The sequence below is a fragment of the Rhodospirillales bacterium genome (assembly GCA_018666775.1).
Taxonomy (GTDB): Bacteria; Pseudomonadota; Alphaproteobacteria; order SMXQ01; family SMXQ01; genus JABIXC01.
The window spans coordinates 1-115,343 of the sequence record JABIXC010000017.1 but is presented as its reverse complement, the minus strand read 5'-3'; the positions used below and the strand labels follow the sequence as shown (position 1 = coordinate 115,343).

112 protein-coding genes and 4 tRNA genes (1 of these 116 running past the window's edge) are annotated in these 115,343 nt (G+C 52.1%); 51 read left to right on the top strand and 65 right to left on the bottom strand.

Annotation, left to right across the window (positions count from 1 at the left end; genetic code table 11):
- From nuoN to HOJ08_08410, 30 genes are all read right to left on the bottom strand, one after another.
- On the bottom strand, positions 1–145 hold the 5' end (the start) of the coding sequence (nuoN, locus tag HOJ08_08555; protein MBT5673482.1) for an NADH-quinone oxidoreductase subunit NuoN. The gene continues 1,301 nt to the left of window position 1, outside the view; only the first 145 of its 1,446 coding nucleotides appear in the window; the start codon lies at positions 143–145; its stop codon lies off the left edge, out of view.
- Positions 142–1,671, bottom strand: a complete 1,530-nt coding sequence (locus HOJ08_08550; GenBank protein ID MBT5673481.1) for an NADH-quinone oxidoreductase subunit M — start codon at positions 1,669–1,671, stop codon at positions 142–144. Before HOJ08_08550 ends, nuoN begins: the two co-directional genes overlap by 4 nt.
- Positions 1,668–3,602, bottom strand: coding sequence for an NADH-quinone oxidoreductase subunit L (gene nuoL, locus HOJ08_08545; protein ID MBT5673480.1), 1,935 nt, complete (start codon positions 3,600–3,602; stop codon positions 1,668–1,670). The genes HOJ08_08550 and nuoL overlap by 4 nt, the downstream gene beginning before the upstream one ends.
- 8 nt (positions 3,603–3,610) lie before the next feature.
- On the bottom strand, positions 3,611–3,922 hold the full coding sequence (nuoK, locus tag HOJ08_08540) for an NADH-quinone oxidoreductase subunit NuoK (protein MBT5673479.1): 312 nt from the start codon (positions 3,920–3,922) through the stop codon (positions 3,611–3,613).
- A gap of 1 nt (position 3,923) precedes the next feature.
- Positions 3,924–4,535 (bottom strand): NADH-quinone oxidoreductase subunit J, encoded by a 612-nt coding sequence (locus tag HOJ08_08535; GenBank protein ID MBT5673478.1) that lies wholly within the window; start codon positions 4,533–4,535, stop codon positions 3,924–3,926.
- An 11-nt stretch (positions 4,536–4,546) separates the two neighbouring features.
- Positions 4,547–5,035, bottom strand: coding sequence for an NADH-quinone oxidoreductase subunit NuoI (gene nuoI / locus HOJ08_08530; GenBank protein MBT5673477.1), 489 nt, complete (start codon positions 5,033–5,035; stop codon positions 4,547–4,549).
- A 46-nt stretch (positions 5,036–5,081) separates the two neighbouring features.
- A complete protein-coding gene (gene nuoH, locus HOJ08_08525; protein ID MBT5673476.1) occupies positions 5,082–6,092 on the bottom strand; it encodes an NADH-quinone oxidoreductase subunit NuoH in 1,011 nt (336 codons plus the stop codon).
- The gene (locus HOJ08_08520; protein ID MBT5673475.1) at positions 6,085–8,163 is read right to left on the bottom strand and encodes an NADH-quinone oxidoreductase subunit G; all 2,079 of its coding nucleotides are present in this window, start codon (positions 8,161–8,163) and stop codon (positions 6,085–6,087) included. Before HOJ08_08520 ends, nuoH begins: the two co-directional genes overlap by 8 nt.
- 18 nt (positions 8,164–8,181) lie before the next feature.
- Positions 8,182–9,462 (bottom strand): NADH-quinone oxidoreductase subunit NuoF, encoded by a 1,281-nt coding sequence (nuoF, locus tag HOJ08_08515; GenBank protein ID MBT5673474.1) that lies wholly within the window; start codon positions 9,460–9,462, stop codon positions 8,182–8,184.
- Positions 9,462–10,046 (bottom strand): NADH-quinone oxidoreductase subunit NuoE, encoded by a 585-nt coding sequence (nuoE, locus tag HOJ08_08510; GenBank protein MBT5673473.1) that lies wholly within the window; start codon positions 10,044–10,046, stop codon positions 9,462–9,464. The genes nuoF and nuoE overlap by 1 nt, the downstream gene beginning before the upstream one ends.
- The gene (locus tag HOJ08_08505) at positions 10,043–11,221 is read right to left on the bottom strand and encodes an NADH-quinone oxidoreductase subunit D (GenBank protein ID MBT5673472.1); all 1,179 of its coding nucleotides are present in this window, start codon (positions 11,219–11,221) and stop codon (positions 10,043–10,045) included. Before HOJ08_08505 ends, nuoE begins: the two co-directional genes overlap by 4 nt.
- Positions 11,214–11,867: an NADH-quinone oxidoreductase subunit C gene (locus HOJ08_08500; GenBank protein MBT5673471.1), complete on the bottom strand. Its 654-nt coding sequence runs from the start codon at positions 11,865–11,867 to the stop codon at positions 11,214–11,216. Before HOJ08_08500 ends, HOJ08_08505 begins: the two co-directional genes overlap by 8 nt.
- Positions 11,868–11,909: 42 nt before the next feature.
- Entirely contained in the window at positions 11,910–12,515 is a 606-nt protein-coding gene (locus HOJ08_08495; GenBank protein MBT5673470.1) for an NADH-quinone oxidoreductase subunit B, read from the bottom strand.
- Positions 12,481–12,846, bottom strand: coding sequence for an NADH-quinone oxidoreductase subunit A (locus tag HOJ08_08490; protein ID MBT5673469.1), 366 nt, complete (start codon positions 12,844–12,846; stop codon positions 12,481–12,483). The genes HOJ08_08495 and HOJ08_08490 overlap by 35 nt, the downstream gene beginning before the upstream one ends.
- Before the next feature lie 175 nt (positions 12,847–13,021).
- Positions 13,022–13,098: transfer RNA gene (locus HOJ08_08485), tRNA-Asp, on the bottom strand.
- Between the two features lie 123 nt (positions 13,099–13,221).
- Positions 13,222–13,968, bottom strand: coding sequence for a hypothetical protein (locus HOJ08_08480; protein MBT5673468.1), 747 nt, complete (start codon positions 13,966–13,968; stop codon positions 13,222–13,224).
- A 421-nt stretch (positions 13,969–14,389) separates the two neighbouring features.
- Positions 14,390–15,547: a cobalamin-independent methionine synthase II family protein gene (locus HOJ08_08475; GenBank protein MBT5673467.1), complete on the bottom strand. Its 1,158-nt coding sequence runs from the start codon at positions 15,545–15,547 to the stop codon at positions 14,390–14,392.
- A gap of 86 nt (positions 15,548–15,633) precedes the next feature.
- The gene (locus HOJ08_08470) at positions 15,634–16,275 is read right to left on the bottom strand and encodes a DUF2231 domain-containing protein (protein ID MBT5673466.1); all 642 of its coding nucleotides are present in this window, start codon (positions 16,273–16,275) and stop codon (positions 15,634–15,636) included.
- Positions 16,276–16,390: 115 nt separating this feature from the next.
- A complete protein-coding gene (locus HOJ08_08465; GenBank protein MBT5673465.1) occupies positions 16,391–17,770 on the bottom strand; it encodes a multicopper oxidase family protein in 1,380 nt (459 codons plus the stop codon).
- A 415-nt stretch (positions 17,771–18,185) separates the two neighbouring features.
- On the bottom strand, positions 18,186–19,010 hold the full coding sequence (locus HOJ08_08460; GenBank protein MBT5673464.1) for a hypothetical protein: 825 nt from the start codon (positions 19,008–19,010) through the stop codon (positions 18,186–18,188).
- 5 nt (positions 19,011–19,015) lie between these two features.
- Positions 19,016–19,906, bottom strand: a complete 891-nt coding sequence (locus tag HOJ08_08455) for a hypothetical protein (GenBank protein MBT5673463.1) — start codon at positions 19,904–19,906, stop codon at positions 19,016–19,018.
- 400 nt (positions 19,907–20,306) lie between these two features.
- Positions 20,307–20,382, bottom strand: a tRNA-Val gene (locus HOJ08_08450).
- A gap of 150 nt (positions 20,383–20,532) precedes the next feature.
- On the bottom strand, positions 20,533–20,811 hold the full coding sequence (locus HOJ08_08445; GenBank protein MBT5673462.1) for an HU family DNA-binding protein: 279 nt from the start codon (positions 20,809–20,811) through the stop codon (positions 20,533–20,535).
- 294 nt (positions 20,812–21,105) lie between these two features.
- The gene (lon, locus tag HOJ08_08440) at positions 21,106–23,502 is read right to left on the bottom strand and encodes an endopeptidase La (protein MBT5673461.1); all 2,397 of its coding nucleotides are present in this window, start codon (positions 23,500–23,502) and stop codon (positions 21,106–21,108) included.
- A gap of 208 nt (positions 23,503–23,710) precedes the next feature.
- Positions 23,711–24,967, bottom strand: coding sequence for an ATP-dependent Clp protease ATP-binding subunit ClpX (gene clpX, locus HOJ08_08435; GenBank protein MBT5673460.1), 1,257 nt, complete (start codon positions 24,965–24,967; stop codon positions 23,711–23,713).
- 308 nt (positions 24,968–25,275) lie between these two features.
- Positions 25,276–25,935 (bottom strand): ATP-dependent Clp endopeptidase proteolytic subunit ClpP, encoded by a 660-nt coding sequence (clpP, locus tag HOJ08_08430; protein MBT5673459.1) that lies wholly within the window; start codon positions 25,933–25,935, stop codon positions 25,276–25,278.
- A gap of 59 nt (positions 25,936–25,994) precedes the next feature.
- The gene (locus HOJ08_08425; GenBank protein MBT5673458.1) at positions 25,995–27,584 is read right to left on the bottom strand and encodes a trigger factor; all 1,590 of its coding nucleotides are present in this window, start codon (positions 27,582–27,584) and stop codon (positions 25,995–25,997) included.
- 257 nt (positions 27,585–27,841) lie between these two features.
- Positions 27,842–27,926, bottom strand: a tRNA-Leu gene (locus tag HOJ08_08420).
- Between the two features lie 196 nt (positions 27,927–28,122).
- Complete coding sequence (locus HOJ08_08415) at positions 28,123–28,389, bottom strand: hypothetical protein (protein MBT5673457.1); 267 nt, start codon at positions 28,387–28,389, stop codon at positions 28,123–28,125.
- A 225-nt stretch (positions 28,390–28,614) separates the two neighbouring features.
- Complete coding sequence (locus tag HOJ08_08410; protein ID MBT5673456.1) at positions 28,615–30,156, bottom strand: NAD(P)H-hydrate dehydratase; 1,542 nt, start codon at positions 30,154–30,156, stop codon at positions 28,615–28,617.
- Positions 30,157–30,514: 358 nt separating this feature from the next.
- Here HOJ08_08410 and HOJ08_08405 point away from each other — a divergent pair, with 358 nt between their 5' ends.
- Complete coding sequence (locus tag HOJ08_08405) at positions 30,515–31,765, top strand: D-amino acid dehydrogenase (GenBank protein MBT5673455.1); 1,251 nt, start codon at positions 30,515–30,517, stop codon at positions 31,763–31,765.
- Positions 31,766–31,772: 7 nt separating this feature from the next.
- On the opposite strand, the gene HOJ08_08400 is transcribed toward HOJ08_08405, so the two are convergent.
- On the bottom strand, positions 31,773–32,651 hold the full coding sequence (locus HOJ08_08400) for a polysaccharide deacetylase family protein (GenBank protein ID MBT5673454.1): 879 nt from the start codon (positions 32,649–32,651) through the stop codon (positions 31,773–31,775).
- Between the two features lie 76 nt (positions 32,652–32,727).
- On the opposite strand from HOJ08_08400, the gene HOJ08_08395 reads away from it, so the two are divergent.
- The 3 genes from HOJ08_08395 to HOJ08_08385 are packed head-to-tail and all read left to right on the top strand — an operon-like array spanning position 32,728 to position 34,896.
- Positions 32,728–33,498, top strand: coding sequence for an SDR family oxidoreductase (locus HOJ08_08395; GenBank protein MBT5673453.1), 771 nt, complete (start codon positions 32,728–32,730; stop codon positions 33,496–33,498).
- A gap of 1 nt (position 33,499) precedes the next feature.
- Entirely contained in the window at positions 33,500–33,967 is a 468-nt protein-coding gene (locus tag HOJ08_08390) for a VOC family protein (GenBank protein MBT5673452.1), read from the top strand.
- The gene (locus HOJ08_08385) at positions 33,964–34,896 is read left to right on the top strand and encodes a fumarylacetoacetate hydrolase family protein (GenBank protein ID MBT5673451.1); all 933 of its coding nucleotides are present in this window, start codon (positions 33,964–33,966) and stop codon (positions 34,894–34,896) included. The genes HOJ08_08390 and HOJ08_08385 overlap by 4 nt, the downstream gene beginning before the upstream one ends.
- A 30-nt stretch (positions 34,897–34,926) precedes the next feature.
- Here HOJ08_08385 and HOJ08_08380 read toward each other — a convergent pair whose 3' ends face one another.
- From HOJ08_08380 to HOJ08_08365, 4 genes are all read right to left on the bottom strand, one after another.
- Positions 34,927–36,177, bottom strand: a complete 1,251-nt coding sequence (locus HOJ08_08380; protein ID MBT5673450.1) for an extradiol dioxygenase — start codon at positions 36,175–36,177, stop codon at positions 34,927–34,929.
- A gap of 33 nt (positions 36,178–36,210) precedes the next feature.
- The gene (locus tag HOJ08_08375) at positions 36,211–37,170 is read right to left on the bottom strand and encodes a hypothetical protein (GenBank protein MBT5673449.1); all 960 of its coding nucleotides are present in this window, start codon (positions 37,168–37,170) and stop codon (positions 36,211–36,213) included.
- A 142-nt stretch (positions 37,171–37,312) separates the two neighbouring features.
- Positions 37,313–37,777: a hypothetical protein gene (locus tag HOJ08_08370; GenBank protein MBT5673448.1), complete on the bottom strand. Its 465-nt coding sequence runs from the start codon at positions 37,775–37,777 to the stop codon at positions 37,313–37,315.
- A 107-nt stretch (positions 37,778–37,884) separates the two neighbouring features.
- On the bottom strand, positions 37,885–39,162 hold the full coding sequence (locus tag HOJ08_08365) for a hypothetical protein (GenBank protein ID MBT5673447.1): 1,278 nt from the start codon (positions 39,160–39,162) through the stop codon (positions 37,885–37,887).
- Positions 39,163–39,413: 251 nt separating this feature from the next.
- Here HOJ08_08365 and HOJ08_08360 point away from each other — a divergent pair, with 251 nt between their 5' ends.
- The 6 genes from HOJ08_08360 to HOJ08_08335 all read left to right on the top strand — a co-directional run bounded on the left by HOJ08_08360 (position 39,414) and on the right by HOJ08_08335 (position 48,559).
- Positions 39,414–40,253, top strand: a complete 840-nt coding sequence (locus tag HOJ08_08360) for a glyoxalase (protein ID MBT5673446.1) — start codon at positions 39,414–39,416, stop codon at positions 40,251–40,253.
- A gap of 65 nt (positions 40,254–40,318) precedes the next feature.
- Positions 40,319–41,173 carry a fumarylacetoacetate hydrolase family protein gene (locus tag HOJ08_08355; protein MBT5673445.1) on the top strand — a complete coding sequence of 285 codons (855 nt, stop codon included), beginning with the start codon at positions 40,319–40,321 and terminating at the stop codon, positions 41,171–41,173.
- 78 nt (positions 41,174–41,251) lie between these two features.
- On the top strand, positions 41,252–44,272 hold the full coding sequence (locus HOJ08_08350; protein ID MBT5673444.1) for a molybdopterin-dependent oxidoreductase: 3,021 nt from the start codon (positions 41,252–41,254) through the stop codon (positions 44,270–44,272).
- 12 nt (positions 44,273–44,284) lie between these two features.
- Positions 44,285–45,166 (top strand): oxidoreductase, encoded by an 882-nt coding sequence (locus tag HOJ08_08345; protein ID MBT5673443.1) that lies wholly within the window; start codon positions 44,285–44,287, stop codon positions 45,164–45,166.
- A 266-nt stretch (positions 45,167–45,432) separates the two neighbouring features.
- Positions 45,433–47,217, top strand: a complete 1,785-nt coding sequence (locus tag HOJ08_08340) for a thiamine pyrophosphate-binding protein (protein ID MBT5673442.1) — start codon at positions 45,433–45,435, stop codon at positions 47,215–47,217.
- Positions 47,218–47,260: 43 nt separating this feature from the next.
- Positions 47,261–48,559 (top strand): hypothetical protein, encoded by a 1,299-nt coding sequence (locus tag HOJ08_08335; protein ID MBT5673441.1) that lies wholly within the window; start codon positions 47,261–47,263, stop codon positions 48,557–48,559.
- A 70-nt stretch (positions 48,560–48,629) separates the two neighbouring features.
- Here HOJ08_08335 and HOJ08_08330 read toward each other — a convergent pair whose 3' ends face one another.
- Complete coding sequence (locus HOJ08_08330; protein MBT5673440.1) at positions 48,630–49,307, bottom strand: cysteine hydrolase; 678 nt, start codon at positions 49,305–49,307, stop codon at positions 48,630–48,632.
- Between the two features lie 13 nt (positions 49,308–49,320).
- Complete coding sequence (locus HOJ08_08325; GenBank protein MBT5673439.1) at positions 49,321–50,310, bottom strand: amidohydrolase; 990 nt, start codon at positions 50,308–50,310, stop codon at positions 49,321–49,323.
- A 187-nt stretch (positions 50,311–50,497) separates the two neighbouring features.
- On the opposite strand from HOJ08_08325, the gene HOJ08_08320 reads away from it, so the two are divergent.
- Positions 50,498–51,367, top strand: a complete 870-nt coding sequence (locus HOJ08_08320; protein MBT5673438.1) for a polysaccharide deacetylase family protein — start codon at positions 50,498–50,500, stop codon at positions 51,365–51,367.
- Positions 51,368–51,369: 2 nt separating this feature from the next.
- Here HOJ08_08320 and HOJ08_08315 read toward each other — a convergent pair whose 3' ends face one another.
- Complete coding sequence (locus tag HOJ08_08315; GenBank protein ID MBT5673437.1) at positions 51,370–52,134, bottom strand: glutathione S-transferase family protein; 765 nt, start codon at positions 52,132–52,134, stop codon at positions 51,370–51,372.
- 148 nt (positions 52,135–52,282) lie between these two features.
- On the opposite strand from HOJ08_08315, the gene HOJ08_08310 reads away from it, so the two are divergent.
- A complete protein-coding gene (locus HOJ08_08310) occupies positions 52,283–52,918 on the top strand; it encodes a DUF4126 domain-containing protein (protein MBT5673436.1) in 636 nt (211 codons plus the stop codon).
- A 10-nt stretch (positions 52,919–52,928) separates the two neighbouring features.
- Here HOJ08_08310 and HOJ08_08305 read toward each other — a convergent pair.
- Positions 52,929–53,005 (bottom strand) — tRNA-His (locus HOJ08_08305).
- A gap of 304 nt (positions 53,006–53,309) precedes the next feature.
- Between HOJ08_08305 and HOJ08_08300 the strand changes: the two genes are divergently transcribed.
- The 8 genes from HOJ08_08300 to HOJ08_08265 all read left to right on the top strand — a co-directional run bounded on the left by HOJ08_08300 (position 53,310) and on the right by HOJ08_08265 (position 62,402).
- On the top strand, positions 53,310–53,648 hold the full coding sequence (locus HOJ08_08300) for a P-II family nitrogen regulator (GenBank protein MBT5673435.1): 339 nt from the start codon (positions 53,310–53,312) through the stop codon (positions 53,646–53,648).
- An 84-nt stretch (positions 53,649–53,732) separates the two neighbouring features.
- Positions 53,733–55,145, top strand: coding sequence for a type I glutamate--ammonia ligase (gene glnA / locus HOJ08_08295; GenBank protein ID MBT5673434.1), 1,413 nt, complete (start codon positions 53,733–53,735; stop codon positions 55,143–55,145).
- A 197-nt stretch (positions 55,146–55,342) separates the two neighbouring features.
- Positions 55,343–57,355, top strand: coding sequence for a DNA topoisomerase IV subunit B (parE, locus tag HOJ08_08290; protein ID MBT5673433.1), 2,013 nt, complete (start codon positions 55,343–55,345; stop codon positions 57,353–57,355).
- 129 nt (positions 57,356–57,484) lie between these two features.
- Positions 57,485–58,072, top strand: a complete 588-nt coding sequence (locus HOJ08_08285; protein MBT5673432.1) for a hypothetical protein — start codon at positions 57,485–57,487, stop codon at positions 58,070–58,072.
- A gap of 146 nt (positions 58,073–58,218) precedes the next feature.
- Positions 58,219–59,802 (top strand): DEAD/DEAH box helicase, encoded by a 1,584-nt coding sequence (locus tag HOJ08_08280; protein MBT5673431.1) that lies wholly within the window; start codon positions 58,219–58,221, stop codon positions 59,800–59,802.
- 86 nt (positions 59,803–59,888) lie between these two features.
- Positions 59,889–60,662: a 3-oxoacyl-ACP reductase FabG gene (locus HOJ08_08275; GenBank protein MBT5673430.1), complete on the top strand. Its 774-nt coding sequence runs from the start codon at positions 59,889–59,891 to the stop codon at positions 60,660–60,662.
- A gap of 16 nt (positions 60,663–60,678) precedes the next feature.
- Positions 60,679–61,533, top strand: a complete 855-nt coding sequence (locus HOJ08_08270) for a TauD/TfdA family dioxygenase (protein ID MBT5673429.1) — start codon at positions 60,679–60,681, stop codon at positions 61,531–61,533.
- Between the two features lie 17 nt (positions 61,534–61,550).
- Entirely contained in the window at positions 61,551–62,402 is an 852-nt protein-coding gene (locus HOJ08_08265) for a TauD/TfdA family dioxygenase (protein ID MBT5673428.1), read from the top strand.
- 82 nt (positions 62,403–62,484) lie between these two features.
- On the opposite strand, the gene HOJ08_08260 is transcribed toward HOJ08_08265, so the two are convergent.
- Positions 62,485–63,561: a hypothetical protein gene (locus tag HOJ08_08260; GenBank protein ID MBT5673427.1), complete on the bottom strand. Its 1,077-nt coding sequence runs from the start codon at positions 63,559–63,561 to the stop codon at positions 62,485–62,487.
- 140 nt (positions 63,562–63,701) lie between these two features.
- On the opposite strand from HOJ08_08260, the gene HOJ08_08255 reads away from it, so the two are divergent.
- Positions 63,702–64,220 (top strand): peroxidase, encoded by a 519-nt coding sequence (locus tag HOJ08_08255; GenBank protein ID MBT5673426.1) that lies wholly within the window; start codon positions 63,702–63,704, stop codon positions 64,218–64,220.
- 54 nt (positions 64,221–64,274) lie between these two features.
- Here HOJ08_08255 and HOJ08_08250 read toward each other — a convergent pair whose 3' ends face one another.
- On the bottom strand, positions 64,275–65,579 hold the full coding sequence (locus tag HOJ08_08250; protein MBT5673425.1) for a hypothetical protein: 1,305 nt from the start codon (positions 65,577–65,579) through the stop codon (positions 64,275–64,277).
- 161 nt (positions 65,580–65,740) lie between these two features.
- Between HOJ08_08250 and HOJ08_08245 the strand changes: the two genes are divergently transcribed.
- Entirely contained in the window at positions 65,741–66,289 is a 549-nt protein-coding gene (locus HOJ08_08245) for a peroxidase (protein MBT5673424.1), read from the top strand.
- Here the strand turns inward: HOJ08_08245 and HOJ08_08240 are convergent.
- The gene (locus tag HOJ08_08240; protein MBT5673423.1) at positions 66,286–66,657 is read right to left on the bottom strand and encodes a hypothetical protein; all 372 of its coding nucleotides are present in this window, start codon (positions 66,655–66,657) and stop codon (positions 66,286–66,288) included. The genes HOJ08_08245 and HOJ08_08240 overlap by 4 nt on opposite strands.
- 120 nt (positions 66,658–66,777) lie before the next feature.
- Between HOJ08_08240 and HOJ08_08235 the strand changes: the two genes are divergently transcribed.
- The 13 genes from HOJ08_08235 to HOJ08_08175 all read left to right on the top strand — a co-directional run bounded on the left by HOJ08_08235 (position 66,778) and on the right by HOJ08_08175 (position 78,215).
- Positions 66,778–68,043 carry a VOC family protein gene (locus HOJ08_08235; GenBank protein MBT5673422.1) on the top strand — a complete coding sequence of 422 codons (1,266 nt, stop codon included), beginning with the start codon at positions 66,778–66,780 and terminating at the stop codon, positions 68,041–68,043.
- A gap of 51 nt (positions 68,044–68,094) precedes the next feature.
- Positions 68,095–69,036 carry a fumarylacetoacetate hydrolase family protein gene (locus HOJ08_08230; protein ID MBT5673421.1) on the top strand — a complete coding sequence of 314 codons (942 nt, stop codon included), beginning with the start codon at positions 68,095–68,097 and terminating at the stop codon, positions 69,034–69,036.
- A gap of 15 nt (positions 69,037–69,051) precedes the next feature.
- Positions 69,052–70,065 carry a zinc-binding dehydrogenase gene (locus tag HOJ08_08225; GenBank protein MBT5673420.1) on the top strand — a complete coding sequence of 338 codons (1,014 nt, stop codon included), beginning with the start codon at positions 69,052–69,054 and terminating at the stop codon, positions 70,063–70,065.
- 29 nt (positions 70,066–70,094) lie between these two features.
- Positions 70,095–70,895 carry an SDR family oxidoreductase gene (locus tag HOJ08_08220; GenBank protein ID MBT5673419.1) on the top strand — a complete coding sequence of 267 codons (801 nt, stop codon included), beginning with the start codon at positions 70,095–70,097 and terminating at the stop codon, positions 70,893–70,895.
- A gap of 8 nt (positions 70,896–70,903) precedes the next feature.
- Positions 70,904–71,581 (top strand): dienelactone hydrolase family protein, encoded by a 678-nt coding sequence (locus HOJ08_08215; GenBank protein ID MBT5673418.1) that lies wholly within the window; start codon positions 70,904–70,906, stop codon positions 71,579–71,581.
- 151 nt (positions 71,582–71,732) lie between these two features.
- On the top strand, positions 71,733–72,179 hold the full coding sequence (locus HOJ08_08210) for an SUF system Fe-S cluster assembly regulator (protein MBT5673417.1): 447 nt from the start codon (positions 71,733–71,735) through the stop codon (positions 72,177–72,179).
- Positions 72,176–73,651, top strand: a complete 1,476-nt coding sequence (sufB, locus tag HOJ08_08205) for a Fe-S cluster assembly protein SufB (GenBank protein MBT5673416.1) — start codon at positions 72,176–72,178, stop codon at positions 73,649–73,651. Before HOJ08_08210 ends, sufB begins: the two co-directional genes overlap by 4 nt.
- Positions 73,652–73,659: 8 nt before the next feature.
- Positions 73,660–74,418, top strand: coding sequence for a Fe-S cluster assembly ATPase SufC (gene sufC, locus HOJ08_08200; protein MBT5673415.1), 759 nt, complete (start codon positions 73,660–73,662; stop codon positions 74,416–74,418).
- A 9-nt stretch (positions 74,419–74,427) separates the two neighbouring features.
- Entirely contained in the window at positions 74,428–75,771 is a 1,344-nt protein-coding gene (sufD, locus tag HOJ08_08195; GenBank protein MBT5673414.1) for a Fe-S cluster assembly protein SufD, read from the top strand.
- Entirely contained in the window at positions 75,692–77,029 is a 1,338-nt protein-coding gene (locus HOJ08_08190; protein ID MBT5673413.1) for a cysteine desulfurase, read from the top strand. The genes sufD and HOJ08_08190 overlap by 80 nt, the downstream gene beginning before the upstream one ends.
- Complete coding sequence (locus HOJ08_08185; protein ID MBT5673412.1) at positions 77,026–77,481, top strand: SUF system NifU family Fe-S cluster assembly protein; 456 nt, start codon at positions 77,026–77,028, stop codon at positions 77,479–77,481. Before HOJ08_08190 ends, HOJ08_08185 begins: the two co-directional genes overlap by 4 nt.
- A gap of 12 nt (positions 77,482–77,493) precedes the next feature.
- Positions 77,494–77,853 (top strand): DUF59 domain-containing protein, encoded by a 360-nt coding sequence (locus HOJ08_08180; GenBank protein MBT5673411.1) that lies wholly within the window; start codon positions 77,494–77,496, stop codon positions 77,851–77,853.
- A gap of 2 nt (positions 77,854–77,855) precedes the next feature.
- Positions 77,856–78,215: an iron-sulfur cluster assembly accessory protein gene (locus HOJ08_08175; protein ID MBT5673410.1), complete on the top strand. Its 360-nt coding sequence runs from the start codon at positions 77,856–77,858 to the stop codon at positions 78,213–78,215.
- Positions 78,216–78,220: 5 nt separating this feature from the next.
- On the opposite strand, the gene HOJ08_08170 is transcribed toward HOJ08_08175, so the two are convergent.
- Genes HOJ08_08170 through HOJ08_08160 form a run of 3 tightly spaced genes read right to left on the bottom strand, consistent with a single transcriptional unit; the run spans position 78,221 to position 80,929 of the window.
- The gene (locus HOJ08_08170; protein MBT5673409.1) at positions 78,221–78,655 is read right to left on the bottom strand and encodes a hypothetical protein; all 435 of its coding nucleotides are present in this window, start codon (positions 78,653–78,655) and stop codon (positions 78,221–78,223) included.
- A 17-nt stretch (positions 78,656–78,672) separates the two neighbouring features.
- Positions 78,673–79,662 carry a tRNA dihydrouridine(20/20a) synthase DusA gene (gene dusA / locus HOJ08_08165; GenBank protein ID MBT5673408.1) on the bottom strand — a complete coding sequence of 330 codons (990 nt, stop codon included), beginning with the start codon at positions 79,660–79,662 and terminating at the stop codon, positions 78,673–78,675.
- 4 nt (positions 79,663–79,666) lie between these two features.
- Positions 79,667–80,929 (bottom strand): NAD(P)/FAD-dependent oxidoreductase, encoded by a 1,263-nt coding sequence (locus HOJ08_08160; protein MBT5673407.1) that lies wholly within the window; start codon positions 80,927–80,929, stop codon positions 79,667–79,669.
- Here HOJ08_08160 and typA point away from each other — a divergent pair.
- Positions 80,913–82,739: a translational GTPase TypA gene (typA, locus tag HOJ08_08155; GenBank protein MBT5673406.1), complete on the top strand. Its 1,827-nt coding sequence runs from the start codon at positions 80,913–80,915 to the stop codon at positions 82,737–82,739. The genes HOJ08_08160 and typA overlap by 17 nt on opposite strands.
- 27 nt (positions 82,740–82,766) lie before the next feature.
- Here the strand turns inward: typA and HOJ08_08150 are convergent, their stop codons facing one another.
- Both HOJ08_08150 and HOJ08_08145 read right to left on the bottom strand, forming a co-directional pair.
- Positions 82,767–83,237: a cupin domain-containing protein gene (locus tag HOJ08_08150; GenBank protein MBT5673405.1), complete on the bottom strand. Its 471-nt coding sequence runs from the start codon at positions 83,235–83,237 to the stop codon at positions 82,767–82,769.
- Positions 83,238–83,336: 99 nt separating this feature from the next.
- Entirely contained in the window at positions 83,337–83,690 is a 354-nt protein-coding gene (locus HOJ08_08145; GenBank protein ID MBT5673404.1) for a DUF1491 family protein, read from the bottom strand.
- Between the two features lie 89 nt (positions 83,691–83,779).
- On the opposite strand from HOJ08_08145, the gene HOJ08_08140 reads away from it, so the two are divergent.
- The gene (locus tag HOJ08_08140; GenBank protein MBT5673403.1) at positions 83,780–84,175 is read left to right on the top strand and encodes a hypothetical protein; all 396 of its coding nucleotides are present in this window, start codon (positions 83,780–83,782) and stop codon (positions 84,173–84,175) included.
- Between the two features lie 68 nt (positions 84,176–84,243).
- Here HOJ08_08140 and HOJ08_08135 read toward each other — a convergent pair whose 3' ends face one another.
- A complete protein-coding gene (locus HOJ08_08135) occupies positions 84,244–85,290 on the bottom strand; it encodes an amidohydrolase family protein (GenBank protein ID MBT5673402.1) in 1,047 nt (348 codons plus the stop codon).
- Between the two features lie 398 nt (positions 85,291–85,688).
- Between HOJ08_08135 and HOJ08_08130 the strand changes: the two genes are divergently transcribed.
- The 4 genes from HOJ08_08130 to HOJ08_08115 are packed head-to-tail and all read left to right on the top strand — an operon-like array spanning position 85,689 to position 89,969.
- On the top strand, positions 85,689–88,058 hold the full coding sequence (locus HOJ08_08130) for a xanthine dehydrogenase family protein molybdopterin-binding subunit (GenBank protein ID MBT5673401.1): 2,370 nt from the start codon (positions 85,689–85,691) through the stop codon (positions 88,056–88,058).
- Positions 88,058–88,642, top strand: coding sequence for a carbon monoxide dehydrogenase subunit G (locus HOJ08_08125; protein ID MBT5673400.1), 585 nt, complete (start codon positions 88,058–88,060; stop codon positions 88,640–88,642). Before HOJ08_08130 ends, HOJ08_08125 begins: the two co-directional genes overlap by 1 nt.
- A gap of 36 nt (positions 88,643–88,678) precedes the next feature.
- On the top strand, positions 88,679–89,158 hold the full coding sequence (locus HOJ08_08120) for a (2Fe-2S)-binding protein (GenBank protein ID MBT5673399.1): 480 nt from the start codon (positions 88,679–88,681) through the stop codon (positions 89,156–89,158).
- 16 nt (positions 89,159–89,174) lie between these two features.
- The gene (locus HOJ08_08115) at positions 89,175–89,969 is read left to right on the top strand and encodes a xanthine dehydrogenase family protein subunit M (protein MBT5673398.1); all 795 of its coding nucleotides are present in this window, start codon (positions 89,175–89,177) and stop codon (positions 89,967–89,969) included.
- A gap of 83 nt (positions 89,970–90,052) precedes the next feature.
- Here HOJ08_08115 and HOJ08_08110 read toward each other — a convergent pair whose 3' ends face one another.
- The 4 genes from HOJ08_08110 to HOJ08_08095 all read right to left on the bottom strand — a co-directional run bounded on the left by HOJ08_08110 (position 90,053) and on the right by HOJ08_08095 (position 95,829).
- A complete protein-coding gene (locus tag HOJ08_08110; GenBank protein MBT5673397.1) occupies positions 90,053–91,153 on the bottom strand; it encodes an ABC transporter ATP-binding protein in 1,101 nt (366 codons plus the stop codon).
- Positions 91,154–91,182: 29 nt separating this feature from the next.
- Positions 91,183–92,493 (bottom strand): RNA polymerase subunit sigma-70, encoded by a 1,311-nt coding sequence (locus HOJ08_08105; protein MBT5673396.1) that lies wholly within the window; start codon positions 92,491–92,493, stop codon positions 91,183–91,185.
- Between the two features lie 95 nt (positions 92,494–92,588).
- A complete protein-coding gene (locus HOJ08_08100) occupies positions 92,589–94,376 on the bottom strand; it encodes an iron ABC transporter permease (GenBank protein ID MBT5673395.1) in 1,788 nt (595 codons plus the stop codon).
- Positions 94,377–94,455: 79 nt separating this feature from the next.
- Positions 94,456–95,829, bottom strand: coding sequence for an ABC transporter substrate-binding protein (locus HOJ08_08095; GenBank protein ID MBT5673394.1), 1,374 nt, complete (start codon positions 95,827–95,829; stop codon positions 94,456–94,458).
- A gap of 184 nt (positions 95,830–96,013) precedes the next feature.
- On the opposite strand from HOJ08_08095, the gene HOJ08_08090 reads away from it, so the two are divergent.
- A complete protein-coding gene (locus HOJ08_08090) occupies positions 96,014–97,042 on the top strand; it encodes a fumarylacetoacetate hydrolase family protein (GenBank protein ID MBT5673393.1) in 1,029 nt (342 codons plus the stop codon).
- Positions 97,043–97,070: 28 nt separating this feature from the next.
- On the top strand, positions 97,071–97,781 hold the full coding sequence (locus HOJ08_08085) for a hypothetical protein (protein MBT5673392.1): 711 nt from the start codon (positions 97,071–97,073) through the stop codon (positions 97,779–97,781).
- A gap of 3 nt (positions 97,782–97,784) precedes the next feature.
- Here HOJ08_08085 and HOJ08_08080 read toward each other — a convergent pair whose 3' ends face one another.
- The gene (locus tag HOJ08_08080; GenBank protein MBT5673391.1) at positions 97,785–98,495 is read right to left on the bottom strand and encodes a glutathione S-transferase family protein; all 711 of its coding nucleotides are present in this window, start codon (positions 98,493–98,495) and stop codon (positions 97,785–97,787) included.
- 85 nt (positions 98,496–98,580) lie between these two features.
- On the opposite strand from HOJ08_08080, the gene HOJ08_08075 reads away from it, so the two are divergent.
- Complete coding sequence (locus HOJ08_08075) at positions 98,581–98,754, top strand: hypothetical protein (protein MBT5673390.1); 174 nt, start codon at positions 98,581–98,583, stop codon at positions 98,752–98,754.
- Positions 98,755–98,760: 6 nt separating this feature from the next.
- Complete coding sequence (locus HOJ08_08070; GenBank protein MBT5673389.1) at positions 98,761–99,846, top strand: ABC transporter substrate-binding protein; 1,086 nt, start codon at positions 98,761–98,763, stop codon at positions 99,844–99,846.
- Between the two features lie 16 nt (positions 99,847–99,862).
- On the opposite strand, the gene HOJ08_08065 is transcribed toward HOJ08_08070, so the two are convergent.
- Positions 99,863–100,813 (bottom strand): NAD(P)-dependent oxidoreductase, encoded by a 951-nt coding sequence (locus tag HOJ08_08065; protein MBT5673388.1) that lies wholly within the window; start codon positions 100,811–100,813, stop codon positions 99,863–99,865.
- A 240-nt stretch (positions 100,814–101,053) separates the two neighbouring features.
- Here HOJ08_08065 and HOJ08_08060 point away from each other — a divergent pair, with 240 nt between their 5' ends.
- Positions 101,054–101,785 carry a class II aldolase/adducin family protein gene (locus HOJ08_08060; protein ID MBT5673387.1) on the top strand — a complete coding sequence of 244 codons (732 nt, stop codon included), beginning with the start codon at positions 101,054–101,056 and terminating at the stop codon, positions 101,783–101,785.
- On the opposite strand, the gene HOJ08_08055 is transcribed toward HOJ08_08060, so the two are convergent.
- The 3 genes from HOJ08_08055 to HOJ08_08045 all read right to left on the bottom strand — a co-directional run bounded on the left by HOJ08_08055 (position 101,782) and on the right by HOJ08_08045 (position 103,988).
- On the bottom strand, positions 101,782–102,927 hold the full coding sequence (locus HOJ08_08055; GenBank protein ID MBT5673386.1) for a Rieske 2Fe-2S domain-containing protein: 1,146 nt from the start codon (positions 102,925–102,927) through the stop codon (positions 101,782–101,784). The two genes, HOJ08_08060 and HOJ08_08055, sit on opposite strands and share 4 nt — an antisense overlap.
- 74 nt (positions 102,928–103,001) lie before the next feature.
- Positions 103,002–103,730 carry a queuosine precursor transporter gene (locus HOJ08_08050; protein ID MBT5673385.1) on the bottom strand — a complete coding sequence of 243 codons (729 nt, stop codon included), beginning with the start codon at positions 103,728–103,730 and terminating at the stop codon, positions 103,002–103,004.
- 36 nt (positions 103,731–103,766) lie between these two features.
- Complete coding sequence (locus HOJ08_08045; GenBank protein ID MBT5673384.1) at positions 103,767–103,988, bottom strand: DUF3126 family protein; 222 nt, start codon at positions 103,986–103,988, stop codon at positions 103,767–103,769.
- Positions 103,989–104,123: 135 nt separating this feature from the next.
- On the opposite strand from HOJ08_08045, the gene HOJ08_08040 reads away from it, so the two are divergent.
- A complete protein-coding gene (locus tag HOJ08_08040; GenBank protein MBT5673383.1) occupies positions 104,124–104,471 on the top strand; it encodes an arsenate reductase in 348 nt (115 codons plus the stop codon).
- Between the two features lie 52 nt (positions 104,472–104,523).
- Here HOJ08_08040 and HOJ08_08035 read toward each other — a convergent pair whose 3' ends face one another.
- Positions 104,524–105,843, bottom strand: coding sequence for a hypothetical protein (locus HOJ08_08035; GenBank protein MBT5673382.1), 1,320 nt, complete (start codon positions 105,841–105,843; stop codon positions 104,524–104,526).
- Between the two features lie 401 nt (positions 105,844–106,244).
- On the opposite strand from HOJ08_08035, the gene HOJ08_08030 reads away from it, so the two are divergent.
- Positions 106,245–107,213, top strand: coding sequence for a hypothetical protein (locus HOJ08_08030; protein MBT5673381.1), 969 nt, complete (start codon positions 106,245–106,247; stop codon positions 107,211–107,213).
- A gap of 28 nt (positions 107,214–107,241) precedes the next feature.
- On the opposite strand, the gene HOJ08_08025 is transcribed toward HOJ08_08030, so the two are convergent.
- On the bottom strand, positions 107,242–108,111 hold the full coding sequence (locus HOJ08_08025; protein MBT5673380.1) for a TauD/TfdA family dioxygenase: 870 nt from the start codon (positions 108,109–108,111) through the stop codon (positions 107,242–107,244).
- A gap of 104 nt (positions 108,112–108,215) precedes the next feature.
- On the opposite strand from HOJ08_08025, the gene HOJ08_08020 reads away from it, so the two are divergent.
- Positions 108,216–108,812, top strand: coding sequence for a hypothetical protein (locus tag HOJ08_08020; protein ID MBT5673379.1), 597 nt, complete (start codon positions 108,216–108,218; stop codon positions 108,810–108,812).
- A gap of 10 nt (positions 108,813–108,822) precedes the next feature.
- Here the strand turns inward: HOJ08_08020 and HOJ08_08015 are convergent, their stop codons facing one another.
- From HOJ08_08015 to HOJ08_07990, 6 genes are all read right to left on the bottom strand, one after another.
- Positions 108,823–109,266, bottom strand: a complete 444-nt coding sequence (locus HOJ08_08015) for a group 1 truncated hemoglobin (protein ID MBT5673378.1) — start codon at positions 109,264–109,266, stop codon at positions 108,823–108,825.
- Between the two features lie 189 nt (positions 109,267–109,455).
- Positions 109,456–110,874: a hypothetical protein gene (locus HOJ08_08010; GenBank protein ID MBT5673377.1), complete on the bottom strand. Its 1,419-nt coding sequence runs from the start codon at positions 110,872–110,874 to the stop codon at positions 109,456–109,458.
- A gap of 210 nt (positions 110,875–111,084) precedes the next feature.
- Positions 111,085–111,345: a hypothetical protein gene (locus tag HOJ08_08005; protein ID MBT5673376.1), complete on the bottom strand. Its 261-nt coding sequence runs from the start codon at positions 111,343–111,345 to the stop codon at positions 111,085–111,087.
- Positions 111,346–111,574: 229 nt separating this feature from the next.
- Entirely contained in the window at positions 111,575–112,228 is a 654-nt protein-coding gene (gene msrA / locus HOJ08_08000) for a peptide-methionine (S)-S-oxide reductase MsrA (GenBank protein MBT5673375.1), read from the bottom strand.
- Between the two features lie 99 nt (positions 112,229–112,327).
- Complete coding sequence (locus HOJ08_07995; protein MBT5673374.1) at positions 112,328–113,146, bottom strand: DMT family transporter; 819 nt, start codon at positions 113,144–113,146, stop codon at positions 112,328–112,330.
- Positions 113,147–113,288: 142 nt separating this feature from the next.
- Positions 113,289–114,269, bottom strand: a complete 981-nt coding sequence (locus HOJ08_07990) for a trypsin-like peptidase domain-containing protein (GenBank protein ID MBT5673373.1) — start codon at positions 114,267–114,269, stop codon at positions 113,289–113,291.
- 238 nt (positions 114,270–114,507) lie between these two features.
- Between HOJ08_07990 and HOJ08_07985 the strand changes: the two genes are divergently transcribed.
- Positions 114,508–114,714 carry a hypothetical protein gene (locus HOJ08_07985; protein ID MBT5673372.1) on the top strand — a complete coding sequence of 69 codons (207 nt, stop codon included), beginning with the start codon at positions 114,508–114,510 and terminating at the stop codon, positions 114,712–114,714.
- Positions 114,715–114,960: 246 nt separating this feature from the next.
- The coding region (locus tag HOJ08_07980) for an ABC transporter substrate-binding protein (protein MBT5673371.1) at positions 114,961–115,343 on the top strand (383 nt) is incomplete at its 3' end.

Below are 115,343 nucleotides of genomic sequence, written 5' to 3'. Positions count from 1 at the left end.
CAGAGACCACCACAGCAAACCAGCCGATCAAGCGCGTGGAACCATTGCCCCGGAACACACCGATCATCAATAAAGAAATGGCTGAGATCGCCACAAAAATTTCTGGCAACGCGGCAACCATTTCCGTGAAAGACCAAGTGGTCATGGCGTTACCCCCGTTAGCATCGCTTTGCCGCCAGTAGCCGCTGCCTTCAGGGCGGCGGCATAATTATCTGTCAAATTCTGTGCCGAGACATGGATCACATCAAGGAAGGAAGATGGATAAATACCCATCCACAGAACCACCAGAACCAGCGGTATAAAGATCGCCAATTCCCTGCGATCAAGATCAAGAATATTTTTCAGGTTGTCTTTGGTCAGTTCGCCAAAGATCACCCGGCGATACAGCCACAGCATGTAGGCCGCGCCCAAGATAACCCCGGTGGACGCCAATGCCGCCACCCAGGAACTGACCTGAAAAACGCCAACCAGCACAAGAATTTCACCAACAAACCCCGATGTCCCCGGCAGGCCAACACTGGCCAGCATGAACACCATGAACACAACCGCATAAAGCGGCATGCGATGCACCAACCCGCCATAGGTATCAATGCGCCTTGAATGCATGCGGTCATAAACCACACCCACACACAGGAACAGCGCAGCGGAGACAATGCCGTGGCTGAGCATCTGGAAGATCGCGCCTTCGACGCCCTGGACGTTGAAGGTGAAAATGCCAAGGGTCACAAAGCCCATATGGGCCACCGATGAATAAGCGATCAGCTTCTTCATGTCTTCCTGGGCCAATGCCACCAGAGATGTGTAAATAATTGCAATCACCGACAAGGTGAAAATCAGCGGGGTAAAGTATTCAGATGCCAACGGCATCATGGGCAGCGAAAAGCGCAAGAAGCCATAGCCCCCCATTTTCAACAACACGCCCGCCAGAATAACCGAGCCCGCCGTTGGTGCCTCCACATGGGCGTCCGGCAGCCAGGTATGAACTGGCCACATGGGTACTTTCACGGCAAAGGATGCAAAGAACGCCAGCCACAGCCAAAGCTGCATATCACGGGGGAAAACTGTTTTCATCAGGGTCGGGATATCCATGGTACCGGCGGTAAAGTAAATCGCCATGATCGCCACCAACATCAGCACAGAACCCGTCAGGGTATAGAGGAAGAATTTAAAGGCCGAATACACCCGGCGTTCCCCACCCCAGATGCCGATGATCAAGAACATCGGGATCAAAACACCTTCGAAGAAGATATAGAACAGCACCAGATCCAGCGCCGAAAACATCCCGATCATCAGGGTTTCCAGCACCAAAAATGCCATCATGTATTCTTTCACCCGGACCGTGATTGCTTTCCAGCTGGCCAACACACAAATCGGTGTCAGGAATGCCGACAACACGACAAAGAACACAGATATGCCATCAACCCCCAAATGATAGGAAATGTTGAATGCCGGCAGCCAGTCCGCATGCTCTTCCAACTGGAAGGCTGCTGATTTTGGATCGAACTGTGCCCAAACCATCACCGCCAACACCATGGTGATCAGCGATGTCCAGAGCGCAACGTTGCGGGCATTGCGCGCAACAACGGCTTCATCGCCCCGGATCAGGAAAATAAATGCAGCACCGATCAACGGTACAAACGTGGTCAGAGAAAGAAGCGGCCAATTGCTCATGATGCGCCTCCCTTAAACAGGAAGAGTGTCACAAGAGCCGCAATGCCAATCAACATGGCAAAGGCATAGTGATAAACATAGCCAGATTGCAACCTGGATGCCCGTTTGGCCAATGAAAGCGTTGCCCGGGCAAGACCATCTGGCCCCACCCCATCAATCAACGATCCGTCACCACCCAGCCACAGGCTGCGGCCAATGCGTTTTGCCGGATTGACGAAGATGCGATCGTACAATTCGTCGAAATACCATTTATTGAGCAAGAATAAATACGTTCCCTGAAAGGTTGCCGCTAGACGTTTGGGCAATTCAGGATTGCGAATATAAAAGACCCAGGCCACCAGAATGCCCGTAAAGGCAACGGCTATGGGCAACACCTTGACCCAAAGCGCCACGTGATGGGCATCGGCCAGTGCAGTGTGGGATTTCGCCACAAACAGGGATGCACCCCAGAATGCGGCTTGTCCTTCTCCGGTCAGCAAGCCCGAAAGGACCGCGCCCGAAAACACCGCACCGATGGCCAACACAATCATCGGACCAGTCATGGAATAAGGTGATTCATGAACATGGGCCAAAACCTTTTCATCGGCCCGTGATGTTCCGTGGAAGGTCATGAACAGCAAACGCCATGAATAAAATGCCGTCAATGCCGCTGCAAGGACCCCCATCCAGAACGCATATTGTCCTGCCATGGTGCCCGCGGCAAAGGCTGATTCGATAATCAGGTCTTTGGAATAATAGCCCGCAAAGAAGGGCACCCCGGCCAATGCCAGCGACCCAATCCACATCAACCCATAAGTCAGCGGAATTTGCCGCCAGATGCCGCCCATCTTACGCATGTCCTGTTCATCAGACATGGCGTGGATCACAGAGCCCGCGCCCAAGAACAACAAGGCCTTGAAAAAGGCATGGGTTGTGAGGTGGAACATGGCTGCCGAATACGCTGAAACACCGGCTGCGAAGAACATGTAGCCCAACTGTGAACAGGTGGAATAGGCAATCACGCGTTTGATATCGTTTTGCACCAGACCAACAGATGCCGCAAAGATCGCCGTTGTTGCACCAACAATGGTAACCACCGCCAACGCTGTTTCAGAATATTCAAACATCGGCGACAACCGGCACACCATGAACACCCCGGCGGTAACCATGGTTGCCGCATGGATCAGGGCCGACACTGGCGTTGGGCCTTCCATGGCATCGGGCAGCCACGTGTGCAGCCCCAACTGGGCCGATTTACCCATGGCACCGATAAACAACAACAAACAAAGGGTCGTGATGATGTTCGCTTCCATGCCCAAAAATACAAAGGTCTTGCTGGCCATGGCCGGAACGGATTGGAACACGGTATCGAATGACACCGCATTGAACACCATAAACACCCCGAATATGCCAAGGGCAAAGCCAAAATCACCAACGCGGTTGACCAAAAAGGCCTTAATCGCGGCGGCATTGGCACTGGGCTTGTCATACCAGAACCCGATCAACAGATAGGATGCAAGGCCAACGCCTTCCCAACCAAAGAACATCTGGACGAAGTTATTGGACGTCACCAGCATCAACATAAAGAAGGTAAACAGCGACAAATAGCTGAAGAACCGCGCGATGGATTTGTCGTGGGCCATGTAGCCAAAGGAATAAACGTGGACCATGCCCGAAACCACAGTGACCACCACACACATCAACGATGACAGCGTATCAAACCGCAACGCCCAGCTAACTTCAAACGTGCCGGAAGTGATCCAACGCAGCACTTCGATATCACGGGGTTGGCCGCCGATGCCCACCTGGACAAATGCAATCACAGCAAACACGCCCGACAGCAGCAATGCGCCGGTGGTGATCAGGCGCGCTGGCCCGTCACCAATCAGGCGGCCAAACAGGCCAGCGATTAACGCGCCAACAAGTGGCAAAAAGACAATGGCCGAATACATGCGCGCGCTTACCCCTTAAGCCTGTTGATGTCCTCAACCGCGATGGAACCACGGTTGCGGAAGTAAACGACAATGATGGCAAGACCGATGGCTGCTTCTGCAGCCGCCACCGTCAAGATGAACATGGCAAAGACCTGTCCCACCAAATCACCAAGATTGGCAGAAAATGCCACCAGATTAATATTGACCGCCAAAAGCATCAATTCCACAGACATCAAAATGATGATGACGTTCTTTCGATTGAGGAAAATGCCAAACACCCCAAGGGTGAACAGCACAGCGGCAACAACCAGATAATGGGCAAGGGTGATGGTAAACATGTTAAATCCCCTTCCCTTTTTCGACGTCGCGCAGTTCCACCGCATCATCGCGTGATCTTGCCACCTGATCGGAAATCACCTGGCGGCGCACCCCGGGGCGTGCGCGGAGCGTCAACACAATGGCGCCAATCATGGCCACCAGCAAAATCAAGCCAGATGCCTGAAACAGGTAAAAATATTTGGTGTAAAGCAACTGGCCCAAAGCTTCGGTGTTGGTGGTGTCGGTCAAGGCCGGGGTCTTCGCCGCAATCAACCCGCCCGCTTCCGGGGCGCTGTGCCAGGCGGCAATGACAAAGACCAATTCCGCCATCAAAATCAGGCCGATCAATCCACCAATGGGCAGGTATTGCAAAAAGCCTTCGCGCAATGCCGCAAAGTTAATGTCCAACATCATCACGACAAACATAAACAGAACCGCCACCGCGCCGACATAAACAATCACCAAAATGAAGGCCAGAAATTCTGCCCCCAACAGGATAAACAACCCTGCAGCATTAAAGAATGTCAGGATCAGGAACAACACGGAATGAACCGGGTTGCGCGCAGCAATCACCATCACACCGGATGCAATGGCCGTTGCAGCAAACATATAAAAAGCGAGTGCGGTCAAAATCATCTAGCGGCCTACCGGTACCTGGATTCGGCGTCTAAACGATGGGCAATTTCATTTTCCCAACGGTCGCCGTTATCCAAAAGTTTATTCTTGTCGTAAAGTAGTTCTTCGTGGGTTTCTGTTGCGAATTCAAAATTCGGCCCTTCCACGATGGCGTCCACCGGGCAGGCTTCTTCACATAATCCGCAATAAATGCATTTTGTCATGTCGATGTCATAGCGCGTGGTGCGTCTGGACCCATCATCGCGCGGCTCGGCCTCAATGGTGATGGCCTGGGCCGGACAGATGGCTTCGCACAGCTTGCACGCAATGCAGCGTTCTTCGCCATTGGGATAGCGCCTAAGGGCATGTTCGCCCCGAAAGCGCGTCGACAGCACGCCCTTTTCATAAGGGTAGTTGATCGTCACCTTGCGCTTGAAAAAATAACGCAATGTCAGCCACATCCCGGAAATAATTTCCCGCAGACCAAACGCCTTGATTGCGCGGACAATTACCGACATGGCGCTCTCCTGTCCAAACGAACTGCGTGTTTGATCATCAAACCCCTCATTTTGGTACCCATCCGAACGCGACCAGCACACCTGCGGTGATCACCACCCAAATCAACGACAAGGGCAAAAATATTTTCCAGCCCAACCGCATCAATTGGTCATAGCGATACCGGGGGAAGGTTGCGCGCACCCATAAAAACAGGAACAAGACGAAACAGATTTTGCCCACGAACCAAAGTGGCCCCGGCACCAGATTAAAGGGTGCGATGTCCACCGGCGGCAACCAGCCGCCCAGGAACAAAATAACCGTCATCGCGCTCATCAAAATCATGTTCGCGTATTCACCGAGGAAGAACATGGCAAAGGTCATGGATGAATATTCGACGTTGTACCCTGATACCAGTTCCGCTTCGGCTTCGGGCAAATCAAACGGCGAACGATTGGTTTCAGCCAGCGTGGAGATAAAGAACACCACAAACATCGGGAACAGCGGAATGGCAAACCACATGCCTTGTTGGGCCATCACAATCTTTGAAAGGTTCAGCGACCCAACACACAACAAGACGGTGACGATCACCAGCCCCATGGAAATTTCGTAAGACACCATTTGTGCCGCAGACCGCAGCGCGCCCAAAAAGGCATATTTGGAATTGGAGGCCCAACCCGCCATCAAGATGCCGTAAACCCCAAGAGACGAAATGGCGAACAGGTACAAAATACCCACATTGATATCGGCCAGAACCATGCCCGCATCAAACGGGATCACCGCCCAGGCAACCATGGACAGGCTGAACGTCACCACCGGTGCCAATATAAAGACAACCTTGTTGGCCGATGATGGGATCACCGTTTCCTTGACGAATAATTTCAGGCCATCGGCCAAAGGCTGCAACAACCCCAAAGGCCCAACCACATTGGGGCCCTTGCGCAATTGCATGGCGGCAATCACCTTGCGCTCAAAATAAGTCAGATACGCAACCGCCACCAACAACGGCACCAAAATCGCCAAAATCTTGGCGACAATAATAATGCCCGGCAGCATATACAGGGTCCAGAGCTCAGCCATCGGTCCCCGTCTTTGTCTTTTTAGCCGAAAGCAATTCGGTGCATTGCGCCATGGTGATGGAAGAACGGCTGATGGGGTCCGTCATATAGAAATTATCAACCGGGATTGCAAAATCATCATTGTTCATAGAGCTCTCTGGGGAACCGGCTGTGCCAAACGCGTCCCAAGGTGCTGCAACAATCTCATCAATGGTTTCAAACACCGGATTGACCAAAGCCATATTAGCCCGCACGTCATCGATGGAATTATACGGCAAGGTTTTCCCGATGGTTTCTGAAAAGGCCCGAAGAATTTTCCAGTCTTCTTTGGCATCCCCCAATGGGGCGTGGGCCATGCGGGCACGCTGCACGCGGCCTTCGGTATTCACATAGGTGGCATCTTTTTCGGTATAAGCCGCACCCGGCAAAACAACGTCAGCGCGGTGCGCGCCGTTATCGCCATGATGGCCCTGATACACGACGAAGGCCTTGCCCAAACCATTCATATCAATTTCATCGGCACCCAAAAGCCAAACCAGTTTGATGTCGCCCGCACCAGCTCCGTCAACAATTCCGGCAACATCACGGCCATTTTCTCCCGGCACCAGACCAATATCCAACCCGCCAACGCGACTGGCGGCATTTTGCAACAGATTGAACCCGTTCCAACCGTCTTTGATGCACCCGAATTTTTCAGCCAATTTATGGGCTGTCGCCAAAACCGCCGCACCATCATCGCGGGCCACCATACCGGCACCCAGAATGATCATGGGCTTTTCAGCACTTTCCAGAACCTTTGAAAAATCATGCTTGCCATCAAGGATCGATGACAAGGCTTCGGGCCCTGCCCCTAGATGTTCGGCACCATAGGTCGCATCCTTTGTGGGCTTCCTGATAATTCCGATATCAAAGCCACCTGCCAACCAACGCCTGCGCAATCGCGCATTGATGATGGCGGCTTCGGTGCGGGGATTGGCACCAATGATCAAACAGGCATCGGCATCATCGATGCCGGAAATGGTCGAATTGAACAGCCATGATGCACGGCCGTCATACCCCAGCTTTGAGCCGTCTTGGCGGCAATCAACATTGGGAGAACCCAGTGCTGCCATCAGGTCTTTCAGGCCCAACATGGATTCGCAATCGGCAAGATCACCGGCAATGGCCGCAATCTTTGATCCATCAAGACCCTTCATGGCCCCGGCAATAGCAGCGAAAGCGTCATCCCAAGAGGCTGGCACCAATTTTCCGTCGCGCCTGACATAAGGCGTATCCAGACGCTGGCGACGCAATCCGTCATAGGCAAACCGAGTTTTATCGGAAATCCATTCTTCGTTGATGTCTTCGTTCAAGCGCGGCAAAACACGCAAGACTTCTGTGCCCCGGCAATCAACCCGAATGTTGGACCCCACCGCATCCATGACATCGATGGTTTCGCATTTGCGCAATTCCCATGACCGCGCCTTGAAAGCAAACGGCTTTGACGTCAATGCCCCAACCGGGCAAAGATCAATCATATTGCCAGACATTTCAGAGCTAACGGCCTTGCCAACGGTGGCGCTGATTTCGGTATCTTCGCCACGACCCAACGCACCCAGTTCTTCGACACCGGCAACCTCGGAGGCAAACCGCACACACCGGGTGCAATGAATGCACCGCGTCATCTGGGTCTTGATCAGGGGACCAAAATCCTTGTTGGATACCGCGCGTTTGTTTTCAGAAAACCGTGAGTGATCAGATCCGTAGAACATCGCCTGGTCCTGCAAATCACATTCGCCGCCCTGATCACAAATCGGGCAATCAAGGGGATGGTTGATCAACAACATTTCCATCACACCGCGTCGGGCCTTTTTCACCATTTCGCTGTCGGTCTTGACCGCCATGCCTTCACCAACCGGCATGGCACAAGACGCCGCCGGCTTTGGTGGGCCAGGAGAAATTTCAACCAGACACATGCGGCAATTGCCCGCAATGGAAAGACGGTCGTGATAGCAGAAGCGCGGAATTTCGATTCCAGCATCTTCACAGGCCTGCAGCACCGTTGTGCCGGGCTCGACCTCGTATTCTTTACCGTCGATGGTCAGTTTAGGCATCTTTAATCCCGCATCCCTTTAAGCTGCCGCGCCAGCGCGCGCATTGATACGACGTTCAATCTCTGGCCGAAAATGACGAACCAATCCCTGAATGGGCCAAGCCGCCGCATCGCCAAGGGCACAAATGGTGTGGCCCTCAATCTCTTTGGTAACCTCTAGCAACAGGTCAATTTCTTCGACCCGCGCTTCACCGGTTACCAAGCGTTCCATCACCCGCCACATCCAACCCGTACCTTCACGGCACGGTGTGCATTGGCCACAGCTTTCGTGTTTGTAGAATTTCGACAATCTTGCAATGGCCCGGACAATATCGGTGGATTGATCCATGACAATGACCCCCGCCGTGCCCAATCCCGATTGGGCTTCTTTCAGGGCATCAAAATCCATTTTAACCGTTTCACAGATTGATTTGGGCAGCACCGGCACCGAAGACCCACCGGGGATCACGGCCAATAAATTATCCCAACCGCCGCGCACACCGCCTGCGTGTTTTTCGATCAATTCCTTTAGGGGAATGCCCATTTCTTCTTCAACGTTGCAGGGTTCGTTCACATGGCCGGAAATACAGAACACTTTGGTGCCCGTATTATTCGGCCTGCCAAAGCCCGCAAACCATGATGCGCCCCGGCGTAAAATAGTCGGTGCCACAGCAATCGTTTCAACATTATTCACGGTCGTAGGACAGCCATAAAGCCCAGCCCCTGCAGGGAACGGTGGTTTAAGACGGGGTTGGCCCTTGCGCCCTTCAAGGCTTTCCAACAGGGCCGTTTCTTCGCCACAGATATAGGCACCGGCACCGCGATGGATGTAAAAATCAAAATCATAGCCTGACCCACAGGCATTCTTGCCTATCAACCCGGCCTCATATGCTTCATCGACGGCCGTTTGAAGATTTTCGGCCTCCCGGTAAAATTCACCCCGGATATAGATGTAAGCCGCATGGGCATTCATGGCAAAGGACGCCAACAATGCGCCTTCAACCAATTTATGGGGATCATTGCGCATCATGTCCCGGTCTTTGCAGGTTCCGGGCTCACCTTCATCGGCATTGATCACCAGATAATTGGGACGACCATCTTTTGATTCTTTTGGCATGAACGACCATTTGACCCCGGCCGGGAACCCTGCCCCGCCGCGACCGCGCAGGCCGGATTCTTTCATCTCGTTGATGATCCAATCAGAGCCCTTGGCCAAAATTTCCTTGGTGCCATCCCAATCGCCACGGGACTGTGCACCGGCAAGGCGAAAATCCTTGTGCCCGTAAAGATTGGTGAAGATACGATCCTGGTCAGCCAGCATCACGCGTCTCCCTTCAAGGATGTAAGGCCTGAAATTGGCTCAGACCCTTCACGGCCCGATTGCGGCCCGGGTTTTGATGTGTCCCCGGCCTTGATGGCCCGCAGCAATGCCTTGGCACTGTCAGGGGTTAAATCTTCGTAATAATCATCGCCAATCTGGAGCATGGGTGCATTGACACAGGCCCCCAGACATTCGACTTCGCGCAAGGTGAATTCGCCATCACCCGTGGTTTCACCAAGGCCGATATTCAATTCTTCTTCGCATGCCGTGACAATATCGGCAGAACCCCGCAACCAGCACGGGGTCGTGGTGCAAACATTGACGCAGGTTTTACCCACCGGTTCCAAATTATACATGGTGTAAAAGCTTGCCACTTCCCACACCCGGATTTCAGCCATGTCCAGCATTTCGGCAACATATTCCACCGCAGCACCGGGCAACCATCCACCGTTTTGTCGTTGGGCCAGATCAAGCAATGGCAAAACGGCACTGGCCTGGCGGCCTTCGGGATATTTGGCAATGAAGGCTTTTGCTTTTTCTGCATGTTCTGCATCAAAAGAAAATGTTTCGGGCTGGGTGTTCATCGATCTATTTCTCCGAACACAATATCTAGGGAACCAATAATCGACACCACGTCAGCCAGCATGTGGCCCTTTGATAGGAATTCCAAACCCTGAAGATGGGCAAACCCTGGTGCCCGAATTTTGCAGCGATACGGCCGGTTGGACCCATCGGATACCAGATAGACGCCAAACTCACCCTTGGGCGCTTCGACCGCAGAATAAGCCTCACCTTCAGGCACATGATAGCCTTCGGTAAACAGCTTGAAATGATGGATCAAGGCTTCCATGGAATGTTTCATTTCCGCACGCGAGGGAGGCGTGATTTTTTGATCATCGACCATCACCGGGCCACCGGGCATATCGGCAATACATTGGCGAATAATTTTGATGCTTTCGCGCATTTCATCCATGCGCACCAGATAACGGGCGTAACAATCCCCGGTCTTGCCCACAGGCACCGCAAAATCAACCCGGTCATAGACATCATAGGGCTGGGATTTACGCAAATCCCATGGCGTGTCTGAACCGCGCAGCATTGGACCGGTAAAGCCCCAATCAATGGCATCGCGGGCTGACACCACGCCGATATCCACTGTTCGCTGTTTGAAGATGCGGTTATCGGTCAACAACCCTTCGACATCATCCAAATGGGCAGGGAAACCATCACAGAATGTCAGGATGTCTTCGACCAAACCTTCGGGCAGATCAACATGCACACCGCCCGGGCGGAAATAGGCAGAATGCAGCCGCGCGCCAGATGTGCGTTCATAAAATTCCATCAGCTTTTCGCGCTCTTCAAAACCCCAGAGCAGCGGCGTCATGGCACCAACATCCAGTGCCATGGTGGTGATGTTCAAAATGTGATTCAAGATGCGGCTGATTTCCGCAAACATGACCCGAATATATTGCGCGCGCAGTGGCGGCGTGATGCCCAAAAGTTTTTCGACCGCCAACGCATAGGCATGTTCCTGAGACATCGGGGCCACATAATCCAGACGATCAAAATACGGCACCGCCTGAAGGTAGTTTTTGTATTCAATCAGCTTTTCTGTGCCGCGATGCAAAAGCCCGATATGCGGATCGGCCCGCTCCACCACTTCACCATCCATTTCAAGCACCAGACGCAAAACGCCATGGGCCGCTGGATGCTGAGGACCAAAATTGATGGAATAATTCTGGATCTGGGTTTCAGCCATCGGTGCCTTCCCCCTTTTCTTCTTCTTTTTGTTCTTTTTCTTCTGCGTCGCGCACGGACTGTGCCCCTTCCCATGGGCTCAGGAAATCAAAATTGCGAAATTCCTGGGTCAACTTGACCGGTTCATAAACCACCCGCTTTTGATCATCGTCGTAACGCACCTCGACATAGCCCGACAGGGGGAAATCTTTGCGTAAGGGATGGCCTTCGAAACCATAATCTGTCAGCAATCGGCGCAGATCGGGATGGCCGGAAAACAGAATGCCATACATGTCCCATGCTTCGCGTTCCCACCAACCAGCAGCGGAAAACACGCCCGTCACCGAAGGAATGGGGGTGTTTTCATCGACCCGGGCACGGACCCGGACGCGGTGGTTTTGGCGCAGGCTAAGCAGGTGATAGACCACATCAAACCGCTTTTCGCGTTCTGGATAATCAACCCCGCAAACATCCATCAATTGATGCAGCTGGCAATTGGTATCATCGCGCAGCGTTGTCAGAACCTTGACGATGGCAGCAGAATCCCGAATGGTCACGGTCAGTTCACCATAGGCCACAGCGACACTTTCTATGTCGCCCGCCAGAATATCCTCGATGTATTCACCGAGTTCCTTCAAGGCTTCTAATTGTTGCGCGTCTTGGTTCATTAAACTTTTCTGATAATCCTGATTGGCATCAAGGCTTTTGCCTTAACGCATGATGGTTCCGGTTCGACGGATTTTTTTCTGTAATTGCAAAATGCCGTAAAGCAGCGCTTCGGCTGTGGGCGGACACCCCGGCACATAGATATCAACCGGCACAATCCGATCACACCCGCGCACCACGGAATAAGAATAGTGATAATAACCACCCCCATTGGCACAAGACCCCATGGAAATAACCCAGCGCGGTTCCGCCATTTGGTCGTAAACGCGGCGAAGGGCCGGAGCCATTTTGTTGGTCAGGGTGCCAGCGACAATCATGACATCGGATTGGCGGGGGCTGGGGCGAAAGACAATGCCAAACCGATCGACATCATAACGGCTGGCTGCGGTTTGCATCATTTCTACGGCGCAACACGCCAGACCAAAGGTCATGGGCCACAGCGATCCGGTCCGCGCCCAATTCACCAAAGAATCAAGACTGGCAACGACAAAGCCCTTGTCCTGCATTTGCTGGGCAACACCCTTCATAATCTGGTCCTGTGCAGGACCTGGGGGCAAGCCGCCTGATTGGGTTTCATTGGTCACGGTCATCAACCTTTTCGCAAACGATGCGGGATTACTCCCACTCAAGCGCGCCCTTCTTCCATTCATAGACAAAACCGATGGTCAACACCCCAAGGAAAATCATCATGGACCAAAAACCAAACAGCCCAATATCCCCAAGGGCCACGGCCCATGGAAACAGGAAGGCAACTTCAAGGTCAAAAATGATAAACAGGATGGCAACCAGATAGAACCGGACATCAAACCGGCCACGGGCATCATCAAAGGGATCAAAGCCGCATTCATATGCGCTGAGTTTGTCTTGATCGGGGCGTTGCTGGGCGACGATAAAAGACGCGACAACCATGGTGACAGCAAGACCAACGGCAATGCCCAGAAAAATCAAAATGGGCAGATATTGCACCAGAAGTTCCTGCATCACACCGTCCGTTTAGCGTTTATTTTCTTTTTAAAAACCACTGCCACGATTGCCCCCATAACAAGAGGCCGTGATAGCGCTAGACTATAAACTCAGGCCTTAAGAATAAAAGCAAAGATTGCCTGTATTCGGCCCTGCCGGACCCAGAAAAGGTACAGGCAGGATATTGAAAAAGTGGCGGGAGTGACGGGACTCGAACCCGCGACCTCTGGCGTGACAGGCCAGCGCTCTAACCAGCTGAGCTACACCCCCAATATGATCCGATCACCAACTGAAACCATGACCGAATTTGAGAACCGTGGTGTAGCCGGACGACAAGGGGCTGTCAACAAGTGAACGGGGCTAAATGGCTCTATTTTCAAGAATTTTTCAGCCCTAGCGGCGAGAGACAACAAAACACTTCGATCCATTGTTTTTCAGATCAACGCAAAGACTTTTGGCCTTACTATCATCGACAAAGGGGCCAAGCTGAGAACGATAAAAAATTCCACGGGGGCCGAGCTTGATTTCATTGACCATAACCGAATGTTCACGGGCCAACTTTGGATGATTGCTATTAAATTGCCGAACAAAATTTTCGGCCCGGATTTCTGTTCTGAAAGAGCCAAACGTGACCCATGACCCGGAATTTGTGGCGGTAGATGTCCTTGCAACGACGGGGTCCGGCTTTGCCACAGCTTTCGCAACAGTTATAGGAGGTGCCTTTACGGGTGCTGGCTTTGCGGCCTTTTGTTCAAATTTTTCCGTGGGAAGAGGCTTGGGTAAAGGCTTTGCCTCGGCTTTGGGGGGATTTTTCTTCATCAATTGCTTCAACAGCGCTGACCGTTTCAGGGCCTTGGCCTGCGCTGCCGCTTTGCGCGCCTGCTGATCTTCCTTGGATTCAAGACATTTGAACCAATACCCGCCTCTTTGCTGTGCCGACAGCAAGATTTCACGGTCATAACCGGCGCATGCTTTGGTGGCAATATTGATGGCTTCTTCGTGGGTGTTGGCCTCAACCACCACTTGGTGCTTATTGGAAATAACCGTTTGGGGCGCACAACCAACAAGCAATGCGGCCATCACACAGACCGGCCCAATGCCAGCCAATTTAAGCAACGATGTTTTTTCAATACCAACCATAATAATCCCTCCTATGGGAATAACCGGCTTATGCAAGCCAGCCCCCACCTAATAAGATGTCCGGACGATAGCGTGAGATAATATGATTAAAAATGTATTAAAATTAATAGGATACAGAAATATTCTAATGCTTTATCGAAGAAAAATATGGGTCAGGGAACCCGGGGTCTATCCCGCCGGCTTTGATCAAGCCCAAGCCCCATGAGGTGACCAAATTGTGCTAATAACTGGTCAATATCGCTCGAAGGCAGGGCCGGTTTCAGAAGAGAGGCGATATTGGCTTCCAGATGATCCAGGTTGCCTGTCCCAAACAGGACCACATCGGCGCCAGTTTCATGATGGGCAAACCGATACGCGGCATCTAAAAGACTGTCCGCCCCAGTGTGATGAAGTCCATGGTTTTTCTCTTTTAAAGGGGTTATTACCCCCATATTGCACGTGCTGTCTCTGTGATGACCTCGAATTTCTGCCATTGCTGGTCTTCTTCGATTGCGACCTTACGGTATCCCCCAAAACCGCATTGTGGACTTAACGCCAGATTGTCGAGCGGCAAGTAGGCTGCGGCCTCATGGATACGCTGCTGCAAGTCATCGGATCGCTCTATGTCCGGGCTCTTGGTGGTGACCAGCCCCAGCACCGCGACCTTGTCTTTAGGCACGAAGCGCAACGGCGCAAAGTCTCCGGCGCGCTCGCTATCGTATTCAAGCAGCAACCGATCGTGCTTAAGCTCTGAGAACAATTGTTCTGCGATGGCGTCATAATGGCCTTCGCGGTGCCATTGGGGGGCTACTTTTCCAGTTTCAGGGTCCAGCGTACGGGCACCGCCACGACAAACGTGAAGCCCAAAGACCACGCCCTCAAATCCGGCAATAACGGCGTTATCAGCAGCGATGGAGCGCGCCATGCGCTTTTCCGGGTCTTCTCCCCTCGACCGCATTTCTGCGATGGATACGTCGTCAACATAAGACGTGTAACCGGGCGCATCGATTTGAATATAGCGGCACCCCGCCGCAATGAGTTCGCCAATCATGGTGCGTTCGATCGCAACGACATCGGCAATGAACGCATCAACATCTTCATAGACCGTGTCACTTTGGTCAAACTGATCGGCAATTCGGTCTGCACTCAGCAAGGTGACCTTGATCGGGCACGTAGCGGTCACCGCGCTCAGGCGGAACTCCTCAAGCGGCACATTTTGTTTGAGATACAATTTTTCCGTCACGGACCAACGGTTGTGACCAGACGATACGGTCCGGCTGTATGGCTGCCCGCTCACGTTCTCGCCAGGCCCCTTTGCCAAGGGCCGCGAAAATCCACCCACGGCGGCGTTGAAGCTGTCTTGAAAGTTGCGCCGGCGCAATTCACCATCGGTGACCACCGACAAACCGATTTCTTCTTGTTTACGGATAATATTGGCAATCGCTGCTTCACGGGCGGCGATGAAATCTTCTTCAGAGACATCCCCTCTTTCCCGCTTTTCAAACAGGTCCCGAAGCGGGGCAGGTGCTCGTAGCGCACCGACATGATCGACACGCAATTTCTTTATATTTTCAACGCTTATTGCACCATTTTTGGCCATGTCACGATTCCGTAGAACACAGGGTTTATCCGTTTATAAAAAATTGCCAGTCGCTTTTGTTACAGCCCCATAACCACGGATTTCTATTAATGTGGGTGCCCATCGGAATTGTCATGCTTAGGGGGGGCTTTTGCGGTGGGTTTAGGGGGGTGTTCCTCCACCGCTTCATGTGGGTGCCCATCGGAATTGTCATGCTTAGGGGGGGCTTTTGCCATGGGTTTCGCCGGGTGTTCCTCCACCGCTTCATGCCCGTGCCCATGCCCGTCGCTTTTCCCGTCGCTGGAACTTGAAGGCAGCGAAGATACCCCAAGGCCATGTTGGAAAACCAGTTCCCCGCCTTTGAATCCCGTAATCCCGAGAAGAAAAACGGCAAGAAAAACAGACCAGAAGAAAGGCCAGCCTGACCTGCGTTTTTGCCTAAGGACCCAGATCCTCCAGATCGCCAAAACACACCAAACCAGAGCCGTCACGACGGCAAAATTACGGTGATCAATCATTGCTAAATGAGACGGTGCATCATGGGCGACGGTGTTAAAGGCATAAAATCCGGCGCCAACCGTTGGCAGTAACGATATGGCCCCGATAATCAGGTTCCAGTTACCCACCACACGGCACTTTTCCGCCCACGGGTGCACCCTTGCAACAAAAAGCAGCAGTGCGGCCGTTATCAGGAGCGCAACGGTGAAATGAACAAAAACAGGATGTAAAACATGCATGGATTCGAACATTTGAATGCATTCCCGAAAATTAAAACAATCAAAAAATTTAGTTCAAGATATTAAGCGGCGTTTTTGTGGCATTGCAAGTGCCGGTTCAATTCTCTGTATTTTCCTAATCGAAAAATCAATTTACATGGATCCACGTCGTCATGCCGCTTGATGCATGTTCAAGCATATGGCAATGCAGGAGCCACTTGCCAGGATTGTCCGCTATGAAGGCAATGGTTGCCGTTGTATTCCCATCCATCAGTAACGTGTCTCTGAGAGGGCCCATCTTGCCGTTGAGGTAAACTTGGCGGAAATGAAACCCATGAAGGTGCATGGCATGGGGCCATCCAGTTTCATTTATCATTTCAATCTGAACCGTTTTTCCCCGTTGTGCGTCGATTAAAGGGGTGTCTGGCATATCGACCCGTCCATTAAAGGCCCAAACCTTTCCTGCATTCACAAGCTGTCTCATCCCCATCATTTCACCGCCCATCCGTGCGCCCCGCATGCGTCCCATGGCCCCACCTTCCATCCGCAAGCTTACTTTTTGTGGGTTGGTTTTTGGATCGATTGGTAAAACCGGGTTTGCTGGCAATGCTCTTGGCGTCGGAAGCATGGAATGTCGCTTAATGCCATCTACTGTAAAGCCAACAATTTGATGTTGGCCTTCTCGGCCAATTGAATAGACATGCGCCGTTTCACCTTCGAGCGCCGAAACATCAACAATCAAGTCGATGCGTTGCGCAGGGGCGAGGACCAATTGTTTGATCGAAGTTGGGGTATCCAGGGGTTGTCCATCAAGGGCGATAACCCACCCGGTCAGTCCTTTCAGGTTTAGTGAGAAAATTCGTGAATTCGACGAATTTATAAGGCGCAATCGTAGGCGCTCATTCTTTTTTACAGTGCGAGAATAAGAGGCCTCTCCATTAACGGTTAGCCAGTTTCCCAGCCGTCCCCCATGGGACATATCCATCACAGCTTCGAAACTGTCATTGATTTGACCTGTTTTGTCGAGCCGCCAATCATCAATGATGAGTGTTTCATCTGTATCGACTTCAGGCGGGTTATTTTCTTCGACAATAAGTGCGCCATAAAGGCCGCGGGCCATTTGCTCCGACGTTTTGTTATGGGGGTGGTACCAATAGGTTCCGGCATCAGGAACAACAAAGTCATAGGTAAAAGAATTGTTGGGCCGCACAACGGTTTGCGTTAATTCTGGCACCCCATCCATTTTATTGTCGATCCTGATACCATGCCAATGAACCGTCGATGCCTGAGGCAAAAGATTTACAAAATCACGGCGAATGCGCGCGCCTTGGCGAAGTCTCAGCTCAGGTCCAGGTGTGTGGCCTCCATATCCCCAAATTTCTGTTTTAGGATACTGACCTGGAAGCAACTGAACCGATCCCGCTTTCGCCACCAATTTTTGATTTTCAGGAGTCATGGCTCCTATAGCGGGGGTGGAAATTACAAATGCAGAGGTTCCAGCTATAAATTGTCGTCTGGTAAGTTTCATTTCTATTCCCAGGGGTTAGACGGGTACTCGACGAGCACCGCGATATTGCTATTTATCCAAATCAAAAAAAATCTAGGGGGGGCAGTCCATCGTCATATAAATTGGCCCAATCAAGGTGCCACCTAATTGAGGCCTAATTGAGGCCCAATAGATGGCCAATTGAAGACCGATTGATAACTTGGTTCATCTGATTCAAGGTTTTAAGCGGCATTTTTGCAATAATGCAAGCCCCAGCCTATATGGCGGGCGATGACGGACTCGAACCGCCGACCCTCTCGGTGTAACCAAGACGCTCCCCCTAGCTGGCGCCCTGATAGAGGATGATGGGCCAATATCCCCTCAATTTTGAATCATGGCCACTGTGCTTTTTGGAAGGGGGCATGCGGTTGTTATAGGATGCGATAACGCGAACAAATCATTGGACAGAAAGAACCAACTGAAATGGGCCACTATCGAACTCGGCCGCATTGGTGCCCGTGACAGACACGGTCATGCCTTGAGAAACAGTAATCGTCGCGTCCATGACGGTGGATTGGTCTGTCATGGTAATGGCAGAGGTAAAAGCTTGGACCCCCAAAATTCCATCTGCACCGGCCTGAGTACATTCCGCCGCAGTTGCAAGATGTTGATTTGAATCCAGTAGATAAACTGTCAGTTGGCCTACCGTCGCAGACGTTGTATTTGAATGATCACCGCCAGAAAAATCCGTCAATTCTGTTGTCACGGTCCCGGGCGTTCCTGGCGAAGCAGAGCAGGTATAAGTATTTGCGGAATTTGAACCTTCATTATCCGTTGTCGCCGTCTTGGTCACACAATACTGATCCGTGATATCGGTATGGGAGGCCCCAAAATCAAGGCTTCCTTTAATCAAAAATGTATTGTTCATACGCATATATCCGTGCGTATAGGTGCCGTTAGGGGGACGCGTAAACGTTCCAGACGGCGTGCTTGTTCCACCGTTTTGAACTTCAACCAACGACCCTGCAGAACTTGTAAACACAGTATGACAGTTTGGCGCATCGACAACCGCCGTTGTCGTCGGGGCAGTCGGTGCCGCGGTACAAACCCCCATTTCATACACCGTAATTCCATAATAGGTTGGCTCGGTGTAGCAATAATCCCCTGATCCTAATCCAGTCACATCACCGCTGGTACATGTCAGCTCTGCAGCGTGAGATGGTGTTGTAAAAACAACCGCGCCAAGGCAAAAAATAACGAGTAGAAATTTAAACTGTTTCATATTCTCTAGTTCCCCGTAACTTGCGCTGAGAATTCTTTTTGTTTGATGATTTTGTTTTCCCGACGCACCGGCCTGTAACGTTCGTAATCAATTTCCTTAAAGCTGTATGCCGTGTCCGCCACCTGGAACATTGACGGTCCGGTGTCTTTCTGGTTGAGGGCCCAAGTAAACGAGATCTTTACCCAGTTATCATCATCGCGCGCGTCATTTTTATAAAAGGTGCGCCCTGCATCAATTGTAAGGTTTTTGAATAACTGCCCCCTCAACGAAAGCTTCTCGCCGCTCAAATCCGCGGCCGTGCCATCGCCTTCCCAGGCAAAATAATTGTAATTAATTTTTGCTCCGGGGAAATATGGCAACGCAAGTTCGGCACGAATATCCATCCCATCTAGGGCTTTGGAATCAGTACCACTCCGGTCCTCACGATAATCCGAAAGCCCAAGGTATCTGTTAAAGCCGAAACCAAAAATGGATGATTTTGCTTCGAAGCCAAATCCCCAGCGCTTATGATCGTTCGGAAATTCGTGATCATAAAAACTGTTTACGCCAAACAGCAACTTTTTATTGAGCATAAATTGGCGGTAGCCAATCCCTAAGTTCACAGTTTTTCTGTGATCAAAATAACTGAAGCCCAACTGATTGAAAAAGTAGCCATCGCGCTGTCCGGCATTATCATAAGCTTTCACCGCCAATATTTCATAGGACGATCCGGCAAGGGAATCCCCGGCTCTGGCTGATGTCTCGACATAATCGACGAACGGCGAAACAACCGTCTTTGACAGCCCTTCCGCAATTTTTGCGCCGTGGTCTGCCAGTTTGCTTTTTAAAGCGCCTCCGGCATCGTCGGATTTGGCGATCGATATGCCGTCTTGGACGAGGGACCGTATTTGCCCCACCGTTTCTCATTTTTTGTCACCAGCAATGGCTGGCACAGTGGCCATCGCCAAACAAATTGCAATAGCGATACCATCACGATGCCAGTACCCTTTCCACGAATTCTCAGGCATAAGCCCCTCTTTGCTCACTGTTGATCTCTGCCGTTTATATTAAATTGGGCATTCGCCTTACTTGCGAACACACGCCGAATGGCGGCCCCTTTGAAAAGATGTCGTAATCGTCCCGCCCCCCGGAACATACAAATTGCTAAGCCATTGTATAATAGCCATTAAATATTGTTTTTTGGTTAAAACACATGGTTTCCAATGCGCTGCACGAGATTTTTTTAATTTTGAAGAAACTGCGCATCCTGAAATGCAGCTTGGTAATTCTACAATAGTCAGGAAATGGGCCATGCGATGGTGGGCGGTGACGGGCTCGAACCGCCGACCCTCTCGGTGTAAACGAGACGCTCTTCCAACTGAGCTAACCGCCCTATAGGGTGTGATGTCGCCTGATAGGGCAACATATAAGGCCTTCAAACAAAAAATAACAGGGCCAAATGTAAAGATCAAAAACCGGCACTAAGAATCAAAAAGGCCGACTGCTAAACCAGCAATCGGCCTTTTCAATTGGTTCATAAAGACTAGCGGTTGTTGACCGCGTCTTTGAGCCCTTTACCAGCCTTAAACTTGGGCTGGTTTGAAGCAGGAATCTGAATGCTTTCGCCGGTACGTGGATTACGACCAACAGAAGCTTTTCTGGCGACGACATTAAATGTGCCAAAGCCTACGAGCCGCACATCATCACCGCCTTTTAATGTTCCGGTGATTGTCTCGAAAACGCAATCAACGGCCTTAGTTGAATCAGCCTTGGAAAGTCCGGACGACGATGCAACTGCCGCTACGAGATCATTTTTGTTCACTGGCAACCCCCTCTGTAAGATTATTCGTCAAAACATAAATGCGTGGCACCTATGCACGCGTGAAGTCTAAGCAACTCAACGGGTAGACGTCAATCGAAGAAGACCGGTTATCAACAGGTTTTTTCATTTTTTTTGCTTGAATTTGTTTTATAAATTTTTCCATAAATGGAAAGTGAATCAAAACAGCACGCTGTTTTTTTCGATTTCACAAAACAGAAAAACCGCGACACCATAAACTGATGCCGCGGCTCTATAATTGATTATGCCATTAATTCAATGCGTAACAACGTTATCTCAATGCGTGACCACACCATGGTCTGAGCCCTTTTCACCGGCAGCGATGTCGGCAGGGTCAATCCATTCAATGGGAACCAGGGGATTCACCAGCGCTTTTTCCAGAACTTCATCCAATGACGAAACCGGAATAATTTCCATACCCCGTTTCACATTATCGGGAATATCGTCGAGATCTTTTTCATTATCCTTTGGAATGAGGACGGTTTTGATTCCGCCGCGAAGGGCTGCGAGTAATTTTTCCTTCAATCCGCCAATCGGAAACACACTGCCACGCAGGGTAATTTCACCCGTCATGGCCACGTCTCTGCGCACCGGGTTGGATGTCAGAACAGAGACAATGGATGTTGCCATGGCAACACCCGCTGATGGGCCATCCTTTGGTGTGGCACCTTCGGGAACGTGAACGTGGATTGACTTGCTATCAAACACCGTTGGCTTGACGCCAAACTTGAGCAGGCGTGAGCGCACATATGAATCTGCTGCCTGAACCGATTCCTGCATCACATCACCAAGCTTGCCGGTGTGTTTGATGGGGCCCTTGCCCGGCACAATAACCGCTTCAATGGACAGCAATTCGCCACCCACTTCTGTCCAGGCAAGCCCCGTGGTCAGGCCGACCATATCTTCGGCCTCAACCTCACCAAAGCGATAACGGCGCACCCCGGAATAGGTTTTGAGGTTGCGGCGGGTGATTTTAACCTTTGTCGTCTTTGTCGACACAATTTCCTTCACCGCCTTGCGCTGCAGGGTTGCCAGCTCGCGTTCAAGGTTACGAACACCGGCTTCGCGCGTGTAATAACGGATCAGATCAAGCAATGCGTCATCAGAAATTGCCCATTCATCCTTCTTCAGGCCATGGGATTTCATGATTTTCGGGATCAGATGCCGTTTTGCGATCTCTCGCTTTTCATCTTCGGTGTACCCGGGAATACGGATGATCTCCATGCGATCCATCAGGGGCTGGGGCATCCGTAGCGTATTTGCCGTCGTCAGGAACATGACATCGGAAAGATCGTAATCAACCTCTAGATAATGATCGTTAAAGGTCGAATTTTGTTCCGGGTCCAGCACTTCCAGAAGTGCCGATGAAGGATCCCCGCGAAAATCGGCGCCCAGCTTGTCAATTTCATCAAGCAGAAACAGGGGGTTTGACGATTTTGCCTTACGCATGCCCTGAACCACTTTGCCCGGCATTGACCCAATATAGGTCCGCCTGTGGCCCCGTATTTCGGCTTCATCCCGCACACCGCCCAGAGACATGCGAACGAAATTCCGCCCAGTTGCGCGGGCGACAGATTTGCCAAGCGACGTTTTACCAACACCCGGAGGTCCAACAAGGCACAGGATTGGGCCGTTGAGTTTCTTCACCCGCTGCTGCACGGCCAAATACTCAAGAATGCGTTCTTTGACTTTTTCCAGACCATAATGATCTTCGTTGAGAATTTTCTCGGCAGCGTTGATGTCATTTTTGACGCGCGTGCGCTTTTTCCAGGGAATGCCCAGAATCCAGTCGAGGTAGTTGCGCACCACCGTGGCTTCCGCCGACATTGGGCCCATGGAGCGCAGTTTTTTCAGCTCCCCTACGGCCTTTTCCTCGGCTTCCTTGGTAAGCCTCGTTTTCTTGATTTTTTCTTCCAACTCGCCCAGCTCATCCTTGCCGTCTTCGCCTTCACCCAGTTCTTTCTGGATCGCTTTGAGCTGTTCGTTCAAATAATATTCGCGCTGGGTCTTTTCCATCTGGCGCTTGACCCGGTTGCGAATGCGCTTTTCCACCTGAAGCACGCCAATTTCTGATTCCATGAAGGACAGAACTTTTTCCAGGCGCAGGGCAACACTGTCAATTTCCAGAATTTCCTGCTTTTCCGAAACCTTGAGTGCCAGGTGGGATGCCACCGTATCGGCAAGCCTTGGCGGTTCATCGATCTGGTTGAGAGACACAACCACTTCGGGGGGAATCTTTTTGTTGAGCTTGATGTATTGTTCAAACTGGGTAATGACCGAACGGGACAACGCTTCGAGTTCTTTGGGATCAGAATCCTGCTCTGGGATAGATTGGGCGTAGGCCTGATAGAAATCGCCTTTTTCTTCATAGGATTGGATGCGCGCGCGTGATCCACCTTCCATCAGGACCTTAACGGTGCCATCGGGTAATTTCAGCAACTGCAAAATAGTGCCAACAGTACCAACCGCATGGATATCATCGGGCTTCGGATCATCCATGCCAGCGTCTTTCTGGGCCACAAGCAGAATTTGCTTGTCTTCCTTCATGACACTTTCAAGGGCATGAACCGATTTTTCCCGGCCGACAAACAGCGGCACAATCATATGGGGGAAAACCACGATATCACGCAGTGGAAGAACGGGGTAAAGAACGCCTTCAGAGGGTTCGAGCATAGCCAGTTTTAGACCTCAACCGTTAAAAACATAAAATCATACACGAATAATCCAACAGAATGGTTAATCAACCTGTCAGACACAAAAATCCGCGTCACACCATATGTGGTGGTGGTGCAGAATAAATCAAGGGGCAATTATGTACAAAAATGGCATGGGCGAAAGTGCCTGTTAAAGCTGCCAATTGCGCGTGATAAGGGGCGTTTAATCAGGCGCTGTCTTCGCGGCGATCGGAATAGATGTAAAGCGGTTTTGAACGCTCATCCACCACTTCGCCATTGATGACGATTTCTTCGACGCCTTCAAGGCCCGGCAGATCAAACATCGGCTCCAGAAGAATCCCTTCCATGATTGATCGCAATCCACGGGCGCCCGTTTTGCGCGCAACGGCTTTCTGCGCAATGGTCTTCAGCGCATCTTCCGTAAAATCGAGGGCCACTTCTTCCATTTCAAATAAAAGCTGGTACTGTTTAACCAATGCATTCTTCGGTTCTGTCAGAATCTGGATCAGCGCATCTTCATCAAGATCCATCAGGGTCGCAACCACCGGCAAACGACCGACAAATTCCGGAATAAGGCCAAACCCCAAAAGGTCTTCTGGTTCGACATCACGCAGGACCTCACCGGTCAATTTATCTTCCGGTGCACTGACCTCGGCGCCAAAACCGATGGACGTGCTTATTCCACGCGCTGAAATAATTTTTTCAAGGCCGGCAAATGCCCCACCACAGATAAACAGGATGTTGGTTGTATCCACTTGCAGGAATTCCTGCTGGGGATGCTTGCGCCCACCCTGGGGCGGCACGGATGCAACGGTCCCTTCCATGATCTTCAAAAGGGCCTGCTGGACACCTTCACCCGATACATCACGGGTGATGGAGGGGTTGTCTGATTTGCGGCTGATTTTGTCCACTTCGTCGATATAGACGATGCCACGCTGGGCGCGTTCAACATTATAATCTGCGGCCTGCAACAATTTAAGGATGATGTTTTCAACATCTTCGCCCACGTAACCCGCTTCGGTCAGCGTGGTCGCATCGGCCATCGTAAAGGGCACATCAAGGATTCGGGCCAGCGTCTGGGCCAGCAGGGTCTTGCCACAACCGGTGGGGCCAACCAGTAAGATATTTGATTTGGCCAATTCAACATCATTGGACTTGGAGCCATGGGCCAGGCGTTTGTAATGGTTGTGAACAGCAACCGAAAGCACGCGCTTGGCGTGCGGCTGGCCGATCACATAATCATCCAACACCGTGCAGATGTCTTGGGGCGAGGGCACCCCATCCTGAGAGCGAACAAGGGTTGTCTTGTGCTCTTCACGAATGATGTCCATGCATAATTCAACGCATTCATCACAGATGAATACCGTTGGGCCTGCAATAAGCTTGCGCACTTCGTGCTGGCTTTTGCCGCAGAACGAACAATATAAGGTGTTCCTGGAATCACTGCCGGTGGACTTGTTCATGGATTCTCCGTCATCCTCGTGAGGCCATCAATGAAAGGCACATCACAGCCTAATAAAAACGTTTTGCGCTTGTCTGGGGACTTAACCCCCTTCGCTTCAACCATCTTTGCCACAGCCTGAGGGCACACTTCAAATAAAAACAAGATTTTATCCACAGGCAATTACAACAATTCAGAAACAAAAAAGGAACAAACCAAGAAAACAACACAAAAACGCATCATAATAAATGATGTTCTCTGTGTCCAATTCTTAACAGAACACACAATTAGGCTATCGATAAGGCTTCAAGATTTCGTTAAAGGGCGTCTTTAATCTTTATCGCCGCCATCAGAACTGCTGTCAGAATCGTCCTCTTTGACCGGCCTTGATACGACCACTTCGTCAATAAGACCAAATTCTTTTGCGGCTTCCGGGGTCATAAATTTATCCCGTTCCACGGCATCAGAAATCACATCCACGGATTGGCCTGTGTGGTCGGCATAAATTTCATTCAACCGGGAACGCAATGCCAGAATTTCACGGGCCTGAATTTCAATATCTGTTGCCTGACCCTGCGCACCGCCTGAGGGCTGGTGAATCATGATGCGCGAATTGGGCAGGCAAAACCGCTTGCCTTTTGCGCCCGCGGCTAACAAAAGCGACCCCATTGATGCGGCCTGGCCGGTGCACACGGTAGAAACATCAGGCCGGATGTATTGCATGGTGTCATAAATGGCCAACCCTGACGTCACCACCCCACCGGGGGAATTGATGTAGATCGAGATGTCCTTGTTGGGGCTTTCTGCTTCCAGAAATAGCAACTGTGCGCACACCACACTGGCCACCGAGTCTTCAATGGGACCGACAAGGAAAATGATGCGTTCCTTCAGAAGCCGCGAATAGATGTCATAGGCACGCTCACCCCGGTTGGTCTGTTCGACCACCATGGGAACAAGATTCTGCATAATAAAATCTGACGGTTCGCTCATCGGTTTTGGGCCCTTATTTGTGTCAACTGATTGAAGGTACAAAGTTACGCTGCAAAACGTTACTTTTTAGCTTCTTTTTTCTTTGCAGGTGCTTTCTTTTTGGCATCTGCTTTTTTAGGAGCGGCTTTTTTAGGGGCGGCTTTTTTAGGGGCGGCTTTTTTAGGGGCGGCTTTTTTCTTCGCCTTGGCCTTGGGTTTGCCCTCATCTTCACCCGCACTTTCGCCGGGTTCTGCCATCAGCTCGTCGGCGGTGACGGACTTGTCGCTGACCGATGCCAATTCAAGAACAAAATCGATCACTTTGTCTTCAAACAAAGGTGCGCGCAGTTGTTCTCTGGCTGCGGGGTCCTTTTGATAGAATTCAACCACCTGCTGTTCCTGGCCCGGGAAACGCTGGGCTTCGGTAACGACCGCACGGTTTAATTCTTCATCAGCAACCGTGATGTTATTTTCCCGGCCGGTTTCTGTCAGCAATAAGCCGAGACGCACCCGGCGTGCGGCAATACCGCGGTATTCTTCTTTCAATTCATCGACTGTTTTGCCTGATTCTTTCAGGAACTCCTGAAAGCGTGCCTGAGCAGCAGGATCGACTTTTTGGTCAGCCGCCCCCTGATCTCCGTGATCATGGCCTTCATGATCGCCATGGTCATGGCCTTCGTGATCTTGTTCCGGGCTTTCCAGCGGCTCACCTGAAATATTTTGCCAGATTTGGGCAAATTCATGGTCGGCCATGCGGGCCGGAATTTCAAAATTGGCCAAATCGGCAAGCTGATCAAGAAGGCTGCGCTTCAGACGGTTACGGGAAATTGACCCATATTCAGATCCCATCCGTTCGCGAATGGCGTCTTTCATGGCATCAAGGGATTCCAGCCCTGCAGCCTTGGCCAATTCATCATTGATCTCGATCCCTTTGCGAACCCGCAATTCCTTAACATCGATTTCAAATTCAGCGTCCTTGCCGGCCATATCTTCGGCACCATAATCGGTTGGGAACGTCACCTTGATCTTGCGATTTTCCCCGGGCTTTGCACCCACGACTTGTTCAATGAAGCCGGGAATGAAGTTTTGGGAATCCAGTTCAAGCTGGAAATCCTTGGCGGCACCGCCAGGAAATTCGACACCGTCCACGCGGCCTGTGAAATCAACCAAAAGCGCGTCTTCTGTGACGGATGCGCGGTCTTCATCGGTTTTTTCGAAAACTTTTTGTTCTGCTGCAATCCGCTCAAGCGCTTCATCAACCATGGAATCTTCAAGTGCGACCACAGGGTTTTCAAGCTTGATCTTGGCAAAATCAACAGGTTCGATGTCTGGCATGATTTCAATGGTGATCGAATAAACCAGATCCTTGCCTTCATCAAAATTTTCGATCTTGACCTGGGGCTGCATGGCAGGACGCAGGTCCTTTTCTTTCATGACCTCAGCCGAGCTGTCCGAAAGGGCGCGTTCAAGAACTTCACCCATGATGCGCGGTCCATACTGCTTGCGCAGGATATTCGCGGGCACATGACCTGGGCGGAAGCCCGGCATTTTGACAGTCTTGCCCAATTCCGCGAGACGTTCGGACACTTTGCCCTCAATATCATCAGCTGGAACCGTAATGGTGAATTGCCGCGTTAAAGGGGTTTCAATTTTTATTTCTTCGACCTGCATCAGGATCTCGCTCTCTTGCTATTGTCTAACGTGTTTCAGTGTTCAATCACCTAGCACTTCTTTGCTTGCTCAATCTTGTTTCCAAAACCGGCATAAAGTACCAGAAAAAACAGAACCTTCGGGAACATCAGAAAATGTTGTTCTTCGGAAATTCGAAAATCGGGCCGGTGTTATCAGAAATCCGAGCCCCTGACCAGTCCCCAACACCCACACAGTGCTATTATCGTGCCGATGGTCATCTAATTCTGGTCCAAAAATGGTGCGGGCGGGGAGACTCGAACTCCCACTTCCGTAGAAACAGGCACCTAAAGCCTGCGCGTCTACCAATTCCGCCACGCCCGCACGAAGCCACTTTGACTGGAAACTAGACCTGAATCGTAAAAAAAGCCCGGCCATGATCTCATCGGGACACTATCACAAGCTTATGGCAGGAAAGATCAGAAAAAAGAAGAACCCGTGTTGAAAAAATTCAGACACGTCAAAGGGCGTGATGCCAAACCGGCATCATCAAGCAGGGACTAACATTTTGGAAAACCGCTTATGCCTGTACCAGCTGCGGTTCACGATATTGTTCTGCAAAGCAGCTGAGAGAGAGCATCCTTGGGCCTTCTTCCATCACATGCTTATCGCTGCGCCCGATGCTCAGCTGATAGCGTACGTGAGGAATGCCAAAGGAATCGTCTCCGATCGAGAGTACTGTTGCTGTTTCAACCGTTCTGTCACGGTGAACGCGACGGTACACGCTACCTGCGCAAATCGCTTCCATACCTGTTTCCCGTTTGAACAAATTCATGTTCATCCACATTGTCGTCAAAGCCCCTAAACAAATTCACTATAAAATTCTTTGGTTCGACCCTGCCAAATTAGCCCCCTATCCTTTAAGAAGAGGTTAAGCAAAACATCCAAAAAATATAAAAATTTCAATAAGTTCTAGGTAATTTTATAACTTAAAAAAGAACTTGGTTGGGCACCTTGAAAAAGGCCCCTGAAAATACACGACAAAATAGGTAAATGAGATGAACAAAGGGGCTCAGGCGGCCCCTTTCAGATCACGAAGCGCGCCCGGAACCAGATCCGGTAAATCTTCAGCAATCAATCCTGGGCCGAAAGCAGATGCTGAAGCGCCATGAACCCACGCTGCCATGGCGGCTGCATCATAGGCCCCTACCCCCTGGGCCAGCAGCCCGACAATCAAGCCAGCCAGAACATCCCCGCTCCCGCCCGTGGCAAGGGTTGGCGGCGCATTGGCATTGATGCAGACCCGGCCATCGGGGGATGCGATCACTGAATCTGGCCCTTTCAGCAAGACAACAGCCCCGCTTCGAAGGGCTGCTTCACGGGCCCGATCGAGCTTGTTTTCCTGATTTATATCTGAAAACAAACGGCGAAATTCACCTTCATGGGGGGTTATAACCACGGCACCGCCACCCGCATTACAATCAGTAATAGCCGTAAATAATTCGCTCGACCTGCCCTCAAAAACGGTGAGGGCATCGGCATCCAGACACACCTGTTTGCCAAGCCCCAAAGCCCCCAAAACATGGGCATGGGTCCTGCGATCAACACCGTAGCCCGGCCCCAAAAGAACCGCGCGCTTGCGGGGGTCCGCCAGACATTTGGCGAAATCGCCAACTTTATTCACGGGTTCAACCAAAACAGCAGACAGGGCATTGGCATAAATCGGCACAACGCCTTCGTCGCAGACCACACTGACAAGCCCCGCACCGATGCGTTGGGCCGCGCGTGCCGCAAGCCTTGCCGCCCCGGTCATAACCGTGCCACCACCGACCACCCCATGACCGCGACTGTATTTATGATCGCTATAGTCGGCCCATGGGAAACGCTTTCCCCATAAAGCAGGGCCATTTTCGGATGCTTTTGGCTTAATGGTCTCAAGCACGTCCCCCATGATGCCAATATCCAGCACCACGACCTCGCCACATACCCCACGCCCCGGGAACAGCAAATGGCCCGGTTTTTTAAGGAAAAATGTCACGCTCAGGGCGGCTTGGGCCGCAATACCCAAAACCTGCCCGGTATTGCCATGGATGCCACTGGGCACATCAATGGCGATGGTTTCCAGATTTCCATGGGCAATGGCCTCAATCACAGCTTTGGCCTCACCGTCCAGAGGGCGGCTGAGCCCAGCACCAAACAGCGCATCGACTACCAGCGCGGCACCATCAAGGGTTTCAGGTTCCATCGCCTCTATCTTGCCGACACCCTCTATTTCTTGCCAGCGCCTGGCGTTAAGCGCCGCATCCCCCGCCAAATCATGCACCACCCCAAGCAAGGCCACCCGTACAGGCCAGCCTGCCCGATTAAGATAGCGGGCAACCACAAACCCATCGCCACCGTTATTACCGGGGCCACAAAGCACGACAACGGGGCGCGGCGTATAGCGGCTGGCGATGACCTCAAAAACACCCCGGCCAGCCACTTCCATCAAAACATCGCCAGAAATGCCGCCTTCAATGGTTATGCGGTCGGCCTCGGCCATTTCAGCGACGGTGAGAAGGTCCGGTTCCGGTGAAGCGACACCGCCATCAGTGCCAATAATCTGGAAATCCATTTTTTCCTGGATGGCAAAGAAATCGCCGGGCTCAAGATCGATGCCTTCGGCCTTCGCCGCCTTCAAAACATCGTTTTGACGGGCCGCCGGAATAACCCCGCGATCAACCCAACCCTGCACGGTCGTGGGCGGCACCCGTTTATCGCCATGACGCGAAAGCAGCCGTGCGGTCGGACGCACACCACCAAACAGGGCAATAATTTTTTGGGCCGGGTTCATGACCGTACGCTTGTACGTAAAATACGTACAAATAGCAAGCACATCAATTAAATGCCAAACGGGGCATAAGGATGCTTGAGCCAACCCGCACGCATGGCTATTTTCACGTTCCAACCAAGCTGCCCAAAGGAAGTCATTCGTGAAAACTATTGTGCTGGGCGCCGGAGTCATCGGCGTAAGCGCCGCCTATTACCTGTCTCGTGCCGGACATGAGGTGGTGGTTGTCGATCGCCAGGCCGAACCTGCCATGGAAACCAGCTTTGCCAATGGCGGGCAGGTGTCGGCGTCCCATGCCTGGCCGTGGTCAAACCCGAAAACCCTTTGGGATCTTTTGTCATGGGTTGGGCGCAAAGATGCCCCCCTTGCCTTCACACCCAATCTGGACCCTGCCTTTTGGTCCTTCCTGATCCAGTTTCTCGCCAATTGCAGATCAAAACGTTCAGCCGCCAATGCCGCTGCTGCATTAAGCCTTGCCCTTTATAATCGCCAGCTTTTGGCTGACTTAAGAGAAGAAACAAACATCAGCTTCGATGCTGAAGACAAAGGCGTTTTGCACCTATATCGCAATGCCAAAGACCTTGATCGGGCGTCCAAAACTGCCCTTGTGTTCCGGGATATGGGCCTGAACATTGAGGCAATCGATGGTCAGGCTTGTGCAAAAATAGAACCCGCACTCGCGCATCAAAGCAAAAAACTGGCCGGTGGCATTTACAGCCCCGATGACCTGTCTGGTGATGCCCACGCCTTCACGACAGGGCTTGCCCAAATTGCCGCTGACAATGGCGTTGAATTTCAGATGAACACCAACATCATCCGCCTATCTGCTATCGGCGACGCCATTACCGGTGTCATGACGGACCGGGGCATGATTACCGGCAACCGATATGTTCTGGCGCTGGGCAGTTATTCACCCTTGTTGCTGAAACCATTGGGCATCAAAATTCCGGTTTACCCCACCAAGGGATATTCCGCGACAATCCCCCTTTCAAAACCAGACTGCGCGCCACGGGTTTCCATCACCGATGACGACAACAAAATTGTCATCAGCCGATTCCAGGACCAATTGCGTATTGCCGGCACGGCAGAATTCAACCGCTACAATACCGACATCAACATGCCCCGCGCCGAAGCCGTGCTCGATGCCGGCATGAAATTATTTCCCCGCGCCTTCAAAAAGAAAGATGCTGAATTCTGGGCGGGCCTTCGCCCCCTGACCCCGGACGGCATCCCCGTCATTGGCAAAACCCGCTTTACCAATCTGTTTCTGAACACCGGTCACGGGACGCTTGGCTGGACGCTGGCTTGCGCTTCCGCAAAAATTATTGCGGATATCGCAACAAACCGCGAAACCGATATTGATATTTCCGCATTTCGGGAAAATCGCTTCTAAAAAACCTTTAAACGGTTGGTTTTCCATCTAAATATTGAGCGATAATATCATCTGATGTGGCGCACCAAACATCGTCATGGCTGGTGATATGGGTCAAAACGGCTTCGAACGCACCGATCCTGTGGGGCACCCCGATCACAAAGGGGTGTATGGCCATGGGCATCACCCGGCCCGATTCCTTGCCCTCGCGGTACAGGGTATCAAAGGTCCGGATCAACATGTCGGCATAATCATCAGGGGTAAACCCGCGCCGGGTAAAGGCCCCCTTGTCATGGGTTTCCCCACCAAAGGGCAGTGCCGCCATGGGGGAACCGTCTTTAGTGGCAACATCCAGCAAGAAGGGCTGATCGTCATTCAGCCAATCTGCCGTATAGGTGATGCCTTCGCTTGATAGATGTTCAAGCGTGTCCCAGGTTTCTGCCATGGACGCCCCAAGCCAGCCAGTGGGGCGTTGGCCCGTGGCTTTTTCGATCACGTTTAAGGTTTCAGCGATCACCTTTCTTTCTTGATCGGCGGGCACTTTATCAAGGGGGCGGGTATTGCTTTGGCAATGGCCAATCACCCCCCAATCGAGTTTCATCAATTCTTCGACGATGCGGGGATGGTGATCACAAATTTCAGCATTGAGCGCCGCCGTCCCCGGCACGCTCAGGCGCTTCATCACCTCCATCACCCGAAACACCCCGACCCGATTGCCATAATCCGTGCGCGACCAACCGGGTACATTGGGAACAGCGCCACCTGCTTGGGGCACTGGTTCATCCAGAGGGAAAAATTCCAGATTAACCGCAACCCATACCGCAACCCGGGCACCATTGGGCCAATGGATTGGCGGTCGATCAATGGTCGGGACATATGGAAAAGGACCATAAGGTGTTGGTTGCATGTTATTCTCCCCTGAAACAAGCTAGTGTCATCTTCAGACAATAATGACGCAAAAATGCGCAGGGAACACCATGGATATAAAAAATACAGCGGCCATCATAACCGGATCGGCCACAGGGATCGGAGCAGCGACTGCCCAAGGGCTTGCCGCGCGGGGCTGTTCTGTCGTTATCAATTACACAAAAAGCAAAGAAGAAGCCGAAGCCACGGTGGAGGTTTGCCGTGAATTGGGCGGACAGGCCATCGCCTTTTGCGCAGATGTATCCAAAGATGATGATTGTCAGGCCATGGCAGCCGCTGCCATGGAACACTTCGGAAGGCTTGATATTCTGGTCAATTCCGCTGGCACCACCAAATTTGTGCCCCTCCACGACCTTGATGGCCTGAATGCCGACGATTTCCAACGCATCTATGGCGTCAATGTCATCGGCCCCTTTCAGATGGCAAAGGCCTGTGCGCCCCATTTAAAGGCCAGCGGCAATGGTGCCATTGTCAATGTATCGTCCACGGCCGGTGTCTTTGGATCGGGCAGTTCCATTGCCTATGGTGCATCAAAAGGCGCGCTGAACACCATGACCAAATCCCTTGCCCGCGCCCTTGCCCCGGAAATTCGGGTCAATGCCGTCTGCCCGGGCTTTGTCCAGACCAGGTGGATGCGCAACCATCTGGGCGAAGAAAAATATGCGGCCCATATTGCCCGCTGGGAAGATACCGCGCCTTTGGAAAAAGCCGCCACCCCCGAAGAGGTTGCCGATATTGTCATCAGCTTTATCGAAGGTGCCGACATTGTCACCGGCCAGATCATGGTTTGTGATGCCGGGGCCAGTCTTGGGGGACGGAAACGCTAATATGACGGATCCCCTAAATGCGCCTTACCGGCTTTCCCACGGCACTTTGGAATGCCGATCACTGGTAGCAACCCGGCCTTTTTATGAGGAATTCCTGGGCTTTGACTGTGTCCGCCATGGCAGGCGGTCCATGCTTTTGCGCAAAGGGGGCTATTGGGCCATCGTCTGCGTCGAAGCCGGTGATAAAATCCGCCCCCAAGGGTTATGGAACCACTGGGGACTGGACCTTGAAAGCAAGGAAGCGGTCGATGATGCCCATGGGCGCGCGCATGAATTCAGTGAAACCTACGGCATCGACAAAATCACACAGCCCGGCATGCGCCATGGCACCTATCAATTCCATTTCCGCGATCAAGATGGCAATTGGTGGGAATTTCAATTCGTGGAAAAAGACCGCTACGATCAGTTCTTTGAACAAGGCGACACCTTCAATGCCGATGGCACGCCCAAAGCGGAAAGCAATTCATGAAACTGGTGAGCATCCGATCAGAAAATGGCCTTAAACCCGGTGCTCTTATTGGGGAAAATGTCCTTGATTTCACCAAGGCAGCAGCCCTTTTTCCCAAATGTGGCCCTGTGGGCAAAAGCCTGAAGCACATTTTGTCTCTTGGCCAAGCCGGGCTTGATACCGCCAAGGCCCTGATCGATGCCGCAACAGGGGAAAGCGATGTCTTCAGCGATGTCTTCAGCCCTGTAAAAAGCACGCCCCTGGCATGTCCCCTGCCCGATCCCGGCATCATCATCTGCGCCGGGCAAACGTACCGCAGCCATGTCCTTGAAATGTCGAAGCGCCGGGGGATTAAAAACCCGGAAATGCCCGAAACCCCCCGGGGATTCCTGAAAAACCCCAATGCCGTGATTGGCCCGGGTGATGATATTGTTTTGCCCGCATCCCATCCTAATCATGTCGATTTTGAAGGCGAATTTGCCTTTGTCATTGGCAAAGACTGCCATGACATTGCGGGGGTGGATGCCATGGACTATGTCGCAGGCTATACCCTGATCAATGATGTTTCCGCCCGCGATTGGGCCGGGGGCAAGGGCACGCGGGACCAAACCTTGCTGGGGAAACAATTCCCGACCTTTTGCCCGTTGGGTCCTGTGCTGGCCACCAAAGATGAAATCCCCAATCCCGCATCCGTGGTGTTGACCACGCATTTAAATGGGGAACTGATGCAAACCGGCAGAGCCGATGATTTATTGTTTCCGATGGAAGAAATTCTGTCGTGGTATTCACGGTTTTATCAATTTCGCGCTGGCGACATCATCACCACCGGCACGCCAGGCGGCACCGGCCATGGGCGTGATCCAAAGATCTTCCTTGCCCCCGGTGATCGCATTGAAATCAGCGTGGATGGCATTGGAACCTTAACAAATAACGTTAAGTCTAAATTTTAATATTATGATTTTACAGTATATTATGGAATTCTAATTCCATGGCCCCAACAAGGGCTCACCCATATAAACATCTGAAAGCGGCTCTACTGTTTCGGGCCAATCACCCTGTTTAACGGGGCGGCGTTCGGTCTGGGCACGGGGCTTTCCGTCCCACCCAACTTGTTCCATATAATAGAACAGCTGGATGGCGTGGCCATCTGGATCAATGACAAAGATGTTATAATCCATGCCCGGCGTCATTTCCGGGGGCAATTCACGCAAGGTGAAGCCCTTTGCTTCAAAGAAGGCAACCGCATCGAGCAATTGTTGGTAATTGGCCAATTGCACCCCAAAGGTCTGGGTCGTGGTGTGGTCAGACAAGCCCAGCTTTGCACGCAGTTCAATGGGGGAAAGCACTAAAGAATGATGCTCGGTGTTGCTACGCAGGAAAACCACCCGCTCACCTTCGCATTGGGTTTCTTCGGTGACGATAAAGCCCATTTTTCCCACATAAAAATCAAGGGAGGCGGCAAGATCCTTCACAAACAGGCCAACCGGGCCAATTTTCACAATTTTAAAGGGCCGTGGCATCAAAATGCCTTGGACATCGAACTCAAACGGCAAATGGCTTTCGTCATAGCGATAGCCGCTCATGATATCGATGCCCTTTTCCATGGCGTCATCGACCTCTTGGGCCTCGCCAATTTGGGGCAGATCGGGGACATCATGGAATTCCCGATAGAACATGTCCCAGGGCTTTGATTTACCGGTCCAGCCCACCTGTTCAATGCCGTAATAAATTTCGTTGATGTGCCCGTCCGGGTCCCACAAATAGGTGTGCCAATTGGACCCCGGCATATCGCGGCCCGTGCGCACCATACGGCAGCCCTCAGATTCCAGCCAACGGTGGCCGTTGACCACTTCTTCCAAAGAGCCCACCTGCCAGGTCAACTGGTTAATGGTGTTGCCCGGCCAGAAACGCCGGCCTTCTGGATCACCTGCAATGCGGTGGCGATGGTTATAAAGCGCCAAAGCATGATGGTCTGATGCATAGCGTGCAAAATAACGCTTACAGTCGCCAAGATCGGCAAATTCAGGTGGATTGGCTTCTCCCTTAAAGGGGTCGGCAAAATCGGTGATCTTGAAGCCCAGCAAATCCGTATAGAAACGGACCATTTCGGTCTGATCCTGTGTATTGATGCCGAAATGCCCAAGACGCCTGATTTTGAAGGGCTGATCCATCAAGATCCCGCCTACATCAAACTTGCCGTCCTTATTCGCCGCCGCGCCCTGCGCTGCCATTATGCGATCCCCCAAGATGGTTAGTGTTGTCTTTTATTGTGCGGCGGCCGTGACCTGGGGCCGATATTTTTCACGCAGTTCTTTCCATTTTTCTGCGCGTGCCTTCATGGCCTTGTCCACTTCTGGGGGAATTTCTACGAAAGGCGGACGCAATGGCCCCGGATTACAATAGCCAGCATAAGCAATGGAGATTTTCGATGCGGTTTCACGCCAGGACAAATTCGCCTTGCGGTCTGTCGCCACCGGGGAAAGGTCCCACATGATTTCTTTGGCCAAATCCTTGTTGCCACTAACCACGGCCTGATGCAGGGCCAATAAGGGTTCCGGGCCCTGCCAGGCATCAATGGACCAAAAACCTGCCGCACCCAGTTCATAGAAGGGATGGAACTGGAACTGGCTACAGAAAATCGACATATGGCCCTTGACGATTTCCTGCAATTTCATGAACTGCATGGTATCGCGGTGGCTGTCTTTCATGGCGACGACATTTGGAATTTTGATCAGTTCTTCAAAACACGGCACCGGCAGGGTCACGTTATGCAATGCCGGATTGTGATAGATCATGATGCCAAGCTTGGGGAACCGTTCTGCGATGTCCTTGTAGAAGCGCAACGCGTTATCCACGGTGGATGGGAAATAGAAGGGCACGCCGATCAAAACCCCATAAGCCCCAATTTCATTGGCATATTCCATGCGCTGTAAGGCTTCCCTTGAATTCAGGGCCGTACAGCCAACAAAGATGGGCACCCGCTTGTCAGCGATTTCAACCACAGCCCGGTTAAGGGTCTTGAATTCATCCCACAGCAGGGTGTGAAATTCGCCAAAGCTGCCACAGGTGGAAACCACCCCGGCGCCATCAGAAATCATCTGGTTAAGGCCTGCTTCGAGGCGGTTCACATCGACGGTATCCTTGGCATCAATCGATGCGGCATCGTCGGTGGCAAAGGCTGGCATCATCGCCATAACGCCTGAAAGATCAGAACAACTTACCATTGGTTTTCTCCCTATAAATTGCCAGCAAACTGGCAATGCTCGCCTGAAAGCAGCGATGCTTGTTGAATAATTTCGTATTGGCCCCAGTTTACACCAAAATCACAGAGGGGGGCAAATCTCATAGGGGGGCACCCCCTGAAAATCAGGATTTTGGCGTGATTGTCCAGCTGCGGTCATCAACGTTCAATTCACCATCGGCAAAATTGATGTTCATGCGCATGGTGCCTTCATTGCGCTGCCACGGTGTCACCGTCATGATCCGCTGACCGGCCTTCGTATAAGGTTCTGCATTGGCGATGCGTTTGGCCGCAGCCGTGGATTTAGCCCGGATGATGATCATGCCAACGCCCACACGTTCACCTAATTCATTCATGAACGGGCCTGCACCAAACAAAATCCCCTTGCGTTCCAGATCCACCAGATAATCGTGATGTTCGCTGCGGATGCGCTTGGGTGATTTGCGCAGTTTGGGCGGATTTTCCGGCGCCGACATCCAGCACACATAACATTGTTCCCGGGCCAGTTGGATCCCGAAACTGGCCCGATTTAAAGGCACGGCTTTTTTAGCTACTTTTTTGGCTGGTTTTTTTTTGGCAGGTTTTACCATTTTTTATGCTGCTCCTGAGATTTCTGATGTTGACGGCATGCCGCGTTGGCCCCAATGATGAAAAGGGCGTCTCCTGGAATCAGGTGACGCCCCCCCCAACAGGTTACTTAGTCACACTTTATGGACTTCGCCCGGGATTTTGATCCCTTATGGGTGATTGTGCAGGTCATGCCCGCTTTAACCGCAGACCGCTTCGCTTTTTTGCCAGCGATTGTGATCTTCGTTTTGGACTTGGAGACCTTCACCGTCACCTTGTGGCCACCGGCCTTGAAGGAAACCCTGCGTCCTTTGCGTTTCACCTTGGACACCTTGACCTTGCTGGTCAGCCAGGGAATCTTGACCTTGACCAGTTTGACCTTGGTGGACTTGGTTGTGACTTCCAAAGCCCGTTCGATCAGTTTCTTATCCGTCTTGAACAAATTGGCAATCAAGACATCCAGTTCCGCACCGGTGACAGGGTTGATGTCGATGCGCTGCTTTTTGGCGTCTTTCAGGAACTCTTTGTCCTTCAAAACCCCCATAAAGCTGGTGCGCAACAGCTCCAACCGTGCTTTCGGCAGGCCCGGGGGTGCGATATAGGGACGCCCCACCGATTGTGGTGTCAGGATGAAGTTCAGCAATTGGCGCTGTTCATCGGTTTTAGCGAAAGACTTGACCAACGGCACGCCCTTCAACTGCGGATGAGACGTCAAAGACAGTTGCAGCAAGATGTTGACCATTTTGCCTTCCATCCAGGTCGGCTTCATCGTCTTGATGGACGATACCGACCAGCCACAACGGGCATCCACTTCGCCCCGTTCCAATGCCAGAACAATGGCCGAACCAGCTGGATAGCCGTGATAAACTTGGAATTGGGTGCCAAACATGTTGTTCAGGAAATAGGCCGATGAATAACCAAGGGAACGATGATGGGTCGCGCCCAGTCTCACCGGCTTTTTCTTGGCATCCTCAAGGCTTTTAACGTTGATTCGCTTCGCTGCGACACAAACGCCGTAACCTTGATCGGCAGAACCGATATAGCCAAACTTGGTGGCATCAAACCTGACACCGCTTTTCGCGGTAAGCGCCGATGTCGTCACCGCTTCACGATAGGATGCCAGAATTTCTGTGCCATCACGCCGCGACTTGTTGGCAAGATAACTGGCTGCGACCAGGCCCTGTGCCCCTTGTTTGTGTTTGACCACAAACCGGGGATCACCGGGAAGATGCCGGTTCCAATGCCGCGCAATGGCCCGGGCATAAGATGCATACCCGCCACCGGGGCTTGCCGCCACATAGAGCGTTATGCGCTTGCCTTTGTAAAAATCAGCAGCCTGTGAAGCACTGCCAAAGGCAAATGCGCATAAGGCAACCGCTAAGCCACTCAAAAATCTAAATGTTTTCATAGAATTCTCCCTGATGACCGAATTTTCCGGTTCATTTATGGTTTTTTACAACGCCGGGGTTTTCCCCGATCCCTAAACACAAAAACGATAATGTTTTCAGGTTGCCGCCCAACCGCACATAAGACAACCCATTTTTATTTTTGAATGAGGCATTTTCCCCCGGCCCCAAAGATGTTAAATGACGCATAAGACCGTGCCATAATAAGGGTCGTATAAAAATTCAGGCAGAACACGTCACAAGGAAGCGTCTCATGACAGTCCAATCCCCGCTGTGGCCAGCGCGGTTGCATCACATCAAGATCACATCGGATCAGCCCGCCATCCTGTTGGATTTTTACCAGCGTGTGATGGAACCAAAAATTTCAGAGGTCACCGATGGCCTGTGGCACCTTGAAGGGGCAGAGCGCAATTTCCTGATTGGTCGTGGCCCCCGCAACGGGCTTGGCTTTTCTGCCTTTGCCATAGACGAGGTCGATCGCGTCCATGCCTTGAAAACATATGTTGCCGATCAGGGGATTGAAACATTGCCATCCCCCACCCCCTTGTTTGGTAAAGAAGCGTTTGCCGTCAAAGACCCCGATGGCAACACCTTGGTCTTTGGCACCCCTGAGGCCCAAAGCACCGGCACAGATCGATTGCCGGGCAGGCTTCAACACTCTGTGGTTGGCACGCCGCAACTGGATGCATTGATTGATTTTCGGCTCAAGCTAGGCTTTGTCATTTCCGATGAGGTAAAAGACGAAGACGGCGCCCTGACCGCCGTGTTCCTGCGTGCAGACCCCGAGCATCATTCCCAGGCCATGTTCAATACCCGTGAGCCAAAATTTGATCACTATTCCATGGAGACAACATCGTGGAATGACATCCGCGACTGGGCGGATCATCTGGGGGATATGCGGATGGAGCTTAGCTGGGGCCCGGGCCGCCATGGACCGGGCAACAACCTGTTTTTCATGATCCCCGATGCCGATGGCAACATGGTGGAATTATCTGCTGAAATAGAACTGATGGATAAAGACATGCCCGCACGTCTTTGGCCCCATGAACCCCATACGCTTAATCTTTGGGGTGTCGCATGGATGCGCAAATAAAAAAGGCATGGATGCGCACATAAATATTTAAAACCAAAAATAATCAAACACAGGAAGAAACACCGATGAAACTCTCCAGCTATACAAAAGACGGCACAGAACATTACGGCGTGGTTACCGATGATGGTGGCATCATTGATTTGACATCACGGATCGGCGACACCTATCCCGATCTTAAATCCCTGATTGCAGGGGATGGCTTTGCCGCCGCCACAGCCGCAATCGATGGGCAATCTGCAGACCTGTCTGTTGATGATATTGACCTGCTTCCTGTGATCACCAACCCGGACAAGATTATTTGTGTGGGCCTCAATTACAAAGCGCACCGCGAAGAAACCGGCCGCGCGCCCACCGATCACCCCGCACTTTTTCTGCGCTTTGCCGATACCCAGATCGGCCACGACCACCCCATGATCAAGCCCTCAGCATCGGACAGGTTTGATTACGAAGGCGAACTGGCCATCATCATTGGCAAGGCCGGGCGTCACGTAAAAGCAAAAGATTATGCCTCAATCATTGCCGGCTATTCCATTTACAACGATGGCAGCGTGCGTGATTTCCAGAACCACACCATTCAGTGGACGGCTGGCAAAAACTTTCCCCACACCGGCGGTTTCGGCCCATGGATGATGACGGCCGATGAACTGGGTGATCCCACCCAACTGGAGCTAACCACGCGGCTGAATGGCAACGTGATGCAAAACACCACCACGGACCTGATGATTTTCGACATCCCCACCTTGATCGAATACATCACGACGTTCACGGAACTGCGCCCAGGCGATATTATTTCAACCGGAACCCCCGGCGGGGTTGGCCATAAACGCGACCCACAGGTCTATATGAAGGACGGCGACACGGTCGAAATTGAAATCAGCAAAATTGGCACATTGGTCAATCAGATCGCCGCAGAAAAATAAGAAAAATAAGAAAAATAAGAGAAATAAGAAACTAACTAAATCACTCAAGCAGCAGACAAGACAACGCGGGACCCAATTATGAAGCTTTCCCTATTTTCGCTGATTCTCTTTGGCCTTAAACTGGTGATGCGCTATTCGGCGTGGCGCTATCCGGCTTTTGCGAAACGGTTATCTGAAAAGAATTTCACGGCCCAGTTTAAAACGGCCGATGATTCAGAAGGCCGTTGGTTCCGTTTCAAAGATGGCCGGATGACATCAAGTGGTGGCATTGATGGGGATGCCGAAGTTGTCCTCAGCTTCAAGAATGCAAAAATAGCCGCAGGGCTTTTGATGCCCCCCATCGATCAGCAAGAACAAATCGATGCCCTGAAAGATTTTAAGCTATCCATGACTGGCCCGGACGAACTAACCAGCTGGTTCACCCGCACGATCCTTTTGACCCAGACCCAAGGCTGGAAATACGGCACCAAACAAGCCGATGGTTCCATGCGTTACACCTCCATGACCAATGGCGGCCCGGTCTTTTCATATGTGAAAGACGGCAAGATATTGCGCATCACCCCCATCGTCTTTGATGATGATGATCCCCAACCCTGGACCATCAAGGCCAAGGGCAAATCCTATACCCCACCGCGTAAAACCACCCTTGCCCCCCATGGCCAGAATTTTAAATCCATCATCTATTCCCCTGATCGCTGCCTGCACCCGATGAAGCGGGTCGATTTCGATCCCAAAGGTGAGCGCAACCCTCAGAACCGGGGCGTCTCTGGCTATGAACGCATCAGCTGGGATGAAGCGCTGGATATTGTTGGTGATGAAATCAAGCGCATGAAAAAAGACCACGGCCCGGGCGCCATTGCGTCTTCCCATGGGTCCCATCACACCTGGGGCAATATTGGCTATTACCTTTCGGCCAATTTCCGGTTCATGAATGCCATCGGCCACACCGAAGTTCACCACAACCCCGACAGCTGGGAAGGCTGGTACTGGGGTGCCACCCACCATTGGGGCCACAGCCTGCGGGTTGGGCAGTGCGAATCCTATGGCACCGTCGAAGATTGCCTGAAGAACTGCGAAATGATCGTGTTCTGGTCAGCCAACCCCGATGCCACATCCGGTGCTTACGGCGCATGCGAAGGCACGGTCCGGCGCCAATGGCTAAAAGACAGCGACATCAAAATTGTTCACATTGATCCCTACTACAATGACACCGCACAATTTATTGGTGGCAAATGGATCGCGCCAAAGCCCACCACGTCACCCGCACTGGGCATGGCATTGGCCTATATGTGGATCACTGAAGACCTGTATGACAAAGATTACGTCGCAAAACGCACCACGGGATTTGATAAATGGAAATCCTATCTGTTGGGCGAAGAAGACGGCATTCCCAAAACCCCTGAATGGGCAGAAGCCGAAACCGGCGTTCCCGCCCGAACCATCACCGCACTTGCCCGCGAATGGGGCACCAAGCGCACCTATCTGGGTGCAGGCGGTTGGGGCAATGGCCATGGCGGTGCGTGTCGCAATGCCACCGGCATCCAATGGGCACGGGTCTGCGTCTGCCTGATGGCCATGCAGGGCCTTGGCAAACCCGGCATCAATTTTGGCAATTTACAATGGGGCACACCGGTTGATTTCAACTTCTATTTCCCGGGCTATGCCGAAGGCGGCATGTCAGGTGATATGGAACACACGGCCATGGCGGTTGAACTGTTTCAACGCATGCCGCAATTGCCCACCATGAATACGGCCAGCCAAAAAATTCCACGGCTTGAATTCCCCGAAGCCATTTTAAAAGGCAAGGCTGAAGGGTACATGTGGGATGGCAAAGCCATCGAGTCCCAGTTCAACAAAATCAGCTATCCGAAACCGGGCCAGGCTGCGGTTCGCATGCTTTATAAATATGGCGGGTCGGCCATTGCCACCATGCCCGATTCAAACCGCTGGGTTGCGGCGTATCGTTCCAAAAATCTGGAATTCGTCGTCAACCAGAGCATCTGGATGGAAGGCGAAGCAAACTTTGCCGATGTCATCTTGCCCGCGTGCACCAATTTTGAACGCCCCGATATTTCCGAATGGGCTGGCCTTGGCGGCTATGCCCATCACGGACAGATGCAGTTGAACCACCGCGTCATTGTGTTCCAACACAAATGCATTGAACCCATGGGCGAATCCCGATCTGATTTTGAAATCTTCAACGACATTTCGAAACGTCTGGGGCTCTCTGCTTATTTTTCCGAAGGCATGACGGAACTCGATTGGGTCAAACGCCAGTTTGATGCCACCGATCTTCCGAAACATATTTCGTGGAAGAAATTCCTGAAAAAAGGCTATTACGTCGTGCCAGCAGAAAAAGAAAAACTGCGCGCACCTGTGGCGCTGAACTGGTTTGCCGATGGCCGCAAAAAAGACACGCCGGAGCCCCACCCCCTGCCATCAGATTATTCCGAACAATTCCTGGAAGGGCTGCAAACCCAATCGGGCAAACTGGAATTTGAATGCGAAAGCCTGAAGCGGTTTGACGCAGATGATCCTGAACGCCCACCGATTGTTAAATACAACCCGGCCTTTGAAGGCCCCATCGATGCGGCGCGCTTTGCCAAATACCCACTCCAGCTGTTAACCCCGCACCCAAGATTCAGTTTCCACACCCAAGGGGACGGCAAAGACAGCTTCCTGAACGATATCCCCGACCATCGGCTTTTGGTGGATGGACATTATTATTGGGTTATCCGGTTGGGGGCAGAAGAAGCCGCCAAGCGTGATGTCAAACATGGCGATCTGGTCAAGGTGTTCAATGAACGCGGTGCCGTCATTTGTGCCGCATCGATCACCAATCGCCTGCCATCTGGCATCGCGCACGGTTATGAATCATCAGCCAATTACGAACCCATGGGTGAGCCCGGTCGTTCTGTGGATCGGGGGGGCTGTCTCAATCTGTTATCGCCCAAACGGTCTCAGATAAAACAGGCCCATTCCATGGCGGCCTCTAGCGCGCTGGTAGAGATCGAACTTTGGGATGGTAAAACCGAATATATTTCTGAAAGCTATGAGACGGCCCGCGAAGGCGAAGTCCCTCTGGCAAGTGATGCGTAAGGAGCGATTGATATGAAAAAATGGAACATCGTCATTGACGTCGCTGAATGCACCAATTGCAATCTGTGCACCCTTTCAGCCCAGGATGAATATGTTGGCAATGAATGGCCCGGTGTGGCCGCAGAAATGCCCAAACACGGTCACCGCTGGATTGACATCAAACGCAAGGAACGGGGCCAGCCCCCACTGGTTGAAGTCGCCTATATGCCGGTCATGTGCCAGCATTGCGATGATGCCCCCTGCATCAAGGCGGCAGAAAATGGTGCCGTCACAAAACGCGACGATGGCATTGTTATTATTGATCCGGAAAAGTCCAAAGGCCAAAAGGCCATCATGGAAGCCTGTCCTTATGATGCGGTTTTCTGGAACGATAAACTGAACATTCCCCAGGCGTGGCCTTTTGATGCCCATCTTTTAGATGGTGGCTGGGAAGAACCAAGGGCCGTGACCGCTTGTCCTACCGGGGCCTTCAAAAGCCTGAAGGTTGAAGATTCAGAAATGGCCCGGTTGAGAGAAGCCGAAAGCCTGAAAGACCTTGATCCGGCTGCCGCTACAAAACCGAGGGTCCATTACAAGAACCTTTACCTGTTCCGGAAATTCTTTGCCGCAGGCACCGTTGCCGGCATTATTAACGGCCGCGATGAATGTATCAAAGACGCCACCATCAGCCTGTCAAAGGGCGATAAAGCCACAGCCAGAACCATTGCTGAAACCACAACGGATGCCTTTGGCGATTTTAAAATTGATCGCCTGGACGCCGCATCCGATGCAACGGGGGATGGCTATCACATCACCATCACCAAAGAGGGCTTTCAGCCCCAGTCGGTCGATTTTGACCTTAAAGATAGTCTGACCCTTGACGTTTTCCGTCTGGAAGCTAAAAAAGGGGCATAAGGAAAACAAACACTGCTAGGATCAATCCAACATCTGCACTTTAATTCCGGTGCACCACAAAAAACTGATCAGGGAGAATACATATGGCCAAAGCCACAAAAAAGCGCGCCGCACCTAAGAAAAAGGCGCCCGCAAAGAAAACATCGCTCAGAAATGCCGCCACGTTAAAGGCTGCAGCTAAGAAATCAGCCCAAGTCAAAAAAACCAATCAGCTGGATCGCCCCGCCAAATTGGGCAATCCCCGTTTGGGTTGGGCCAGTGACATCATGGCCGAAACCGTTCGCAAGATCGATTTCAAATACATGGCCCTGGTCCCCGGTGCCAGTTATCGCGGCTTCCATGATTCCCTCGTCAACTATCTTGGCAACAAAGACCCGCAGATGCTGATCTGTCTGCACGAAGAACATTCCGTCGCCATTGCCGATGGCTATGCCAAAGTAACCGGCGAACCCATGGCCGTTGCCATTCACACCAATGTCGGCCTGATGCATGCCTCCATGGCCATCTTCAGCGCCTATACCGATCGAGTGCCGATGGTGATCTTTGGTGCCAACGGTCCCATCGATGCCAACAAGCGTCGCCCCTGGATCGACTGGATTCACACCACCAAGGACCATGCAGCACTGATCCGCAATTACATCAAATGGGATGATGAGCCCCAGGGCCATGAAGCGATTGTTGAATCGATCTATCGGGCCAACCAGATCGCCCGGACCGTGCCCACAGGACCGACCTATGTCTGTCTGGATGCGGGCTTGCAGGAAGAACCGGTGAAAAACATCAAAATCCCGTCCGTGGATCGTTATGAACCGTTCGATCCGCCTTCGGCATCCAGATCCCAGGTCCGCGAAGCCATCAAATTGATCAAGGGTGCAAAACTGCCCTTGATGATGATCGGCCCAGTTGGTCATGACAAAAAAGCCTGGAACAACCGCATTCGTTTGGCCGAAGCGCTTGGCTGTGCGGTGCAAACCCATCTGCGTTCCGGAGCAGTGTTCCCAACCGAACATCCCCAGCATGTCGCCCCCAGCTGTTTCCGCCCGTCAGAGGAAACCAAATCACTGGTCCAAAAGGCCGATGTGATCCTCAATCTTGACTGGCTGGATTTTGCTGGATTCTTGCGGCTTTGCACCGGCAACAACCAAACCCAGGACCCAACCAATGCAACGGTCATTCAGGTCACCGTGGACCAGACCATGCACAATGGCTGGAACATGGATTATCAGGCCATGCCTGCGGTTGATCTGAACATCGGGGCAGATCCCGATACCTTCATCAACCAGATGTTGGATGAACTGCGTGTCAAACCGGGTGCCAAAGCCAAAGTGAAACCCGCCGTGGCACGCATTCGCCATTGGACTAAAACCCGCCAGGCCAAAATCAAGCCAATCAAGACTGGCCTGATGACGGCGGTGGACTTCCACCAGATTACCGGCAAATTCATGGATGATCATCCAAAGGCCGCCCTTGGCCGTGCCTCGACCGGCTATAATGGCTTTGTTGCACGGTTCCGCGATCCCCTTGCCTTTATGGGCAATGATGGCGGCGGCGGGGTTGGTTCTGGCCCAGGTCAGGCTGTTGGCATGGCGCTGGGGCTTCGTGACCTTGGCCGTTTGCCGGTGTTCACCCTGGGTGATGGCGATTATCTCATGGGCGTTAACGCGCTCTGGACCGCATCGCGCATGCGCATCCCGATGATGGTGGTGGTCATGAACAACCGCTCCTACTTCAATGATGAAGCCCATCAGCATCACGTTGCCGATGTTCGGGGGCGTAATGCCGATAACCGCTGGATCGGCCTTCGCATTGATGATCCGGCACCCGACCTTACGGGCTTTGCCGCAGCGCAGGGCTTTGATACCTCTGGCCCGGTTCATAATGCCGAAGAATTGATCGCCGAAATGGAACGCGGTCTGAAAATTGTCGCCAAGGGTGGCCGCTTCATGATCGATTGCTGGGTTGAGCCCGATGATGCTTTGGCCCGCAGACGTGCCGATGGTGGCCGTGGCGAAAAAGGCAGCAATAAAGGTGCCGGTCGCGGCGGCGCTTAAGTAGTCCAAAAACAGACTTTTAAACGATAACAGGGAGAATGTTATGAAACTATCACAATTGGGAACAGCCATTGCCGCACTTGGCATGGCCTTTTCCTTCCAGCCAAGTACGGCCAGTGCCGATGCCATTTCTGATTTCTATAAAGGCAAGCGGATGACCATGCTCATCGGCCTGTCATCTGGTGGTGGCTATGACCGTTACGCGCGTTTGACTGCGCGTTACATGCAGAAATACATTCCGGGCAAACCCACGCTCATTTCAAAGAACAAGACCGGTGGTGGCAGTATCGTTGCCACCAACTACCTGTACAATGCCGCCCCCCAGGATGGCACGTTTATCGGTGCCGTTCAGCGCGGTGTACCGGTCGAACCTCTGGTCAATGGCAAGGATTCCAAAGCCCAGTTTGATCCGCTTAAATTCAACTGGATTGGATCGTCCAACCGGGAAACCTCCATTGCCATTGCCTGGCACACGTCTGGGATCAAAACCTATAAAGACCTGTACACCAAAGAACTGATTGTTGGCGGCACCGGTGTGGTCACCGATTCCATCGTGACGGCCAATGTTTTCCGCAACCTTTTGGGGATGAAGTTCCGGCCCATCGCTGGCTATCCCGGTGGGTCTGAAGTTGATCTTGCCATGCAGCGCGGTGAAGTCTTTGGCCGGGCCACATTTTCCTGGTCCAGCTTTAAAGTCCGCCGCCTGAAATGGCTCAAGGAAAAGAAGGTCAATATCTTGTTCCAGATGGGTTCAAAGCGGAACAATGATCCGTTGTTGAAAGACGTGCCTTTGGCCCTTGATTTTGCCAAAGATAAAAAGACCCGCCAAATCCTGTTCCTGAAATTTGCCGTTGGCGATTTTGGCCGTCCCTATGTGGTCGGACCCAAGGTTCCCAAAGCCCGCGTTGCAGCCCTGCGTACAGCCTTTGACATGGCCATGAAGGACAAAGACCTTCTTGCCAATGCCAAAAAATCACGCATGACCATCAACCCGGCCACCGGCCAGGAAGTCACGGACTTACTGACCCAAATGTATGCCTCCCCACCGGACGTCGTCGCAGGTCTGCGCAAAGCAGCCCTGCCCCTCGAAAAGGTCCAAATTGCCAAAGTGCCGACCATCGTCGCCACGGGCAAGATCACCAAGATCAAAAAAGGTGGTCGCCGGGTTTCCTACAAGGGAAAAGTAAAAGGCAAAAAAGCCAAGAAGAAGCTTAAGGTTTCCGGCCGCCGGACCAAAGTCACCATCGGTGGCAAGAAGGTCAAGCGTTCGAAGCTGAAAGTCGGCATGAGCTGCACCTTTACCCATAAGGGCTCATCTGCAAAATCTATCGCTTGTAAATAAATTACAGGCTTAAAGAAAAACCCCCGGAGGAAACTCCGGGGGTTTTTTTGTCTGAATTTTCTACAAAAAATTAGGCGTTAAGCTTTTCCACCAATTGATCGGTGGTTTGAACATCACCGAAGGCCAGCAGAAATTTCCCCAATGTATGGGTGTGCATCATTTCCGTATGATCGGCATTGCCATCGGCCACCATGATGGTCCGGTACCCCCACATACTGGCATCGCGCGCCGTTGATTCACAACAAGAACTGGTGGAAACACCAGCAATCAACAAGGTGTCGATACCGCGCGCCTTTAACATGTCATCGAGTTCCGATGGATACGGGATAAAGGCAGAATAGCGCAACTTGGTCGCAATGGCGTCACTGTCTTGAACATCGCAGGGGGCATAGATACCAAAGCCCTCGCCATCTCGGGCCAGCAGTTTTTGCCGTCTTGCCCAGCCTTCCGCACTGGTGGCTTCGCGGCGATTGGCCCAGTCATCGGGGTCCGGTGGGGCTTCGGTCTGAACCCACACCACAAACCCACCGGTATCACGGATGGTTTGCGCCAAACGATTGATGTTTGGCACAATGTCCTGGGCAGAGGGGGTAAAGGACGGCATGCCTTCCTTTACGAAATAATCCTGCATATCAATGACCACCAGCGCCGTTTTCACAGGCACCAACGTGGTATAGGCATTGACTTGGCCATTTCGTTTTGATCTGGCGCGTTCCAGAAACTCTGGATCAATCGGTAAATCTGGCATCACAAACTCCGGCTTAATTCATCTTCAATAAATCACGTGCCGTACCGCCCATGATGGCGTCCCGTTCCGCGCCACTTAAACCCTCAACTTCGTTGACCAATGCCACCGGGTCTGGCTCGCCCATGTCATAGGGTCGATCCGTGCCAAGCATCACGTGATCCGCACCCACCATATCCACCAGATAGCGGATTTGCTCGGCCCGGAACACGACGGTGTCAAACCACATATTGGGCAGGAAGGATGACGGCGGTGCATCGGTGTGTTCCCGGCATTCCGTGCGTTCCCGCCAGGCATGATCAAACCGCCCGACATAGAACGGGAAGAACCCGCCGCCATGGGCAAAATAGAACTTAAGCTTTGGATGGCGGGCAATGACACCTGAATGGATCAGATGCGAAATAGCCAGCGTCGTTTCCAGCGGGTTCCCCACCACATTGGACATGTAATAATCGCCAAGGCGCTGGGGATGACTGAAGCCCTGTGGGTGGACATAGATCATGGTGCCAAGCTCTTCTGCTGCGTCCCAGAAGGGCTCTAGCGAGGTATCAGAGAGTTCCATGCCGTTGATTTCTGTGGGAAACCGAATGCCGCGCAGATCAAGATCATTAACCGCACGCTGCATTTCAGTGATGGCCAGATCAACATGATGCAATGGTGCCACCCCCATGGAAACAAACCGGTCCGGATAGGTTTTGACAATGTCTGCGGTGCGATCATTGATGCACGCCGCAACGGCCTGAGAAAGGTCAGTATCTGCCTCATAAAAGCCCCGTGGCGGTGCCGGGCTGAGGGCAGAAATATCCACCCCGATTTTATCCATGTCTTCAATGCGTTTTATGGGGTCTGCCAGAACGGCTTCGCGTTCTGCCTGGGCTTGGGAAATGCCAATGCCCCCCTGATTTTTTGCTGCTTCGCCAACCGCACCCTTTTCAGCGGCCGCTTTCATCATGTCGCGGGATTCTTCGACGACAAGATGGGCATGAATATCAATAACACTGACCATTGTTTTCTCCCTGAATGGTTCTTTTTTTTAACAGACCCTGTCCTCTAAGAAGTCAGGAACGGGGTATTGAGATGAAAATATCACGCCATTGCATTGGATCAAAAGGCTTTCGTCCATTATTGACATCTCCTTGGCCAAGCCCCCATAAATAAAGCAACAACAAACAACGATGATTTAGGAAATTGTGATGAAACCGACCCTTACCGGCCCCTTCGATTATGTTCCCCTGCCCAAACGGCCCAAAATTAAATGGCCCAATGGTGCCCGGGTCGCGGTGTGGATCATCTTAAATGTTGAATATTTCCCGCTGGATCAACCCATTCCAAAAGGCACCGGGCATACGCCCGACGTTGTCGGCTGGTCTAAACGCGATTACGGCAACCGCGTCGGGTTCTGGCGGCTTTTGAAACTGTTTCAAAAATATGGCTTTCCCGTCACCGCCAATACCAATGTGGACATCTGCGATGCCCACCCTGAAATCATTCAAGCCGGCATTGATGCGGGATGGGAATTTATGGCCCATGGCGAATCCAATTCCCGCCCCATGCACAAAATTGATCCCGATCAAGAACACAGCGTCATTAAAAATACGCTGGATAAACTGGAATCTGCCACGGGCAAACGACCCAAAGGCTGGATGGGTCCGGGCATGCATGAGACCTGGAACACCCTTGATTATCTGGCCGAAGAAAAGCTGCTCTATTGTGCCGATTGGATCAATGACGACCAGCCCTACATGATGCGCACACCTGGCCACGAAATCGTTTCCATGCCGTATGGCGAACATCCCCATGACAACGGGGCCATCAACCGCATGCATTATTCACCGGCCGAATTTGAGCAAATGATCAAGGATGCCTTCGACACCCTTTATGAAGAAGGCGCGGAAACAGGCATGGTGTTGCCCATCGGCTTGCACCCGTTTGTTGCCGGCCCCCCATATCGCATCAAGGCAGTGGAACGGGCACTGGAATACATCAACGGGTTTGACCATGTGTGGAAGGCAACGGGATCAGAAATTGCCGAACATTATCTAAAATCGGGCTCTACCTTTTAAGGCTAATCCAGCCCCAGCGCCTTTCGAATGGCAGAAATGCTGGCGTCATGGCCTTCAAAGAAAAAGGCCTTTTCATACGCAGGGCGTTCAGCTATCGCATCGCACCAATCGCTCACCCGTGGCCATGTACCGCCCAATAGCAGATCCGGGCGCAAATCATTGATGCGTTCAACAAAAGGCACCATGGCAATATCGGCAAGGCTGTAGAACGACCCGATCAGCCACGGGCCAGCAATTGCAAGGGCCGCTTCCATGCGATCAAAGGTCAATTCCATTTCGGAATACGCCGCTTTGAATTCGGATTCTGTAAAGCCTTCTCTGGCGGTCGCGCGCCACCGTTCACGGCGTTCAGCAGTAGGAATTTTGGCCAGATATTGATCCAGTTCCGCATCGGTGAATTTGCTGGCAACCGGGCGCGATAATTTATCCCAGGTCGGCACATAAACGGCCTTGTAGGCATGTTCATCGGACCATTTGGTCCAAAGCCCCATACGGGCACGATCATAGGCGTTTTCGGGGCTAAGGGCCGGGCTTGACCAAACATCGTCAATGTATCCAATGATCAGGGTGGATTCGACAATGGCACGCCCGTCATGGACCAGGGTCGGCACCACCCCGGATGGATTGAGCGCCAGATAGTCCGGATTGTGTTGTTCAAATTTTTGAAGATTGACCAATCGGCTTTCAAATTCCAGCCCCTTTTCAAACAGCGTCAAGCGCACCTTCTTAGAGCACGTTGAAGCCAATCCGTGATACAGGGTGATCATAAAACCGGGCCTTTCTAATTCTATAAAATTTGGCTTTCCAAGCAGCCTGTGTCAGCATATTGCCACAGATGGCGACAAACAATGCGCCAGATTAAGCACTTAAATCAAAGGAGCACCCGTGGACACCATTGAAACAATCTCGCTGGCTATGGGGGCGGCATGGGGGAGCGGCATCAATTTGTATGCTGCCATATTAACCCTTGGCGTCATGGGCATCACCGGCAGCGTCACCCTGCCCGCCGAATTGCAGGTGCTCAGCAATCCTTTGGTCATTGGTGCCGCCGGACTGATGTATGCGGTTGAATTTTTCGCAGACAAAATTCCAGGCGTTGATACCATCTGGGACGGCTTGCACACTTTTGTGCGCATTCCAGCCGGTGCCATGCTGGCCGCCGGTGCGGTCGGCGAATTAGGGGCCGGGGCAGAGCTCGCCGCCTTAATCGCCGGTGGCAGCCTTGCTGCAACGACCCACGCCACAAAGGCTGGCACCCGTGCCGTTGTTAATGCATCCCCGGAACCCTTTTCCAACTGGACCCTGTCCATCGGCGAAGACATGGCCGTTTTTGGCGGCGTTTGGGCCGCCTTGCAGCATCCCTGGCTGTTTAGCGCTGCACTAATCGTCTTTATTCTTTTGATGGTCTGGATTTTGCCCAAAATCTGGCGAGGCATCCGCAAGGTCTTTGGCTGGTTGTTCCGAATGCTGGGGTCAAAAGATCAACCAGATGCGCCACAGACCGAAACGTCTGAAGCGACAGGGGATAGTGAGAACAAGCCAGAAGCCTGAAAAAGGGAAATGGGGCGAGTGAGGGGGCTCGAACCCCCGACCTCCGGAATCACAATCCGGCGCTCTAACCAGCTGAGCTACACCCGCCACAAGGAAGGCGCCCTTAGTAGTGAATTGGCAAACCCCCGTCAAGATGCCAATAGGGTTGCGTTTAAAACAACATTTTCTGGATGATCTTTTTTATGACTTTACGCATCACTGCCCGTATTTTAGACAGCCTGCCCGATAAATAGGCTATTTTATCACTCCGAACCGATGCCCAACACTGCAAATAGGTGCCAACGCATTGATTATATGACTATAATAAGGTTGGCATGGCTCCTGCTATGGGAGTCTGAACGGGGTTTATCCCCTGCCCCATCAAAGACGACGAACCTGGGAATACAAAGCCATGAAAAAAATTGAAGCGATCATCAAGCCATTCAAGCTCGACGAAGTGAAGGAAGCCCTTCATGAAATTGGCCTACAGGGAATGACCGTCACCGAAGCCAAGGGTTTCGGTCGACAAAAAGGCCACACAGAATTATACCGTGGGGCTGAATATGTGGTGGATTTCCTGCCCAAGGTCAAAATCGAAATTGTCATGGAAGACACGCAGGCCGAACGTGCCATTGAAGCCATTACCCAGGCTGCGCGCACAGGCCGCATCGGGGACGGTAAAATATTCGTCTCCAATGTCGAAGAGGTCATCCGTATCCGTACCGGCGAGACCGGCGATGAAGCCGTCTAATCAGGCTTATCTGCCCCTCTCCACCTCATTCAGGCCGCTAAATTGGCTGATTAAATAACCTAAAAAATAAGGGAAAGCTGAAAAATGTCCGACGATGTCAAAAGAGTTCAAGCGATGATCAAGGAAAACGACGTCAAATATGTCGATTTCCGATTTACCGATCCACGCGGCAAATGGCAACACACGGCCCAGGCCGTCAATACCGTTGATGAAGATATGTTTGCTGAAGGCATCATGTTTGACGGCTCAAGCATTGCCGGCTGGAAGGCCATCAATGAATCTGACATGAACCTGATGCCAGACCTGTCAACGGCGGTCATGGACCCATTCACAGCGCAGCCCCAATTGATCCTTTTCTGCAACGTTCTGGAACCAAGCACAGGCCTGCCCTATTCCCGCGACCCGCGCTCCACAGCCATCAAGGCTGAGGCCTACATGAATTCCACCGGCGTTGGTGACACCGTCTATTTTGGTCCCGAAGCTGAATTCTTCGTCTTCGACAGCGTCCGTTTTGGTTCTTCTCAGGAGCACACGTTCTACAAGATCGATTCCGAAGAAGGCCCATGGTCCAGCACCAAGGAATTCGAAGAAGGCAATTTCGGCCATCGCCCAGGGCCAAAGGGTGGCTATTTCCCCATCCCGCCTGTCGATTCCATGACCGACCTTCGCGCGGAAATGACCACCGTTATGATTGAAATGGGTCTGGATATGGAAAAACACCACCACGAAGTGGCCCCTTCCCAGAACGAACTGGGTATCAAATTCAACTCCCTGTTAGCAGCCGCCGATGACCTTCAGGTCTATAAATACGTTGTTCACATGGTCGCCCATTCCTATGGCAAGACGGCAACCTTCATGCCCAAGCCCGTGGTCGATGACAACGGTTCTGGCATGCATTGTCACCAGTCCATCTGGAAAGGCGGCAAGAACGTCTTTGCTGGATCTGGATATGCCGATCTTTCTGAAACGGCACTGCATTATATCGGTGGCATCATCAAGCACGCGCGCGCCATCAATGCCTTCTCCAATCCCAGCACCAACAGCTACAAGCGTCTGGTGCCGGGCTTTGAAGCACCCGTGCTATTGGCATATTCATCGCGCAACCGTTCCGCATCATGCCGCATTCCCCATGCCACCAACCCCAAGGGAAAACGCGTCGAAATACGCTTCCCCGATCCCACGGCGAACCCCTATCTTGCATTCTCTGCCATGCTGATGGCTGGCCTTGACGGCATTGAAAACAAGATCGATCCGGGTGATGCCATGGATAAGGATCTTTATGATTTGCCGCCAGAAGAACTGGTCAATGTCCCCACCGTTGCCGGAAGCCTGCGCGAAGCGCTTGACGCGCTTTGGGACGACAAGGACTTCCTGCTCAAGGGTGACGTCTTCACCGAAGAACAGATCCAGGGTTATCTCGATATTAAATGGGAAGAAGTCACCACCTTCGAACAAGCCCCCCATCCGGTCGAGTTCTCCATGTATTACAGTTCTTAAGCCAAAAATCTGAATTGGCCCTTTCGGGCCACCTAGCCTACAAACCGGCCTCTCCATCAAGAGAGGCCGGTTATTTTTTTAACTAAAAACCACCATATATTGCGGTATTAGAGATAAAAAGCACTGGATGATGCTTGCGCGCTGCAATCTGCCCCCCTATACCTATATTTCTTAAACATGCGTAATGGATCAAAACCTTGGCCAAAAAACCCACGAAAACCAGCAAAGCCACAAAGCCGGAACTTTTTGACGCCCCAAAAAAAAAGAAAAGCACTTATTCCGCAAAAGACATTGAGGTTCTGGAAGGTCTGGAACCGGTACGCCGCCGGCCCGGCATGTACATTGGTGGCACGGACATTACCGCCCTGCATCATCTGGGAGCTGAAATCCTTGATAATTCCATGGATGAAGTGGTGGCCAATGAAGCCAGCCGCATTGACCTGATTTTAGAGCCTGGAAACTGGTTGACTGTACGCGACAATGGTCGGGGCATCCCTGTTGATCCCCACCCAAAATTCAAAAATAAATCCGCGCTGGAAGTCATTCTCACCACACTCCATTCCGGTGGCAAATTTTCTTCTGATGCCTATGAAACCTCTGGCGGCCTGCACGGGGTTGGGCTTTCGGTGGTCAACGCATTGGCCGATGAACTGGAAGTTGAAGTTGCCCGTGAACGCAAGCTTTGGAAACAGGACTATTCACGCGGCGCGCCGGTAACAAAGCTTAAATCCACAGGCGCTGCACAAAATCGACGGGGCACAAGCATTCGGTTTCACCCGGACGCGGAAATCTTTGGCCCCGATGTCTGCTTTGAACCCGCACGCCTGTACCGTATGGCGCGGGCCAAGGCACATCTTTATCGTGGCGTTGAAATTCACTGGCAGGTCGCACCTGAACTGATCGGCAAGAACGATAAAACGCCAGAAAAAGCGGTTCTTCATTTTCCGGGTGGGTTGCTGGATTTCGTCACCGAAGCCCTTGGCGATCGAAACAGCCTGACTCAGGCGCCTTTTTTTGGAGAATCTCGACTGGCGAATGGCCAGGGTGAAGAAGGTCGGGTTGAATGGGCGCTGACATGGCCCGTCGACGGGGAAGGCCATATCGATTCCTATTGTAACACCGTGCCTACATCCCAAGGCGGCAGCCACGAAAGTGGGCTGCGCGCAGGGCTTGGCCGGGCCATCAAGGCCTATGGCGAATTGTCTGGCAACCGCAAGGCATCCCAGGTCACCTCTGATGACATTATGGATGGTGCATTGGGGGCCATTTCGGTCTTTGTCCGCGACCCCCAGTTTCAGGGCCAGACCAAGGAAAAACTGTCGAACCCCAATGTCCAGCGCATGGTGGACGCCTCTATCAAAGATCATTTTGATCACTGGCTATCAGGCGACCCCATCACTGCCGACCGGTTGCTTCAGGCATTGATCGAAAAAGCAGACGAACGCCTGGCCAACCGCCGCGCCAGAGAGCAAAAACGAAAGAGCGCCACCCGCAAGCTTCGATTGCCCGGAAAGCTTTCCGATTGCAGTGCGGCCACATCAGATGGCACTGAAATATTTCTGGTCGAAGGGGATTCGGCCGGTGGATCGGCCAAGCAGGCCCGCAATCGTCGCACCCAGGCGGTCCTGCCGCTTCGGGGTAAAATTCTAAACGTCGCGACGGCCACAATCGAAAAGATGCATGCCAATCTGGAAATCCGCGACCTGATCTTGGCTTTGGGCTCAGAATCAGGCACCCGGTTTGATCTTTCAAAGCTGCGGTATGAAAGGGTCATCATCATGACCGACGCCGATGTTGATGGGGCCCATATTGCATCGCTGCTGATTACATTTTTCTACCGTGAAATGCCTGAATTGATCACATCAGGGCATTTGTATCTGGCTGTCCCGCCACTGTATCGCCTAAGCCAGGGTGGGACCGTGATCTATGCCAGAGACGATCCCCACAAAGATGCCCTGATGAAATCCACCTTCAAAGGGCGAGGCAAAGTGGAGATCAGCCGTTTTAAAGGCTTGGGGGAAATGCCCCCGATGCAGCTTAAGGAAACCACCATGGCACCAGAAGGGCGCGTCTTGCTCAGGGTTACCATTCCTGACGGCGAAGCCAAAGCCACCGCCCAACGGGTCGAGAGCCTGATGGGACGCAAACCGGAATTACGGCTGCAATTCATTCAGGAACATGCCGGTGATGCGGCCAAGCTGGATATTTAAACATCGAGTTTGTTTGGGCACACCCACGGTGTCTTCACAAAATTTTGATAAAAATTCTGTATCCAACCTTTCATTATAAGCGATAATAACCCTGTTTATGCGCAGCCGTGCGCTAGGAGTTTCATAGACATGCAAACAAAGCTCTTAATCGCTGGAATTTTATCCCTGTTTCTCGGTGCATGCAGCGGTGACAGCATTCGCATTATCGATGCCGAATTCGACACCGCCTATGACTACATGAATTTCAGCAACTATCTGGCTGGCAAGGACACCACTGTTCAAATCCATGGCAATCCATTTGCGATGAATAAGGCTGCCTTTGCTCAGGCCCTGACACAGCATATGCAAGGGGCCAATGAGGGCATGCCCACCAATTTCACCACCACCCCCAAATATAGCGATGCCCAAACAACAGGCAGGGAATTCAGGGTCATTGTCGCCTTTAATGCCAATCCCAAGCCATCGACATTGTGCACGGCCAAGAAAATCAGGGCTAAAAAATCTGCCAAGAAACCTGATGACGTGTTAACGGTTCACTTGGCATGGTGCTTTGAAAACGATGCGCATTCGGCCATTACAGCAGAAACCAGCATGCCAGAATCCGCACAAGACCCCCGGTTTCGGGCCCTGATCCGCCAATCGGTACAGGATTTATTTCCCCAGGGCCATGATTATGTCCTGACACAGGATCATGGCGGCCCGAAAACGAATGATTAGCCTTTCCCCACACAAATCGGGTTTTTTGTCTTAATCCTTTCAAGTTGGGCTCCAATTGACTATGTTGGCGCCAAATATTGGCCACCAAAGCAGTGGCAACAATATATTTTCCATTTTTTTATATTTTTGAAAGCTGAAATAATCATATGACATTTGACCTATTGGGTCTTTCTGATGGAGTCCTTCGGGCCGTCACCGACGCCGGTTATGAAACACCGACCCCCATCCAGGAACAGGCCATCCCCTATGTATTAATGGGGCGCGATATTCTGGGCTGTGCCCAGACCGGCACCGGAAAAACCGCCTCCTTTACCCTTCCCATGATCGACATCTTATCTCAGGGCAGAGCCCGGGCACGGATGCCCCGCTCCCTCATTCTGACGCCAACCCGGGAACTCGCCGCACAGATTGCTGAAAACTTTACGATCTATGGCAAGTACTCGAAACTTTCCATGGCGCTTTTGATCGGCGGCGAATCTTTTGGTCCACAGGTGGCAAAGCTGGATCGGGGCGTTGATGTCCTGATCGCAACACCTGGGCGCCTGATTGACCATTTTGAACGCGGACGCATTCTGTTGACCGATGCCAAAATTTTGGTCATCGATGAAGCTGACCGCATGCTGGATATGGGGTTCATTCCTGATGTCGAACGCATTGCGAGCTTCCTGCCCAAGATCAAGCAAACCCTGTTCTTCTCAGCCACCTTCCCAAAAGAAGTAAAGCGGCTGGCTGACAAGTTTTTGATGAATCCAAAAGAAATTACCATTACCCCAAAAACATCCGCAGCGGAAACCGTTGAACATTTTTTAATCTCGGCACCGGGAAAAGACACCGGAAAACAAGCAGCCCTTCGCGATCTTCTCAAAAAGGAACCCGTGACAAACGCGCTGATTTTCTGCAATCGCAAACGCGATGTGGATGCCGTCGCAAAATACCTAAAGAGCGCCGGTTTTTCCGCATGCCCACTCCATGGCGATATGGCACAGGCTTCGCGAACAGAAACGCTCGAAAATTTCAAATCCGGAAAGATTACCTATATGGTAGCAACAGACGTTGCCGGGCGCGGCATCGATATTGCCGGGCTTAGCCATGTTTTCAATTACGATGTCCCCTTCCACGCCGAAGATTATATCCACCGCATTGGCCGTACCGGTCGCGCCGGAGCCAAAGGCCGCGCCGTCATGTTGGTAACGGGTGAGGACAAAAAATACATTGATGCGATTCAAAAACTGATTGGCAAGCAAATCCCCCAATACAGCCAAAAAAAGACACCGCCCGCAGTTGCAGCCGAAAGCAACACGGAAACGACCGCTGCACCTGAAGCTGATTCCAAAACGGACCCCACACAAACAGCAGCCAAGCCAGAGGGTCAAGCGAAACGCCGCCGTCCAAGGCGAGGGCGTTCCCGCAATACATCTGGTGCCAGCAATACATCGGGTGCCAGTAATGGTGTCCAAGCGAGTGCCCAAGCGAATGCCCAAACCACATCGGGTGCCAGCGGCAACACTGTCCAAAACCAGCCGGTCACCACAAGTTCTGCTGCCCAAACCACATCAAAAGATACCAAGCCTGCGGCCCGGACTGAAACTGCACGCCCTTCGCGCAGCCAAAACCCGAAACCAGCGCCAAAAGCAGATAATGCCCGCTCCCAAAACCCCAATTCCCAACAAACGGTTGGTCTTGGCGAACATATGCCCGCTTTTCTGGCCCGGGGATCAGACAAAAAATAAGGCTCACGTGATTGTTCCAGACGCTGTGGCGGGGCATAATGGGCCTCATGGGCCTTTTGTCCGCTGCGTTTTGTTAGGAGCATTCAATGGCAGAGAATATCTTTGATCTTACAAACCGGGTCATCATCGTCACCGGTGGTGGCCATGCCATTGGCCGGGTCTATTGCGAACATCTGGCCAAATCAGGGGCCAAGGTGGTGATTGCAGAAATCGATGGCCCTGCAGGGGTTGAGACGGCTGAGGCCATCGCCAATGATGGCGGCACCGCATTGGCAATTGAAACCGATGTCACCGATGAAGCAGCTGTTAAAAACATGGTTGCCGAAACCATCGGTGCCTATGGCCAAATCGACGGCATCATCAACAATGCAGCCTATCTTCAGAAACTGACCCGAAAGCCTTTTTTCGAAATCGATGTCGATGAATGGGACAAGGTCATGGCCGTGAATTTGCGGGGGCTGTTTTTGTGCTGCCGCGAGGTGTATCCCCAAATGAAATCCCAGGGACGCGGGCGTATCGTCAACATTTCATCCGGCCGCGCGCTTTATGGTGGCCCAGATCGCCTGCATTACACCACATCAAAGCTGGGGGTCGTTGGCTTTACCCGTGCCCTTGCCCGCGAGGTCGGCCCCGTTGGCATCACGGTCAATACCGTGGCACCCGGGTTCACCATGTCGCAAACCCAGATCGAACTTTCAGATCCGGCCTATATCAAAGCCAAAGAATCCGAAAATCGGGCGATCCCCCGTTTGGAGGTCCCCGAAGACCTGATCGGTGCTGTTTCATTTTTGCTGTCAGACGCTGCGGCCTATATTACCGGCCAACTGCTCAATGTCGACGGCGGCCACACCATGCACTAAGGCGAGATCAGCGATCATGACCATCACCGTTACCCCCATATCCCCGGCACTGGGCGCTGAAATCAGCGGCATCAATATTGCCGCTGGCATCGATGATGATGATTTTGCTGGCATCCTTGCTGCCTGGCATCAATTTGGGCTTTTGGTATTGCGCGATCAAAATATCACCGAAGACCAACAAGTCGCTTTCGGGGCACGGTTCGGGGAATTGGCCCCGTGGTCCCGTTTTGCCGACAAAAATGATGAGCCTGAGGATAACTCGAACCCCTATATCATGCTGATTTCCAACCTGAAGGAAAATGGCGAATACATTGGCAGTCTGGCGGAAGGGGAAATCGAATTTCATTCCGACGGCATCTATATTGAAAAGCCATTGGCAGCCACGATGTTATACGCCGTGCAACCAACCCTCCATGGCGGCGAAACCGCCTTTGCCAACATGTACAAGGCCTATGAAACCCTGCCCCGTGTGATCAAGGCCCAAGTGCTGGGCAAACAAGCCCTTCATGCATTTACCTATAACAGCGCTGTGACGACGGATAATAAAACCCGCAAGAACAACTGGGATGATGTTGCCCATTTCATCCATCCCATGGTCCGCACCCATCCTGTCACGGGACGCCGGGCGCTGTATATTAATCGTCTGATGACCCAGGAAATTGTTGGCATGGAGAGGCACGAAAGCGATGAATTGCTGGCGCTTCTCTATGACCATATGGAACGTACCGATTTTATTTACAAACACAGCTGGCGCAAAGGCGATGTCCTGATCTGGGACAACCGTTGCTTGACCCATGCCCGATGTGATTTCCCCAAAGCGGAAACCCGCATCATGAAGCGCCTGACCATTCAGGGCGAACGCCCGGCATAGAACAGAAAGCAATGAACATGAGCGTAACCGTTACCCCCTTAACCCAGAATATTGGCGCCGAAATCAGCGGCATCGATTTGTCACAAGAACTCGATGATAAAACCAGAGCGGTCATCCTTCAGGCATGGCTGGATCACGGGATCATCGTTTTTCATGATCAGGTTTTAAGCGAACACGACCAGGTTGAGGTTTCAAAAATTTTCGGCGATCTGCACCAACGTCCCAGACCGGCCGACATGCGCAACGAATCAAAGCGTGAAGACGCTGATCCCTATGATGGCTACACCATGTTGGTGTCCAACATTCGTGAAAACGGCAAACCCATTGGATCGCTCCCTGATGGGGAAATGGAATTTCATGCCGACATGTCTTATGTGGAAACCCCGGCACGTGCGACCGTGTTATATGGGGTAGAGGTGCCCAAAAAAGGCGGTGACACCCTGTTTGCATCGACCACTGCCGCCTATGATGCCCTTGATGATGACACCAAGGCGCTTTTATCGGGGCGCAAGGCCTTGCAAGGCTTTCTTCATGGCACCACGCTTCGGGAAAACAACACAACGCACCTAAGCCACGCCCACCCTGCGGTCATGGTGATCCCCGAAACCGGGGGCAAGTCCCTTTACATCAGCCAATTAATGACCTTCGCCATTGAAGGTCTGGATAAGGCAGAGTCTGCTGCCTTGCTGGAACGTTTGTTCAAACACATCGAACAACCCCAATTTCGCTATAGCCATCAATGGCAGCCAAATGATCTGATCATTTGGGATAACCGCACCACGGTTCATGCGCGAACAGATTTTGACCCCAATGAACGAAGACTGTTGCGCCGTTTTGTCACCATCGGTGAACAGCCAATTCCTGCATAAAAAAATCCCAAAAAAAAGGCCCATATTAAAAAGGGCGGTGCAACCGCACCGCCCTTTTCATTTAGAGATAACCGAATGCCGGTTATTTTTTCTTCTTTCTCTTATGCTTTTTCTTGTCGCGATCCAATGCATAAAAGACGGATTTCACGACTTTCTTTGGTGATGCCCAGGCTTCTTTAAGATAGGCATTAACCTGCTTGTAGGTCCGGGGCTTGATCGTCAGACGGCTTTTCTTGCCATCTTTCAGGAACTTTTTGTCCTGCATCGTATCCCAGAAAGCTTTGCGCATTGCTGCGACGCGGTCCGGGGCAACCCCTGGTGGCAAGGTAAAGGGACGACCCATGACCTGCCAGCCAAAGACCAGATTAAAGGCCTGTTTGGTTGCCTTGTTCTTGGCATATTCAAACACGGTTGGGATGTTGGGGAAATCAGCATGGCGTTTTTTGGCTTCCTGAACCAACATAACGACCTTGCCTTCCTTCAACCAGGTTGGGCGAACATTGCGGATCGATGAGATAAAGTAACCGCATAAGCCCTGCACTTCACCACGTTCCATGGCAAGAATAATGCCCTTGGAGCCTTTATAGCCAGTGATGACCTTAAAGTTGGTGCCAATAAAGGCATTCATCGTCTTCGGCCATGCTGCCGTGGAAGACCCACCGGAAGATGCACCAAGGATCATCCGCTTGCCGCCCTTTTTCATGACATCCTTCAGGGTTTTAAAGCCCGTGGTATGCCAGGCATAACAAGCACTGGAAGATTCTGTCATAGACCCGAGCCAATTAAACTTGAGCGGATCAAAGCGGGTCTTGCGACCCCCGATCAATGCATCCATGGCAACACCACCGGCGAACATGCCAAAGATGCGGCCATTTTTCTTGGCAACATTGTACAGATAATTTGCAGCTTTCAGGCTGCCGGCACCACCCATGTTTTTAACAATGGTCCTGGGCTTGCCAGGAATGTGGTTCCCAATATGGCGTGCAAGAAGACGCGTATAAGCGTCATAACCGCCACCGGGGTTGTAGCCGACGATCACATCGACCGACTTGCCTTTATAAACTTTAGCCACGCCTGCAGCGCTGGCATCATTACTTGCTCCGGAACCCAAAAGCGCCAAAGCGCCCAGTCCGGCGAGAAGAACACTCGCTTTCATCATAGTCTCCCTGTTTATTGGCGGGTTAATTAAACCCCTTCCCACCTCCCATATATCGGGGTTGGGGGTATAATGGCTCGATTTTACGGACAGACGCAACCTTGTATAATCAGATAACGCCGCAACAACAGGAGCATGGCAGAATGCCTTATTTCCCATCCCTTCCCGAAGATGCCGGAGTCCGCAAAATGTGGGACACGTTTAACAAAAAGGCCCATGAAGGCCTGACCATCTTTTCGCGCGCTTTTATGCGCAGAGAAGGCAAATTAACCCCCGCAGACAAGGAAATGATCGCCGCCTACACCAGCGAACTAAACGCATCAGATTACTGTTTTGCGGGCCATTCCCGGGCAGCAGTAAAATTGGGGGTCGATCGGGCCGTGTTTGAACCCCTGCTCGATGACATCGACACCGCCCCGGTGCGCGATGAATTAAAGCCCTTGTTGCGTTTCATCAAGAAACTGACCCTGAGCCCGAACCAGATCACCCAAACCGATGCCGACATGGTTTTTGCTGCCGGATGGGATGAACAATCGTTCCACGATGCCATCTTGGTCTGTGCCCGGTTTTCCATGATGAACCGCCTGACCCTTGGCCACGGCTTAATCGCAAACGAAGCAGAAGCAGAAACCCGCGCGCTTAATATGTCTTATGACAAATAAAAACACCCCTGTGGTTTCCCACAGAGGTGTTTTTATTAAACGACGTTTTCGTGTTTACGACTTGCAGTTGGCCGAATAGGCAAGTCCGCCTTTGCCGTAATATGAAATGGTGCAAACCATTCCAGGCTTCATGCTTTTAACCTTGGCTTTCTTGCCATTGATCTTCAGCTTTTTGCCCAATTTCTTTTCACGCGCTTTGAACTTCCAGGTCTGGCCTGATTTATCCTTAAAGGTCAGCTTCATCTTACGACCCTTGCCTTTAACTTTGACAAGCTTCAGGCCCTTGGTCTTTTTCTTCTTGGCCTTGGACAAACGACCGGAACGCATTTCTGCATAAATGGTCTTGCCCCGGTCCAGGGTCTTTGCAGGCAGGCCGTAGAACTTGTTCAGCAAGACCATGACTTGTTTATTGTCCATGGCGGAAACTTCCAAACCAGCAATTTCAATCGCCTTTTTGAAGTCTTCCTGCTTGACCATCTTGTTAAAGGCGGCTTGCAACGCTTTGCCGCGTTCTGCGTGGGTTCCCGGAGGTGCCGCAAAGGGCCGACCCAATTCCTGATAACCAAAAATCATTTCAAGAACATCGCGGTCGTCCTTGGTCTTGGCCAGGTCAAGCGGTGTCGGCACATGGGGAAGGTCCGGATGCTTGGCAATAGACACATGGATCAGAACATTGATGAATTTATCCTTGAGCCATTTTTTCTTGCGGCTCTTTATTTGGGACCACGACCATGAACCAATGCCATGAACCTCGCCCCGTTCCATGGCCAACGTGCTTTCACCCGTGGAACCATAGCCAACCACAACTTTAAAACGGGTGCCGAGAACATGATTCATAATCTGGGGATATGCCCCCCCGCCAGAGCGTGGCGATGTGGCCCCAATGATCACTTCACGTTCCATGGCATCTTGGATTGTTTTGATGCCGCGACCAGCGCGGACAAAGGTCACCGCACGTTCGCGGTTATAACTGCCCAGCCAAGTGAATTTACGCGGATCAAACTTTACGCCCTTGCCACCCAGCAAATGCTCACGCACGGCGGCAGGATGGAAATGACCAATGGCCGCACCATTTTTAGGGGCCTTCTGGGCCAGCCAGTTTAACGAACGCATAGAACCACCACCGGGCATGTTCTGGACAATTGTCTTTGGGGTGCCTGGAATATATTTGCCAATATGGCGACCAACGACACGGCCACCACGATCAAACCCACCACCGGGCGAATAGCCGACGATAACCTTGAGCCGTGTTTTTTTGTAAAAATCGCTGATTGCGTCTGCCGATGCAGACTGACCGGAAAGGCCGCCGACAATCGCCAAGCTTACAATAGACAAGAGTATAGAATGTGATTTACGCATAAAGCTCCCCTGTTCAAATATATTGTTTTTGGAATGTTTATTGCCGAACAGTCTGCTATTTTTCATCCCCCATGGCAACCAGAACGCCCAGAATTCGCAATTGGCCTTGCCATAGGGCTGCAAATCACGGATTTATAGGAAAAATTCAAGGAGCCCAGAGCATGCCATTTTTCAAATCCCTGTCCGAAAATGCCAATGTTGGTGAAGTTTTTGGCCTGAAGCCCGATGCAAGGCGCGCTCAAGGGGAAATGGGCCGCATTATTATGCGGGGCGATTCACCGCTGAGCGCGGCTGAGCGCGAAACCATTGCTGCCTATGTCAGCCACCTTAATAAATGCGAGTATTGCTATGGGGGGCATTCCGAAGTGGCAAAGAAGCTGGGCGCCGATGATGCCCTGTTTGATAATTTCTGCGACGATGCAGAAAGCCTGCTGGTCGATGATAAATTTAAGGCAATCCTGCGCTTTACCAAAATCCTGACCCTGACCCCGAACCAAATCACCGATGGGGATGCCCAAGCCGTTTTCGATGCTGGCTGGGAGGAACAGGCCCTTCACGATGCCATTTTGGTGATTTGCCGGTTCAGTTTCATGAACCGACTGACGCTCGGCCACGGGCTGAACCCTGACCCTGAAAAGTTCAAGGATCGCGCCGCTGGCATGGCCTATAATTCCGAACGCCACGGGGCTCCAGAAGAGCCAAAATCCTAAAGCACGTCAAATTCGCCTGCCTTTATCCGTAATGTCTGGGTAACCGAGCCTTCGGCCCATTGCCAAGGCGTTGGGCTGTGGCTGCGCAGGCCATGTTTGCGATACGGCTCCTCTGCGGCAATCATATCGGCCTCAGCCATTGTGCCCGCTCGCAGGATCATCATCCCTGCCCCATGGCGCGAACCATCGCTGTCCATAAAGGGTCCTGCGGCCAAAAGAATGCCCCGGGCCTCTAAATCCCCAAGATAGGCAAAATGCTGATACCTGATTTCTTCGACGCTTAAATCGGTTTTTGGGGCCGGATCAACAACATTCATCCAGAAAACGTAATATTGGGGGCGATTATCGCGCTTTTTTGGGGTGCTCATAGTTTATTTCCCTGTGTCTATTTCCCTGTGTCTCTTTTACATGTGGATTTTTGGTATATTATAGAACGTGAACCCCACGCCAAAAGTGGGGCAAAAAAAAATACGTGGGGGGAAAATAGCATGAACGACGCAGATTTTGACGATTTCTACGCACCCCCCACCGGTGATGGCGGTTTCGCTGTTGGCGGTGTCAAGCTGGCGCGCCCCTTTCGCATTTCAAGGCTGGGCCATTTTGGCTTCAATTCCGATGATGTGGAAACCGCCGTCAAATTCTATACCCAGTTTTTAGGGTTCGACATCACCGACATCCTTGATGCCGGCCACCGATTAACCGATGAACAGCGCAAATTGGTCAAAGGCCCCCCCATTGGCGTCTTTACCCGGTACGGTTCAGACCACCATGCCATGGTTTTGTTCAACCGGGATTTACGCGAAGTATCCGACCCGCCCGGGCGCTGGCCGAAGGGGGTCACCACCAACCAGATCACCTGGCAATGCGGCAGCCTTGGCCAGATCAATGATGCTATCAAATGGTTTGCCAACAAAAAGGTGCCGACCGTGCGTTCCGGGCGCGACATGCCCGGGTCCAACTGGCACACCTACATCACTGACCCCGATGGCAATGTGAACGAATTGTATTACGGGATTGAACAAGTCGGTTGGGATGGTCATTCAAAGCCCGTAGAGATGCGGGATCGGGTTTTTCGCGAAGCACCCACCCTGCCCCAAATTTCAGAATATACAGAAACCACCGAGGCCATGGCCAAAGGCGTCAAGGTTATGGATGGGTATCGCCACAAAAGCGCCGACAAGCCCGATGCTGTTTTTGATGTTGATGGTGTAAAAATCGCGCGACCTTTCAAGGTCATCCACATGGGGCCGGTGCGGTTGTTTTTAAAAGACGTCGATGCTGGCGTGCGGTTTTATACAGATACCTTGGGCTTTTCTCTCACAGAAGAAGTGACCTTTAAGGGGCACCGTTGCGCCTTCTTGCGCTGCAACACCGAACACCATGCGGTTGCCCTTTACCCCATTGAATTGCGCAAAGAATTGGGCCTGTCTGAACACACCAACAATTTCAGCATTGGCATGCAAGTCTGCAATTATCGACAACTTCGCAACGCCCGCGAATTCCTGAAGGAAAAGGGCTGTGACGTTTTTGAACTGCCCCACGAACTGTTCCCAGGCATGGATTATAATTTCTTTGTTCGTGACCCCGATGGCCATGCGGTCCAACTTTATGATTACATCGAACAGATCGGCTGGAACGCCACCCCAAGGCCCCTATCCCAACGGCGCAAAATAAAATCCGGGGTTTGGCCAGATTCGCTAGATCAAGCAACAGATAGTTATATGGGTGAGCCATTTCTGGGACCCATTTCCTGACAATCCACATTCTTTTTTCAATCAACGACCATTACCCAAAAAGGAGAAATCATGAGCACGCTTTATCATTTGTTGAACACCGAAGGTGCAAACGGAAAACCCAACGCCGGAATTGCTATCAATGACAAGGTCATCGACCTTTCCAAGGTTGGCAATGCACCGGTGGATATTTCATCCACGCTCATGCTGCTCGAAGAATGGGACAAATCTAACGCCTGGCTTTCAACGCTTGCCGATGAATGTGCCAACGGTGGCCACGGGGATGCGACAAGCAATCTCTCTGATGTGAAATTGCTGGCACCTCTGCTTTACCCCAGCACAATTTTTTGCATGGCATCCAATTATGCCGCCCACACCAAAGAAATGGGCAACACCGGGGTCATGCCTGATAAATCCATCAATGCACCGGTGCTGTTCCAGAAAACCCCGCGCCAAACGGTTGTTGGCGATGGCAGTGTCATTCATCTGCCACGCACATCGACCGCCATTGATTGGGAATCTGAAGTGGCTGTTGTGATTGGCAAACCCTGTTATGGCGTATCCAAAGAAGACGCCTTTGATTATGTCGCGGGCTATACCGTCATGAATGACATGTCAGTGCGCGGCCCAAAAGCCAGCAAGGACAACACCCCACAAGAAGATGCCTTCCGCCGCGATCGTTTCCGGCGCAAAAACTGGGATGGTTCTGCACCCATGGGGCCGTGGATCACACCGAAAGAACACATCAAAGACATCTACGACCAATCCATCGAACTGTGGCTCAATGGCGAACAGATGCAAAATGGCAATTCCGGTGAAATGTGGTGGCGGATCGAAGAACAGATCGCATATTTAAGCGAACATCTGACACTGGCACCGGGTGATGTTATTTCCACTGGCACCCCCGCAGGCGTTGGCAAAGGCCGTGGCCTTTATCTTAAATCCGGCGACAAAATCGTCACCACCATCGGCGACCTGGGCACCATCAGCACCAGTTTCACAGACCCCAAATAGAGGCCAGGCAGTAATATGAAAGCAGCAATTTTTCACGAGTTCGGCCCACCAGAAGTCCTGAAATACGAAACCGTGCCCGACCCCACCCCGGGGCCGGGACAGGTCATCGTCAAGGTCCACGCCACCACCGTTAACCGGGTGCTTAATTGTGCGGTTCGTGCCGGCAAGCAGATGCAGCGCGATCCCATTTTGCCCGGCATTCTGGGCGTTGATCCATCGGGCGAAGTCGTCGGGCTGGGCAAACCAGCAGAGGGCATCAAAATGCCCAAAATTGGCGATCATGTTTCCGTGCTATCGCGCGCCGGTCCGGGAGAAGACGGCATGCTGGGGGTTCGTCGTTGGGGCGGGGATGCAGAATTGGTCCTTGCCCATGCCGATGCCTGTATGCCGATTTCAAAAAATCTGGACTACCACGAAGCATCCGTTGTCATTCGCCATTGTCCCACAGCATTCCACCTGATGTTCACCAAGGGAAAACTACAAAAAGACGAATGGGTTTTGATCATGGGCTGTTCCGGGGGGCTCGGCAGTGTTGGCGTCCAAATTGCCAAGATGACCGGTGCCAAAGTCATTGGTGCTGCGGGGTCCGCTGACCGGGCACAAATCGGCCTCGATCTTGGGGCTGATTTCGTCGTCAATTACGGCGAAGAAGACCTGACCGAAGCCGTGATGGAAATCACCAAAGGCCACGGGGTTGATCTTGTCTATGACAATATCTCCAGCCCCAAAACCTGGCCCAAGGCATTTGCCGCGATTGCCCATGGTGGGCGGCTGGTCACGGCGGGTGCTCATGGTGGGCCCGTTGTCGAGCTTGATTGTTTCAAACTTTATGATTCAAAAATAACCATCATAGGCTCTGCCGGGTCAACCCGCGAAAACGTGGAAGATGCGCTGAAAGCCGCTGGAGAAGGCAAAATCAAGGTCAACATCCACAAGGTCTTTCCGTTAAGCCAGATCGCTGATGCCCATCGTTTGATCGAGTCGGGATCAGTTCCGGGCAAGGTTATTCTGGACCCTACTTTGGGATAAAAAATATTACGTGTTAGGGAGCAGCCAAAATGGCAGAAGAATTTTCAGCAAAGGGTCTATTTGATCTGACCGGCAGAACCATCATCGTCACCGGTGGGGCTGTGGGCATCGGCAAGGTTTATTCAAAAGCATTGGGCGAAGTTGGTGCCAATGTGGTGATCGCCGATGTCGCAGCAGAAGAAGGCGAACGGCTGACCCAGATTATCAACCAGGCGGGTGGCAGTTCGGTTTTCATTGAAACCGACGTGTCTGATTTCAAGGCCTGTCAGGCCATGGCAAAGACAGCCGTGGATAATTTTGGGGCCATTCACGGGCTGATTAACAATGGTGCCCTGTATGCCTGCATTCCCAAACGCAAGGACTGGACCACCATCCCCGAAGATGAATGGGATCATTTGATGGCGGTCAACCTGAAGGGCATCTTTAACTGCTGCAAGGCAGTCCATGACACCATGGTGGCACAGGCCTATGGCAAGATCGTCAATATTTCATCCTCAACCTGGCTGACCGGGACTACCGGGCGGTTGCATTACACCACGTCCAAAGCCGGCGTGGTCGGGTTCACCCGGTCCATTTCCCATGATCTTGGCCCCGAAGGCATCTGCGTCAATGCGGTCTGTCCGGGGTTGACCAAAAGTGAAACCATCGGTGCCATCATGCCGGAATCCCATTGGAAAGCCCGGGAAGAAAAAATGAAAGGCTCCGCCGCCATCCCCCGCCTGCAAATGCCCGAAGATCTGGTTGGCACAGTTTTGTTCCTGCTGGCATCTGCCAGTGATTACGTCACCGGACAGACCATCGCCTGTGAGGGCGGGTCCAACCACCTGTAGGTAAGCGCATGGGAGAATGGATCGACATCACGGCAAGTGACGGCTTCACATGTTCTGCATGGATGGCCATGCCCAAAACCACGCCCAAAGGCGGGCTGGTGATTGCTCAGGAAATGTATGGGGTTAATTCCTATCTACAAGCCGTAACAGAAATGTATGCCGATCATGGCTATTGCGCCATTGCCCCGCGCCTGTATGACCGCGCGGACCCGGGTAGATTGGTCATCGAATATGATGATGAAGGTAACCGCCGGGCCAAGGAACTCTATCGAAATTATGATTGGTCAAAGGCATTGATGGATTTAGAGGCCGCCCGCGATGCGGTCTCACACACCGGCAAGGTTGGGATCATTGGCTTTTGCTTTGGCGGATCACTGGCATGGATGGCAGCGGGTGATAGTGAATTCGCCTGTGCGGTTTCCTATTACGGGGGTGAAATTAACCGCTACCTTGATTTGGAAGCCAAATGCCCCATTGAAATTCATGTCGGCGCACTGGATACCGCGCTTAGCCCCGAAAAAATTGCCATTTTCAGGGCCAGACATCCAGAAATCCCCTTCCATATTTATCCCGGTGCCGTGCACGGCTTTGACAATGAAAAACGCGGTCCCCGCCATCACCCTGAGGCCACCAAAGCCGCCCGCAAAATCGCTTTGGCCTTTCTGGATGATCATATCCCGGCATAGAAAAACACTAAGGCACTGTTTAATAACAAAAAAGGTCAATAAACCTGACAAACGGGGTTGACTTTATTGCCTGAATATCCGATTTCTAATTCATACTGATCTGGTCGCCTTTAAAGCGGCTGGAATCTTGGGATTTAGACCGGGAAAAACCATGATTAAGCTATCCAGGCTCGCCGATTACGCCGTTGTCCTGCTCACCCAGATGGGCGATGACCCAAAGCATGTGTTTAACGCACTCGACCTGTCTGCGCGCACGGCGCTTCCCATGCCCACGGTCAGCAAAATTCTGGCAACGCTCGCCCGCAATGATGTTTTAAAAAGCGTGCGTGGGGCCAAGGGTGGCTACAGGCTTGCCGCAACGCCCGATCAAATTTCCGTCGCCGATATCATTGCTGCCATTGATGGCCCCATTGCCCTGACCCAATGCGTCGATGACAGCACCGAAGATTGCACCGTTCAAACCTTATGCCCAACGCGTGCCGGGTGGCACAAAATCAACGATGCCATCCATCATGCGCTGGATCAGGTATCCCTTGCAGAATTGACCACCCCAGCACCCATGTTGCAGGAAAAATCAGTCTCAGGAGGCAAACAATGAGCGCCCCTGATGACACACAAGATCAAGACATGGATGCCGTGCGCGCCGTGACCGACGGCGAATACAAATATGGGTTTGTCACCGATCTGGAACAGGATTTTGCACCAAAGGGATTGAACGAAGACATCGTCCGTTTCATTTCGGCAAAAAAAGATGAGCCCGAATGGCTTTTGGAATGGCGCCTGAAGGCCTTTGCGCATTGGAAGACGCTGGCCAATCACGAACCGACCTGGGCCAATGTGTCTTATCCCGAAATCGATTTTCAGGACCTTTATTATTACGCCGCACCCAAATCAAACAAGGATGGGCCCAAAAGCCTGGACGAGGTTGATCCGAAATTATTGGAAACCTATGAAAAACTGGGCATCCCCTTGCAAGAACGCGCAGCCCTTGCGGGCATTGCCGTGGATGCCGTGTTTGATTCTATATCTGTTGCGACCACATTTAAGGGAAAACTTGCGGAACTGGGCATTATCTTTTGCCCGATGTCCGAAGCCGTGCGCGAACACCCGGATTTGGTGAAGCGTTATCTTGGTGCCGTTGTGCCCCAAAATGATAATTTTTATGCCTGCCTGAATTCGGCGGTGTTTTCCGAAGGCTCCTTTGTCTACATCCCAAAAGGGGTGCACTGCCCCATGGATCTTTCCACCTATTTTCGGATCAATGCCGCCCAGACCGGCCAGTTTGAACGCACCCTGATCATCGCCGATGAAGGCAGTTCCGTCAGCTACCTAGAAGGCTGCACCGCGCCCATGCGCGACGAAAACCAGTTGCACGCCGCCGTGGTGGAACTGGTGGCACTGAAAGATGCCGACATAAAATATTCCACCGTTCAAAATTGGTATCCGGGTGACGCCAATGGCAAAGGTGGCATTTACAATTTCGTCACCAAACGCGGGGCATGCCGCGGAAAGAATGCAAAAATTTCATGGACCCAGGTTGAAACCGGATCGGCCATCACCTGGAAATACCCATCTGTTTTGTTGGAAGCAGAAGGTGCTGTGGGTGAATTTTATTCCGTCGCCATTACCAACAACATGCAACAAGCCGACACCGGGACCAAAATGATCCACCTTGCCCCCAACACACGCTCTACCATTATTTCCAAGGGCATCTCAGCCGGGAAATCGCAAAACACATATCGGGGCCTCGTGCGGATCAACCCAAAGGCTGAGAATGCGCGGAACTACACCCAGTGCGACACGTTGTTGATTGGCGATGCCTGTGGTGGACACACCGTGCCCTATATCGAGGTGCGCAACCAGTCAGCGCGTGTTGAACACGAAGCAACCGCATCAAAAATTTCCGATGACCAGTTGTTTTATTGCCAAAGCCGTGGCCTTGGCACCGAAGACGCCGTGTCGTTGATCGTCAATGGTTTTTGCAAGGAAGTCATGCAAAAGCTGCCTATGGAATTCGCAGTCGAGGCGCAAAAGCTCCTTGGCGTCAGTTTAGAAGGAAGTGTTGGCTAATGTCAGAGCTGCTTGAAATTCATGGCCTCCATGCCACCATCGATGGCAAGGAAATCCTCAAAGGGCTGGACCTGATCCTGCCCGCGGGCGAAGTCCACGCCATCATGGGCCCCAATGGTGCGGGCAAATCGACCCTGTCATATCTGTTGTCTGGCCGCGAAGGCTACACGGCAACATCGGGGGAAATTCTGTTCAAAGGCCAAAACCTTTTGGACATGGATACCCATGAACGCGCACAAGCCGGGGTGTTTCTGGCCTTTCAATACCCGGTCGAAATTCCGGGTGTGGCCAATTCTATTTTTCTGAAAGCCGCCGTCAACGCCCAGCGTCAAGCCCGTGGGGAGACACCGCTGGATGCCATGGAGTTTCTCAAACGCGCACGCGTCTCGTTGAAAGCGCTGGATATGGATGACAGTTTCCTGACCCGGCCGATCAATGTCGGGTTTTCCGGCGGCGAAAAGAAACGCAATGAGATTTTTCAGATGCAAATGCTCGCCCCTGCTCTGGCCATTCTTGATGAAACCGATTCAGGCCTTGATATCGATGCCCTGAAACTGGTGGCGCGCGGCGTGAATGACATGCGCGATGCCGGTCGTGGCATGCTGGTCATCACCCATTACCAACGGCTTTTGGACCACATTGTTCCTGACCGCATCCATGTGCTTGCCAATGGCCGGATCGAAAAAAGCGGCGGCAAAGAACTGGCCCTCGAGCTTGAGGCATCAGGCTATGGGGAAATCACATCCGCCAATCAAAGTGTGGCTTAAGAGATCAACATGACAACGCCCATCCAAATCAATGCCAATGAATCAAAAACGGTCGCAGCCCATATCGCGGCCGGTCTTGATGATCTGGTTGGTGCCCCCACATTGCGCAGCGATTCCCTGGCACGCTTTTCGGCATCGGGCCTGCCCAACCGGCGGGTAGAGGCATGGAAATACACCCAGCTGAACACTTTGGCCAAAACCCCATTTCATCCTGTCATCCATGCGCCAAAGGCCAAAACGATACCGGCATTTGATAAATCCTTCCTGCCAGACGACATCGCGGCCCTGTTGGTCTTTGTCGATGGGCATCTTCGCGAAGATCTTTGTGATCTTTCCAATATGGCTGTTTCAGGACTTGCCCTCACCACCCTTGGGGCTGCGCTGAATACTGACTCTCAAAAACTGGAAAGCCACATCAGTGCGGGTGCTGGCATTGCCGATTCCCTGATGGACCTGAATGCCGCCTTCATGACCGATGGCGCCGTCATCACGCTCGGCGATGGCATTATTGTCGAAAAGCCCATTGTTATTGTTTCCCATGCATCAACGCCCGGGGCTGCCGTGCATATGCGCAATGTCATTACCTTGGGCCATGGGGCACAGGCATCCATCATTGAAATCAATGGCCCCGCAATTGGTGAGAGTTTCACCAACACCGTCAGTGATATCACCCTTGGTAAAAATGCCAGCCTGATCCACGGGCGCATCCAGAACGAAGCCGCCCTTGCCATCCATCTGAACCGGGCAAAGGTTGCGCTGGAAGAACGCGCAGAATATTCAAGTTTTGCCTTTGCATCCGGTGCTGCCCTGTCGCGACAGGAAACCGATGTTGCCTTTAATGGCTCCGGGGGCACCGCGCGGCTTTATGGCATCACGCTGGGGCGCGATGGCCAACACATCGATCACACAACGCGGGTTCACCACGGCCAACCTGATTGCGCGACAGAAGAACTGTTCAAATCCGTGCTGGACGATCACGCCCATGGCGTTTTCCAGGGTCGCATCCATGTGGCACCCTACGCCATTGGCACCGATGCTCGGCAAAAAACCCAAACCCTTTTGCTGTCTGGCCGCGCCGTTGCCGATGCCAAGCCCGAACTGGAAATTCTGGCCGATGATGTTCAATGTGCCCATGGTGCCACCGTTGGTGATCTTGATCGTGACGCCCTGTTTTATATGGCCGCCCGGGGCATTCCCCCCAAACAAGCCCGCGACCTTTTGATCGCCGGGTTTATCGAGGATGCCATAGATCGTTTTGGTGCCATTAATGCCAATGCAGCGACCCTTTCAACCCTTTTACGACGCCATTTCCAACATTGGCGCGACACATTGGGGGACAAAGACAATGGCTAAATCCACAGCCATAGAGAATACAGATGGGCTAATCACCGCACCCTTTGATGTCGCATCTGTGCGCGCCCAGTTCCCGATCCTTTCCCGCCAGGTCCATGGCAAACCGCTGGCCTTTCTGGACAGTGCTGCATCGGCCCAAAAGCCTGAATGCGTGATCGATTCCATCACGCACACCTACGAACACACCTATGCCAATGTGCATCGCGGCGTGCATTTATTGTCGGCTGAAACGTCAGAGGCGTATGAAGCGGTCCGGGAAAAGACCCGCGCCTTCATCAATGCTGCCCGTGAAGAAGAAATCATTTTCACCAGCGGGACAACGGCTGCCATCAACATGGTCGCCCAGACATGGGGCCGGGCCAATCTGGGTGAAGGCGATGAAATCCTGATCACGGAAATGGAACACCATTCCAATATCGTGCCATGGCAAATTTTATGCGAAGAAAAAGGCTGCATCCTTCGGGTCATCCCCATTGATGATGACGGCAATCTTGTTTTTGAAAAAATAGAATCCCTGCTGGGCCCACGCACCAAACTGGTTTCCATAACCCAGGTATCCAACGCGCTGGGAACGGTTCTGCCCATCAAGGCCATCACCGAAATGGCGCACCATGCAGGGGCGCTGGTTCTGATTGATGGTGCCCAAGGGGTTCCCCATACCCGGGTGGATATCATCGATCTTGATTGCGATTTCTATGCCTTTTCCGGGCACAAATTATACGGCCCCACTGGCACCGGTGTTCTGTATGGCAAATACGATCTGCTTCAAGCCATGCCACCGTGGCAGGGCGGCGGCGACATGATCCGGACCGTCTCTTTTGAGCACACGGAATATGCCGATCCACCGTATCGATTTGAAGCAGGCACCCCGAACATTGCAGGCGTCATTGGGTTGGGTGCGGCCATTGATTGGTTTGCCGCATTGGATATGCCCGGCCTTGAAGCCCACGAAGCCGATTTGATGGCCTATGGCACCGAACAGCTTTCTCAATTGAAGGGTCTTAAAATTATCGGCAATGCGCCCCAAAAGGCCGCCGTGATTTCTTTCATGCTGGATTACGCCCACCCCCACGACATCGGCACCATTCTTGATGGCGAAGGGGTTGCCATTCGGACCGGACATCATTGTGCCCAGCCGGTGATGGATCGCTTGAAAATTCCGGCCACGGCACGGGCGTCCTTTGGGGTTTATACCAACCGGGCCGATATAGATGCGCTGGTTGGGGCAATCGACAAAGTCAGGGAGTTGTTTGGCTGATGACAGATATGCGTGACCTTTATCAGGAAGTGATCCTGGATCATTCCAAAAGCCCCCGGAACTTTGGCCACATTGATCCGTCCAACCGGGAATCCAAGGGCCACAATCCGCTCTGTGGGGATCGCTTTACCATTTATGCATTGGTCGAAGATGACCGCATCAAGGACGTCAGCTTTGAAGGCAATGGCTGCGCCATTTCCACGGCGTCGGCCTCCATGATGACAGAAATGTTGAAAGGCCTGACCATCAAAGAGGCCCAGAACGTTTTCGAACGGTTTCACAATGCCATGACCGGCAATGATGAAGGCGATGCATTAGATGATGGATTGGAAAAATTACAGGTGCTGGCCGGTGTTCGCGATTATCCCATGCGGGTTAAATGCGCAACGCTTGCCTGGCACACCCTGAAAGCCGCCCTAGAAAATGCCAGCGACACGGTCGTTACGGAGTAGATCATGGATGAAATGAACCCACAGGCCATCACAGAAGAAGCGCCGATTGGCACGGCACACACGGGGAACCAGACCCTGCAGCAACCCATAAGGGACATGCTGTGCACCATCTGTGATCCGGAAATACCCGTTAATATTTATGAATTGGGCCTGATCTACAGTGTTGATATCAACGACGAAGGCGATGTCAAATTGATCATGACCCTGACCACACCCAATTGCCCGGTGGCCGAATCCATGCCGGGCGAAGTTGAAAACAAGGTCTCCACCGTCCCCGGCGTGCGCAATGTTGATCTGGAACTGGTCTGGGAACCAACCTGGACGCCAGAACGCATGTCAGAAGCAGCAAAACTTGAATTGGGGTTTATCTGATCATGAGCGAAACAACACCCACGAATGAACGGCCCAAACCGGTCAACCTGACCCAGGCAGCAGCCGATCAAGTTCAAAAAATTCTGGATAAATCAGACAAACCGGCACTGGGGTTGCGCATCAGCGTTGGCGAAGGCGGATGCTCTGGCAAAACCTATGTCATGGATTACGCATTTGAAATTGGCGCCAATGACGACGTGGTCGAAGACCGGGGCATGACCATCGTCATTGATCCTATGGCTGCCCTGTTTATTTTCGGCACCGAAATTGACTACGAAGTTAAACACCTGCAATCAGGGTTCGTTTTCCGCAATCCCAATGAGACCGGCCGGTGTGGCTGCGGCGAATCCTTCAGTATCTAGCCCCGTTACCAATTAGCGGTCTTAACCCCTTCACCGCCAAACCGGGTTGCGAAATAGCCGATGAAAAGGCCTATCAACGCGCCCTCGGCAACAAACCAATAGGGCGATACAAATAACCCATCGGCCCCAAAGGTAGCGTGTAACATTGCCTTCATCGGTTCATAGGCAAAGAACGTCAAAACAAAATTCAGCCACGCGCCCAGAACCGGATCACGCACCCACCATGGCATAGGAATCTTCAGCACCGGGTGGTGTGTAAAGATGCCAAACACCCCGATGATTGCGCCAAAGGTCGTGTACCACAGCAAAATGCCCCATCGCAGGTGCGAGCTTGCCTCTGGCCACAAATGCGGCAAAACGAAAAAACCGATTAACCCGATACCAAACCCGATACCTTTACCAACACCCACACGGGTCATCAAAGATGGATTTCCAAACATGCCGATCTCCTGATTTGTTAATGGGCCTGCAAGCGTATTTCTTCAGGGATTGCCGCTGCTGCGTGCATCAATAATTCCGGGCGGGCATTGTCGAGCCGGGCTTTTTCCGTCAGCATCCTGCGCCACGCCCTTGCACCTGGAACCCCTTGGAACAACCCTAGCATATGACGGGTGATATCCATAAGCCGCCCGCCTGCGCTGATATGGTCATCGGCATAATCAACCATGTCGGCAATGATCGCATTCCGGGTAAGACCGGTTGGGGGATCACCGAATATTTGCGCATCGGCGCGCGCCAGCATCCACGGGTTGTGATAGGCGGCCCTGCCAATCATAACCCCATCAACATGATCCAGGTGATGGCGGACCGCATCAAGGTCTAAAATGCCCCCATTGATGACGATTTCAAGGTCGGGCAATTCTGCTTTCAAACGATAGACATCTTCGGGGCGAAGGGGTGGAATGTCCCTGTTTTCCTTTGGGCTGAGCCCTGAAAGAACCGCTTTTCGGGCATGCACCGTAAAGGATGTGATGCCCCCCTTTTGCACAGTAGTAATAAAATCCAGAAGGTCATCATAAGAATCCCGGTCATCAATGCCGATCCGGCATTTCACCGTCACGGGAATGCCGCCTGACATCATGGCTGAAACGCATTCTGCCACCAGAGCGGGTTCTGCCATCAAACATGCGCCGAACCGCCCTGATTGCACACGGTCAGATGGACAGCCAACATTCAGATTGATCTCATCATAGCCAAGGTCCGCCGCCAGCTTTGCGCAGGTCGCCAATTCTTCTCCATCCGATCCCCCGACCTGGAGCGCCAAGGGATGTTCGCTGGCATCAAAGCCCAAAAGCTTTTCCTGATCCCCGTGGATAATCGCCGCCGTGGTGATCATTTCTGTATACAGCAAGGTGCGGGCGGTTATTCGGCGCAGGAAAAAACGCTCATGTCGATCGGTCCAATCCATCATTGGGGCAACGGAAAGACGGTGGTTGATGGTGCCCATGGCTTTAGGCCTCTAAGGCGCTGCGAACCGCACCGGCAATGGCCAGTGATCCGGTCAGGCCCGGTGATTCAATGCCATACAGATTTACCAATCCGGGCACGCCATGCTCATTGGGGCCTTGAACCATAAAATCCATTGCAGGTTCACCGGGGGCCTGAATTTTTGGACGGATGCCAGAATAGGCCGGCTGCAAACTGTCATCGGGAAGCCCCGGCCAATAGCGGCGCACGGCTTCGTAAAATCCTTCGCACCGTTTTGGGTCCACATCGTAATTGATGTCATCAACCCATTCGACATCGGGACCGAATTTTGCCTGACCACCAAGATCAAGGGTCAAATGCACCCCAAGGCCCGCCGCTTCGGGGGCGGGATAAATCAAATGGCTAAACGGGCTGCGTTCCGAACAGAAAAAATAATTTCCCTTGGCAAAATGCCGGGGCGGGATGGTGCTGGGGTCAAGCCCATTAATCGCACTCGCAACCACTTGTGCAAACAGACCCGCCGAATTAACGACGCTTTTGGCGAGCAGGGTTGTGGGCTGTTCCCCCCCGATGCTTAGCGCGATGCCCCCATCGGTTACGCGCCCGGCAACAAGCGGGCTTTTGAACGCGATCATGGCACCATTATCTTCGGCGTCCCCTTGATAGGCGAGCATCAATCCATGGCTATCGATGATCCCGGTCGATGGGGAATACAATGCCCCAACGCAATTCAGGTCAGGCTCTAATGCCTTGGCTGCATCTCCATCGAGCCATTGAATGTCATCAACACCATTGGCAAGCGCCTTGGCCTGAATTTCGGCCATGCCATCAATTTGGCTTTCATCACTGGCGACGATCAATTTACCGCATCGCCTGAAATCAACCCCCCGGGATTCGCAATATGGGTAGAGCAATTTGCGCCCTTCAACACAAAATTTCGCCTTCAAACTGTCTTTGGGATAATAGATGCCCGCATGGATAACTTCGGAATTTCGCGAAGATGTGCCCAAACCAATAGCGTCTTCTGCCTCAAGGACGATAACTTCGCGTCCAGCCATGGCCATTTCACGTGCCACGGCCAATCCCACGACACCCGCGCCAATAACGATTAAGTCTACGTTTTCTGCGATTTTTCGTCTCCTTGGGCACAAAATCTTTCCGCATTGGGTATACGGCGGCAAAGAAGGTCGGTCAATCTTGATCGTTAACCTTGATCCCAGCCAGAAGATCACTATGTTTGCGCATCCCAACACCTGAAAGTAAGAAAAAATGGACCTTCGTAACATCGCCATCATTGCCCATGTTGATCATGGCAAAACCACCCTCGTCGACTGCTTGTTGCAACAAGCAGGCACGTTTCGCGAAGGCCAAAAGGTCGCCGAACGCGCCATGGATTCCGGCGATATCGAACGCGAACGCGGGATCACTATTCTTGCCAAATGCACCTCCCTTGTCTGGAAGGATACGCGGCTCAACATCGTCGACACTCCGGGCCATGCGGATTTTGGTGGAGAGGTCGAACGCATCCTGTCCATGGTTGACGGCGTGGTTGTCCTTGTCGATGCCGCCGAAGGGCCAATGCCCCAGACCAAATTTGTTCTTGGCAAAGCACTCGCCCTTGGGCTCAAGCCCATCGTTGTCATCAATAAAACCGACCGGCCAGATGCCAGGCCCTTTGATGTTCAAAATGAAGTCTTTGATCTTATGGCAGCCCTTGGCGCCAATGAAGAACAACTCGATTTCCCAACCCTGTTTGCATCGGCAAAACAAGGCTGGGCAGCAGCAGAGCCTACTGGCCCCCATGAAAACATGAACCCCCTTCTTGATCTGGTTGTCAGCGATGTCCGGGCGCCAAATGTGGAAGCCGGTGAACCCTTGCGCCTTTTGGTCACCATCCTTTCCTACGACCCCTATCTTGGCCGGATTTTAACCGGGCGGATTCAAAGCGGGTCCATCAAGGCCAATCAGGATGTTAAATCTATTGATCGTGAAGGTAACCCTGTCGAGTCCAGCCGGGTTACCCGCCTGCTCGCCTTTCGGGGTTTGGAACGCGTGCCTGTTGAAGAAGCCCAAGCTGGCGACATTGTCGCGGTTGCCGGGCTTGGAAAAACATCGGTTGCAGATACCATTTGTGATCTTGCCGAAACCCGGCCCATTGCAGCAACCCCGGTTGATCCGCCAACGCTGGCCATGACGTTCTCTATCAATGATTCGCCCCTGGCCGGACAAGAGGGCGACAAAGTGACATCGCGCATGATTGCCGCGCGCCTTGAACGCGAAGCCGAAGGCAACGTTGCCATCCGCATTGGCAAAACACAAAGTGGCAGTGAATTTGAAGTTGCAGGCCGGGGTGAGCTACAAATTTCTGTGTTGATCGAAACCATGCGACGCGAAGGCTTTGAACTGGCCGTCAGCCGCCCCCGGGTTTTGTTCAAGGAAGACCCAGAAACCGGGAAACGGATGGAGCCTATCGAAGAAGTTGTGATTGACGTCGATGATGAATTTTCAGGCTCCGTTGTTGAAAAACTGAGCCAACGACGCGCCGATCTTGTGGAAATCCGCCCATCGGGTGGCGGCAAGCAACGCCTTGTCTTTCACGCACCTACCCGGGCATTGATTGGCTATCATTCTGAATTTTTGACCGACACCCGTGGCACCGGCATCATGAACCGTCTGTTTCATGAATATGCCCCCCACAAAGGTTCCATTGCGGATCGCCATTCCGGGGTTCTGGTCTCAATCGGACAAGGCTCCACCGTTGCATTCGCGCTTTGGAATCTGGAAGATCGTGGACGCCTGTTCTTAGGTGCCGGTGAGCAAGTGTATGCGGGCATGGTTATTGGCGAACACAGTCGCGGCAATGATCTTGAAGTTAATCCGCTGAAGGCAAAAAATCTGACCAATACCCGGGCATCGGGAAAGGATGAAGCGGTCACCCTGACCACGCCCATCCGGTTCTCTCTGGAAGAAGCCATCGCCTATATTGCAGACGATGAATTGGTTGAGGTTACGCCAAAGGCCTTCCGGCTGCGCAAGCGCCAGCTGGATGCCGTAGATCGCAAACGCACCGCGCGCCAAAAAGCGACTACTGAATAGAGTTTAGGCCAACCAGCAGAACTGGCCTTATTTGACCACCGCGTTATAGGTCTGATCCATGTTACCCGCATCGGCGAGCTTGCGCTCAGAGGTATCTGTGCGCCCGGATGTTTCTGCTCCGGGAACGTGGAATCCCTGAACCAGCATCACTTCCGCTTCGCCTTCACCGATGTTCTCAAACCAGTACCGTGCGTTGCGGGGAATGATCACCCCTTCCATGGGGCCGCATTCGCTGATCACAACATCTTCGGGACCGTAGAACCGGATGCGTCCCGACAAGACCGTGAACATGCCATCGACGCGTGAATGATAATGCAGGTTATTTTCCCCACCATCTTTGATCACCTGAACCATGCCCCGAATATGATCGGTCTGGCCAAGACGAACAGAAACCTTTGCCCGATCAAAGCCCTCTGGCTTGGTGTAGCTGAATTTGACCACGCTGTTTTCAGCTTCAATGTGGTCTGCTTCGGTAATTTCTTCTCGCATGCTGCTCATCTTTATTTCTTCCCTATTTTCTGGCCCTGTTTGGCCTATTTCGTTGCAAACAGTGTAACAGGTTTTTTAACGCCTGCCAGAACATCAAAAGACGCCCCTCTACCCCTGATCCAGCACGGTGCCGCTAATTTCATAGGTTCCATCCCGGTCCATGACCTCCAAAGCCCAAATATCGGGGTCAAAATCGCCTTGGCGGGCAATATAGGCGTCCGCATCCCCATCACTGACGGGTTCCGGGCCAAGGGGCCGATACCAGGCCAGCTCACCGGTGCCAGAGGTTGCCGTAGTTTGGGCCAAAACATCGGCCATGCCACCTCTGTCTACAATTTTGACAATAATCGTCCCGCCATCGTCATCGCCCCGGCGCAAAACCGTAAAAATACGCCCCTCCAGATCGGCAAGACGCAACTGGGCCTTAACCCAGATGCCCGGTTTGATGCGGGGAACAAGCATTACGACACCCCTTGATACGATGGATGGCGGGGCTGGCGATTTTCAAAAATCATTCGTATAATAAGGAAAAACATTAAGGGAGTAACACCATGATCAAAATGAAGGGGCTAACCCATTTCACCATCCCCGTGAAAGATCTGCAACGATCCAAAGCGTTCTATTGCGACACCTTGGGCTTTGATTTCGTCCGCGAAAACAAACACATGGTTTTCTGCAAATGTCTGAGCGATTATTTCGTTCTGACCTATTCTGAAAAACCCATCGATCCCAACCCCACCGATGTCCACGATATCCACACCGCATTTTATGTCGATGCCGATGAATATGACCGCTCACTTGTCTATCTGGCGGAAAAAGGCATCAAAGTCTTCAAGGATGAAGAACGCCACGGCGATGCAACCTTTACCGGGCGCAGCGCCTATTTCCATGATCCCGACAGCAATGTTCTGGAACTCCACGATTCCGATAAGGGCATCGCACCGTAGGTGCCGCACAGTCATTAAAAAGGGCGGTGCCTATGCGCACCGCCCTTTTTTATGCCTGAAAGCCCGGATTACAGGCCGTAAAGGACCTCGGAATTGGGGCCAAGGATCTTGTTGATGCTGGTTTCATTGACCTTGCCGTTATCGCGCAGCATACGCAGGGCTTCGATTTCGGCAGAGGTGTCTGTGTGGCCATAATCAGTGCCCACAACCAGATTGTCGTCCCCAACCCGATCAATGATGTAGGGGATATCATCGGTCATCTCGATGGTGACAAAGATGTTGTTGTCTTTCAGGGGGTCCGAAGACAATCGTTTACCCTTACGCTTCAGGCGCTTTTCCGCATCAATCAAGGCGTAGGGCACCCAACTGGCACTGGCTTCAATCAACCCCCAACGCACACCGGGAAACCGTTTTGGTACTTCGAATTCCAAAAGCCCGTGAAAGGCGGCAATCATGGACAGCTTGAATTTGGCAAAATTATGGGGTTCCAGGAATTTGTGGTTCTGAAACGACCCGTTTCCCGCATGGAAGGTCACCGCAAGGTCCAGATCCTGTGCGGCTTCATATAAGGGATCGAAATAGGTTTCAAACATCCCTCTTTCGCATTCAAAGGGGCGCACAAAGATAGAAACCGCGCCGTTTGCCTTGGCAAATTCAAGTTCTTCGCGCAATTTATGCAGGGAATTCAACGGCGCCATAGCCGCCCAGGGCAGCCGGTCCGGCGCCTGTTTCCAGATATCTGCCAGCCATTGATTATAGGAATGATACAGCGCGAATTCCCCCGCCGCATCGGGCGAACAGGGAGACAGGAAAATGGTCGGATACAGCACCTGAACATCAATGCCCAACTGGTCCATATGATCCAGCCTGCTTTTGACATTGGTCAGATTGCGCGATTCCGGGTCAAGATCCTCTACATTGATGTTGCGATCCGCTGGCTGGACATGGGTGCCAACCATCCACCATTCTTTGGAAACTGCCCCGCGATTGGTATGACCGAAAACCCCGTCAACTTGCTGAAGCACCATGGGCTGATACTGGCGGTCTGCCTCTGACAGGTATTGCCAGGTTGCCTCGTTTTCAATCACATGGGCATCGGCATCGATGACGGTCATAGCGGTTTCTCCCGTTTTTTGGGCAATGCCCAATTTATTAGCTTTCTACACAATTTATAGCGCAGAAAAGGCCCTTGGGAAACGCCCAGACCAAAAATCTTTTTTATTTTAAAAAATCTTTTAATTACATGTAATTGAGAATGATTGTTAATTTTCTTAATTAAGATAAATTTCATGAAACCAATGCCCCTCACCGCCCCCATTTATAAAATACGAAACAGTGTTAATTATGCTTTCCTATACGGGGGTGAAGGCTATAAAATCCGGCCTCAATCAAGGTGTCCCCTTAATTCAGGGCACCCACCAACGGGTTCCGTAACACCTCTTTAGGGCCCCTTTTTATGGGATGGCCCTGCATTGATGGGGTGCGGGGTCCGCAAAGGACAAAAGCAGGAATCATGACAGGTAGCACTGAAGGATTTGCAGAAAAATTTGGGGTTGGACAGCCGGTCCGACGCAAAGAAGATCAGCGCCTTTTGACCGGTGGCGGCCAGTATTCTGATGATATCAATCTGGAAGGCCAGGCCCATCTTGCCTTTTTACGCTCCCCTTATGCCCATGCCCGCATCATTGGCATCAATACTGATGCCGCACTGAAAGCCCCCGGCGTGATTGGGGTCTATACAGGCAGCGATCTGGAAGCCGATGGTGTTGGCCGGTTTTCTGTCGATGTTCCCTTAAAAGAACTGGATGGGACCCCGCTTTTCAAGACCCGTCGCCTGCCCATGCCGACCGACAAGGCGCGATATGCAGGTGAGCCCCTTGCCATGGTCATCGCCGAGACCGCCAATCAGGCTAAGGATGCCGCCGAATTGATCGAATTGGATGTCGAAGAACTGACCGCCATTGTGACGGCCAAACAGGGCCTGGCCGAAGGCGCGCCCGCCATTCATGACGAAAATCCCGATAACTGCGCGCTGCATTGGGAAAATGACACCTCTGATGCCTATGACGCGGTGGCAGCTTTGGCCCATAAAATTGTTTCTGTTGATCTGATCAACAACCGACTGGTGCCGGTCCCCATGGAACCAAAGGTCTGCACCGCAGCCATTGATACCGATACAGGCCTGATGACCGTCTACACCCCCCATCAGGGTGGTAACCGGGTGCAAACGGCTGTCGCCGAGTTTCTCTATGACGATGATATCGATAAGGTTCGCCAGTTTTCGGACAATACAGGGGGTGGTTTTGGCACCCGGTCGAAAATTTATCCCGAAACCATTGCTGTGGCCTATGCCGCCAAAAAGCTGAACCGCACGGTCAAATGGTCCGGCGATCGTTCTGAAACCTTTGTCTCCGACCTTCACGGGCGCGATCAGGTCAATGATGCCGAAATGGCCTTTGACGAAAATGGCAAAGTGCTGGGCATGAAAATTCTGACCCACGTCAATATTGGCTCTTGGGTCACCGAAAACAGCTGTCGCTGTGGCGTTGACGGCGGCGGGCGCATCGTTGGCGGCTGTTATGACATTCCGGTGCTGTATTATTCCTGCAAGAACGTGATGACCAACACGGTATCCACCGATACCTATCGCGGCGCGGGCCGGCCTGAGGCCAATTACATTGTTGAACGGTTGATGCAGACCGCATCAAAGGAACTGGGCATTGATGCCGGAGAACTTCGCAAGCGCAATTACATGACCGATTTCCCCTATGCCACCCAGATGGGCCTGAGCATTGATTGCGGCGATTTTGCTGGCTGTCAGGATATGGCCGTGAAAGCTGCCAAGTGGGACACATTCGAAGCCCGGCGCGCCCAATCAGCAAAACATGGCCGCCTCCGTGGCATTGGCATGGGCTCTTTTCTGGAAGGTGCCGGAGGGCGCCCCGAAGAGGTTATGCGTGTGCGTTTCGAAGACGACGGCACCGTCACCATCTTTTCTGGCACCTTTTCCCACGGCCAAGGCCATGCCACGGTTTATTCCCAGATCATTTCCGAAAAAATGGGTGTGCCCTTTGATTCCATCAATCTGGTTCAAGGCGATACTGACACCCAGCCCGAAGGGTCGGCCGGCACCTTCGGTTCAAGATCGTCACAAATGGGCGGGGTTGGCATTCTTCGGGCCTGTGATGCCATCATTGAAAAAGGCAAGAAAATCGCCGGGCATCTTTTGCAGGCGGGCGAGGATGACATTGCCTTTGACGCAGGTGAATTCAAATCCAAAACGGGCTCTGTCACCATCGATGAAGTAGCTAAAGCCGCCCATGACCCATCAAAATTACCCGATGACATGGAACCGGAACTGGATGAAACCTATCTTTATGCGCGCCCCGGTGGCCGCGCAGACATGAGCTTCCCCAATGGCTGCCATATCTGTGAAGTTGAAGTGGACCCGGAAACCGGATTAATCGAAATGCAGGCCTTTACCGCCGCCGATGATTGCGGTGTGGTTCTCAACCCCCTGATTGTTCACGGCCAGGTCCATGGTGGTGTCGCCCAGGGTATTGGCCAGGCCATGACCGAAAATCTGGTCTATGACGAAGAAACCGGCCAATTGCTGACCGGTTCCTTCATGGATTATGGCATGCCCCGAGCCCATCATTTTTCACACATGGAAGCCCTGTTCAATCCTGTCCCCAGCACCAACAATGAGCTTGGGGTCAAGGGTGCGGGCGAAGCCGGGTGTTGCGGTGCACCACCGGCCTTTGTTCATGCTGTGTTAAATGCCCTGGAGCCGATGGGCGTGAATACCATTGATATGCCATTGACCCCCAATCGGGTATGGTATGCCATCAATCAGGCACGTACGAAGGGAATAACCGAATAATGGATATGACAGGCGAACAACGCATTCCTGCCCCCCAGAAAGAAGTCTGGGAAGCCCTTAACGATGTCGAGATTCTGAAACTGGCCATCCCCGGATGCCAGGAAGTGGATAAAAAGTCAGACACCGAATTCACGGCCAAGGTGAAGCTTTCCATTGGCCCTGTAAAAGCCAGTTTTTCTGGCGAAGTGACCTTAAGCGACATTGATGCGCCCAACGGCTATACCCTGACCGGTCAGGGTTCAGGGGGCGTTGCTGGTTTTGGTAAGGGTGAGGCCAAGGTATTGCTTCGTGAAGAAGATGGCGAAACCATCATTACCTATACGGCGCACGCCAGTGTCGGCGGAAAATTGGCCCAAATCGGCCAACGGTTGATCGACAGCACAGCTAAAAAGCTTGCAGGACAGTTTTTCAAGAGCTTTGAAGCCTATTTCGCAGACAAAAATAAAGAGACAGATGCCGGTTCTGCGGCACCAGCCCAACCGGCAACACCTAATACAGGACAGAATTCCGCAAATAGCTGCCAAATTCTGTTCTGGGGGCTTGCAGCAGCAGGCCTAACCGTGCTTTGGATACTACACACTTAAGTGCATAATCAGGGCGGCAACAAAAGGAGGGAACCCTTGGCCACGACAAAAGTCAGTATGACCGTAAACGGCAAGAATGTATCTGCGGACGTCGAAGACCGTACACTTCTTGTTCAATACATTAGAGAACATCTGGGCCTGACAGGGACCCATGTGGGCTGTGACACATCCCAATGCGGGTGCTGCAATGTGCATCTCAACGGCGAAGCCGTTAAGTCTTGCACCATTTTTGCAGCTCAGTGCGAAGGGGCCGATGTGGTTTCCATCGAAGGACTGGCGTCCGGCGATAATGAACTTCATCCCATGCAAAAGGCCTTTTGGGAACATCATGGTCTGCAATGCGGATTCTGTACCCCGGGCATGGTGATGGTGGGATGTGATATCGCACGCCGCATTCCCGATGCCGATGAAGCAACCATCCGCCAGGAACTGGAAGGCAACATCTGCCGCTGTACTGGCTATCAACACATCGTTGAAGCCATCGAAAGTGGTATCAAAGCCATGAACAAGGGCTGAGCCAGGGAGAAAACAAATGTACGAATTTAACTATCACCGCCCCGCCAGCCTCGATGAAGCGGCCAAAATAGCCGCCGATGCTGAGGATCGCAAATTGCTTGCGGGTGGCATGACCTTGATCCCTTCCATGAAGCTTCGCCTTGCATCACCCAGTGATCTGGTTGATCTGGGCGGCGTCGATGGGCTCAACACCATTTCAGTTTCCGCTGACACCGTCTCTATCGGTGCCATGACTCGCCATGTGGCCGTCAACACCTCCGCTGATGTACAAAAGGCCATTCCGGCCTTGGCGGCCCTTGCTGGCGGTATTGGCGATCCAAGCGTTCGCAATCGTGGTACCATGGGTGGATCGGTTGCCAATTCTGATCCCGCTGCTGATTATCCTGCAGGCGTGCTTGGGCTTGGGGCTACAATAGAAACCAACAGCCGCAAAATCGCTGCCGATGATTTCTTCCTCGACTTGTTTGAAACGGCGCTGGAAGAAGGCGAAATTATCACCGCCATTCACTTCCCCATTCCCGATGCCGCCGCTTACATAAAATTCCCCCAACCCGCATCCGGGTTTGCCATGGTTGGTGCATTTGTTGCCAAATTTGGCAGTGATGTCCGTCTGGCCATTACGGGTGCAAAGGAATGTGTGTTCCGAGCAACGGATATGGAAAAAGCCCTTTCCGCCAATTTCTCAGCCGATGCCATTGATGGTATTGCTTACGGCGAAGACGACTTGATGTCTGATATTCATTGTGGTTCTGATTACCGAGCCCACCTGATTTCTGTCATGGCCAAGCGCGCTGTGGAATCCGCCAGCTAAATATCTTTGTCGAACAAAATTAAAAAGGGCGGCACCTCTTGCAGGTGCCGCCCTTTTTTTAATCTTACGCGTTTGTGACTGGCTTACCGGGAAAGTGCTCGGCAGCAATCAGCCGGAATTTCAATGCGCACCACTTCGCCTTCGGTGAAGTCCGTTGAGGGATGCATTTTCAGACGCAGCGATGAATCCTTCAATGCAATGCGGTATTCCTTCGAATCCCCCATAAACATGGCGACGGATACTTTGCCTTCCAAAATATTTTCACCGCTTATGGCGTCCTTTGCCGGAATGACATTCACATCTTCGGGACGCACAACGACAACCACATTGTCCCCCGTGGTGGAACCATTGGGCAGGCTGCATCGGATGATGCCATTGGCCGTTTCAACTTCGCCCATGCCACCCTTGCTGGCGGCGGTCCGCACCTTGCCTTCGATGAAATTGGTCAAACCAATGAAATCAGCAACAAAACGAACTTTGGGGGTCTGATAAATCTCGGTCGGGGACCCTTCTTGTACGATCAAGCCTTCTTCCATGACCGCAATCACATCAGACATGGTCAATGCTTCTAACTGATCATGGGTCACATAAATGGTGGTGATGCCAAGCCGTTTTACAAGATCGCGAATTTCCGTTCTGGTTTCTTCACGAAGCTTTGCATCAAGGTTTGAAAGCGGTTCATCCAGCAACAAAACCTGAGGTTCGCGAACCAACGCCCGGGCCAATGCCAGACGCTGTTGCTGGCCACCGGAAAGAAACGGTGCCGGGCGATCTTCGTAGCCAACAAGCTGCACCAGTTCCAGTGCCTTCAAGACCTTTTCGCGGATTTCTGCTTTTGTGAAGCGCCCCTTCATTTCCTGCAAGGGGAAGGCCACGTTGTTGAAAACGTCCATGTGGGGCCAAATGGCATAGCTTTGAAATACCATCCCAATGTCGCGCCTGTACGCCGGGACCATGGTGTGGTTATCGGCAGAAAACACCACCTGATTATTGATTGAGATGGTCCCGCCCGATGGCCGTTCCAAACCCGCCAGAGAGCGCAGCGTGGTCGTCTTGCCACAACCGGATGGGCCCAACATCGTATAAAATTGCCCTTCGGCAACATTGATGTTGATTCCGCGCACCGCGTGAACCCTGCCTTCGGTACTTTCATAGTGAACATGGAGGTTTTCAATTTTAATCATGTCAGACTCTCTTGTTAGTAATTATGCAATCAAGCATGAGGGGTGTATTCAATTACGTCCAGTCCCTTGAAACGATCAAGGAGGTAAATAATGCCGCGATCATCCAGATCAACATCATTGCTTTGAACCGATTGATGGCCTTTAACACCATCGCGGCCTGTACTTGGCTCTGGAATAAAGGATCCAACTTCCGTGGGCAGCATGGGATCGGCGATATCGACAATCCGCAACCCCCCTGCAAACCATGTTGCGTAAACCAGGGTATCGGTCATTTTTTCACGGAATTGATGGGCGCCAAACCGTTCCCCTGAATTAATGGCCATTTTGGCATAGGGGCTGTCCCCTTCTTCCATGGAGAACGTGGAGATGGGTTTTGGGTTGGTCCGGTCTTCGACATCGAACACCCACATGTAGGCATGCATTTGGCCCACATACGGGCTGCTGCCTTCTTCATCAATGGCCAACGCAATTTCGCGACCCGCCACCTTGAAAGGCACACGCATAAAGGTGTGGCTTACTTCGCGGACAGGGGGGTGATAATCGTAATGGCAAAATGTCTTTGGGTTTTTGATGTCGCTGATATCAATGCCCGCAAGGCCACCGCCCCAGCAGCCTGCCCACAGTTCATCCCCTGAACGCAATGCATGGTGCAACCGCACATAAGCCCCGGGCCAGGTGGGCGTTTCACCCGCAGCCGTGTTTTGACCGGGCAACCACCAACGCGAAACCTCTTGCGGGCTTGACGGGTTGGTGATGTCATAGATCACCAGAATATTGCCGACAAAGCCTTCCATTTCGGTGGAAATATAAGCGTAATTTTCATCCATATCGAAGCGATGCGCGCCCTTGCCAAAGGTCTTTTCAAAATGAAGATGCTTTGGTGCGGATTTATCCGAAATATCCCACATATGAAAACCGCCTTCATCGTAATTGGTGGCGTTTTCAACGCGGATCATTTCCGGAATGTCTTCGGCGTTGGCCCCAACCTCTTTTGCCAATTCTTCGTGGCTTGCTGGCCGACCCAACGTTTTTTCCAAAGAAAGCTGTGCCCCGCGTACCTTGCGCGCTTTGCCCATGGAACCCCGATACCAGAATTCTGCATTGGTAATCATGGTGTTGCCAGCAACCCGCACTTTGTGGCTGTGGGAATGATCGTTTGGCAGTTCTACCTTGCCAACCATCTTAGGTTTCCGGGGGTCTGAAATATCATAGATTGAGGTGCCAAAAGGCGGTTCCATATGGGCAATATAGAGAAAATTGCCATCGGTCCTGACCTGGCCGCCACCTTCAATGTCCAGACGACATATATGGCGGGTATTGTGGGTAATTGGTCCGCTCATTTACGCTACGCTCTCCCCGATATTCAGCCCTTTTGGGCCGTTTTTTATATTAAAGCTATTGTCCTTCATTCCCTTGGCTAGCGCAAGCGCGCCCCCTACTTCTTGGCATCACCCTGAATTTTGGTGGAGGACCCAAATGCGTATGACCGGACCGCAAGGGTGATCAGCATCAAAAGCAGGATCATCAAGACCCCAAGTGCCCCCACAGCCTGAATTTCACCTTCGTCCCACATGTTCCATATCAAAACTGCCAAAACTTGATTTTCTGGCCCTTCATAGAGGATCAGCGGCAAAGATGCCGAACGCACAACATGAAGCATGACCCATATCCAGACACCGACAAAGGATGGCAACAGTAGTGGGAAAAACACCCGCACCATGGTTCGCCATTGGCGCGCACCGGAAACATGGGCCGCCTCTTCCAGTTCTTTATGGATTTGCATGATGGCTGCGTTCATCGCCCGGGTGCCGTATGAAATGTAGCTGATGATGAAGACAATACAAATGCCCCACAGGCTGCCAAACAGCGTAATGCCGATCTTGTCGCCTTGCAAAAACACCCACATAAAGGCCAGCCCCAAAACGATGCCCGGAATGGCATGGGGCATAAATGCCAATTGATCCAGTAATTTCCTGGCAACGAATTTTGACCGCACGACCACCAAAGCCACAAGAAATGACAGCAAGACCGTGCCGGTGGAGGTCACCACCACCAACATGATGGTGTTCCAGATGGAAATGCCAATCCACTGGTCATCGCCAAGACCCCAGTAATGCTCCGTCGTCATTGTCCCGAAAATCTCCCAGCTGGGGGCTTGGACGAAGGGCAAGAGAGAGACGTATAAAAACACGAAGAACGGCAAAATGATGGAAAACAGCAAGAACAGACCCGCCCCCAAAAAGGCCAGCCACTTCCAAGAGCCCAGTGACGTCAACCGGGGGCGATAGCCCTTTCCGGTAACGATGGAATACCGTTCCTGATGGGCAATCACCCGGGAATAGGCAATGGTAGCAATCACCGCCACCACCATATAGATCATCGCCAATGCATTGGCCTTGCCGTACGCGGGCAACACGGTTGCCGTTTGGTGAATGGCATAAATCTTGGTTGAAAACACGAAAATATCAGCGGGCATGCCCAAAATGCCCGGCACCTCGAACACTTCAAATGCCGTGATGAATTGATAGATAACAATGGCCACCAAACCCGGCAACATCAGCCGGATGGTTACCTTCCGAAGGGTTGAACCTGGATTGGCGCCAGACATATAGGCAGCCTCTTCCAAAGACGGATCCATGGAACGCAGCAATGGCACCAGCATCAGAAACGCTGTGGGCACCAAACGCAGGCCTTCAACAAAGATCATCCCGCCAATGGAATAGATGTTGATGGGGTCCATGGGGATGCCCAAGGTCTCCGTAAAAAAGGTGTTCAGGAAGCCAACCCGGGGCGATAACAGCAACACCCACGCCATGGCCTGCAACATGCCCGGCATGGCCAGCGTCATGGGCACGCCTGCATAAATCCATACTTTCCCGGGAACATCCGTGCGTTCCACAAGCCACGCCAGACACGCCGCCATGGTAATCCCCAACGCCGTCGCCCCGGTGACATAAACAAAGGTGTTGTAAAACAGCGAATAGGTGGATGGGTCCCACCAGACATCAAAATAATTTTCAAAATCAAGCTCTGAAAGCGTTATGTCCGTTGGCACCTGGGCACTGGAGAGAGACCCCAAAATCAGAAAGATAAAGGGTAGCCCAACCATGATCAGGATCAGGAAGAACAAGGCCCAATGCCATGGGTTGAACCTGCGAAGCCTTGATTTCAACCTGACCATCAGCCCGGCTTGTGCTGGCCCATTAAATGTATCAACTGCCATTAAAATTCCTTAGGCCAATTGCGCAAGGCCGCCCCGACGCCATTATATGCGCCGGGGCCGTCTTGGATGACAATTGGTACTAGTTACACTTGATGTATTTGGCTTCGCCGCCGCCTGCTGGATATTTTACCTTGCAGGTCATGCCGACCTTCATATCCTTGCGCTTGGCTGATTTTCCGCCGACTTCAATTTTGGTCCGGCTTCTTGAAACCTTGGCCTTGTCTTTTTTGCCATTGACCGTGAAATGGATGCGACGACCACCCCGTTTAACGGCTTCAAGCTTGACCGTAACGATGCTGGCCTTGGGTGGGATATATCCCCCACCACCGAGCCACAATGGGTTCCAGAATTTGGCCAGACGAACCGACGTTGCCGCCGAATCGGTGCCGTGAACGGCCAGGGCCTTACCCTTGACGCTTGCGGGCCAACGGATGAATTCCTTGCCCTGCAATCCCTTGTGAACGGGCGTCGATTTATTGGCCCAATATTGTGCAATCTGGCCTTCTTTTGACAAGAACCAGTTGACCCAGATTTTCGCACCATTGATATGGGGTGCATTCTTGAACACACCCAATTCAGACACGGTGTTGACCACCGGTGTCGGGCAATGATGGCCAATGGGCGCACCCTTGTCATGAAGCGGTGCAACCCGGTTCATGGCCGATGGGATTGCCGCATCGCCTTCACCCAGAATGACAAGCTGCAACAGGCCGCTCATGCCTTCTTTGCGAAGCTGAGGCTTCAGGCCCTTCATCATCTTGGTCGTGAAATCACGGCCCCAGTCATCGCCCTTGGCTTCCCACAGGTTCAACAGCCAGTTATTGGGCCGGTTGCCGATCAGAAGTTTTTTACCGCCAAAGCGCTTTGAATTGACCAGATCATCCCAGGTTTTGGGCAGATCAGATTTTTTGACCCGCTTGGTGTTATACGACATGCACCAATAACGTGACCGCGTTGCCGCAGCAATATGGTCTTTTTGTTTGGTGGCATCGGGCACTGCCGATTTATAGGTGGGAATATCAGCAAGGCTGTGGAATGCGTTTGCATTGCGGAACAAATAGACGTTGCCAGAAAGCCCCATGACGATATCGGTCAGATAACGGCCTTCCTTGAAGGCTGCCAAAGGCCGGATATACCGTCTGCCGGCGCCGCGAACCTCTGAATGTTTCAGCTCGATCCCGGGATAGCGTTCTTTCCAGATGTCATTCATCTTCTTCCATGCTTTCGGCCGCATGGTGGTGTAGATCTTGACAATCTTTTCCTTGTTCCGTGCTGTCTTCAGCCATGCCTTTGGAACCGTCAGTTCCTGATCCACACCTTTCAGGATGGATGCATTCAGCTTTAAGGCCTTGAGCATTTTCTGCGTTGTTTTGGGCAGGTCAGCCGCATTTGCCAGCGGTGCCATGCCAATTCCTGCCGCAACCGTGGCGGCAATCATCATCATGCGTTTCATGAATAGTCCCTTCCCTGTCATATCTATATGTACCACCGCCTGTTTGTCGCGGCCTTGGTGACAGAGTGCCGCAATCCGGCGCGCTGGTCAACGCCCTTCCCTCCGATCTCACCCCGGTCTAAGCTGTGGGAATGGTTAAGAAAAATAACCCGAAACGGGGAATGCAAAAGGGAGCACACCCATTATGAAACTTCTCAGCTACACGGCTATGGGCGAACGGCCAAGGGCGCGGCGATTAGGCGTTTTAATCAACAATAACGGCACCGGAGACACCATCGGTGATGTGCGCGCGGGCTATGCCCGGATGTTGGCAGAATCTGGCGATACGCAGGCCGAAGACGTGGCCCAATTGCGCATTGGCCCAGAAAGCACCGCTTTGCTGACCGCAGGCCCCGCCGCAATGGATGCTGCGCGCGCAGGCGCGGCCTATTTAGAAAAACAGGCTGCCCATCTGGATGCGCGGGGCTTAAACGATGAACCCTTGTTTACCCCATTGGCCGATGCCGTGCTGTTTGCCCCCCTCAACCCATCAAAGGTGATCGCGGCTGGGCGAAATTATCGCGCCCATCACGCAGAAATGAGCGATTCCCCACAGCCCTTTGCCCTGCCCACCACCTGGTTCAAGGGATCATCGGCCATCGTTGGCCCCCATGATGACATCGTCAAACCGGCGGCGTGCAAGATGATGGATTATGAAACCGAAATGGCCTTTGTCATTGGCACGCGGTGCAAAAATGTGCCCGCCGAACACGCCATGGACATGGTTGCCGGCTACACCATTGCCAATGATGTCACCGCCCGCGATGTGGGCAAGGTTGAACGGCTGGAAGGTAACCGATTGTTGGGCAAAAGCTTTGATGGGTTTTGCCCCATGGGGCCATGTTTTGTCACCGCCGATGAAATTACAGACCCCAACAATCTGGCCATCCGCACCCGGGTGAACGGTGACATCCGCCAGGATGCCAACACCGAAGAAATGATCTGGAAAATTCCCCAAATCATTTCCTATATTTCCCAAATCGAATTGCTGCCGGGCGACGTGGTGCTGACCGGATCACCCGCCGGGGTGGCCAGTGGCAAAGATGGCGGTGATGATAAATTATTAAAGCCGGGCGATATTTTGGAATCCGAAGTCATCGGCATCGGCACCATGCGCAACCACATCATCGAAGACCCATTGCCCCCCAGCTGGCAGTGGAAACACAACACATAAAAATAACACTTATTTCAGGGAGGCTCTCATGGCAGAAGGCGACATTGGCAACAGAGGCGACAAAGGCGACATCCGTACCGACGACGACATGTGGCTCGCAAATTTTAAAGAAAATTATATCCCCGGTCCCGATGAACGCATCCCCGAAGGGGGTGAGGTGCCAAAGCCCACCGCGCTCATCCATGTCTCCATCGGCACCGATAAAAATTATGAAAAGATGGTCGATTTCTACACCCGGTTTTTTGATGCCCCGCCGGTCAATTTTCGCGACAAGCGCCAATTTGGCGGCGCGCGTGCGGCGTTTATTTCCTGGGATAACCGCGACCACCGCTTTGCCATTCTGGAACGCCCGGGCTGCACCTTCGCCACCGGGCGCGGCGGCATTGCCCATGCGGCGTTTCAATATGCATCGCTAAAAGATTTGGTGAAACTTTATCGCCAGGCCAAAAAATGGGGCATTGATCCAGCGCACTGCATCAACCACGGCCAATCGACGTCATTCTATTACACAGACCCAGACGGCAACGAGATCGAAACCTACATCGATAATTTCGACACGCCAGAACTCTGCACCGAATTCAAACACTGGATTCAATACCGCCCCGGCACCGATTACGACATGGCCGCCGGCTTCTTTGATCCCGCAAAAATGGGCGAACTATCCGACCAAGGCATAGACGAAAAAATCCTCCGCAACCGCGACGAAGTGATTAAATTTAAGGCTGAGGGAAAGCTTTAGCCCCTACTTCCGGGCCATCTGTCGATCCCCATAGAGGATAGAATGTTGGTCAACGGCGACATCGCCTCGGAGTTTGGTGTTGAGGTCTTGAATGATTTTATCGGCGCGTTGTACGGCGGGGCGGGCTTCGATGCGGGCGAGCCAGTCTTTCAGCCGCGGGGTGTCATCGATTTGGATGCCGGCGTTTTTCCAGCCGCGCACGCGGCCATAGGCCGAGATATCGGCGATGGTGTATGCGTCGGTGGCGATCCAGTCTTTATCGATCAATTGTTCATCGAGCACTTTGAACAGGCGCGCGGTTTCATTGCGAAAGCGCGTGGCGGCGTGTTCATTGCCTTCGGGAAATTCATGGACAAAATAATGGGCCTGTCCTAGGGCCGGGCCAAGATTGGCCGCGACCAGATGCAGCCATTCGATCACCTTGTAGCGCGCCACGCCCGATTTGGGCAGGAGTTGTCCGGATTTATCGCCGAGATATTCCAAAATGGCGCCAGATTCAAAGATCGATAGCGTTTCACCATCTGGCCCATCGGGATCAACAATGACCGGGATTTTATTGTTGGGGCTGATTTTCAGAAAATCCGGGGCGAATTGTTCGCCTTTGCGGATATTGACGATTAAGGTGTTGTATTCCAGACCGGTTTCTTCGAACATCACAAATATCTTGCGGGCGTTTCCGGTGGTCCAGAGATAAGCATCGATTTTTTTGGGCATGTCAGGTTCCCTTAATGGCTTACTTATTTTAATTTTCCTCAATTTAGGGGATCACGAGACCCATCAAAACCTTTAAAATGATTTTATGCGCGATTTTCTAAAAATCTACCTGCCCATCTCCGTGATTGTCATCATTGGTTTCATGGTGACCTATCGCTTTGTTGATCCGGCACCGCCCAAGACCATCACCATTGCCACCGGCGGCCCCAATGGTGCCTATAGTGCCTTTGCCGAACAGTATAAAACCGCCCTTAAATAATCTGGCATTACCGTCAAAATTCGCCATACCGCAGGGGCCCGTGAAAACCTTTCCCTGCTGACAGACCCCAAAAGCGGCGTGAGCATGGGCTTTGTTCAGGGCGGCATCGGTGATCCATATGGGGCGCCGGGGTTGAAATCGCTGGGCAGTCTGTTTTATGAGCCGGTCTGGCTGTTAACCCGGGGACAGAAACCACCGCGCAACATCGGCGAGCTGAAAGGCAAGCGCATTGCCATTGGCATGAAGGGGTCCGGCACCCGGGTTCTGGCGCGGACCTTGTTATCGGCCAACGGCGTGTATGGGGATAATTCGACGCTGGTTAACGTTGGCGGAGCCGAAGCACGGGCTTTGCTGGGCTTTGGCAAAGTCGATGCAGCCATTTTCGTATCCGCCAAACTGTCACCCGGATTGCTGGCCCAATTACGCAGGCCCAACATTCACCTCATGAACTTTTCCCGGGCCAAAGCCTATATGCGGCAATATGCCTATCTTTCCGAGGTCTCCTTGCCCCGGGGCGCATTGGGGCTTGAAAGCGATACGCCTTCACGCGATGTGACCATGCTGGCCCCAACGGCGGCCCTGGTGGTGCGTGACGATCTGCACCCGGCGTTGACCAATTTGTTAATGGCCACCATCACCAAGGTTCACAAGCCCGGTGGATTGACAACGCCCGCAGGTGTTTTCCCATCCCACCGCTTTCTTGATTTTCCCATCGACGAAGATGCCCAGCGGTATCTGAAATCGGGGCCAAGTTTCCTGCGCCGCGTTTTGCCGTTTTGGGCCGCCGTCATGGCAGAACGGCTGATGATCATGTTGGTGCCGTTGCTGACCCTGCTGTTTCCCCTGTTCAAAATTGCACCACCTGCGTATCGCTGGGGGATACGTCGGCGCATTTATCGCTGGTACGGTGAATTGCGCGAAATCGAAGAACAATTTCGAAAAGGCGACAGTGTTTTAAAAGAGCTTGTCGAGAGGCTGGACCGAATTCAAATTCAGGTCGGAGAGCTGCACGTGCCTTTGGGCCATACCGAACAGCTTTATCACCTGCGCCTCCACATTGATTTCGTTAAATCAATGATCACCGGCAAATGATCACGGGCAAGTAATTCTAAAATGCCCCGATCTCTGAAATTTCCTGAGCATAATCGGCCAAAGCCGCATCAAGGCTGTAGCCCGGTTCAAACCCCAGATGTTTTTTGGCGGCCCCCATATCAAGAATGGTGTCCCGGTTCTTGCCCCCCTTGCCGGGGATCACTTCGTATTCAAGCCCCGGGTGAATTTTTTGCACGGCCCCAATCAGATCATCGAACGGCGTGTTAATGCCGGTGCCGCCATTAAAGAACAGCATCTCTTTCGGCTGGGGCACGGTGGCTGCGGCATCCATAATGGCCCCGATGTCTTTTGAATAAATATATTCATTTGCCATGGTCTGGCCTTCGGGAATTTTTGCAACCCTGCCTTCATGACCTGCCACCATCAATTCATGAATTTTCGCACCACCCCCTGAACCGGACCAGAAATGGCCGTTGCCAAACACATTGGCCGGGCGCACCCCCACCAGTTCCAGATCATAGCGGTTGTGATAGGCCTCCAAGATCAGTTCCTTCGCAACCTTTGAATTGCCATAAGACCGGCCATGGCCACGATGCCAATCTTCCGACATTACTTTAGGGGTATCATCGCGGCGCATGTCATAGACACCAAACGTTGAAACATGAACCAGACGCCTGACATCCATTAAGCGTGACGCTTCTGCCACATTCATGGTGCCCTGAATATTGATTTGCAGGGCTGAATACATCAACTGATCCACCTTGCCGCCAATAATGCCTGCGGTATGGACCACCGTTTCGCATTTATATTCTTTGATGGTTTCGATCAATTTAGGCAGATCACGAACATCGCCGCGCACCTGCGCCACATCTTTTGTGCCCAGTTTTTTTGCGATAAAGTCTGCCCTTGGTTCAGGATCGAAAAAAACAACATCTTCATTACGCTTCAGGGCATTTTGAGCAAATGCCGTGCCGATCAGCCCGGCACCGGTTACCAACGTGGTCATGGGGTTCCTCCACCATTAAAATTTATACAGTTTTCAGCCAAAAACCGCTTTCATTCTTGGTAACCTACAACACGCACCTACGCAAGTGTGGCCCACGCAAGCAAAGCCATTTGAATCAAAGGCTCATTTCTTCTAACCTCTTTGCATGATCTCGCGCATAAGACGGGACAAAACAGGGAGAGACAAATCATGTGTGCATCACCGGTATCCATCACCCGCCTTGAAGGCAACCATCCCCCTATGAGCGATCAGGAGCGCGAAACCCGCGTCAATCTGGCCGCCATGTATCGATTGATCGCCCATTACGATATGGACGACAAGACATCGACCCATATTTCGGCCCGGGTGCCAGGAACCGATGACCAGTTTTTATTAAATCCCGAAGGCCGGTTGTTTCACCAGATGCGGGCATCGGACCTGATCAAGATCAACCTTGAAGGCCAAATTCTGGACGACACCCCCGACACCGTCATCCGCGCCGGCTACGTCATCCATTCCGCCATCATGGGCGCGCGACCCGATGTGGAATGCTGCGTCCATACCCATACCACCGCAGGCATGGCGGTATCGGCGCTGGAATGCGGGTTGTTGCCGGTCAATCAGAAATCCATGCGCTTCGTCGCCGACATGGCCTATCACAACTATGAAGGCTATGCGACGGACCTGGAAGAACGCGACCGATTGGTGGCCGATCTGGGCACGCGCAACTGGATCATCCTGCGCAATCACGGGCTATTGGTAACCGCCCCCAGCATGTGGTCGGCCTTTCGCTGGAGCTATTCTCTGGAGACCGCATGCCGGGTTCAGGTGGCCGCCATGAACACCGGGGGCGCGCTTAACCTGCCAGACATGGACGTGGTGAAATACACAGCAAAACAGGCCAACCGCCCGCGCGACCACATAACGCCGCCCGCAGAATGGCATTCACATCTCGAAATGCTGGACCGCGCCGATCCCGGGTTCAGGGATTAGCTGAGCGCGCGTTCTTCGCCGAGTTCGCGAGCGGAATCAGAGAAGTTTTTGCTGGCATCAAATTCGATGATTTGTTCGGCATTTTCATCACCTTCGCGCACCACCCCTGCCGGGTCGCGGCCTTCTTGAACGGCCTTGATCGATTCAAAAGCCATGTGTCGCCACATCACAACGCCCCGGTCCGATGTTCCCAGCGTTTCATTCTTACTGCGGTCATAAATCAACCCCTGGCTTTCCTGGGCGGCGCGATCTTGTTCATTGGAAACAACGCGCCACCAGCCATCATCAACCTTTTCATAGACGCCCCGCACATTTTTTCGCGCACCAGAGCTGACCAATCGATATGGGCCTTCTGGCGCCGCATTGGCCTTCACATAAAACGTGGTGGTCAGGTCATCATCGGTGGGCACACGAATGTGGAAAAATTCGCTGGGCACCGTGCCAACCCGGGCGCCATGACGACGGGTGGATGACGGAAAAATCTGGTGGCTGATATTGGTCAGCTCTCCGGGGTAATGGGATTCCTGGCGGCACCCATACCAGGTTTCGGTCCATTCAACCTCTGCCCGTTTCAAGGCAATCGATGGGTAAACCGGCGCATGCAGCGACATGGAATGATAGGGATCGGCACCATTTTCGGCCCGTTGCACCCAATTGCAATGATCGGTTTTTGACCATACTTCGCGGTGCATGTCTTCGCGCGATAGCAAATCATATTTCGGCAACACCGGCACCGGCATCGGCCCGATATAGGCAAATACAAATCCCGAAAGTTCCCGCACCTGACCGGCGCGCATTTTCACCCCGTCTTTCAGGGTTGATCCAACAGGTTCTGCCGGGGTCTCCAGACATTGGCCATCGGCATCGAACAGCCAGCCATGATAGCAACAGCGAATGCCTGTGTCTTCGACCCGGCCATGTTCCATGGAGACGCCACGGTGGGGACAGGATTTATCCAAAAGCCCGACTTGGCCTTTGCCTTCGCGGAACAAAACAAAATCTTCGCCAAGATGGCGCACAATAACGGGTTCATTTTTCAGGTCATCAGACAGAAATACCGGCCACCAATAGCGGCGCAACATTTCACCGCCGGGCGTTCCGGGGCCAACACGCGTTAAGGCTTTGTTCTCTTCTGGTGTCATGTGCTTTCTCCCTAATAATGGACCCCTTTTCGAGGTTCTATCGCCATTTTAGACAGAGAATGGCCAAGCGGCAATCACTTCGCGTGCGCTTGGCCCGTGATCCGACGCACCCAATAGACCCCAAGATAGATAAAGGGCGTATCGGCCAAGGCCATCAAAACCTTGAACAGGTAACTGGCGATAATAATTTTCCCCACCAAAACCCACGGCAGGCCAAGGCCAAAGCCTAAAAAAATCGAATTCACGATGACCGTATCGACCATCTGGCTGATCATGGTGGAGGCATTGTTGCGCAGCCATAAATGGCGGCCATTGGTCACCCGTTTCCAGAAATGAAACAACCGCACATCCATCAATTGGGCCACAAGATACGCCGTCATGGACCCAAAGATTAAAATGCCCGGCAGCGTAAAGACGGATTCGAACGCGCGTTGCATTTCGCCAACCGTCCCATAATGGACACTGCCCGCAGTCCAGGCAGGTGCGCCTGGCAACACCAATGAGATTTGAATGAACACCAAAGAAATCAGGCTCATGACAAAGCCTGTCACCACCATCAAATTTGCTTTTTTGCGGCCATAGACCTCGCACACGATATCGGTCATCAAAAACGTAAAGGGATAGGTGATCAACCCCATGGTCAGGGTGATGGATTCTCCGAATAAACCCTGGGGCATGGTTTCGGGGAATGCCAGAAACAACTTTACCCCGATGATGTTGGTCAACACCAACACCACGACAAAACCCGCCATCAAGATGGCAAAAACATGTTCAGAACGGGTCAATAATGATTCTGGGTTCATGTGTGGCCCCGTGTGTCGCGGCTTAGCCGCCCACGCTCAGCCTCCGGTTGGGGGCAAGTCTTCTTCCAGAATGGAAACCATCAATGTGTATGACACTTCGCCTTCATCTTCGTCGCGATGCAGCACGCCGACAAATTCCGGGCCGGTGCGCACTTCGATGGGCGCACCCGGCTTTTTCGGTTGGTCGATCATAATGCGCTGATTGTCAAAGGCCGTCCGTAGATAGGTCTGTACCCTTGCAATTTCGATGGCGTCCATATTACTTCCCCGTTTCTGTATCGGTCTGGTTTTCTGTGTGGTTTCCTGTTTTACAAGAGCCCGCGCCAAACGCAAAGCCCTGCATCTAAAAAAATCGGTCTATAATCAAGAAAATGACAAGAAACAGGATAAATGATGATTATCGTTTACGGCATTAAAAATTGTGATACCTGCAGATCAGCCCTGAAATGGCTGTCGGCCCAAAACATTGAACACCGGTTTCACGATTTCCGCAAAGACGGCATTGATGCGTCTAAAATTACCGCCTGGGTTGGGGCGTTGGGCTGGGAAACGGTCCTGAACAAACGCTCTACCACCTGGAAGGGCTTGGCGGAACCATCCCGGGCCAATCTGGATGACAAACGCGCCATCGCCCTGATGGCAGCCTCCCCCACCCTGATCAAGCGCCCTGTGATTGAGGGCGGTGCCAATGTGACGGTCGGCTTCACCGACACGGTGCAAAAGGGTTTAAAGCACACATAAAAACGCCCCCGGGAATTCCCCGAGGGCGTTTTCGTTCAGGTGTTCCCCAAAACTACTTCTTACAGTTCACTTCTTTCGCTTCCTGGCCGGCACCCGGATAGACGAAGGTACAGGTCATGCCAGCCTTGATTTTTTTGCGCTTCACCTTTTTACCGTTGAGCATGACTTTGGTGCGCGATCCCGAAACCTTGGCCTTCACTTCTTTACCCTTAAACATAAGGTAAATACGGCGACCGCCTTTTTTGGTCTTGGTGACCTTGCCGGAATGGCGCGCCAGGGCTTCCTTTACCCGCTTGATCGGCCCCTTGTAGCGGATCAGGCTGGCCAGGTTCTCAATGGTCTTTTTTGGCGCGGCTGCCATGCTTCCAATCATTTTCTGAATTTCACCACCGGAAACAAAGACAATCTCACGCCTGCGTTTCTTGGCTTCTGCCAGGAATTTCTTCTCTGACACCATGGCAGTGAAGGCCTTGCGCATGGCAGCAACCCGATCTGCAGGGACCTTTGGGCCCAGCATGAAGGGACGGCCCATGGCCTTTTCTGTCAGCATCAAACGCCAATAGGTCTTGACCTCATCGACGGTGAACTGTGGCAGGATCTGCTCCTTGGTGATGAAATCAAACACCAACGGCACATTGGGCAGGTCTGGATGTTTCTTCAACGACAACTGCACAAAGACATTGACCTTGTTTCCAGAAATCCATTCTGGATTGCCATTGCGCAGCGATGACCAAGACTGGGTCTGGCCTTCCACTTCGCCCCGTTCCATGGCAAGGCGGATGGTGGTGGAGGATGAATAGCCCATCACCAATTTGAATTTCGCTCCCATGGTGTTGTTCAACAGGGATGGATAATATTCCGTGTCATTGGGACCAACCGCACCAAAGATTGCCACATGCTTAAAGGCATCCTGCATGGTCTTCACCTTGGCCTTGTGCCAGGTGTAGACGACGCCTGCTTCGTTATTGAGGCTGCCCAACCAGTTGATCTTCGATGACAAGTAACGTGGGCCTTTTTTGCCCAAAATTTGGGCGAAGGGAATACTCCGCTGGGGGGCACCCATAACAGAGCCATCTTGAGGCGCAACATTATAGACGTAATTGACGCTGACGATGGAAGCAGCACCCGGCATATTTTTCACGATAATCCGGGATGGTTTTCCGGGCAGGAAGCGTCCGATATGGCGAGCCACCAGCCGGCCATAGGTGTCATACCCGCCGCCGGGGTCGGAGCCGACGATCATCTGCAATTTGCGGCCCTTATAGAATTCTGCGGGTGAGGCCGCCATCGCCGCCATCGTCGTGGTTGCCACCACCGCAACGCCGAGGAGTCCCGCAAGCCCGCGAGAAATTGTCATTTTTTTCGAAATCATATTCTTCCCCCTGTAAGGATTTTTAAGCGAATTATCCATTTTGAGTGGGTCAACCTACCACCCCTTCCGGTCAGGGTTAATAACTCCTTTGGCAAATACACCAATATGCCCGGATCAAGCGTCCCGTAATTGGGGCGGCTCTGATACCAAAGTGGGTTTTATCAATACTGTAACGTTGGGGCTGATGGGCTAAAATCGCCGAATTTTCTTCGGAACTTCTTGTTAAAAACCGCCAGTTTCCAACACATCCTTAATTTTGGAAGCAACAATGCCGCAATCATTTCATCAGGGTTAATAACTCATTTAGGTTATACCGCGATATTTAAAGCCCCTATTCCGCTTGGGCCTGAAAATCGGGTCTGGCGCTTAGAATCAGCTCACTCAGTCGGATTGCTTAAGCCATGACCATGACAGAAGAAGTATCACTGGAGGATCTGTCTCTCCCCAAAACCATCGATTTTTTGTTCGAACACAAACTGTTCAGCATTGATTGTGCCGTTTTTCGAAAGACTTCAGACGGCGATGAAATTGCCCTGTTTGTCCCCATCGGTGATGCGGTGGCCGGTATCCCCGTTCGCCAGATTGCTGACGGTTTTGAAATCAAGGACAATTCCATTGATTCAAAGCTTTTGCATTACGTCACCATGGGCCTGAAATATGTGCGCGAAATCCGCCCGGGCGATTCTCTCCCCCGCGAGGTTCTGCTGGGCACCGCGCCCTGGATGATTGATGAAAAATACAAAACAATCGCCCGCAGCCGTATCAAACTGCAATTGGCGCTGCAATCGACCGGCGAAGATATCGGCGAGTTTACGACTGAGCAACTTATTGCCAAAGCGAATGAAACAGAAATGGGTGTTTTGGCCGAAAAAGAATATGTCGCCATGTCGGAAAAGCTGACGCTGGGCGAAAATGTCGAAGACAAGCTTGAGGGCACCAAGGAACTGGCGGAACGTCTTGCCATGGAAATGTGCTATATTGATGCGCTCCGCGAACAGATGCAGAAAATCAAGCTCGTCCAAAAGAAGATGAAGACGTTTGCATCCTCTTATAGCAATGAAAAATCTGTCCACGAATCGATCATTCGCTGCAACACCTTGGTCGACACGCCCATCCGGGAAACCTTTGATCGTTTCGACGAGCTTGATGCCTACACCTGCGAAGTTCTCAACACCCTGCGTCAATTTGATACCCAGGTTGCCCATATCCGCGAGGTCCGGGACCAGCTGCGGGACATCTTTATGCTATGGGAAGAATTGCTTAATAAATGGGCTGATAAAAACCCCAGCGACAAGGCAGATGCCGATTTTCTGATCCGCGAAACCTATCAGTTCGCAGCGCGACACTTTGTGCAAACAAGTGAGTGGTAGAGGCGTGAGTGGTAAACGATAAACCCGTTTATTCGTGAACCGGTTCACCTTCAATCGTGCAACGGCGCAACAAGCGATCTTCATCCTCTGGGAAATAGGTCCGCCCATGAACCAGACAACGGTTATCCCACATCACCAAATCATGTAAGGCCCATTGATGGGCATAAATGAATTCCGCACGCTCGATATGGTCGAACAACTGGCTCAACAGGTCTTTGCTTTCGTCTGCATCCATACCCTCGATGGCGGCGGTCATCAACCGATCAACAAACAATGATTTGCGCCCCGTTTCAGGATGGGTCACCACCATTGGGTGATACCAATGGGGCGACTTGCTGATGTCTTCTGACAGGTCCACCTCTGCGGATCGTTTGTATTGATGGATGTGGAGCGCTTTGCGCCCAGTGATCTTCTTTTTAAGATCATCAGACAGTGCATCATAAGCCATATAGCCATTCGCAAACAGCGTATCGCCCCCGCTGGATGGCAATTCCACCCCATACAAAAAAGTGTGTTTATAGGGCCGTTCTGTATAGCCCGCATCGATGTGAAACCACATATCGCCTTCGCCAAAGGCCCCAATGGGCTTTCCATCGACCGTAATGTTGCTGACCAAAAGGGTATGGGGTTCGTTTTGATAAATGCCTTCGGTGGCTTTTTTCAGAGCGCTTTTTGCCCGTTTACGTTCCCCCAGCGTGCCAAAATTAGCGGCAAAACGCAGCTGCTCTTCCTGGGTGATCTCTTCGCCCCGGATCACCAGAACGCAGTATTTCAGCCATAATTCCCGGATTTGCTCGACCACAGCACCGGATAATGGCTTGCTAAGATCAAGCCCCAGAATCTCCGCGCCCAACACGGGGGAAAGCTCCCTAACCTCTAATGTCTCTAATCCATCCATGTCCCATGTTCCCATTTCAGGCATGAAAGGGTCAAGGTGCTTGCCTGGGCCCAAAGATTATCCCACCCTTAGGCAAGAGACATAAAACAAACAGGAGATGTTTGGTGGCAAACCCGCAACTGCCCGCCTTTAAGGATTTTATCCAAAACCTGCGTTTGGCCTTCGCCGATGCAAAGGGCGACACAGAGGCCGCCATGAACCGGGCCAAAGATCTTTTGCAAGACCTGATCAATGACGACAGCATTCTTGCCCATTCCAAAACCTGGCCATCAACAGAGGGCCACAAGAACCTCTTGCTCCACGAAGACACCGATTACAATTTTGTCATCAACGCCGTGGTGCGCACCATTGACCGCCAGCGTGGCATCCACGATCACGCTCATGCCTGGACGGCCTATGGCATTGTTGATGGCACAGAAGAACTGGCGCGCTATCGACGCACCGATGATGGATTGGTCGAAGGCCATGCGGTGGTTGAATGTGAAAGCAAAACCATAGGGACCCGGGGCGCCGTCGATCTGGTGCCGCCCTTTGGCATTCATGCGGAAAACGGGGGCAAGGAACGATCCGTTGCCATCATTATTCGTTCGGAAAGATTGGTGGGAAAGGTTTTACAAGGCCGGTTTAAACCAGACACCAACACCACGTACCGGGGCCACGGCCCAGACCAGGTGCCGTTCGAAATAAATGCACTGGATTAAAAAATCGCGTTTAAGCGACCGCTGATTTGTGGGCCGGTTTTGGAACAGAAATAACCGGTTCTGTTTTGTATCGGCCTTTGCATTCATCAATGGATGCCTTGACCATCCCTGACTTGAAGCTCATGTCGAATTGCAACCAACGCTCGTGCAGTTCAACGGGCACTTTTGCCGTGTGCAGGGCTTCTTTCAAAATGACATGGCGCAATTCGAACACTTCATCGGTGATAAACAAATGGGTGTGGGCCGATGCCGGAATCCGGCCAAAATAACCGGTAACGCCGCACAGCTCTGACAGGAAGAAATCGGTTTGTTGGGATTCCAGAAAATCGCGACTTTTGCCTTCAAAAAACCCCTTCAGCCATGGATGAGACAATAGCTTGCCATAGAAAATGCGATGGACTCGCTCCATGCATTCCCGGCCTCCCAATGCCTCTAGATAGGCTTCTCTGTCCACGCGATACACCTCAAAAAAACTCGGCAAAAAACACCCCGCCGCTCCTGATAACCTGCCCCAATCCCCTTAAAAAGACGTGAATAGCACGCTAAATTAACTCTAAAAAACCACCAAAACCCGCTAAAAATCAAAAAACCCCGGCGATTTGCCAGGGCTCTTGTCTTTAAAATTTTATGAAATCAGAAGTTTTTAAAGCTGTCCACTTATCCGCTTCAAGAAATTGGGAATCTCCAGCAAGTCATTATGTGCATTTCCAGCGATCCCAGCCTCACTCTTAGCAATGGGCGGGTTTTTGGGATCAGTACTGCCTTTTTCCTGCACTGAATGTACCGGTTTTGGTGGTGATGGATTCCACGCACGAAGATGTTGTCCAAGAAATTCATAAAAACGGGGAACTAAATCTTCTAGGTCCTCAATGACAGTGCGCCGCCCTTTAAACCGTCGAGTATCTGAAGTGGTAACGATCACTTCAAAGGCTCGAACCTCTGAGGACGTTGTCACCTCATTCACAATTTCGGGATTCTCTAATAATTCTTCCAACGAAAAGTATGAGGTCGCCACTCGAGATGCCCATACCACGCCAACTTTAACGTCATTTAATTTTATATCTTTTAGCTGGCGTAACAACCAATTCACCCGGGCCTTGGTTGTTTTTCTTTCTTTAGGAGCATCCAATTTCATGGCAACTTTAATAGACTTTGCACGAAGATCCGCCGTTATAAATAGGTCAGATGCCGCATTCGGAACCTCCAGAATGCTTTCCAGTTTTCCATGGGTTGCTAAAAACTCTGATCCATTTTTAAGCCGAAGTTCCGGATCGCTTTCATGAGCCCGGCTCATTTTCAATGATATATTACAACCAATCGCACGACTCATTTGAAGGGCGAGGTCACGTAATTCCTGATACCAAGCAGATACAATATCAGCAGCATTATCACCCTTCTGAATAAAGCCTCCGGCCTGAATATGCCCAATTTCTTCACCCCAAGCTGGGGGCATGGAAGTAAACCCGCTCACACCGGCAGATTCATGTGAAAAGAAACGAATAAATTCCCGTATCAAAAACGCCTGTTCTGTATCTAAACGTTCCCCCTGTTCATGCATCAACACAGCATTCGTCAGGAGCGCCGTCCATGAGAAATGAAGCAAATGCACGCTTCGAATAAGGTTTTTATTCACCTTAACTGGTGAATGCGTTGGAGAGGATGAAAATTCATTTGAAATTGTAATCACGGCATCAATGCCGTTTTCCCTCGCAAGCTGCAAGTAACGCTCTACTTGGTTTTTATCCAACTTGCTGGTCCCTATTTTTGCTTCTACTAGGGCTAGCCAGCGCTTCTTACCCACCTGAACCTCAATTAATCCATCAGGACGATCCTTCTTATTAGCGATCACACTCTTCGCCGGAACCACCTCGATAAACGTATTTACAATGGCCCTTGTACCGACACGCTGACCAATTTGAGAAAGAACCCCATCTGCAAATTTAGGGACAGCAGATAAAACTGATAAAAAAATTGAAGTCGCTTTCTGTTCTTTCCCAGAATCAGAAATTACGGGAAACAAGCGAGCAACTTCACCAGATTTTAGGTAGCTAGGTAAATCCATTTCAATCCTCCCCAATTATTTTAACCCATGCTACACAACCTATAGAAATTTACTATTATATTATTCTACCTAAGATAATCAGGTTTCATCCGCCCGCACTCAACTATTGATTTTCTGCTCCAAAACCCGCTAAAAATCAAAAAACCCCGGCGATTTGCCAGGGCTGAATTCATTTATGCGGTGGAACGGTGTTCAGGGCTTGGGAACGGGCTATTTCTTGCCTTTTTTCTTTGTGTCTTTGTCTTTCTTCTTGCCGGACCGGACGATGGAGACAATCTTGGGCCGTTGCTTGCCAGACATCTCGGCGATCTTGGCTTGCTGCTCTGCGAAATAGGCCTCTACTGCCCCATCCCCTTCAATGCCTTGAAGAACCTCTGCTGGCACTTTGCAGTTTGAATTGCGGCTATCATCATCAAAGACCACATCATACATGACGTAACTCGTCGTGCCCTTGGGCTGCTTCCTGGCCATGATGGTTCTCCTATAAGATGCAGATGAAACGACGCTTAAACCCGCATCCCCACCGGGGGCATGGTGCATGTCGTCAGCAATGCGTGTTGTATATTTTATATCCCCCCCCAAAACAAATCAAAAGTGACCAAGACGCCACATGGCTGCCATGTGAGGGACGGTTTTTGGTGGTTTGGGGCGGTTTGTGCGGTTAAGCCCAAGCCGGTGCGGCGCTCGGTCTGGTGCCCGCTTAGTGCGTATCTATACCGCGCATGGCGTCGGCGCCCCATAGGGCCTTGAGCCGGGCATCGCGCCCGCAGCGATAGCGGTAAAACTTGTATTGCAAGGGGCTCCGTTTGTAATAATTCTGGTGGTAATCCTCAGCAGCGTAGAACGGCCCGGCCGTGAGCACCGGGGTCCGGACCTTGCGTTTTTTGAGCACCCCCGATTTGATGAGCTTGGCCTTTGAGGCCATCGCCAATTGGCGTTGTGCCGGATTGGTGGCAAAGATGGCAGAGGTGTAGCTCTGGCCCCGGTCGCAGAACTGGCCGCCGCCGTCGGTGGGATCGACCGAGTGCCAAAAGATATCAACCAGCGTGGTGTAGCTCACCTGTTTGGGATCAAAGGTAATCTTCACTGCCTCTCGGTGGCCACTGGCACCAGCGGTGACCTGGGCATAGGTGGGATTTTTCACCCGCCCGCCTGTATAGCCAGAGATAGTATCAAGCACGCCCGGCACAGAATCAAAATCAGATTCGACGCACCAGAAACAGCCCCCCGCAAAGATCGCTACCGCTGAGGCCCCGGGTTTGTCCTGTGCCGCGGTTGGAACCATCTGGGAAAACATAAGGGCCACGCCAAGAACAAGTGCGAGGGCAGCTCCCCGATGGTTAAATACGTTCATGGCATTGTTCCTTTGTGGTCTCCAATCCAAAAAGTTTAGCACTGCTTTTCAGGCAGGTCACCCATGGCGCTTAGGCGTTCAATGCGCATTGGGGTAAATTTATGACCTGTCTTGTTTGACTGAGCGCTGTGCCAACACGATTGCAACGCCACCCAGCGTTGCGGCAGAGGCCAGCAACAGACGCAGCGTTATCTGTTCAGAAAGCAAAAGGACCCCGCCAAAGGCCGCGATTGCCGGCACGGAGAGCTGCACGGTCGCGGCACGGCTGGCCGTCAGGCCGGGAAGGGCTGCATACCAAATGACATAGCCACAGCCAGAGGTGATAGCCCCCGATGCCACCGCCAAGAGCAAGCCATAGGGCGTGGCGCTAAAATCGTTCCAAAAAAACAGGCTGACAATCAACGCCAAAGGCACCGAATAGGCGAAGCTTGCCGCAGTGGCCTTGAGGGGGTCTGAGACGCCCCTGCCCGACAACGAATAAAGCCCCCAGGCAATCCCCGCAATCATCATGAAGATGGCCCCCAATGGATCGGGCGCGCTCAATCCGGGAGACACCAAATAAATCAGCCCAACAACGGCCAGCGTAAGGCCCGCCCATGACAAGCGCGGAAAGTGTTCGCCATCGCGCAACGCAAAAATGAACATCGTCAGCTGAACCGCGCCAAAAAGCACCAACGCCCCCGTCCCCGCACTGAGTGATAAATATGCGAAGGAAAAAAACACCATGTACGTAAACAACATGGCCCCAAGACGCCAATCTTTCGTGCCATGATCAAGGCCTTGCCGACGCAGCAGCACCATCAAGCTCAGCGCCAGCGCACCAGAGGCCACCCTGACGGTCGTAAAGCTTGCCGCATCAATAAGCCCTTCGCCCAAAGCCAACCGACACAACAATGAATTCGCAGCAAACGCCACCATGGCAATGGCCGTAAACAACACGGTGCGCAGTGGGATATACCTAAAACGATTCAACAAGATGCCCTTTCAACAATGAATGCTGGCATAGCTTACCCTGTCTTCTTAAATACTTTCAGCCCGTTTTGATAACGCGTTGTCGCTTTTACTTTGCCTTGATTTTCAGGGCCGAGAGGGCATTTGATATGGGGATGAATAGGCCGAGGCCTTCGGCGCCAGGGGTGACAACTTTTAGAACACTAACGCCAACAACATTGCCATTCTGATCAACAAGCGGGCCACCGCTGTTGCCGGGCGATATTGACGTGTCTGATTGTATAAACTTTTTTCCATTAAAGTTTCTAAACCCGCTGACGATGCCTTTCGAAATTGTGGAATGTAGCCCTTCTTCAATCGGCGTGCCGATCGCGTAAACCTGCTCTAGCCTGGTGAGGGGTTTATGGCGAATGGGAAGCGGGTTTGGCACATGCAGCCCAACCTTGATTAAGGCAATATCGCGGCTCTTTAATTTTCGAATGACGCGGGCGGGCACCTCAATGCCATTGTTAAGCACGACACCAACCTTTTTGGAATCACCAACGACATGGGCATTTGTTAGCATATAGCCATCATTTGAAATGAAAAATCCAGAACCATGGCCCCCGCCGATACGTACTGTCGCAACTGCCGACAGAACCTTTGCCATCTTTGATTTGATTGGCCGATCCGTTTCTGGCTTGAAATTTATCTTTAACCCAGTACCCGCAAAACTGCGCGCTGGAGCGCTATCACTTTTCCGCTCTGCCAAGGTGACAAATTTTGCACTGGTGACAAGGTTCTGGGCGGCATTAGAAAACGCACCCTGGAACATTAACAACGGTCCATTTCTGATCTGCTTGACCTGTTTATGATAGCCTTGTGTTTTGAGTTTAAACACAACCTGATCCGTGACCGTGGATAAGATTGACCACTCAACATCCACATAAAACTCGCCACTAAATTGGTTTAGTCTTCCGCCATTAATAACATCGGTTTCCCGGCATATATTGCTGGCGATTTTCGTAATATTTGCACCAATCATATACTCCGCTTTTTGCGCAGATTTTTTCCGCTTAAACAGATCATGGGGATCGCCCTTGATGTTCACCCCGGCCTTAGAGACGACATCATGAAACACCTCTCCAAATTCTGTGCCCCAATTGCCCAGAATTCTGGAACCATTGTCCCAATACAAAAAAGACAATGATCTGCCCGTGAAGTTACAAAACGTTCCTTCAATGCCATCTATCCCGCCCATTGGATACCGGCCGATCACCGTCCCGCGCTTGATGTTTGCCACAACCTTGCTGAGCGCAAAACTGGCCTGTTTATGGAGGGGTTTGGAAATGGCCGAACGGTCTAAAGGTTCAACCCTTGGGATCATCATCTTGGTGGCGGTAAAGACGCAACCACTCGTCAGTGCAAAAGCAGCAACAATTAATGCAACCCGTCTAATAACTGGCGTATTCATCCATTCCCCCATTTTTTTGGTCTCTACCATGATTAGTAAAAACTTCGCGATATTGCAATCTTATCTATTCATGGCGATTTAAATTAAACTATAGGAAGCAAAACTGCCCCTCCAGAAATGTGTTTGAAAATGCTGCCCAATCATTTCAATCTTTGTGCGTCTATGACGGACCAAGCTGATCTCGCACGGTTTGCCAACCATGTAACGTCCAGAAAGGGCTGCATAAAACATCTATAATTTGATCCCCACAGGTGCCACACTCACACCACCCAGCCACCAATTATGGCTGCCCAGCGCCACAATGAGGGGCGCCAAAAAGGAGCTGATGATGAAACGGGCCTTTGTGACCGGGGCCTTAATGGTCGCCATGATGGTGGGCCAATTTTGGGTCGGGGTGGCAAGTGCAGCATGCGGCAAAGTCACCATTGCCGAGATGAATTGGGCGAGCGCGCAAGCGGCTGCCAATATTGATCGGCTGATTTTAAAACATGGCTATGGCTGTGATGTTGAAACGGTTCCGGGCGACACGGTGCCAACCATGACGTCGATGACCGAAAAGGGCAAACCCGACATCGCACCAGAGCTTTGGCTGAATTCAATCAAGCCGCAAATCGCCAGAGCCGTCAAAGAGGGCCGCATCAAAATTGCCGGTGACGTTCTTGAAAACCCGGCCACCTTTGCCGGTGAGGGGTGGTTTATCCCGAAATACAT

Coding starts and splice junctions, on each gene's coding strand:
- HOJ08_08345 (MBT5673443.1), top strand. CDS start 44,285: ATGAAAAAATGGAACATCGTCATTGACGTCGCTGAATGCACCAATTGC.
- HOJ08_08355 (MBT5673445.1), top strand. CDS start 40,319: ATGAAACTCTCCAGCTATACAAAAGACGGCACAGAACATTACGGCGTG.
- HOJ08_08465 (MBT5673465.1), bottom strand. CDS start 17,770: ATGAAACTTACCAGACGACAATTTATAGCTGGAACCTCTGCATTTGTA.
- HOJ08_08145 (MBT5673404.1), bottom strand. CDS start 83,690: ATGCTTGTTCCCCGCATCAAACCGGGCATCTGGGTTAAGGCCCAGTTG.
- HOJ08_08135 (MBT5673402.1), bottom strand. CDS start 85,290: ATGACCGTCATCGATGCCGATGCCCATGTGATTGAAAACGAGGCAACC.
- nuoE (MBT5673473.1), bottom strand. CDS start 10,046: ATGAACACCCAGCCCGAAACATTTTCTTTTGATGCAGAACATGCAGAA.
- clpP (MBT5673459.1), bottom strand. CDS start 25,935: ATGAGCGAACCGTCAGATTTTATTATGCAGAATCTTGTTCCCATGGTG.
- nuoF (MBT5673474.1), bottom strand. CDS start 9,462: ATGCTGGCTGACCAGGATCGTATCTTCACCAATCTTTACGGGCACAAG.
- HOJ08_08470 (MBT5673466.1), bottom strand. CDS start 16,275: ATGTTCGAATCCATGCATGTTTTACATCCTGTTTTTGTTCATTTCACC.
- HOJ08_08085 (MBT5673392.1), top strand. CDS start 97,071: ATGGCAGAAGGCGACATTGGCAACAGAGGCGACAAAGGCGACATCCGT.
- HOJ08_08370 (MBT5673448.1), bottom strand. CDS start 37,777: ATGGTAAAACCTGCCAAAAAAAAACCAGCCAAAAAAGTAGCTAAAAAA.
- HOJ08_08140 (MBT5673403.1), top strand. CDS start 83,780: ATGATCAAAATGAAGGGGCTAACCCATTTCACCATCCCCGTGAAAGAT.
- HOJ08_08060 (MBT5673387.1), top strand. CDS start 101,054: ATGAGCGATCAGGAGCGCGAAACCCGCGTCAATCTGGCCGCCATGTAT.
- nuoH (MBT5673476.1), bottom strand. CDS start 6,092: ATGGCTGAGCTCTGGACCCTGTATATGCTGCCGGGCATTATTATTGTC.
- sufD (MBT5673414.1), top strand. CDS start 74,428: ATGACAACGCCCATCCAAATCAATGCCAATGAATCAAAAACGGTCGCA.
- HOJ08_08425 (MBT5673458.1), bottom strand. CDS start 27,584: ATGCAGGTCGAAGAAATAAAAATTGAAACCCCTTTAACGCGGCAATTC.
- HOJ08_08240 (MBT5673423.1), bottom strand. CDS start 66,657: ATGAGCACCCCAAAAAAGCGCGATAATCGCCCCCAATATTACGTTTTC.
- HOJ08_08495 (MBT5673470.1), bottom strand. CDS start 12,515: ATGAATGGAAGAAGGGCGCGCTTGAGTGGGAGTAATCCCGCATCGTTT.
- HOJ08_08500 (MBT5673471.1), bottom strand. CDS start 11,867: ATGAACCAAGACGCGCAACAATTAGAAGCCTTGAAGGAACTCGGTGAA.
- HOJ08_08325 (MBT5673439.1), bottom strand. CDS start 50,310: ATGGTCAGTGTTATTGATATTCATGCCCATCTTGTCGTCGAAGAATCC.
- HOJ08_08520 (MBT5673475.1), bottom strand. CDS start 8,163: ATGCCTAAACTGACCATCGACGGTAAAGAATACGAGGTCGAGCCCGGC.
- msrA (MBT5673375.1), bottom strand. CDS start 112,228: ATGAACGTATTTAACCATCGGGGAGCTGCCCTCGCACTTGTTCTTGGC.
- HOJ08_08255 (MBT5673426.1), top strand. CDS start 63,702: ATGCCTTATTTCCCATCCCTTCCCGAAGATGCCGGAGTCCGCAAAATG.
- HOJ08_08080 (MBT5673391.1), bottom strand. CDS start 98,495: ATGCCCAAAAAAATCGATGCTTATCTCTGGACCACCGGAAACGCCCGC.
- HOJ08_08005 (MBT5673376.1), bottom strand. CDS start 111,345: ATGGCCAGGAAGCAGCCCAAGGGCACGACGAGTTACGTCATGTATGAT.
- HOJ08_08300 (MBT5673435.1), top strand. CDS start 53,310: ATGAAAAAAATTGAAGCGATCATCAAGCCATTCAAGCTCGACGAAGTG.
- HOJ08_08110 (MBT5673397.1), bottom strand. CDS start 91,153: ATGATTAAAATTGAAAACCTCCATGTTCACTATGAAAGTACCGAAGGC.
- HOJ08_08100 (MBT5673395.1), bottom strand. CDS start 94,376: ATGGCAGTTGATACATTTAATGGGCCAGCACAAGCCGGGCTGATGGTC.
- HOJ08_08095 (MBT5673394.1), bottom strand. CDS start 95,829: ATGAAACGCATGATGATGATTGCCGCCACGGTTGCGGCAGGAATTGGC.
- HOJ08_08090 (MBT5673393.1), top strand. CDS start 96,014: ATGAAACTTCTCAGCTACACGGCTATGGGCGAACGGCCAAGGGCGCGG.
- HOJ08_08460 (MBT5673464.1), bottom strand. CDS start 19,010: ATGAAACAGTTTAAATTTCTACTCGTTATTTTTTGCCTTGGCGCGGTT.
- HOJ08_08310 (MBT5673436.1), top strand. CDS start 52,283: ATGGGGGCGGCATGGGGGAGCGGCATCAATTTGTATGCTGCCATATTA.
- HOJ08_08260 (MBT5673427.1), bottom strand. CDS start 63,561: ATGATGAAAGCGAGTGTTCTTCTCGCCGGACTGGGCGCTTTGGCGCTT.
- HOJ08_08285 (MBT5673432.1), top strand. CDS start 57,485: ATGCAAACAAAGCTCTTAATCGCTGGAATTTTATCCCTGTTTCTCGGT.
- HOJ08_08125 (MBT5673400.1), top strand. CDS start 88,058: ATGGATATGACAGGCGAACAACGCATTCCTGCCCCCCAGAAAGAAGTC.
- HOJ08_08030 (MBT5673381.1), top strand. CDS start 106,245: ATGACCATGACAGAAGAAGTATCACTGGAGGATCTGTCTCTCCCCAAA.
- typA (MBT5673406.1), top strand. CDS start 80,913: ATGGACCTTCGTAACATCGCCATCATTGCCCATGTTGATCATGGCAAA.
- HOJ08_08385 (MBT5673451.1), top strand. CDS start 33,964: ATGAAACTGGTGAGCATCCGATCAGAAAATGGCCTTAAACCCGGTGCT.
- HOJ08_08250 (MBT5673425.1), bottom strand. CDS start 65,579: ATGCGTAAATCACATTCTATACTCTTGTCTATTGTAAGCTTGGCGATT.
- HOJ08_08390 (MBT5673452.1), top strand. CDS start 33,500: ATGACGGATCCCCTAAATGCGCCTTACCGGCTTTCCCACGGCACTTTG.
- HOJ08_08065 (MBT5673388.1), bottom strand. CDS start 100,813: ATGACCACGTTGGTAACCGGTGCCGGGCTGATCGGCACGGCATTTGCT.
- HOJ08_08365 (MBT5673447.1), bottom strand. CDS start 39,162: ATGAAAACATTTAGATTTTTGAGTGGCTTAGCGGTTGCCTTATGCGCA.
- HOJ08_08035 (MBT5673382.1), bottom strand. CDS start 105,843: ATGATTTCGAAAAAAATGACAATTTCTCGCGGGCTTGCGGGACTCCTC.
- glnA (MBT5673434.1), top strand. CDS start 53,733: ATGTCCGACGATGTCAAAAGAGTTCAAGCGATGATCAAGGAAAACGAC.
- HOJ08_08265 (MBT5673428.1), top strand. CDS start 61,551: ATGAGCGTAACCGTTACCCCCTTAACCCAGAATATTGGCGCCGAAATC.
- HOJ08_08415 (MBT5673457.1), bottom strand. CDS start 28,389: ATGTGGATGAACATGAATTTGTTCAAACGGGAAACAGGTATGGAAGCG.
- HOJ08_08045 (MBT5673384.1), bottom strand. CDS start 103,988: ATGGACGCCATCGAAATTGCAAGGGTACAGACCTATCTACGGACGGCC.
- HOJ08_08075 (MBT5673390.1), top strand. CDS start 98,581: ATGCGCGATTTTCTAAAAATCTACCTGCCCATCTCCGTGATTGTCATC.
- HOJ08_08215 (MBT5673418.1), top strand. CDS start 70,904: ATGGGAGAATGGATCGACATCACGGCAAGTGACGGCTTCACATGTTCT.
- HOJ08_08230 (MBT5673421.1), top strand. CDS start 68,095: ATGAGCACGCTTTATCATTTGTTGAACACCGAAGGTGCAAACGGAAAA.
- HOJ08_08105 (MBT5673396.1), bottom strand. CDS start 92,493: ATGAGCGGACCAATTACCCACAATACCCGCCATATATGTCGTCTGGAC.
- HOJ08_08190 (MBT5673413.1), top strand. CDS start 75,692: ATGCAGCGACCCTTTCAACCCTTTTACGACGCCATTTCCAACATTGGC.
- HOJ08_08335 (MBT5673441.1), top strand. CDS start 47,261: ATGAAACTATCACAATTGGGAACAGCCATTGCCGCACTTGGCATGGCC.
- HOJ08_08280 (MBT5673431.1), top strand. CDS start 58,219: ATGACATTTGACCTATTGGGTCTTTCTGATGGAGTCCTTCGGGCCGTC.
- HOJ08_08270 (MBT5673429.1), top strand. CDS start 60,679: ATGACCATCACCGTTACCCCCATATCCCCGGCACTGGGCGCTGAAATC.
- HOJ08_08550 (MBT5673481.1), bottom strand. CDS start 1,671: ATGAGCAATTGGCCGCTTCTTTCTCTGACCACGTTTGTACCGTTGATC.
- HOJ08_08400 (MBT5673454.1), bottom strand. CDS start 32,651: ATGCAACCAACACCTTATGGTCCTTTTCCATATGTCCCGACCATTGAT.
- HOJ08_07995 (MBT5673374.1), bottom strand. CDS start 113,146: ATGGTGGCGTTTGCTGCGAATTCATTGTTGTGTCGGTTGGCTTTGGGC.
- dusA (MBT5673408.1), bottom strand. CDS start 79,662: ATGGGCACCATCAACCACCGTCTTTCCGTTGCCCCAATGATGGATTGG.
- HOJ08_08150 (MBT5673405.1), bottom strand. CDS start 83,237: ATGAGCAGCATGCGAGAAGAAATTACCGAAGCAGACCACATTGAAGCT.
- HOJ08_08055 (MBT5673386.1), bottom strand. CDS start 102,927: ATGACACCAGAAGAGAACAAAGCCTTAACGCGTGTTGGCCCCGGAACG.
- HOJ08_07985 (MBT5673372.1), top strand. CDS start 114,508: ATGGCCGAACGGTCTAAAGGTTCAACCCTTGGGATCATCATCTTGGTG.
- HOJ08_08040 (MBT5673383.1), top strand. CDS start 104,124: ATGATTATCGTTTACGGCATTAAAAATTGTGATACCTGCAGATCAGCC.
- HOJ08_08340 (MBT5673442.1), top strand. CDS start 45,433: ATGGCCGAAACCGTTCGCAAGATCGATTTCAAATACATGGCCCTGGTC.
- HOJ08_08115 (MBT5673398.1), top strand. CDS start 89,175: ATGTACGAATTTAACTATCACCGCCCCGCCAGCCTCGATGAAGCGGCC.
- clpX (MBT5673460.1), bottom strand. CDS start 24,967: ATGAACAAGTCCACCGGCAGTGATTCCAGGAACACCTTATATTGTTCG.
- HOJ08_08410 (MBT5673456.1), bottom strand. CDS start 30,156: ATGGATTTCCAGATTATTGGCACTGATGGCGGTGTCGCTTCACCGGAA.
- HOJ08_08050 (MBT5673385.1), bottom strand. CDS start 103,730: ATGAACCCAGAATCATTATTGACCCGTTCTGAACATGTTTTTGCCATC.
- nuoK (MBT5673479.1), bottom strand. CDS start 3,922: ATGTTTACCATCACCCTTGCCCATTATCTGGTTGTTGCCGCTGTGCTG.
- HOJ08_08210 (MBT5673417.1), top strand. CDS start 71,733: ATGATTAAGCTATCCAGGCTCGCCGATTACGCCGTTGTCCTGCTCACC.
- HOJ08_08315 (MBT5673437.1), bottom strand. CDS start 52,134: ATGATCACCCTGTATCACGGATTGGCTTCAACGTGCTCTAAGAAGGTG.
- HOJ08_08235 (MBT5673422.1), top strand. CDS start 66,778: ATGAACGACGCAGATTTTGACGATTTCTACGCACCCCCCACCGGTGAT.
- HOJ08_08350 (MBT5673444.1), top strand. CDS start 41,252: ATGAAGCTTTCCCTATTTTCGCTGATTCTCTTTGGCCTTAAACTGGTG.
- nuoL (MBT5673480.1), bottom strand. CDS start 3,602: ATGTATTCGGCCATTGTCTTTTTGCCACTTGTTGGCGCGTTAATCGCT.
- HOJ08_08475 (MBT5673467.1), bottom strand. CDS start 15,547: ATGGCCAAAAATGGTGCAATAAGCGTTGAAAATATAAAGAAATTGCGT.
- HOJ08_08320 (MBT5673438.1), top strand. CDS start 50,498: ATGAAACCGACCCTTACCGGCCCCTTCGATTATGTTCCCCTGCCCAAA.
- HOJ08_08375 (MBT5673449.1), bottom strand. CDS start 37,170: ATGGTAAGTTGTTCTGATCTTTCAGGCGTTATGGCGATGATGCCAGCC.
- HOJ08_08505 (MBT5673472.1), bottom strand. CDS start 11,221: ATGGCTGAAACCCAGATCCAGAATTATTCCATCAATTTTGGTCCTCAG.
- HOJ08_08245 (MBT5673424.1), top strand. CDS start 65,741: ATGCCATTTTTCAAATCCCTGTCCGAAAATGCCAATGTTGGTGAAGTT.
- nuoI (MBT5673477.1), bottom strand. CDS start 5,035: ATGTCGGTAATTGTCCGCGCAATCAAGGCGTTTGGTCTGCGGGAAATT.
- lon (MBT5673461.1), bottom strand. CDS start 23,502: ATGCTCGAACCCTCTGAAGGCGTTCTTTACCCCGTTCTTCCACTGCGT.
- HOJ08_08010 (MBT5673377.1), bottom strand. CDS start 110,874: ATGGATTTACCTAGCTACCTAAAATCTGGTGAAGTTGCTCGCTTGTTT.
- HOJ08_08490 (MBT5673469.1), bottom strand. CDS start 12,846: ATGCAGGAACTTCTGGTGCAATATCTGCCCATTTTGATTTTTCTGGGC.
- HOJ08_08360 (MBT5673446.1), top strand. CDS start 39,414: ATGACAGTCCAATCCCCGCTGTGGCCAGCGCGGTTGCATCACATCAAG.
- HOJ08_08480 (MBT5673468.1), bottom strand. CDS start 13,968: ATGGTTGGTATTGAAAAAACATCGTTGCTTAAATTGGCTGGCATTGGG.
- HOJ08_08220 (MBT5673419.1), top strand. CDS start 70,095: ATGGCAGAAGAATTTTCAGCAAAGGGTCTATTTGATCTGACCGGCAGA.
- HOJ08_08380 (MBT5673450.1), bottom strand. CDS start 36,177: ATGGCAGCGCAGGGCGCGGCGGCGAATAAGGACGGCAAGTTTGATGTA.
- HOJ08_08330 (MBT5673440.1), bottom strand. CDS start 49,307: ATGCCAGATTTACCGATTGATCCAGAGTTTCTGGAACGCGCCAGATCA.
- HOJ08_08170 (MBT5673409.1), bottom strand. CDS start 78,655: ATGTTTGGAAATCCATCTTTGATGACCCGTGTGGGTGTTGGTAAAGGT.
- HOJ08_08175 (MBT5673410.1), top strand. CDS start 77,856: ATGAGCGAAACAACACCCACGAATGAACGGCCCAAACCGGTCAACCTG.
- HOJ08_08275 (MBT5673430.1), top strand. CDS start 59,889: ATGGCAGAGAATATCTTTGATCTTACAAACCGGGTCATCATCGTCACC.
- HOJ08_08025 (MBT5673380.1), bottom strand. CDS start 108,111: ATGGATGGATTAGAGACATTAGAGGTTAGGGAGCTTTCCCCCGTGTTG.
- HOJ08_08225 (MBT5673420.1), top strand. CDS start 69,052: ATGAAAGCAGCAATTTTTCACGAGTTCGGCCCACCAGAAGTCCTGAAA.
- HOJ08_08130 (MBT5673401.1), top strand. CDS start 85,689: ATGACAGGTAGCACTGAAGGATTTGCAGAAAAATTTGGGGTTGGACAG.
- sufB (MBT5673416.1), top strand. CDS start 72,176: ATGAGCGCCCCTGATGACACACAAGATCAAGACATGGATGCCGTGCGC.
- HOJ08_08160 (MBT5673407.1), bottom strand. CDS start 80,929: ATGTTACGAAGGTCCATTTTTTCTTACTTTCAGGTGTTGGGATGCGCA.
- HOJ08_08180 (MBT5673411.1), top strand. CDS start 77,494: ATGAACCCACAGGCCATCACAGAAGAAGCGCCGATTGGCACGGCACAC.